General features: G+C 49.5%; 101 protein-coding genes and 3 pseudogenes (1 of these 104 running past the window's edge). 49 read left to right on the top strand and 55 right to left on the bottom strand.

Annotated features, from left to right (window positions below):
- The 3 genes from virB11 to BM331_RS01965 all read left to right on the top strand — a co-directional run.
- Positions 1-233, top strand: partial view of a P-type DNA transfer ATPase VirB11 gene (gene virB11 / locus BM331_RS01975; protein ID WP_074926560.1) — the end only. It extends 886 nt beyond the left edge of the window; only the last 233 of its 1,119 coding nucleotides appear in the window; the start codon falls outside the window, past its left edge; it ends in the stop codon at positions 231-233.
- Positions 226-2,220 (top strand): type IV secretory system conjugative DNA transfer family protein, encoded by a 1,995-nt coding sequence (locus BM331_RS01970; protein WP_074926557.1) that lies wholly within the window; start codon positions 226-228, stop codon positions 2,218-2,220. The genes virB11 and BM331_RS01970 overlap by 8 nt, the downstream gene beginning before the upstream one ends.
- A 74-nt stretch (positions 2,221-2,294) precedes the next feature.
- Entirely contained in the window at positions 2,295-2,846 is a 552-nt protein-coding gene (locus BM331_RS01965) for a KfrB domain-containing protein (RefSeq protein WP_074926554.1), read from the top strand.
- 50 nt (positions 2,847-2,896) lie between these two features.
- Here the strand turns inward: BM331_RS01965 and BM331_RS11770 are convergent, their stop codons facing one another.
- From BM331_RS11770 to BM331_RS01930, 7 genes are all read right to left on the bottom strand, one after another.
- Positions 2,897-3,073: a hypothetical protein gene (locus BM331_RS11770; protein WP_177217812.1), complete on the bottom strand. Its 177-nt coding sequence runs from the start codon at positions 3,071-3,073 to the stop codon at positions 2,897-2,899.
- Positions 3,074-3,367: 294 nt separating this feature from the next.
- Complete coding sequence (locus tag BM331_RS01960) at positions 3,368-3,673, bottom strand: hypothetical protein (protein ID WP_074926552.1); 306 nt, start codon at positions 3,671-3,673, stop codon at positions 3,368-3,370.
- A 212-nt stretch (positions 3,674-3,885) separates the two neighbouring features.
- A complete protein-coding gene (locus tag BM331_RS01955) occupies positions 3,886-5,244 on the bottom strand; it encodes a replication protein (protein WP_074926549.1) in 1,359 nt (452 codons plus the stop codon).
- A gap of 193 nt (positions 5,245-5,437) precedes the next feature.
- Entirely contained in the window at positions 5,438-5,755 is a 318-nt protein-coding gene (gene parC / locus BM331_RS01950; RefSeq protein ID WP_074926546.1) for a ParC family partition-associated protein, read from the bottom strand.
- 260 nt (positions 5,756-6,015) lie between these two features.
- Complete coding sequence (locus BM331_RS01945; RefSeq protein ID WP_074926543.1) at positions 6,016-6,330, bottom strand: HigA family addiction module antitoxin; 315 nt, start codon at positions 6,328-6,330, stop codon at positions 6,016-6,018.
- Positions 6,331-6,340: 10 nt separating this feature from the next.
- Complete coding sequence (locus BM331_RS01940) at positions 6,341-6,625, bottom strand: type II toxin-antitoxin system RelE/ParE family toxin (RefSeq protein ID WP_074926540.1); 285 nt, start codon at positions 6,623-6,625, stop codon at positions 6,341-6,343.
- 572 nt (positions 6,626-7,197) lie between these two features.
- Entirely contained in the window at positions 7,198-8,073 is an 876-nt protein-coding gene (locus BM331_RS01930; RefSeq protein WP_074926536.1) for a LysR family transcriptional regulator, read from the bottom strand.
- A 386-nt stretch (positions 8,074-8,459) separates the two neighbouring features.
- On the opposite strand from BM331_RS01930, the gene BM331_RS01925 reads away from it, so the two are divergent.
- Positions 8,460-8,693 carry a hypothetical protein gene (locus BM331_RS01925; RefSeq protein ID WP_041353494.1) on the top strand — a complete coding sequence of 78 codons (234 nt, stop codon included), beginning with the start codon at positions 8,460-8,462 and terminating at the stop codon, positions 8,691-8,693.
- A gap of 1,162 nt (positions 8,694-9,855) precedes the next feature.
- Here BM331_RS01925 and BM331_RS01920 read toward each other — a convergent pair.
- Entirely contained in the window at positions 9,856-10,824 is a 969-nt protein-coding gene (locus BM331_RS01920; protein WP_074926533.1) for an IS481 family transposase, read from the bottom strand.
- Between the two features lie 57 nt (positions 10,825-10,881).
- Positions 10,882-11,643 carry a hypothetical protein gene (locus BM331_RS01915; RefSeq protein WP_074926531.1) on the bottom strand — a complete coding sequence of 254 codons (762 nt, stop codon included), beginning with the start codon at positions 11,641-11,643 and terminating at the stop codon, positions 10,882-10,884.
- Between the two features lie 79 nt (positions 11,644-11,722).
- On the opposite strand from BM331_RS01915, the gene BM331_RS01910 reads away from it, so the two are divergent.
- Together BM331_RS01910 and BM331_RS01905 are read left to right on the top strand one after the other, a co-directional pair.
- A complete protein-coding gene (locus BM331_RS01910; protein WP_011630643.1) occupies positions 11,723-11,950 on the top strand; it encodes an AbrB/MazE/SpoVT family DNA-binding domain-containing protein in 228 nt (75 codons plus the stop codon).
- Complete coding sequence (locus tag BM331_RS01905) at positions 11,947-12,336, top strand: type II toxin-antitoxin system death-on-curing family toxin (protein ID WP_074926528.1); 390 nt, start codon at positions 11,947-11,949, stop codon at positions 12,334-12,336. Before BM331_RS01910 ends, BM331_RS01905 begins: the two co-directional genes overlap by 4 nt.
- A 29-nt stretch (positions 12,337-12,365) precedes the next feature.
- Here BM331_RS01905 and BM331_RS01900 read toward each other — a convergent pair whose 3' ends face one another.
- On the bottom strand, positions 12,366-13,691 hold the full coding sequence (locus BM331_RS01900) for a DUF559 domain-containing protein (protein WP_218154528.1): 1,326 nt from the start codon (positions 13,689-13,691) through the stop codon (positions 12,366-12,368).
- Between the two features lie 236 nt (positions 13,692-13,927).
- Entirely contained in the window at positions 13,928-14,560 is a 633-nt protein-coding gene (locus BM331_RS01895; RefSeq protein ID WP_074926524.1) for an SOS response-associated peptidase, read from the bottom strand.
- 68 nt (positions 14,561-14,628) lie between these two features.
- On the opposite strand from BM331_RS01895, the gene BM331_RS01890 reads away from it, so the two are divergent.
- Positions 14,629-15,060 carry a LexA family protein gene (locus BM331_RS01890; RefSeq protein ID WP_256214771.1) on the top strand — a complete coding sequence of 144 codons (432 nt, stop codon included), beginning with the start codon at positions 14,629-14,631 and terminating at the stop codon, positions 15,058-15,060.
- A gap of 6 nt (positions 15,061-15,066) precedes the next feature.
- Positions 15,067-16,371, top strand: coding sequence for a Y-family DNA polymerase (locus BM331_RS01885; protein WP_256214770.1), 1,305 nt, complete (start codon positions 15,067-15,069; stop codon positions 16,369-16,371).
- 187 nt (positions 16,372-16,558) lie between these two features.
- Here the strand turns inward: BM331_RS01885 and BM331_RS11375 are convergent, their stop codons facing one another.
- Positions 16,559-16,888, bottom strand: a complete 330-nt coding sequence (locus tag BM331_RS11375) for an endonuclease (RefSeq protein WP_256214789.1) — start codon at positions 16,886-16,888, stop codon at positions 16,559-16,561.
- 394 nt (positions 16,889-17,282) lie between these two features.
- On the opposite strand from BM331_RS11375, the gene BM331_RS01875 reads away from it, so the two are divergent.
- The 7 genes from BM331_RS01875 (at position 17,283) to BM331_RS01845 (ending at position 24,643) form a co-directional block, all read left to right on the top strand.
- Positions 17,283-17,840 (top strand): NADPH-dependent FMN reductase, encoded by a 558-nt coding sequence (locus BM331_RS01875; protein ID WP_074926515.1) that lies wholly within the window; start codon positions 17,283-17,285, stop codon positions 17,838-17,840.
- 161 nt (positions 17,841-18,001) lie between these two features.
- On the top strand, positions 18,002-18,820 hold the full coding sequence (locus BM331_RS01870) for a DODA-type extradiol aromatic ring-opening family dioxygenase (RefSeq protein ID WP_074926513.1): 819 nt from the start codon (positions 18,002-18,004) through the stop codon (positions 18,818-18,820).
- 99 nt (positions 18,821-18,919) lie between these two features.
- Positions 18,920-19,246 (top strand): c-type cytochrome, encoded by a 327-nt coding sequence (locus BM331_RS01865; protein ID WP_074926510.1) that lies wholly within the window; start codon positions 18,920-18,922, stop codon positions 19,244-19,246.
- Between the two features lie 15 nt (positions 19,247-19,261).
- Positions 19,262-20,203 carry a twin-arginine translocation signal domain-containing protein gene (locus BM331_RS01860; protein WP_074926508.1) on the top strand — a complete coding sequence of 314 codons (942 nt, stop codon included), beginning with the start codon at positions 19,262-19,264 and terminating at the stop codon, positions 20,201-20,203.
- 12 nt (positions 20,204-20,215) lie between these two features.
- A complete protein-coding gene (locus BM331_RS01855; protein ID WP_074926505.1) occupies positions 20,216-21,760 on the top strand; it encodes an FAD-binding oxidoreductase in 1,545 nt (514 codons plus the stop codon).
- A 47-nt stretch (positions 21,761-21,807) separates the two neighbouring features.
- Positions 21,808-22,923, top strand: coding sequence for an NAD(P)-dependent alcohol dehydrogenase (locus BM331_RS01850; RefSeq protein ID WP_074926502.1), 1,116 nt, complete (start codon positions 21,808-21,810; stop codon positions 22,921-22,923).
- Between the two features lie 241 nt (positions 22,924-23,164).
- Positions 23,165-24,643 (top strand): aldehyde dehydrogenase family protein, encoded by a 1,479-nt coding sequence (locus BM331_RS01845; RefSeq protein ID WP_074926499.1) that lies wholly within the window; start codon positions 23,165-23,167, stop codon positions 24,641-24,643.
- A gap of 162 nt (positions 24,644-24,805) precedes the next feature.
- On the opposite strand, the gene BM331_RS01840 is transcribed toward BM331_RS01845, so the two are convergent.
- Both BM331_RS01840 and BM331_RS12320 read right to left on the bottom strand, forming a co-directional pair.
- Positions 24,806-25,477: a hypothetical protein gene (locus BM331_RS01840; protein ID WP_074926496.1), complete on the bottom strand. Its 672-nt coding sequence runs from the start codon at positions 25,475-25,477 to the stop codon at positions 24,806-24,808.
- Between the two features lie 117 nt (positions 25,478-25,594).
- On the bottom strand, positions 25,595-25,801 hold the full coding sequence (locus tag BM331_RS12320) for a hypothetical protein (protein ID WP_143100912.1): 207 nt from the start codon (positions 25,799-25,801) through the stop codon (positions 25,595-25,597).
- A 372-nt stretch (positions 25,802-26,173) separates the two neighbouring features.
- Between BM331_RS12320 and BM331_RS01830 the strand changes: the two genes are divergently transcribed.
- Together BM331_RS01830 and BM331_RS01825 are read left to right on the top strand one after the other, a co-directional pair.
- Positions 26,174-26,431 (top strand): AbrB/MazE/SpoVT family DNA-binding domain-containing protein, encoded by a 258-nt coding sequence (locus BM331_RS01830; protein ID WP_074926489.1) that lies wholly within the window; start codon positions 26,174-26,176, stop codon positions 26,429-26,431.
- The gene (locus BM331_RS01825) at positions 26,431-26,763 is read left to right on the top strand and encodes a type II toxin-antitoxin system PemK/MazF family toxin (RefSeq protein WP_074926486.1); all 333 of its coding nucleotides are present in this window, start codon (positions 26,431-26,433) and stop codon (positions 26,761-26,763) included. The genes BM331_RS01830 and BM331_RS01825 overlap by 1 nt, the downstream gene beginning before the upstream one ends.
- Before the next feature lie 21 nt (positions 26,764-26,784).
- Here BM331_RS01825 and BM331_RS01820 read toward each other — a convergent pair whose 3' ends face one another.
- The 3 genes and pseudogenes from BM331_RS01820 to BM331_RS11370 form a co-directional block, all read right to left on the bottom strand.
- Positions 26,785-27,345, bottom strand: a complete 561-nt coding sequence (locus BM331_RS01820; RefSeq protein WP_074926483.1) for a recombinase family protein — start codon at positions 27,343-27,345, stop codon at positions 26,785-26,787.
- Positions 27,346-27,698: 353 nt separating this feature from the next.
- Positions 27,699-28,106: an MAPEG family protein gene (locus BM331_RS01815; RefSeq protein ID WP_074926480.1), complete on the bottom strand. Its 408-nt coding sequence runs from the start codon at positions 28,104-28,106 to the stop codon at positions 27,699-27,701.
- Positions 28,107-28,172: 66 nt separating this feature from the next.
- A pseudogene (locus tag BM331_RS11370) lies at positions 28,173-28,978 on the bottom strand (IS5 family transposase).
- Positions 28,979-29,458: 480 nt separating this feature from the next.
- Between BM331_RS11370 and BM331_RS01800 the strand changes: the two are divergent.
- Positions 29,459-30,631, top strand: coding sequence for a type III PLP-dependent enzyme (locus BM331_RS01800; RefSeq protein ID WP_074926474.1), 1,173 nt, complete (start codon positions 29,459-29,461; stop codon positions 30,629-30,631).
- Positions 30,632-30,849: 218 nt separating this feature from the next.
- On the opposite strand, the gene fghA is transcribed toward BM331_RS01800, so the two are convergent.
- Positions 30,850-31,719: an S-formylglutathione hydrolase gene (gene fghA, locus BM331_RS01795; RefSeq protein WP_074926472.1), complete on the bottom strand. Its 870-nt coding sequence runs from the start codon at positions 31,717-31,719 to the stop codon at positions 30,850-30,852.
- Positions 31,720-31,732: 13 nt separating this feature from the next.
- Positions 31,733-32,839, bottom strand: coding sequence for an S-(hydroxymethyl)glutathione dehydrogenase/class III alcohol dehydrogenase (locus tag BM331_RS01790; RefSeq protein ID WP_074926469.1), 1,107 nt, complete (start codon positions 32,837-32,839; stop codon positions 31,733-31,735).
- Positions 32,840-33,032: 193 nt separating this feature from the next.
- Between BM331_RS01790 and ftsH the strand changes: the two genes are divergently transcribed.
- Positions 33,033-34,886 carry an ATP-dependent zinc metalloprotease FtsH gene (gene ftsH / locus BM331_RS01785; RefSeq protein ID WP_074926466.1) on the top strand — a complete coding sequence of 618 codons (1,854 nt, stop codon included), beginning with the start codon at positions 33,033-33,035 and terminating at the stop codon, positions 34,884-34,886.
- Here the strand turns inward: ftsH and BM331_RS01780 are convergent.
- Complete coding sequence (locus BM331_RS01780) at positions 34,875-35,393, bottom strand: DUF3293 domain-containing protein (protein WP_256214769.1); 519 nt, start codon at positions 35,391-35,393, stop codon at positions 34,875-34,877. The two genes, ftsH and BM331_RS01780, sit on opposite strands and share 12 nt — an antisense overlap.
- Positions 35,394-35,406: 13 nt before the next feature.
- Here BM331_RS01780 and BM331_RS01775 point away from each other — a divergent pair, with 13 nt between their 5' ends.
- Positions 35,407-36,126 (top strand): c-type cytochrome, encoded by a 720-nt coding sequence (locus BM331_RS01775; protein ID WP_074926463.1) that lies wholly within the window; start codon positions 35,407-35,409, stop codon positions 36,124-36,126.
- Complete coding sequence (locus tag BM331_RS01770; RefSeq protein WP_074926460.1) at positions 36,123-37,400, top strand: cytochrome c; 1,278 nt, start codon at positions 36,123-36,125, stop codon at positions 37,398-37,400. Before BM331_RS01775 ends, BM331_RS01770 begins: the two co-directional genes overlap by 4 nt.
- Before the next feature lie 88 nt (positions 37,401-37,488).
- Here the strand turns inward: BM331_RS01770 and BM331_RS01765 are convergent, their stop codons facing one another.
- Positions 37,489-38,598 (bottom strand): TolB-like translocation protein, encoded by a 1,110-nt coding sequence (locus tag BM331_RS01765; protein ID WP_074926457.1) that lies wholly within the window; start codon positions 38,596-38,598, stop codon positions 37,489-37,491.
- Between the two features lie 175 nt (positions 38,599-38,773).
- Between BM331_RS01765 and BM331_RS01760 the strand changes: the two genes are divergently transcribed.
- Together BM331_RS01760 and BM331_RS01755 are read left to right on the top strand one after the other, a co-directional pair.
- Entirely contained in the window at positions 38,774-42,172 is a 3,399-nt protein-coding gene (locus tag BM331_RS01760; protein WP_083414647.1) for a M20/M25/M40 family metallo-hydrolase, read from the top strand.
- 25 nt (positions 42,173-42,197) lie between these two features.
- On the top strand, positions 42,198-42,632 hold the full coding sequence (locus BM331_RS01755) for a glycine zipper family protein (RefSeq protein WP_074926455.1): 435 nt from the start codon (positions 42,198-42,200) through the stop codon (positions 42,630-42,632).
- 205 nt (positions 42,633-42,837) lie between these two features.
- Here BM331_RS01755 and BM331_RS01750 read toward each other — a convergent pair whose 3' ends face one another.
- The 3 genes and pseudogenes from BM331_RS01750 to BM331_RS12340 all read right to left on the bottom strand — a co-directional run bounded on the left by BM331_RS01750 (position 42,838) and on the right by BM331_RS12340 (position 45,369).
- Positions 42,838-44,454, bottom strand: coding sequence for a dihydroxyacetone kinase subunit DhaK (locus BM331_RS01750; RefSeq protein ID WP_074926454.1), 1,617 nt, complete (start codon positions 44,452-44,454; stop codon positions 42,838-42,840).
- Between the two features lie 90 nt (positions 44,455-44,544).
- Positions 44,545-44,666, bottom strand: a pseudogene (locus BM331_RS12100) (IS5/IS1182 family transposase); the annotation flags it as partial.
- A 565-nt stretch (positions 44,667-45,231) separates the two neighbouring features.
- A complete protein-coding gene (locus BM331_RS12340) occupies positions 45,232-45,369 on the bottom strand; it encodes a VOC family protein (protein WP_371265325.1) in 138 nt (45 codons plus the stop codon).
- 190 nt (positions 45,370-45,559) lie between these two features.
- On the opposite strand from BM331_RS12340, the gene BM331_RS11540 reads away from it, so the two are divergent.
- Complete coding sequence (locus BM331_RS11540; RefSeq protein WP_143100911.1) at positions 45,560-45,766, top strand: hypothetical protein; 207 nt, start codon at positions 45,560-45,562, stop codon at positions 45,764-45,766.
- Between the two features lie 296 nt (positions 45,767-46,062).
- On the opposite strand, the gene BM331_RS01730 is transcribed toward BM331_RS11540, so the two are convergent.
- The 7 genes from BM331_RS01730 to BM331_RS01700 all read right to left on the bottom strand — a co-directional run bounded on the left by BM331_RS01730 (position 46,063) and on the right by BM331_RS01700 (position 49,898).
- On the bottom strand, positions 46,063-46,650 hold the full coding sequence (locus tag BM331_RS01730; protein ID WP_074926448.1) for a HepT-like ribonuclease domain-containing protein: 588 nt from the start codon (positions 46,648-46,650) through the stop codon (positions 46,063-46,065).
- 79 nt (positions 46,651-46,729) lie between these two features.
- Complete coding sequence (locus tag BM331_RS01725) at positions 46,730-47,134, bottom strand: hypothetical protein (RefSeq protein ID WP_143100910.1); 405 nt, start codon at positions 47,132-47,134, stop codon at positions 46,730-46,732.
- On the bottom strand, positions 47,131-47,805 hold the full coding sequence (locus tag BM331_RS01720) for a hypothetical protein (protein WP_074926441.1): 675 nt from the start codon (positions 47,803-47,805) through the stop codon (positions 47,131-47,133). Before BM331_RS01720 ends, BM331_RS01725 begins: the two co-directional genes overlap by 4 nt.
- Positions 47,806-47,921: 116 nt before the next feature.
- On the bottom strand, positions 47,922-48,365 hold the full coding sequence (locus tag BM331_RS01715; protein ID WP_143100909.1) for a hypothetical protein: 444 nt from the start codon (positions 48,363-48,365) through the stop codon (positions 47,922-47,924).
- Between the two features lie 67 nt (positions 48,366-48,432).
- Positions 48,433-48,879, bottom strand: coding sequence for a hypothetical protein (locus BM331_RS01710; protein ID WP_074926437.1), 447 nt, complete (start codon positions 48,877-48,879; stop codon positions 48,433-48,435).
- A gap of 47 nt (positions 48,880-48,926) precedes the next feature.
- The gene (locus BM331_RS01705; protein WP_074926433.1) at positions 48,927-49,199 is read right to left on the bottom strand and encodes a hypothetical protein; all 273 of its coding nucleotides are present in this window, start codon (positions 49,197-49,199) and stop codon (positions 48,927-48,929) included.
- 75 nt (positions 49,200-49,274) lie between these two features.
- Positions 49,275-49,898: a GFA family protein gene (locus BM331_RS01700; RefSeq protein WP_256214768.1), complete on the bottom strand. Its 624-nt coding sequence runs from the start codon at positions 49,896-49,898 to the stop codon at positions 49,275-49,277.
- 113 nt (positions 49,899-50,011) lie between these two features.
- Here BM331_RS01700 and BM331_RS01695 point away from each other — a divergent pair, with 113 nt between their 5' ends.
- The gene (locus tag BM331_RS01695) at positions 50,012-51,001 is read left to right on the top strand and encodes an integron integrase (protein WP_074926427.1); all 990 of its coding nucleotides are present in this window, start codon (positions 50,012-50,014) and stop codon (positions 50,999-51,001) included.
- Positions 51,002-51,136: 135 nt separating this feature from the next.
- Here BM331_RS01695 and BM331_RS01690 read toward each other — a convergent pair whose 3' ends face one another.
- Positions 51,137-51,685 (bottom strand): DUF924 family protein, encoded by a 549-nt coding sequence (locus tag BM331_RS01690; RefSeq protein WP_074926425.1) that lies wholly within the window; start codon positions 51,683-51,685, stop codon positions 51,137-51,139.
- Between the two features lie 297 nt (positions 51,686-51,982).
- On the opposite strand from BM331_RS01690, the gene BM331_RS01685 reads away from it, so the two are divergent.
- From BM331_RS01685 to BM331_RS01665, 5 genes are all read left to right on the top strand, one after another.
- Entirely contained in the window at positions 51,983-52,342 is a 360-nt protein-coding gene (locus tag BM331_RS01685) for a hypothetical protein (protein ID WP_074926421.1), read from the top strand.
- Positions 52,343-52,426: 84 nt separating this feature from the next.
- Positions 52,427-52,717: a PepSY domain-containing protein gene (locus BM331_RS01680; RefSeq protein ID WP_074926418.1), complete on the top strand. Its 291-nt coding sequence runs from the start codon at positions 52,427-52,429 to the stop codon at positions 52,715-52,717.
- A 68-nt stretch (positions 52,718-52,785) separates the two neighbouring features.
- Positions 52,786-53,472: a response regulator transcription factor gene (locus BM331_RS01675; protein ID WP_074926415.1), complete on the top strand. Its 687-nt coding sequence runs from the start codon at positions 52,786-52,788 to the stop codon at positions 53,470-53,472.
- The gene (locus BM331_RS01670; RefSeq protein ID WP_256214767.1) at positions 53,472-54,806 is read left to right on the top strand and encodes an ATP-binding protein; all 1,335 of its coding nucleotides are present in this window, start codon (positions 53,472-53,474) and stop codon (positions 54,804-54,806) included. Before BM331_RS01675 ends, BM331_RS01670 begins: the two co-directional genes overlap by 1 nt.
- A gap of 282 nt (positions 54,807-55,088) precedes the next feature.
- A complete protein-coding gene (locus tag BM331_RS01665) occupies positions 55,089-56,393 on the top strand; it encodes a M18 family aminopeptidase (RefSeq protein WP_074926409.1) in 1,305 nt (434 codons plus the stop codon).
- A gap of 18 nt (positions 56,394-56,411) precedes the next feature.
- Here BM331_RS01665 and recD read toward each other — a convergent pair whose 3' ends face one another.
- From recD to BM331_RS11965, 7 genes and pseudogenes are all read right to left on the bottom strand, one after another.
- Positions 56,412-58,451, bottom strand: a complete 2,040-nt coding sequence (gene recD / locus BM331_RS01660) for an exodeoxyribonuclease V subunit alpha (RefSeq protein WP_074926407.1) — start codon at positions 58,449-58,451, stop codon at positions 56,412-56,414.
- Positions 58,439-62,131 carry an exodeoxyribonuclease V subunit beta gene (gene recB, locus BM331_RS01655; RefSeq protein ID WP_074926405.1) on the bottom strand — a complete coding sequence of 1,231 codons (3,693 nt, stop codon included), beginning with the start codon at positions 62,129-62,131 and terminating at the stop codon, positions 58,439-58,441. The genes recD and recB overlap by 13 nt, the downstream gene beginning before the upstream one ends.
- 22 nt (positions 62,132-62,153) lie before the next feature.
- Positions 62,154-65,723: an exodeoxyribonuclease V subunit gamma gene (recC, locus tag BM331_RS01650; protein WP_083414646.1), complete on the bottom strand. Its 3,570-nt coding sequence runs from the start codon at positions 65,721-65,723 to the stop codon at positions 62,154-62,156.
- Positions 65,724-65,894: 171 nt separating this feature from the next.
- Positions 65,895-67,973 (bottom strand): exonuclease/endonuclease/phosphatase family protein, encoded by a 2,079-nt coding sequence (locus BM331_RS01645; RefSeq protein WP_256214766.1) that lies wholly within the window; start codon positions 67,971-67,973, stop codon positions 65,895-65,897.
- A 24-nt stretch (positions 67,974-67,997) separates the two neighbouring features.
- Positions 67,998-68,324, bottom strand: a pseudogene (locus BM331_RS12335) (DUF262 domain-containing protein); the annotation flags it as partial.
- Between the two features lie 149 nt (positions 68,325-68,473).
- Positions 68,474-70,036: an AAA family ATPase gene (locus BM331_RS01640; RefSeq protein WP_218154526.1), complete on the bottom strand. Its 1,563-nt coding sequence runs from the start codon at positions 70,034-70,036 to the stop codon at positions 68,474-68,476.
- A 56-nt stretch (positions 70,037-70,092) separates the two neighbouring features.
- The gene (locus BM331_RS11965) at positions 70,093-70,239 is read right to left on the bottom strand and encodes a hypothetical protein (RefSeq protein ID WP_218154525.1); all 147 of its coding nucleotides are present in this window, start codon (positions 70,237-70,239) and stop codon (positions 70,093-70,095) included.
- 298 nt (positions 70,240-70,537) lie between these two features.
- Between BM331_RS11965 and BM331_RS01635 the strand changes: the two genes are divergently transcribed.
- Entirely contained in the window at positions 70,538-71,062 is a 525-nt protein-coding gene (locus BM331_RS01635) for a cytochrome P460 family protein (protein WP_074926798.1), read from the top strand.
- Positions 71,063-71,070: 8 nt separating this feature from the next.
- Here BM331_RS01635 and BM331_RS01630 read toward each other — a convergent pair whose 3' ends face one another.
- From BM331_RS01630 to BM331_RS01610, 5 genes are read right to left on the bottom strand one after another with little or no spacing between them, the layout of a single operon-like run.
- Positions 71,071-72,270 carry an ABC transporter permease gene (locus BM331_RS01630; RefSeq protein ID WP_074926399.1) on the bottom strand — a complete coding sequence of 400 codons (1,200 nt, stop codon included), beginning with the start codon at positions 72,268-72,270 and terminating at the stop codon, positions 71,071-71,073.
- 5 nt (positions 72,271-72,275) lie between these two features.
- A complete protein-coding gene (locus BM331_RS01625; RefSeq protein WP_074926396.1) occupies positions 72,276-73,478 on the bottom strand; it encodes an ABC transporter permease in 1,203 nt (400 codons plus the stop codon).
- The gene (locus BM331_RS01620) at positions 73,475-74,146 is read right to left on the bottom strand and encodes an ABC transporter ATP-binding protein (protein ID WP_074926394.1); all 672 of its coding nucleotides are present in this window, start codon (positions 74,144-74,146) and stop codon (positions 73,475-73,477) included. Before BM331_RS01620 ends, BM331_RS01625 begins: the two co-directional genes overlap by 4 nt.
- Positions 74,143-75,297, bottom strand: coding sequence for an efflux RND transporter periplasmic adaptor subunit (locus BM331_RS01615; protein ID WP_074926392.1), 1,155 nt, complete (start codon positions 75,295-75,297; stop codon positions 74,143-74,145). The genes BM331_RS01620 and BM331_RS01615 overlap by 4 nt, the downstream gene beginning before the upstream one ends.
- Positions 75,298-75,309: 12 nt before the next feature.
- Positions 75,310-75,888, bottom strand: a complete 579-nt coding sequence (locus BM331_RS01610; RefSeq protein WP_083414644.1) for a DUF2062 domain-containing protein — start codon at positions 75,886-75,888, stop codon at positions 75,310-75,312.
- Between the two features lie 147 nt (positions 75,889-76,035).
- Here BM331_RS01610 and BM331_RS01605 point away from each other — a divergent pair, with 147 nt between their 5' ends.
- The 10 genes from BM331_RS01605 to BM331_RS01560 all read left to right on the top strand — a co-directional run bounded on the left by BM331_RS01605 (position 76,036) and on the right by BM331_RS01560 (position 92,082).
- The gene (locus tag BM331_RS01605) at positions 76,036-77,691 is read left to right on the top strand and encodes a MutS-related protein (RefSeq protein ID WP_074926390.1); all 1,656 of its coding nucleotides are present in this window, start codon (positions 76,036-76,038) and stop codon (positions 77,689-77,691) included.
- A 137-nt stretch (positions 77,692-77,828) separates the two neighbouring features.
- The gene (locus BM331_RS01600; RefSeq protein ID WP_074926387.1) at positions 77,829-78,938 is read left to right on the top strand and encodes a 3-deoxy-7-phosphoheptulonate synthase; all 1,110 of its coding nucleotides are present in this window, start codon (positions 77,829-77,831) and stop codon (positions 78,936-78,938) included.
- A gap of 31 nt (positions 78,939-78,969) precedes the next feature.
- Positions 78,970-79,449 carry a hotdog fold thioesterase gene (locus tag BM331_RS01595; protein WP_074926384.1) on the top strand — a complete coding sequence of 160 codons (480 nt, stop codon included), beginning with the start codon at positions 78,970-78,972 and terminating at the stop codon, positions 79,447-79,449.
- A gap of 6 nt (positions 79,450-79,455) precedes the next feature.
- Positions 79,456-83,217, top strand: a complete 3,762-nt coding sequence (gene hrpA / locus BM331_RS01590; protein WP_074926382.1) for an ATP-dependent RNA helicase HrpA — start codon at positions 79,456-79,458, stop codon at positions 83,215-83,217.
- A 307-nt stretch (positions 83,218-83,524) separates the two neighbouring features.
- Positions 83,525-86,503, top strand: a complete 2,979-nt coding sequence (locus tag BM331_RS01585; protein WP_074926380.1) for a type I restriction endonuclease subunit R — start codon at positions 83,525-83,527, stop codon at positions 86,501-86,503.
- A 32-nt stretch (positions 86,504-86,535) separates the two neighbouring features.
- Positions 86,536-87,141 carry a protein adenylyltransferase Fic gene (gene fic, locus BM331_RS01580; protein WP_074926378.1) on the top strand — a complete coding sequence of 202 codons (606 nt, stop codon included), beginning with the start codon at positions 86,536-86,538 and terminating at the stop codon, positions 87,139-87,141.
- A 1-nt stretch (position 87,142) separates the two neighbouring features.
- Complete coding sequence (locus tag BM331_RS11960; RefSeq protein WP_074926376.1) at positions 87,143-88,342, top strand: restriction endonuclease subunit S; 1,200 nt, start codon at positions 87,143-87,145, stop codon at positions 88,340-88,342.
- On the top strand, positions 88,339-89,355 hold the full coding sequence (locus tag BM331_RS01570) for a virulence RhuM family protein (RefSeq protein ID WP_074926374.1): 1,017 nt from the start codon (positions 88,339-88,341) through the stop codon (positions 89,353-89,355). Before BM331_RS11960 ends, BM331_RS01570 begins: the two co-directional genes overlap by 4 nt.
- Positions 89,342-90,478: an AAA family ATPase gene (locus BM331_RS01565; protein ID WP_074926372.1), complete on the top strand. Its 1,137-nt coding sequence runs from the start codon at positions 89,342-89,344 to the stop codon at positions 90,476-90,478. The genes BM331_RS01570 and BM331_RS01565 overlap by 14 nt, the downstream gene beginning before the upstream one ends.
- Positions 90,475-92,082 carry a type I restriction-modification system subunit M gene (locus tag BM331_RS01560; protein WP_074926370.1) on the top strand — a complete coding sequence of 536 codons (1,608 nt, stop codon included), beginning with the start codon at positions 90,475-90,477 and terminating at the stop codon, positions 92,080-92,082. The genes BM331_RS01565 and BM331_RS01560 overlap by 4 nt, the downstream gene beginning before the upstream one ends.
- A gap of 47 nt (positions 92,083-92,129) precedes the next feature.
- On the opposite strand, the gene BM331_RS01555 is transcribed toward BM331_RS01560, so the two are convergent.
- From BM331_RS01555 to BM331_RS01520, 8 genes are all read right to left on the bottom strand, one after another.
- Positions 92,130-92,438 carry a (2Fe-2S) ferredoxin domain-containing protein gene (locus tag BM331_RS01555; protein ID WP_074926368.1) on the bottom strand — a complete coding sequence of 103 codons (309 nt, stop codon included), beginning with the start codon at positions 92,436-92,438 and terminating at the stop codon, positions 92,130-92,132.
- A gap of 4 nt (positions 92,439-92,442) precedes the next feature.
- Entirely contained in the window at positions 92,443-93,552 is a 1,110-nt protein-coding gene (locus BM331_RS01550) for an ABC transporter substrate-binding protein (protein WP_074926366.1), read from the bottom strand.
- Positions 93,549-94,334, bottom strand: a complete 786-nt coding sequence (locus tag BM331_RS01545; protein WP_074926364.1) for an ABC transporter permease — start codon at positions 94,332-94,334, stop codon at positions 93,549-93,551. Before BM331_RS01545 ends, BM331_RS01550 begins: the two co-directional genes overlap by 4 nt.
- A 19-nt stretch (positions 94,335-94,353) precedes the next feature.
- Positions 94,354-95,256: an ABC transporter permease gene (locus tag BM331_RS01540; RefSeq protein ID WP_074926361.1), complete on the bottom strand. Its 903-nt coding sequence runs from the start codon at positions 95,254-95,256 to the stop codon at positions 94,354-94,356.
- The gene (locus BM331_RS01535) at positions 95,253-96,344 is read right to left on the bottom strand and encodes an ABC transporter ATP-binding protein (RefSeq protein WP_074926358.1); all 1,092 of its coding nucleotides are present in this window, start codon (positions 96,342-96,344) and stop codon (positions 95,253-95,255) included. The genes BM331_RS01540 and BM331_RS01535 overlap by 4 nt, the downstream gene beginning before the upstream one ends.
- Positions 96,345-96,506: 162 nt before the next feature.
- Entirely contained in the window at positions 96,507-98,021 is a 1,515-nt protein-coding gene (gene ubiB / locus BM331_RS01530) for a ubiquinone biosynthesis regulatory protein kinase UbiB (protein WP_074926355.1), read from the bottom strand.
- Positions 98,022-98,111: 90 nt separating this feature from the next.
- A complete protein-coding gene (locus BM331_RS01525) occupies positions 98,112-98,744 on the bottom strand; it encodes a ubiquinone biosynthesis accessory factor UbiJ (protein ID WP_074926352.1) in 633 nt (210 codons plus the stop codon).
- Between the two features lie 88 nt (positions 98,745-98,832).
- The gene (locus tag BM331_RS01520) at positions 98,833-99,264 is read right to left on the bottom strand and encodes a hypothetical protein (protein WP_074926349.1); all 432 of its coding nucleotides are present in this window, start codon (positions 99,262-99,264) and stop codon (positions 98,833-98,835) included.
- A gap of 201 nt (positions 99,265-99,465) precedes the next feature.
- Here BM331_RS01520 and cheA point away from each other — a divergent pair, with 201 nt between their 5' ends.
- The 7 genes from cheA to BM331_RS01480 all read left to right on the top strand — a co-directional run bounded on the left by cheA (position 99,466) and on the right by BM331_RS01480 (position 110,030).
- The gene (gene cheA, locus BM331_RS01515) at positions 99,466-101,592 is read left to right on the top strand and encodes a chemotaxis protein CheA (protein WP_074926346.1); all 2,127 of its coding nucleotides are present in this window, start codon (positions 99,466-99,468) and stop codon (positions 101,590-101,592) included.
- 72 nt (positions 101,593-101,664) lie between these two features.
- Complete coding sequence (locus BM331_RS01510) at positions 101,665-102,186, top strand: chemotaxis protein CheW (protein WP_074926343.1); 522 nt, start codon at positions 101,665-101,667, stop codon at positions 102,184-102,186.
- 86 nt (positions 102,187-102,272) lie between these two features.
- Positions 102,273-104,528 (top strand): methyl-accepting chemotaxis protein, encoded by a 2,256-nt coding sequence (locus tag BM331_RS01505; RefSeq protein WP_074926340.1) that lies wholly within the window; start codon positions 102,273-102,275, stop codon positions 104,526-104,528.
- Positions 104,529-104,743: 215 nt separating this feature from the next.
- Positions 104,744-107,089 carry a methyl-accepting chemotaxis protein gene (locus BM331_RS01500; protein ID WP_074926338.1) on the top strand — a complete coding sequence of 782 codons (2,346 nt, stop codon included), beginning with the start codon at positions 104,744-104,746 and terminating at the stop codon, positions 107,087-107,089.
- Positions 107,090-107,408: 319 nt separating this feature from the next.
- Positions 107,409-108,284 (top strand): CheR family methyltransferase, encoded by an 876-nt coding sequence (locus BM331_RS01490; protein ID WP_074926332.1) that lies wholly within the window; start codon positions 107,409-107,411, stop codon positions 108,282-108,284.
- A 78-nt stretch (positions 108,285-108,362) separates the two neighbouring features.
- Positions 108,363-108,947 carry a chemoreceptor glutamine deamidase CheD gene (gene cheD / locus BM331_RS01485; protein WP_074926329.1) on the top strand — a complete coding sequence of 195 codons (585 nt, stop codon included), beginning with the start codon at positions 108,363-108,365 and terminating at the stop codon, positions 108,945-108,947.
- Between the two features lie 15 nt (positions 108,948-108,962).
- Positions 108,963-110,030, top strand: coding sequence for a protein-glutamate methylesterase/protein-glutamine glutaminase (locus BM331_RS01480; protein WP_074926326.1), 1,068 nt, complete (start codon positions 108,963-108,965; stop codon positions 110,028-110,030).
- A 198-nt stretch (positions 110,031-110,228) separates the two neighbouring features.
- Here BM331_RS01480 and BM331_RS01475 read toward each other — a convergent pair whose 3' ends face one another.
- The 3 genes from BM331_RS01475 to argH form a co-directional block, all read right to left on the bottom strand.
- Complete coding sequence (locus BM331_RS01475; protein WP_074926323.1) at positions 110,229-111,770, bottom strand: dynamin family protein; 1,542 nt, start codon at positions 111,768-111,770, stop codon at positions 110,229-110,231.
- A 144-nt stretch (positions 111,771-111,914) separates the two neighbouring features.
- A complete protein-coding gene (locus BM331_RS01470; RefSeq protein WP_074926321.1) occupies positions 111,915-112,820 on the bottom strand; it encodes a fructosamine kinase family protein in 906 nt (301 codons plus the stop codon).
- Between the two features lie 18 nt (positions 112,821-112,838).
- Positions 112,839-114,224, bottom strand: a complete 1,386-nt coding sequence (argH, locus tag BM331_RS01465; RefSeq protein WP_074926318.1) for an argininosuccinate lyase — start codon at positions 114,222-114,224, stop codon at positions 112,839-112,841.
- Positions 114,225-114,424: 200 nt separating this feature from the next.
- Between argH and BM331_RS01455 the strand changes: the two genes are divergently transcribed.
- A complete protein-coding gene (locus BM331_RS01455; RefSeq protein ID WP_074926313.1) occupies positions 114,425-115,087 on the top strand; it encodes a hypothetical protein in 663 nt (220 codons plus the stop codon).
- Positions 115,088-115,343 lie beyond the last annotated feature (256 nt).

Genomic DNA, 115,343 nt, shown 5'->3' with positions numbered 1-115,343 from the left:
GCTGTCACGGCGAAAATCCCGCGATGGCTTACGAGCAGATGATGATGATGGTGAAATCCGATCCTGTGGGCGCTGGGCTAGATTACAACGTCATCAAGCGCCTGATTCATTTAACGGTCGATATTGTGGTGCAAATCGAAGTTGACAGGCACACAGGCCAGCGACGTGTTGTAGAAATCGACTATAACCCGCAGCGTAAATATGCCATTGCCCAGGGGAAAGATCATGCCTAAAACTTCCGTATTTGCAGATATGACCCCAAAAAAATGGGTCGGTGTGGTGATTGGCCTGCTGTCGCTCGGTGGGCTGGTTTATTGCGCGTTTTTGGTATCTGGAATGGTGCTCTATGCCTCTTTCCATGAAAATCCTTTGAAGGCCAATATTTACACGATTTTCGATGCCACTGCGTCTATCGAAACGCACCGTCAAAAGGTCAAGGTAATCGGTAGTTATTTCGTGGGTTTTTTCCTGTGTCTTGCCATTCCGTTTGGCATGGTAATGGCCTATCGTCGGCGCGATATGGACGTGTACGGCAAGGGCCGTTTTGCCAATCGGAAAGATATTGATAATGAGGGGCTGTTTGCCGATAAGGGCATTTTACTAGGCCGCTTTGCGCAAGATTTGATGCACCTGCCTGGTTACGAGTTCGCGCTGCTTGCCGCGCCGACTCGCACGGGTAAAGGCGTGGGCTTTGTCATCCCTAATCTGTTGACCTTCCGGGAATCCGCAGTTGTGCTGGATATTAAGGAGGAAAACTACAATCTCACGTCCGCTTTCAGACGCAAGCACCTGGGCAACGAGATTTTCTATTGGAGCCCGTTTTCAGAAACTACGCACCGATGGAATCCACTGTCGTATGTCTCTGAAAACCCGCTTTTCCGGGTCAATGATCTGCGGGCCTTGGCCGTGATCATTTTCAGGACGACAGAACGCGGCGATCCCTTCTGGTCGGACAGTGCGCGAAACCTCTTTGTAGGGCTGGCCCTGTTGGTACTGGAAACGCCGCGTCTACCGCACACGATGGGGGAAATTTTACGCCAGGCGTCCGGCAAGGGTAAGGATACGGCCCTGTACTTGCGCGAAGTTATCACGGCCAGGCAGCGCACGGCACAGCCGCTGTCTCGTGAGTGCCAGGACTCCATCAATCGGTTTTTGAACGGGTCGGATGACACGCTGAAAAACATCCTGTCTACGTTCACGTCAGCCCTGGGAATTTTCAGTAGCCCGGTGACGGATAAAGCAACCAGCGCTGATGATTTTGACTTGCGCAATGTGCGCAAGCGCAAGATGACGATCTACGTTCATATCCCTGCCGGGGAGGTGACACAAGCACAATTCATCGTCAATCTGTTTTTCTCACAACTGATAAACGAGAATGTGAAGGAATTGCCAGAACATAACCCGGCACTGAAATACCAGTGCTTGCTTATGCTGGACGAATTGACCGCAGCCGGGAAGATTGAAATTCTGGCTAAGGGCGTGGGCTTCATGGCGGGCTATAACATGCGCCTGGCCCTGGTCATACAGAGCAATTCCCAGCTCGAATCGACCTATGGCAAGGAAGATGCCCACTCGATCATGGATAGCATGGGCGTGAAGATTTTCTATACGCCGTCGCAGGTCAAGGAAGCTGAGGAATACTCAAAGATGATCGGCAACATTACGGCGGTGGCACAGTCTACCCAGCACGCAAACGTAGGCGCTTTGAACCCGGGCCGCTACAGCAAGACGGAAACCGATACGCTGGTGTCTCGGGCTTTGATGCTGCCGCAGGAACTGCTACAGCTTGACAAAGAAAAGGAACTTGTCCACCGCGCCGGTATCCCGATCATCATGGGCACGAAGATTCGATACTACAAAGACGACTATTTCATGCGCCGGTTTACAGCGGTGCCCATGCACAAGGTTGCTATCGGTGATGAAGTCCGCACCGTACCGGTGCCGGTGCCGGTGCCTGGTAAGAATTGGCGGCTTTATAACGGCCAGGTGCAACGCAGTGACTATTACCTTGATGACCGCTTTTCCGATCTGGAAAGCCCGGAATCCATTAGCGTGTCAATGCTTGTTGACGTGGTGAACATGGTTGAAGAGAACCCAAACCCCGAAGATGCCGCGCTACAAGCTGCCGCCTGTGAAGATTTGGCTCTTGCCAAGGTAAACGAATTTGCCGCGCTGTTTGACAGCCTCGGCACCACTGATATGGACGTGCGGGGCCGATAGGTCCAGCACCCCATACCGCCGTCCTGGCGGCGTTCCTGCCCGCGTTAAGGGTGTTTATTAAAAAGGTGATACCTATGGAAAAAGAAGCACAAGCCACAATCAAATATATCGGGGAACGGTTACCCAAGCCTGATTGGGAAACCGCCCGCGATCTTGTCAGCAGTGCTGATCGTAAAGGCTTTGTCTACCTGGCAAAGCCTAACGCGCAATACGCCGGAAAAGTTTTAATGATGAGCGACACCCACCTGGTTCAGCAAGTCGGTAAAAATTCCGCCGTGGCGCATGATCTGTCAATACTCGAAAATGGCCCGGAACTTGAGCGTCAGTTCGACAATGGTGAAATCAAGGCCGGACGAACCAATATTAAGGTTGAATATGGTCAGGATAGGGGCAAGGCTGACATTGTGACGTATAACCAGCAGCGAGCTGAAACCGTGCAGACACAAGCAGAAAAATGGGCTGAACAGAACATTACCAATTCAAGAAGTCGTGAGACTTTTTTAAAACACGTTCGTACCTTTGCGCAAGATATGGCCAAAGGTCAAGAGCCTGCAAAGACTCTGCCAGACAAGGCCAAAGTCCCCGAGAAAACGCAAGCGCCACAACAGCAACAGCGCGCCCGCTAACGTCTATAGGGAATAGACCATGGCCAACTTTCATGGCCACGGTAAAAACCCTAATTCAATACAGGACGGTAGTTTCCGCCCTGTTTAAAGACAGATATTATCTGACTCGACGCCAATACCGCATTTGCTGTCAGATCGGTAAATGTTCCATCCCCATAACTGAAAATACGTGAACGAATTACACGATTACGTACCACTTCCCCTTGTGTCATCCTAGTGATTCCCATATTTAATTCTCATATTCTTTTTACTATTTTAGGGTATCCGGATACCCTAAATAAAAATGGTTACTTTGAAATAAAACTGGCAATTTTATTCCGTATGCTTTGTGAGATTACGAAAGTATGAAGCCTATTATCCCGTTCTATAATTACTAACTTTATCGCCACCAAACTGCATTTGATCTATTTGCGCAGCAGAGCCAAGATTGGCGCGGGCAAGTTCAGGCCGTTACAACCGGCTTAACTAACGTACTTTAAATTCCGTTTTCTGAAACAACCCCTAAAATGAAGTTACCAACTTTATTCTTTTATACAGTGCTTCACGGCTGTGACAAAATCCAACCGCAACAGATACATCGCTAAATCAATTGCACCGCCGCCACCTTTATCTGTTCTGGTGTCGTACCATCTTGCGCCGGTGGCCAACAATTCAACAACACTACCGCCCAGAGTCACATTAAGCCGGATAGTGGTTTTATCTTTCACCGGCACAAAATCAGAGTCACGCTTCCAATACAATCCCAAGACATCAAGTGCGACTACCACCGGCATTAATCTCAGTTGCTCCAACAGTTCAGGAGAGAATGATTTTCTTGATCTACTCATACGGATACCTTTTAGGCTTCACCATTAGTAATACGCAGGGACTTTGAACACCTGATTTTTCTCCGTGCCCTCGGCACTGCGCGGGGCATGGATAACTTGCAAGCAAGTTACCCACCCCCCTTGCGGCTACTCGCATTAGATTTAATGCAGAGCTACTCAAAGACACGGCCTTTGGCGAAGGCTTCGCCATTAGTAATACGGACATACTTGTCTCACACCTCTCCAGTCGCCTGTTGGCCCTGTAATACGGACGCACTTGTCTCATGTCCTGGTGCTTCTGGCTTGCCTGCTCGATACCAGGTTGCCCGGCTCATTCTCAGAGCTTCCCAGGGCTTCTTTCGGCTCAATGACTGGCCTTCATAGATTTCCCTATCCACTACCCCAGCTGCTCGCCTGCTGGCCTCCTTGCGCCCTCTATCCCGCTCCTTTGCCATGTCCCGGCTGATAACGGTGCGTAGCTGAGCCTGTTCGACGTCTGTAATATGGAAAAGGTTGATTAGCGTGTCGTTCCTGGGCGTGTACAGCGGGGCGTACTCATGACCGCCAAAGCTGATTTTTTCGCCCGCTTCGTAGGCTTTGGCCTTGGAATACAACGTCATCAACTCTTTACTGTTTTCTTGCCAGTTCGGGTCAAGCTCTTTAGCCAGGGCTTTTGCTTCGTAGTACATCAGCCGGCTGTTAGTCGCGCCGGATAGCAGCAAAAAATTCAAGCGCCAAAATAGGTGCTGCATACGCTCACCTTCCTGGATACCTCCGCGTAGCTCGGCCAACGTGCGCAAATCCTCAAGCCGGTGCCAGGCTAGTTGCCGTCCACTGAATCCGCGTAAGTTATCTGTCTTGTCGCCTGGCAGCAGCTTGAGCTGTCGCCGAATGGCACGTTCCTTCCGCTCTTGACGTTGCTGTTCCATCGTCCAGCGAGCTACCGGCAATAGTATTTCAGCTAGGTACTCAAAGTTATAACGCACTGGATAGCTGTTCGGCTCGTTTTCAACGTGGACAACCCGGCAGATTTCCCCGCTTTTCTCGTTAACAGTCTGTACAACACGCAGCACGCGACTAGCATCTTTCGCCTGGCGATCGGCTCCAAGGTGGGCCAATCGGTCGATAAGGTAACGCTGGCAAGCGTTCCACCTGGGCAATGCCTGACGCGGCAATGTCCTGTCTAAAAGCCATTTGGCTTGTATGCCACGGCCTGAGAAAACCAATATTGAGGGAGGGGGAATGCCTTCTTGGGCGCAGTGGTACAGTACGGACTCTACTAACTGCTCCGGCGTGCGGCCAGAGGCCCACGGCTCGCGGTAGGTGTCCAGGTCGGCAAAAAGCAGGCCCACGCGGGCAAGGTTAACCACACGTCGGTTTGGCCGGATAAACTCGGCTTGCGTCATCCAGGTGTCACGGTTCTTGTCGATTAAACCCAACACCGTGGGCATATCAATCAGTCGGTGGGATGATTGGCGTTTGTCGCCCTTGGCGTTAACCAGGATAGAAAAAAAACCTGCCTGTTCAGGGTCATGATACGCCCTGGCTTCTTCTTCCCGATCGAATAGGGAAAGTTGTTGATCTGCTGCCATGTAGCTCCTTCCGCCATGCGCAAAAACGCAATGGACTTGCCAAAGAAGGAACAAGGCCGTAGAATAGTATTAGCTAATTACGTCGTTGATTCTGTCGATTCTACGGCGGTCACACTTAAATTGTTTGACGACAATTCAAGTATGTGTTCCTGCATTTTGCAAAGCCTCCGCGCCAACGGGGGCTTTTGCTTTTCTAAATGTCTCCACTGGTGCCATCCGGTAAAGACTCCCTTTTTTGGTTCTTGGTGAGTGTGCGCGGCAGCCAGCCTATTGTGTCCACATAGAAGCCAGTGATACCGTGCTGAATCAGCACTGATGCCGCACCATCAACCGAATAAAAGTAGCGCGGGCCACCGCGCCGCCGCCCTAAAACAAAATCCTTTCCGCCCACTTTCAGGGCAATAATCAAGCCTTTGTCACCTGCCTGAATAACCGTATCTTGAACGCTGTTGGCCGCTAATAATTCTTTGAAACCCGTAGGGCCAACAATACTCATTGAATCTATGCTCATAATCATGCCTTACCTGCGCCTACAAAACAAGCCATAATTAAATTTAGGACACCCGAGTGTAATAATGGGATATTATTACAATACCTCTTTAATTGTTTTGATCTCAATAGTCGAGCTAGTGAGTGCGCGAATGTGCCATAATATTCAATCATGCTTAGATTCTCTTAGAGTTGATGGCATGATTGTCACGTGATTTTTCGTGTTTTCCTTCACAAGTCCGCGACAAGGGCCTGAATATCGCAAGTATTCAGGCCCATCTTCTATCCCTGCGTTAGTTCGTGCTTAGGAACCAGTGGCACTATTTTTAATAGTTCTGCGCCTTGAGCTGCCTTCCGTGCCTTTTCAAGGTCGTACTCGCACTGTAATGCCGTCCAGAAGCGGGCCGTACTGACACCCGCCGCTTCCAGCCTTATAGCAAGGTCGTAACTGATACCGCCGCGCCCGTTGACCACGCGGGAAATCGACTCACGCGACATGCCTAAGCGTTTAGCTGCTTCGCCCACGGTCATGTCCAGCGCCTTTAACACGTCCTCGCGCAAGATCATGCCAGGGTGGGGATGGTTCATCATGTCCATAGCTTCGCTCCTATTTGTCGTGGTAATCCAGATAACCAACCAGATCGGTATCGACGCCCACGAAAACAAAAATAACCCGCCAATTTTTGTTAACGGTAATTGACCAGTACCCGGCTAAATCGCCCTTGAGCGGGTGTAGTCGAAAGCCAGGAAAATCCAGTTCAGCCGGTGCCTGTGCCACGTCCAGCGCCCGCAGGATGCGGCCCAGCTTCGCTGCGTGTTCGGCCTGTATGCCTCGGGTCGAGCCGGTCTTAAAAAAAATCTCTAGTCCCTTGTGCTTAAAATTCCTGATCAAGCCGGTATCCTTTGCTTTCGGTATAGTCTATAGTGTGACATACATCATCTCATAACACAAAAAATTTTTTACTGATAGGCTGTCATTTTCAGAAGACGATTGCACCAGTTGATTGGGCGTAACGGCTGTTGTGCAGACGACTCTTGATAGCCCGATATCAGAAGCCAGCTGCACCAATCTTGACTATGCTTGATACTCGTGTGCACCAAGGTGAGAGTATGGACATGGCAGTATTAGGCGTGATGGGCTGCATAGCGGTATTTATTTGTAACAACCTGCATTTATAAATGATCCGGCCTGCATTCAGCGCGATTTTGAGCCATAAATAACTGCGACTGACAGAACATCCATGTTAGATTGTTAATCTCGAGTGGATTTTAGAAGATCCGTCTCGCAACGATACCCTTACCCTTTTCACAAACAGAACACTTCTTGTATCCGGGGGTCGTGCTGATAAGGGCCACGAATGGATTGAAAAGCACCACGCAATGGAATGCGAGCACAGTCATTTTGAAACGCGAGCTGCTACAGTTAGGTGGTGGCTAAATGCGGCATAAATTTTATGCATTCTGCTAAACCTTGCCCAGATGCTCCTTTAAGAACTTAATGAAGTGCTGTGTTTTTGCAGGCAGTAATCGGGTTGCCGTAATAGCACAGGCAGATACCGGAGCCCCGCGCCATTGAGGTAGTACGCGACGCAATCGCCCACTGGCAATATCATCAGCAACAATTTTCTCCATCATCATGATTATGCCCATATCAAGTGTTGCTAAGCGACAAATCATTCCGACACTGTTAAGCGTAAATCTGCTGCCAATAGAGATTTTGGTAGTGTTTATCCCATCGTGCAGTGTCCATGTGTCAGCCTTCATGATGCCCAGACATTCATGGTTTGCCAGATCAGCGGGTTCGGCAGGCTCTCCCGAGCGATCAAGATAACGAGGTGAAGCATAAAGGTATGTAGGGAGCACGGCCAATGGACGTGCGATCAATTGGGAATTTTCTGGTTTTCCTATACGGATTGCCACATCGAAAGGTTCATTCACCAGATCGACCCACCGTGACGTGAGATCGAAATCAAAGACGATGCCCGGATAAAGTTTTGCAAATTCGGCGATCAAGGGTGCCATGTAGGTCACGGTAAAATCCACGGGCAGTGAAGCACGTAGCACGCCACTGGGCTGTGTGAGCATTTCGCTGAGTTGCTCTTGTGCGAGTTTGGCTTCATCGACGATACGCTTACAACGCTCGTAATAAATCTGACCAGCCTCGGTTAACGTTATCTTACGCGTTGTGCGATGTAAAAGGCGCAATCCAAGCGTCTTTTCCAGCGCACTAATCCGTCGCGATAGCGTTGAGTTTGGCATTCCGATAGCATCGGCAGCACCGCGAAAGCTCTTGGCCTTGACAACCTCTACGAACAGAGCCATGTCATTCAAAAATTTCATATCTAATGCTCCATTAATGAAGCAATGTTATCCAAAAAATAGTCTTTGTTCTATATAAGAAGCAATGGACAATCCCACTCTCTTGTGGAAATCATCATGAAGAAAACAAGGGGGGTATTAAAAAGGAAGCGCGAAGTCACGCTGTTGAGATCTTCGATCTGGTATTTACCTTGCTTGCACCAGCAAACCTGCATCAGATTAGACAGGTGTTGACCATCACATGAGCGCACAAGATATCACTAGAAAATCTGATAATTGGTAAGGAAAAGACTGCTGATTCAGGGTGGATTTTCTAAAATTATGAAGATCCAAATGATTACTTATCAAGACTTCCTTCATTACCACGCCATTTATGATGGGTATTTTATTATATGTAGGAGATAAATATGATTGGGGCTATTCTGAAATTTAAAGGAAGTTTGATCAAGCGTATTATTTATGTAGTTACTATTACTCTATCAGTTATGTTGATAGCTGCGTGTAATCGTCCTGGGGTACAGGTTACAGAAAGAGAAAAGGAAAATTATGAAAAAATTGTTGCTGGTGAAATAATAGAGTGTCCATACGGGCTAGATGCTAATGGATCATGCCTTGATGAAGGTGATGACGGTATCTGGTAATTATGGCGGTTACTTTTTTGTAACAAAAAACCAGAGTAAGTTTTTTATCTGATTACACTCTTCCAAGATTCTTGGAATGTACTACTAAAGTAACCTTCTATAAGATCGATTCCATCTCATTACAATATAGGAGACAGGAATCGATCAAAAGTCCTGTTATTTATTCATACTGTAATGACCCAGTAATTTCCTGCTCAGATATTATTCTCCAATATATATGATCAAGTAGCCCAAGGGAATCTCACCTTCAGGCTCTCCCGCAACGGTACGTGAATCTCTCGATTCATACCGCTCCTATCGTTCAATCATTCCGGCCTAGGTGATATGCCAATGGGCAAAGCAGTCTGGCTGTCATTTATACAAATAGCTGCAACAGTATAGAAATAATTTCACTAACTTAATGATTTGTACAATACTCTGAAATTCTTAGCTGTAATAACCTGCATTTATAACTGGATCAACCTGCATTCAATGCGATTTTGAGCCAGTAATAACTGCATCTATCCACCCCCGCAAACCAGAGATAACTGCAAATGAACCTGCATTCAATCTAGCTGACCTGCATTTATCGGTGCAAACCAGGAATAAATGCGACGGACAAAAGATCGTCAATCCTGATGGTGTTTTCAAAAAATGATTTTTTGCACTTGATTACAAGCAGATATTCACGATCCATCTCCTTTGTCATTTTCAGAAGACGACTGCACCAATCAATGAGGCATAAAGCCTGTTGTGCATACGGCGTCGTAAATTCCCTAATTTATGCGACAATCAGCGCAAGCAAAATGGATATACCCGCGTGTATCCATATCCTCGAACTCAGAATTCTCTCGAATCAGACATCCTGCGGGTTGCCCATTTGACGATCAAAAGATTGGCGAATCATGCCCATGACGTAGGTGTAGCGGCTCGCGTTTCAAAATGATTGTGTTCGCTTCGATACCGTTTTTGGCTCACAGTAATTGCAAATGACGGGGCACTCATATGCTCACATTATCTGCAAATGAGCTTGCATTCAATAAGCAATTCAGCCAGGAAAGATCGTCGAATTCTTACTTTGATTGCCTTCCTTTCTGCGGTCGCTCTGCTCCCAGCGCGCCATGTGGGCAACGTACAGCGTTGACACACAAGGCTCTTGCGTGCTACTCAATATATAAATTGCTTAGATGTTTAGTCCCACGGTGTGCTGGAATGGGTCAAAGATAAAACGATCTGGCTCATTTTTCCAGATTTTGCAGATGTATTCATAGGGTGTTAGGCCTTTGAGAGCTTTTAGTCTTTTGGCGAAGTTATAAGCCATCACAAAGCGATGGAGATGGGCCTTCAACTGATCGTGTGAGTCGTAATAATACCGTTTTACAGTCGCATCCTTGATGGTTCGATTCATGCGTTCAACCTGACCATTGGTCCAGGGATGGTTGGGTTTGGTGAGACGGTGCTCGATGCCGTTGATCTGACAACACCTATCGAACATATGCGTTACATACTGAGCCGTTGGCCCATTCCGATAACGCGCCGGGAACGTAAACTGGATACCGTTATCAGTCAGGATTGTATGGATCTTGTAGGGAACAGTCTCGATCACGGCCTTCAAGAAGGCGGTTGCCGTGTTGCGGTTGGCTTTGTTCTGGAGTTGAACAAAAACGAACTTTGATGTCCGGTCAATGGCTACAAAAAGATAGAGTTTACCTTCCTTCGTACGAACTTCGGCAATATCAATATGGAAGTAGCCAATTGGATAGGCATTAAACTTTTTCTTTGGCTTGTCACCATCAACCTCCGGCAACCGACTGATGCCATGCCGTTGAAAGCAGCGATGCAGGCTTGAGCGGGTTAAATGCGGAATGCTTGGTTGCAAGGCATATAGACAATCATCCAGCGGTAGAAGCGTATGTTTGCGAAACGCCACAACAGAGGCTTCTTCTTCCAGACTTAAAACAGTCGAGTGCGACTCTTTGGGGCCCATCGGTGCATCGTGGGTGAATTCCCGCTTCCGCCACTTCGCTACCGTTTTTGGATTAATCCCATGCCGCTTGGCCAGAACATTCAGACTCTCTTGACTATTTTGTATCGCTCGACGCACCGCCGCTGTCGTGTGGGCGCTTCCGTGTATATCTGTCCCATAAGTCATCCCTCCGTAGCTGGTTATATGTTACACCAGCACACCGTGGGACTAAACATCTTAACCTCACTTACATTCCCACAAAATTACACCATCAACTACGTCCTTCACAGTCTCATAATCATAGGCATTTAGCAGTGAGATTAAACTGTCATTGATCAGTTTTGCTGCTTCCTCTGTATCAGAAGATATTAGGCGTTTGTCGGCATGACAGTTTTTATTTTTCCAGACCTGCGGATAGGTTTTGACTTTATGTTTTCGTTCTACAAGAATTTCAGCAACAAAAGGAGACGGATCTTCACGACTCCAGTCAACACGTTTCAAAGCATGGAGACCACCCAACAGCGCCAATATAGGCGTCCTCCCTGTCTGGTTTTCAAGAACCATTGCCATCCACTCATCACGTGGACTGCTTGTTTTTAAATCAGCATCTATAGCAAGCAGCTTCAGGCATTTACCACCTCTTTTCATTTCGGCCAGATCATGAATCATTATCCGATAGGCTGGATGATCTATCATCGGTGGAATAGTAATGTTGGATATATCTGCTTTTCCCTCTGATACCTGGTCCAGAATCATTTGCTGGCTGCTGGCTATTTCCAGAGCAACAACCAGACATTTTCTCTGTTGTAGATATTCATCTATCACGGTTTTGAAAAACTGGATAGATTCTGGCCGTTTGTGATCTTCACCAATGATCGTTATGGTGCCCTGCTCTATTTCACTCGTAATCAGACTTTGTACCTCGCTTGGTACTGCTATCTGAGGTAGAAGCACCAAAGATAACAACCACCAATAGAAAATTTTTTTGAGGCTTGTAAAGTTCATCAAGATTCCTGAATTTTTCAAACTGAAATTAATTTTTGTTATTATATGTTATTACATCAGTTATAACTTTAGGGGTGATATGATTGAATTGAAAGTCAGAAAATTTGGTAATTCTCTTGGTGTTGTTTTGCCAAAAGAAGTGGTTAATCATTTACGTACCGGGGATGGGCAGCGATTATTCTTAACCGAGGCATCTGATGGAAGGTACCTTATTACGCCATACGATCCTTCATTTGGTGAAAAAATGGCAAAGGTAGAAGATATATGTAACCGATACCGTAATACACTCCGTGCATTGGCGAAGTGACAGCACCTGTCTGGATAACTGAGCAGGATGCACTTGCCATCCATGAGCGCTTAATTTCTCTGCATGGTGGTGCATCGGGCATTCGCGATAGGAATCTTCTGAAATCAGCACTTGCAAGACCACTCAATTTTTTTGCCTACGATCAGCAACCTGATATTTTCCTCTTGGCCGCTACTTACACAGGTGGGATTCTGCAAAATCATCCTTTTGTGGATGGGAACAAACGGACAGGATTTGTAATTGGTGTGCTATTCCTCGAACTCAATGGCTACAGGTTTACCGCCAGTGAGGAAGATTCAACACAGGCTGTATTGTCCCTTGCTGAAGGCTCTCTTGATGAGCTTGGGTTCAGGTTGTTCATTGAAGATAATTCGATTGCACCGTAACTGACGTCGAGAAATATTTATTCAGATGACTATTCAGACTGATGTTTCTCCCAGTGATAGTCCAGCTCATTATCATAAATATACAATTGATCCAGTGATGATAATTTAATCTGAGGTTTCCCTTTGTAATCATTAACTAATCCTTCTGCACACACCACATCGTATTTTTCTAACTCTGCAAGTGTCGATTCAAATGTTAGTCGGTTATTACCCCATATAATCAGTGTTATCGATTTTTCTTTGGATCGACTGCCTCCAACCTCAATCCAAGTCGGTTTGCCCCGGACATCATTTCGGTAAGTAATGTTAATAATATTACCTTTGATAGCAGCATTTTTGCCGATCTTACTTGCTGCTTGTTCCCATGAAAGCGGGTTTTGACAGCTTGAGCCTGGCCGTTTCTCGGGGAGACGGTGTTGGATATTACCAACAAGAACCAGTCCTCCCTGATCAAAAGTATCTTTTTTCCACGAACTTTCTATTTTTGGCTCGGACTGTTGGACGTTGCCAGCAGAAGTCATCTCAGTGCTCGCGGGTGTTAACACTGGTTGTGCGATGTATTCGGTTAATTGCTTTTCAGGTTGGGCAGGTCGATCAGAGACACTGGCAACGGTTTTTATTGTTTCGTTGGTATTTGGCTTGAATACGAGAGCCAATATGGTGACTGCAACTAACGTAGTTAATGCCCATATCGTAGTCTTCATAATGTTATTTTCCCTGCTGATCTCTTGTAATTGCTTTTGCGATTCATTGAGTCGTTGCAAAAGTGTTTCTTCATCTTCTGTTAACGGTTTTTCTTGCTGTGCAAGTTGCAGTTGATGTTGCAAGGTATCGATCTGCTTTATCAAACGTTGGTGATCTTCTTCGCTTGCTTTGCTGCGTTGAGCCTGCGCTTGCGTCTGTGATAGTTGGTTCTTTAAATCACGGATAGAATTTTCTATATGTGTCTGGTAATTACTTTTCTGGCGTTCACTTCTAAGAAGAAGATCGATATGCTGCTTACAACGCTCAGGAGCATCCCTTACATCTGTATTGGCAAAGCGCAATACAAACCATCCTTGTGAAGTCAGAGCAGCCTGACGTCGTTGCCAATCAACGAAATCGGATTTACTCATGCCGGTTCCGGTGCCACGTTTGTCATACCCGTCTACTTCGATGGCAATTCTGATCGCACTACCTTCCTGGTAAACAAAATCGCAATAGCGCGTTTTGCCATCAGAATCCTTAAACTTGAATTGGGCTATCAGAGAACCAAAATCGAATGTAATCCGTGACAAGACGTTACGGAAAAACATCTCTTCAAAGGAGCTGCCAAGTTTATCCAGGTTATTCTTTAACCAATCCTGTGGACTCAAGTGAACCTCAACTGTATCTATTGCCGATCATCCAAAAACAGATATGGACTGCCATCACCCAACATAGGCAGTGTTTTTACATTCTTTAAAGTTATTTGAACGGCAAATAACCACGCAGATTTAGATTTAAAACTTGAGTTTTACTGCTTCAAAGGCAAAGGCAAAGGAAATTGAAATTTTTTTATGAGGATAGATCTGACGTTGGTACTAAATTAATAAAGAAAGACACCAGAAAGTTATGGGAGGGTGATTAACCTGTCGGCTGGATATTGACGTAAATACGTCATGGCATCATGGTTTAATGACGTCAACCAGTCTTTATAGGATGCTCTTGGTAGAATCACCACCATTCTTTTTTCAGCACCGGGTTTGTGAAACCGATGCATGACTGAATGATCATCCGCGTTGATGGTTAGCATGGTAAAGGAATACAGTCTCTCTTTTCCCCAGGTAGACCATAGCCCTGCTATCCCCATTGGTTCTCCATCTTTTCTGGTGATACGAGTGGTAATGGATTTGCCGCTACGCCAATCCGGTTCATAAATTGCTTCAGCAGGAATAATGCAACGCTGTTTGTTGCGCCACGCATCTCTAAAGCTAGGTTTCTCGGCAACGGTCTCTGACCGGGCGTTAAATGTTCTGCGACCGAATTCTGTATCTTTAGCCCAGTGTGGAATTAATCCAAATTGGCCAGTTAATGCCTGAAAATCAGGAACAGCTTCGTCTCCTGATTCGGATTCACCCGGATGGATGATGAAGGTACTGGTGTACGTCGGCCAGACATCAAAGCGAATATCCAGGGGAAGTTGCGTACCAAAATAGCGCAACAGGCGTTCAGGTTCTCGTACAGATTCGTAGTGACTGCACATGGTCGTACCTTTCAATAAAAAGAATTAGAATAAAGAACGGTTTAACTCACCAGAAAATGAACTTGCCTATGTTGGTACTGAAATATAGCCAACCTGTTCCTGTACAGGTCGGTGAGCCTGTTTATATTCCGCTTTATTCTGGAGTACGTGCTGGCTTCCCAAGCCCGGCAGATGATTTTTTGCTCAAACGCATCGATCTGTCTGATGAGCTGATCAAGCATCCGGAAGCAACGTTTTTGATGCGAATAAAAGGCCACTCCATGACAATGGCTGGAATTGATGATGGTGACATTGTGGTGGTAGATAAAGCTGTGAAACCAGAGCATGGCAAGATTGTGATTGCCTGTGTGGATGGGGAATTTGTCTGCAAACGCCTGTATCTCCTGGATGGAGAAACCAGGTTGCAACCAGCCAATCCGGACTATAAAGATATTGTTTTCAAGGACGGGCAAATACTGGAAGTCTGGGGAGTGGTCACTTCCTGCATTAAACAATTCTGAAACATCATGTACATCATGTTTGCGCTGATCGACGGCAATAACTTTTACTGCTCGTGTGAACGAATTTTTCAGCCTCGTCTGCAAAAAGTACCCCTGGTTGTACTGTCTAATAACGATGGATGTGCTATTGCCCGCAGTGAAGAAGCCAAGGCGCTGGGTATCAAAATGGGGCAACCGTGGTTTCAGATCAAGCATCTGGAGCAATCAGCAGGGCTGGTTTCTCTTTCACCCAATTTTCCACTCTACGGAGACATGAGCCTGCGCATGATGCGTCTGGCTTCCGAGCTGGGCGACAAGCAGGAAATTTACTCAATTGACGAGTGTTTTATCGGGTTACAGGGGATCTCCAATGTGACACACAGGGCAAGTGAGATTCGCGCCAGAATTTTGCAGTGGACTGGAATACCGACCTGTATCGGTATCGGCCACACCAAAACATTAGCTAAACTTGCGAATCACATTGCCAAGGATGCAGACAGAAAGCCAGGCAGCTACCCTAGCCGGCTGGCACAAGTTTGCAATCTGGCTGAATTAAACGAACGTCAACGCCAGTTCCTTTTCGAGACGACAGATGTGGGGGAAGTATGGGGAATCGGCGGGCAAATCAGCCAACAACTCAAACAAGCCAGAATCAATACCGTAAAAGATTTCATGCAATGCAATCCGGCAACGATCAGAAAGCGGTTCAGCGTTACGCTGGAGCGCACCTGGCGTGAACTGCATGGCCAAAGCTGTATTGCTCTGGAAGAAATACCATCCCCAAGAAAAGAAATTGCCCATACCCGCACATTTGGCCAGCCAGTGCGCAATCTTGCTCCCTTGATAGAAGCCGTTACGGAGTTCACTTCACGGGCAGCCGAGAAGCTGCGCAAGCAACAAAGCAAGGCTTCATCCATTCTGGTATTTATTCATACCAGCAAACATCGCTCAGGGCCTCAATACGCCCGCTCAATAACGATACCAGTAGTGCGCCCGGCATCAGATACCAAAAGTTTGCTAAATGCTGCTTTACGTGGCCTCAAGAAGATCTATAAACCAGGATTCGATCTCACCAAAGCGGGCATTGTTTTAATGGATCTGACCAACGCTCAAACCAGACAGGCAGAGCTGGATTTTGGAGAGACAGAATCTGATAGTAATGAGCGGTTAATGCACGCTATTGATGAGATCAATGACCGCTTCGGCAGAGGAACAATCATGTATGGCAGTGCTGGAGTGGGCAGCGAAAAAAAGGTATGGACGATGAACCAGCAGCGACGTACCCCTTCTTATACAACGACTCTTGGAGAAATTCCAACTGCCTTAACCTGAACAATATTTATGAAGCAATTGTTTGTATCACAGGTGTGTTGATACTGTGACGCCATAATTCCATGCAACCATGTGGTTTATTTTTTCTATCCTTAAGGTTGTTAGTAACAATGTGGCTTCTTGCGATGTTTAATTAGTTACCTTATTTTCACCAGATACTTGGCTTAACGATATAAATGTAGATTTCTCAATTTGTTTTCGGTTGTAAGGTATTCGATAAGCCTTCCCTTGAAGGTTTCTGATCCAGTTTCCAGGTTTTTTCTCCAGTAACGTAGCGGTTATGGTGCCCCATCAGTTTGGCAATACGGTTATCCAGTTCTCTTTCCCACGCGGTCACTGGAAATTGATGATCCCACGCCATGAGAATGCGTTGCTGGGCTTTTGACATGGATAATCCATAGCGGTCATACATATAGAAGGTTACCCGTGCGATAAAACCTTTTACTTTGTCCCTGGGTTCTGTCGTTCGCTTTTTGAAATCTGTGCGGGTTGTACACTGACCATACTGGTTGGGTATTGTCCGGGCAACTATGCTCTTCGATCACCGTTAACCTCTCCTATTGCAGGAGCCAGGCCTCTTTGCCTATTGGCATATCACCTATGCCGGAATGATTGAACGATAGGAGCAGTATGACTCGAGAGATTACGTACCGTTGCGGAAGAGCATGAGGGTAAGATTCCCTTGGGGTTAACTCGACCAACTAAACACTCAATCAGATCGGCGCTGATAAGCTATGTTGTTTCTTTGGTGTCAGAAAACTTACTTGAACAAAACAAAGGTTGTCCTGGTACAAGCTTGTAGTTTTTTTGTCTTGTATTTCTGATACGATTGTTCAGAGTGAACAGGAATATATTATTCTAGATAATAGAACAGGCATATCGAAATTCTTTATATAGAAGAAGGAGATAAAATGAATCATTATCAGGTTGGTGTCGTGATCGGAAGCCTTCGCAAAGAATCATTCAACCGTAAACTGGCGGATGCCCTGATAAAAATGGGTCCACCGGAATTTACATTCAAGCATCTCAATATTAGTGATTTGCCACTTTACAACCAGGATGATGATGACCATCCGGCCGAGTCGGTCAAACGGCTGAAACACGAAATCTCAGAAGTGCAAGGATTGATGTTCGTAACTCCGGAATACAACCGCTCTATGCCTGGTGTACTCAAAAATGCGCTGGATCATGCCTCTCGACCCTACGGGCAGAACGCATGGGCTGGTAAACCCGCTGGAGTCATAGGGGCCTCCATTGGCCCAATCGCGACAGCCATTGCTCAGCAGCATTTACGGACCTCTCTTGCCTACTTGGACGTGCCAACACTTTGTCAGCCGGAAGCATTTATTCACGTAAGTGAAAATCTGTTTGATGAAGCAGGAAACATTGGAAATGAGCGCAGCAGTAAGTTTTTGCAAAGCTGGATGGATCGCTATGTTGTTTGGGTAAAAAAACACGTAATCCCTTAAATAAAACCTGCCCATCTGCGAGATATTGGCGGTTGACTGTTCCATATATGTTCCCACTTTGATCCGTAGATTGTTGTAATCTGTTTTTTACTTTTCCTATTCAAAGGAAATACTGGATCAACTATGTTTCTATAACTTCTGCCAAGGGATGGGTACTAGTAATGAGCGAATTACCACAAGTATTTGCACCTGTTCTTTTCTTGCCACATGGAGGTGGACCATTACCTGTTCTGGGTGACAAAGGACATGAAACGATGGTTTTCTTTCTGCGAGAGATTGTAACCAAGCTGGAAGAGCCCGCAGCAATTCTAATTATTAGTGCCCACTGGGAAGAGGAGCAGGCAACGATAATAAGCAGCAATCAACCTAAAATAATCTATGATTATTATGGATTTCCAGCTGCAGCCTACGAGATTCAATACGAAGCACCCGGTCATCCTGAACTAGCAAATGAAGTGTACACACTGTTAGCAGCCAGTGGTATTTCAGCAAAGCTGGATGAACAACGTGGTTTTGATCACGGGATGTTTATACCGCTCAAGCTAATGTTTCCAGAAGCACGTATCCCCTGTATCCAGTTATCGCTATTAAAGAACTTGGATCCTCAAATGCATATTGCACTTGGTAGGGCTCTTACGTCTTTACGAAATCGGAATATTCTGATTATCGGTTCAGGCATGTCATTTCATAATTTGAAGACATTTTTCTCCAATACGATTGGTAGTAACCACGAGGATGAAGTATTCGATCGCTGGCTGGTAGAAACATGTACCGATTGGTCAATTTCTCCTAAAGAGCGTGAACAACGACTGATCGAATGGGAAAAAGCTCCTTTTGCCCGGTTCTGCCATCCAAGAGAAGAACATTTGTTACCTTTGCATGTTTGTTATGGTATGGCTGATACTGCCACTCCAGTAGCACAGACAGTATTTAACGAGAAAGTGATGGGAAAGAAAGTAAGTGCTTTTCTCTGGCAGTAATGCTGCTGAAATTAATTGACTCGTTGAAGTGAATAACTGAAACATATGAATTCAGTATCTTAAAATCGAAACTGTAATGAAATTGAGTGGAGGATTTATATGAAGAAGTCGGGACAAGTAGCCTCAGTATTTTTCTTCATTCTTACAACTATGCTAATGAGTAACGCATGGTCGGCACAAGAAGGCACGCTTAGCACGGGTCAGGTATGGAAAGATGGCGCAGAGATTTATACTAAAGTCTGTGCTTATTGTCATGAAACTAACGTTGGGCCGCAAATTCTTAATCGTCAACTTCCTGCAGTATATGTTCGTGCAATTGTTCGTAACGGAAACCGGGCGATGCCTCCATTCCGTGCTTCCGAAATTGATGATGAATCACTGGAAAAGCTGACAAATTTCATTTCACACAAGACATCTCAGCATTGAGGGAGGCTCTGTTTTATGAATGAGACTCGACGTAACTTCATTAAAGGAGTGCTTGCTGGCGGAACTTCTCTGGCCCTCGGCATTCCCGGGATTGCCCAGACAGCGTTAGCTAAATCATCTTTTGACAGCGCGCGAAACTGTCGATTATTGTTGGGTAACGTTTCTGTAGCCAAATTGTTTGCTAAAGGTGCGCAATCGGCTTGCTCTGTTCATAGCAATCACCATCATGACGCGATTCCGATATTAAAGCTTGAAAGCGGATTATCAGCTGGCTCTCTACCTTGGATTGACTCGCTGATGCAATCGCAAAACACACGCTGGATTGCTGTTATGGATCAAGCTGACGCAGCAATATTCACAGAGCTAGTGCGAAACTCTACAGCTCGCTTATTGACAACAGGCACGCATACTTCAGCATCTGCTGGCCATGCGGCTTTACCATTACGCCATGCGTGGATCACAGCGTCATCCTCATATAGTGCGGGAGGATTATTGACGCAGATACTAGCTCAGAGTGGATATGATTTTTCGATTGCTGAGGATTTTCTTACCCATGCAAAGGAAAGGGACATGAATAACATCTCCTTTCCGGAGTTCCTGCCTTATTACCTGACAGACCAACCGACATCCCACTTATATCGTGCTGGCGTATCACTTCCAGAAGCTGGCCGATTGATCGGCTGGGAGACATCAAAAACCGGGAAACCTTTATTTTTTCAACCTGCCAACATTGCTGTCAGTCAACATGAAACAAGAAATAGCAAGGAAGTTGAGTATCCTCAATTTAGTAACTGGGTTGAAGCTACCGGTTATGCAATTACTGCTGCCGCGCTCGGGGTAAGAATAAACCTGGAGTCGTGTGCCAAGCGTGTATTTGTACATCGATCGGATCAACACTATCCGGATCGTAAAAAATTATCAGGAATCAGCCTCGTTTCGTATGTAATCGACGTGTAGGGAGAAGACCGTATGGCCAGTAAATATGTGGCATTGCCAAAGGGTGTATCAGAGAAAGATTTCGATGGAGCTATCAGTAAATACCGTGAAATATTAGGTGATAGTTCGGTACTTATCAGTGCGGAGCAACTGGCATCCTATACTAAAACGATGATGCCAGTCTCTGATACTGAGCATGCGCCTTCTGCTGCGCTGCTAGCTACGACAGTTGAGCAGATCCAGAAAATTGTTGCGGTTTGTAATCAATACAAGATACCGATTTGGACAATTTCTACCGGAAAAAACTTGGGCTATGGTTCGGCAGCTCCGGGAGAACGTGGCCAGGTAGTGCTCGATCTTAAACGCATGAATCGTATTCTTGAAGTAGATAAGGATCTGGCTTTTGCTCTGGTTGAGCCTGGAGTGACTTATCAGCAGCTCTACGATTACATAAAAGAACATAAATTGGGTCTGTGGCTATCCATGCCAGCACCTTCGGCCATTGCTGGGCCAACGGGCAACACATTGGATCGCGGTGTTGGATATACCCCTTACGGGGAACATTTCTTGTTTGCCTGTGGCATGGAAGTAGTACTTGCGAATGGTGAGGTTTTGCGAACAGGCATGGGATCCATGCCTAATTCCAATACCTGGCAGGTATTCAAATGGGGATATGGTCCTTATTTAGATGGCATTTTCACGCAATCTAACTATGGCATTGTTACCAAATTTGGATTTTGGTTGATGCCTGAGCCGCCAGCATTCAAGCCGTTTGTGATTCAGTATGAGCATGAGGAAGATATTGTGGAAATCGTGGAAACGATTCGTCCGCTACGTATCAACGGAGTCATTCCAAATGCTGTCGTCATTGCACATGCGCTATATGAGGCACCTGTAAAAGCTAAGCGCAGTGATTATGTGAGTGGGCCAGGCTCAATTCCGGATGAAGCGGTTTATCGGATCATGAAAGACCACAAACTTGGTATCTGGAATGTGTATGCGGCGCTCTATGGTACGCAAGAGCAGATTGACGTGAACTGGAAGATTGTGACACAAGCATTTAGCCAATCGGGTAAAGCCAAAATCTTGACAGAAAAAGAAGCGGCAGATGACCCTGCATTCGCTTATCGCGCTAAACTGATGTGTGGCGAAATGACACTTACAGAATTTTCGTTATACAACTGGCGTGGGGGCGGTGGATCAATGTGGTTTGCGCCTGTTTCCCAGGCACGAGGAAGTGAAACACTCAAGCAAATGGCGCTGACCAAGCAGATTCTCACTAAATATGGATTGGATTATTCTGGTGAATTTATCGTTGGAATGCGTGATATGCATCATATTGTTGATGTGTTGTACGACAAAACTGACCCAGAGCAGGTAAAAGCAGCTTACCAATGCTTTGATGAGTTGTTGACTGAGTTTTCTGCACGAGGATATGGAACTTATCGCGTTAACACGGCTTTTATGGATAAGGTTGCTGAAACCTATGGGCCGGTACAGAGAAGTGTTCATAAAACACTTAAAAAAGCACTGGATCCTAACGGAATCCTTGCACCGGGAAAGTCGGGTATTCGTTAACTTTATTTTACTTTATACAGAAATAACTCATTTCCAGTGAGGAACAGATGAAACAAATTAAGGCTGCAGTAATTCGTCAGAAAGGTGGGCCTTTCCAGCTTGAAGATCTGATGCTGGAAGAACCTCGTAGTGATGAAGTACTGGTACGTATTGTAGCAACCGGGATGTGTCACACCGATATGGTGGCCCGCGATCAGCTCTATGATGTGCCACTACCAGTCGTTCTTGGGCATGAAGGTTCAGGTATTGTTGAACAGATTGGCAAAAACGTAAAAAAAGTAGCGACAGGTGATCATGTTGTGCTTACTTTTATGTGGTGTGGCCATTGCAAACCCTGTCTACAAGGCGACCTAACTTACTGTGAACATTTTTATGCATTGAATTTCGGTGGTGCGCGTGAAGATGGTAGTACCTCGACCTATCTGGCAAATGACACACGAGAATCGGTTCATGATCATTTTTTTGGACAGTCGTCATTTGGTACCTACGCACTGGTACATGAACGCAATGTAATCAAAGTACCTAAAACAGCACCACTGGAGTTGCTCGGGCCACTGGGTTGCGGTATCCAAACTGGTGCCGGAGCCGTCCTAAACACACTTAAGGTCACACCGGGCAGCAGCTTTGTGGCGTTTGGTGGAGGAGCGGTTGGGCTGAGTGCGGTAATGGCAGCACGTGCTGCTGGTGCAACGACTATCATCTCTGTTGACGTGGTTCCTTCACGTTTGTCGCTGGCAATAGAACTAGGTGCAACGCATACTGTTAATAGCCGAGAAACTGATCCTGTTGAAGCAGTTCACAAAATTACCGAAGGAGGGGCTGATTTCACTTTGGAATCAAGTGGGCGTCCAGAGGTATTGCGTCAGGCAATTGATGCCCTGGTAATCCGGGGAACATGCGGTATTGTCGGTGCCCCTGCATTAGGTACTGAAGCAAGCTTTGACGTCAATGGTGTGATGACCACAGGAAAGCGTATTATCGGGATCATCGAGGGAGACAGTAAACCGGATCTTTTTATTCCAACACTGATTGAACTTTACCAGCAGGGTAAGTTTCCTTTTGACAGATTGGTGAAATTCTATTCTCTGGATCAGATCAATCAGGCTACTGAGGATAGTGAAAAAGGCATTACGATTAAGCCAATCATTCGGTTTGCTTCTTAATTATCGGTTGCATGAGATTACTTTATGTACTTTCTTTGTGAGGTAAAAAAGTACATGTTAATTAATCAACCAGCTTACTGATTCTCTGACTTCTGAAGATCGAGGTATTTCTAGGCAAACTGATTGCTTCCCGGTGAGAGCAGATTGAAATATGAATTTAACAGAAACGTCCCTCCCAGATTGCCCCTCAGCCTAGTTATTTACCAGAACATCATTCCATCAAAATGATAAGTAACCGCACATGAATAGTGAAAAAACACGTTTGAGCTATACTGGTTTTGATCAATTGCCTATCAATGGAATATGGCGACATGGGAAAGGCTCAAAGGTTTTGCATGATCTGAATCCTTATAATAATGACATTCTTGTAGAGATTCCACATGTAAATCAAGAGGATGTAGATGAGGCATATCGGGGAGCGGCCAGAGTACAACCAACTTGGGCTGCGCTGCTTCCAGGAGAACGTGCAGCGGTAATGCGTCATGCTGCACAGGTAATGGAGGCACGCCAGGAAGAGGTTGTTCAATGGTTGATTCAGGAGACGGGCAGTACTCGTATCAAGGCTACTATGGAATGGGGCACAGTACGTGCAGTGTTACTGGAAGGTGCCACTCTGCCTTATTTGGTGGAAGGCCGTATTCTGCCTGCTGATATTCTAGGGAAGGAAAGCCGAATGTATCGCAAGCCAGTAGGGGTAGTAGGTATCATTAGTCCATGGAACTGGCCCATGCAATTATCAGCTCGGTCGGCTATACCTGCACTGGCGGTTGGTAACGCGATTGTTGTCAAACCCGCAAGTGATACTCCTGTTACGGGTGGTCTGCTGTTGGCTAAGATTTTGGAAGAAGCAGGATTACCAGCAGGTGTTTTTAGCGTAGTTGTTGGTGCGGGCAGTGAGATTGGTGACGCATTTGTCACGCATTCGATACCACGTGTGATTTCATTTACAGGATCAACTTCTGTTGGGCGCAATATTGCCAGATTGGCCGCGGAAGGGCCGATGTTGAAACGGCTTGAGTTGGAGCTAGGAGGTAACGGGCCTTTTGTGGTGCTAAATGATGCTGACCTTGATGCTGCAGTAGACGCGGCAGTGTTTGGTAAGTTCTTACATCAAGGGCAGACTTGCATGAGCGTCAATCGCTTTATCGTTGATGATGGTGTGCATGATGCTTTTCTGGATCGTTTCGTGGAGCGAGTACGCAAATTGAAATTTGGAAATCCGGATGAGCCGGATACCATGGTCGGTCCGATCATCAATGAATCTCAATTCAAGGGGTTATGTAGTCGTATCAAGGAAGCTGTCTCGGCCGGGGCGCGTAAGGTGGTCGGCGAGGAAGCACAGGGGTTGGTACTACCACCACATGTTTTTGCAGATGTGACTAACGAGATGCATGTGGCACAGACAGAATCTTTTGGCCCGATCGCACCGTTTATCCGAGTGCGTGGTGAGGAAGAAGCACTCAAGATTGCTAACGATACTGATCTTGGCCTTGCTGCTGCTATTTTTACTCGTGATGTCGAGCGAGGCTTACGTTTCGCACAGCGTTTGGAATCAGGCATGGCACATGTTAACGATCAGCCAGTGAATGATTTACCTTTTAACCCGTTCGGTGGTGAGAAAAATTCAGGGGTAGGGCGCTTCAATGGTGTTTGGGCTATCGCTGCATTTACTACTGATCAATGGATCAGTATTCAGCATGAGCCTCGCCATTATCTGTAATAACCTTATTCAATACTATTTTGTGCCTTTTACCGCCTTTTTTATGCAAGCATACTCATGATAAATTATGCAATAAAGAAAGGCCGGATTTACCGGCCTTTTCTAATATGTTGATCTATCTGTGATTTAAAGAAATAGATGCGACACAGTTATTCCGTGTCCTCACAAATTATGGCTGTGGTTGCGTTCTTTTGCTTCTTCTACGCTAGATTCTTTCCATACTTGAATATCTCCATCCGCTGCTGTCTTGAAATACTGCCGTAGCATTTTGTTGACCGCTTTTCGATAGCAATTCTTAAATCCAAAACGAGACCCGAGTGCAGCAACAGTAACAACCAAGATTAGGATCAAAGTTAGTATCGCTTGCCCGTTTGCAGTGATGAAGGTTGGGTCAGCTTTCTGGAACTCATGCACCATATCCGAGTACAACTCTGGAGAGAAGATCGCTGCCGTGACAACGAGCCAAAAGACTGAAAATGGAACAACAAAAATCAACATTCTCACCACTGCTGTGATGACATTACCCACATTCATAACCTGTGCGAGAGCGGTATGTTTGCTGTGGAACACTTCGTGTTGCATAGTCGCAAGCAAAGAGTCCGGCACTTCACCAATCTCGACACCATTAACGATAACTGTAACTTGTTGATCAGATCCCATGCCCATGCGAGCAATTAAGCTCTTATTGTACCTATCGGCCAGATAACTGAAAATTACTGTCATTACCACCACTCCGAGCAGTAGGCTTGGCCAGCCGTTGTAGGTACTAAAAAGAAGCATGACTGTTACTATTCCCAAGATGATAAAAGTCGGTAGATTAATTCTGTTGCTCATACCTTTCCTTAATTATGTAATTGCTCGTAAATTGTCCAGTGGCGTATTTCTTATTAGTTTTATGCACTTGTAATGATAGCTGATATTAAAATTATCTGATCTTTTAATAAAGACAGGTTAATACCACTCAAATACCTGTTTTTGTCGCGAGTTAAACCACTGTTGCCGACGACCGGGTACGCCACAACCATGCAGGTAATCACAGAGATTAGTCTTAGCTTTCTTTAGAAAAATAGGATCATAGAAAACTTCCTTGAGCTTTCTATCCTTGATGTATAGGATGACATCAATCGTCTTGTAAAGATCTGATTTAATGTCTTTCATGTCAAGCTGCATACCTACGTGTAATAACCTGCATTTATAACTGGATCAACCTGCATTCAATGCGATTTTGAGCCAGCAATAACTGCATCTATCCACCCCCGCAAACCAGAGATAACTGCAAATGAACCTGCAATTATTCCTATCGACCTGCATTTGATGTTTGTGAACTGACAATAACTGCAACTGAAATAACCAATGGGCTCACATTATCTGCAAATGAGCTTGCATTCATTCACGCTGGCTCGCATTCCATTGCGGGGTGCTTACATTAATTGCAAATGACGGCATTCCTATTGGCAGTCCAGGTCGCTGAGTATTGAAGAAAGACAGCAAGTGATGTTATACTCAAATATAACTTATGGGAGTTGCCATATGCACACCACTAATCTTCGCAAGGTCGGCGGCTCGATCATGCTGGCCGTTCCGCCTGCACTACTTGATGTTCTACACCTGTCAGTCGGGTCTACAGTCGAGATTGCTGTTGATAACGGCCGACTTGTGGTAGAGCCAAGGATACGGCCGCATTACACGCTCGATGAGCTGCTAGCACAGTGCGATCCCTCGATCGAGTTGACTGCCGAAGATCGGGAATGGCTGGATACTCCCGCCGTGGGTCATGAGCTGCTTTAATGGAGCGAGGGGATATTTATCTTGTTTCGCTTGATCCTGCTTCTGGCCATGAGCAACAGGGAGTGCGTCCGGTGCTGGTTATCTCTCCTGGCGTGTTCAACCGGCTGACAAAAACACCCATAGTACTGCCGATAACAACCGATGGCAGCTTTGCCAGAACGGCTGGATTCACCGTGTCACTCATGGGTACTGGTACCAAAACAACGGGGGTGGTTCGCTGCGATCAGCCGCGTGCTCTGGACATTGGATCACGCAATGGTCGCAAGATTGAACACTTGCCAACAACAATTGTCGATGAGGTACTGGCGAAACTCGCAACTCTTCTGGATTGAAGAAGAATGGTTGTGGCTTTTTCAATCTACTATTTTCAGATACTGGTATAGCGTCTCGCGGCTGATCCCAAAGTTGCGGGCGATCAGTGCTTTTTGTTCCCCTGCCATGACTCTTCGCTTTAATTCTGCTACCTGCTCACTATTGAGCGCTTTCTTGCGTCCCCGGTAGGCTCCACGTTGTTTGGCAAGTGTAATGCCTTCTCGCTGCCGCTCGCGGATCAGGGCACGTTCAAACTCCGCAAAAGACCCCATCACCGACAACATCAGGTTGGCCATCGGTGAATCCTCACCAGTAAAGATCAATCGTTCTTTGACAAACTCAACCTGGATACCTCGCCCGGTAAGATCTTGTACCAGCTTGCGCAAATTATCGAGGTTGCGTGCCAGACGATCCATGCTATGGACGACGACTGTATCGTCTTCACGTACAAAATCTAGCAACATATCAAGTTGTGGTCGCTGGGTATCTTTACCCGATGCCTTATCAGTAAATACACGATCTACCTGAATACCTTCCAGTTGTCGTTCCGGATTTTGGTCAAAGCTGCTGACTCGAACGTAACCAATGCGCTTACCTGACAAGTTAACTCCAAAAGTAATATATGTCAGAGTGAAATCTATTACCTTTGATTAGAAATGTCAATTAATTGTTATTTATACTCTATTCTGACGTTTGTGCGTAATGTAACCTGACATCAGGTTAGGGTATAGCTCAAAATGACATTCTGTTAATTATATGGGTTTGTAATGAATGTTTGTCAGTCGCAGTTAATTCTGGTTTGCACCGATCAAATGCAGGTTGATGGTGATAAATGCAGGTTCATTTGTAGTTATCTCTGGTTTGCGGGAGTGGATAGTTGCAGTTATTGCTGGCTCAAAATCGCGTTGAATGCTGGTTGACCTAGTTTTAAATACAGGTCGTTATACTTCTTCGATTAGGCCGTAGCTGCCTCACCCGACGCCGAGATCATAAAGTACCACAGGCCAATCACTGCTAAAAAATTGATAGTGAACACTAAACCTCTGAGCCGGACATTGCTAGTGAAAATCTGTACGGCGCTATGCAGAATGCGGCTACCAACGAATATCCAAGCAAGAGCGACAACTGTCTGGGTAGCCTGGAACTGCAAGAAGAGACAGGCGACGTAGAAGAAAAGTGGCCACTCAAACTGATTGGACAGGTTGGCGCTGATTCTTGGCTCAATGGCTGATAACGGGTTGCTCTCGTCTGATCGGCGTCCCAAACCCCATACAGCCGGAGCCCGCGCGATGGTAAGCAGGACATACAAGAACGCGGTGAGCATTACATGCGCTGCCATTGGCAGAATCAGAGCTTGCGGCATGAATCAGTACCCCTGAACTGACGCGACAGGTGACCTAACACAATAATATAATATATAAGAGCCTGTTTACGATCTTCTGAGTATCAGTGCCATGAAGGCCAGATGAATGAACTGCAAGCTGGTGTTAAGTTTGCGCTCGCAGTTTTTCCACAGCCGTCGGTTCTTCTCCAGCCAGGCAAAGTTGCGTTCCACCACCCAACGCTTGGGGATAACGGCGAAGGTATGCAACTTACTACGCTTGGCAATCTGCACTGTCACGTGCTCGCCCAGGATGTCCTTGACGCCCTGGGCAAAAGGCTGACCGACGTAGCCGCTATCACACAGCAAACTTTGGATTTGCTTCAAGTTCGGTTTGCAGCGCTTGAGAGCCTGTAACGCTCCTTTACGATCAGTCACTTCTGCCGTGGTTACCGCAATCGCATGCGGCAAACCCTAGGTATCTACCGCGATATGACGCTTGATGCCTGATACCTTCTTGCCTGCGTCATAGCCCTTCTGGCCCGCCGTGTCCGTGTTCTTCACGCTCTGCGCTCTGCGCATCCACGATCAGGAACGTGCTGCAAGCGTTGCGCCCCAATTTCTCTCGGGCCGCGCCAACCTGATTTTTTTAACGCCCGCTCCAACAGGCTGACGCCATCCTGGTCGGGCTCGCTCCATTTACGCCAATAGGCATATACGCTCTGCCACCTGGGAAACTTGTCGGGCAGGTATCTCCATTGACAGCCAGTGCGTAGCAGATACAACACCGCACAAAAGACCTCGTACAGATCCACTGTCGCAGGCTTGGTGCGGCGGCGTACACTGCGCAGTAATGGCTCTATCTCAGCAGACTTCTCTCGGCTGATGTCGCTGGCGTATTTTGGTCTCTTCATCCATCTATTATCAGGGGTGAGAAACAGATTGTAAACAGGTTTTAAGAAGTGTCCTGAAAGAATATTGCCCGTATTTTCTTGTCCAACTTGATTAGATCGGTAGAAAAACCCAATAAAAACCTGTTTAATATCTCACTGAAGAGTGCATTACGGCGTTGGGATCGAACTCAAAATGCTCAAGTTGGCTCTTTTTTCTGATGAAGATTGCTGCTTATAAAGCTGCTGCGCTTTGTAAACAGCCATCAAAAATAATGAAGATAATTTTTGTCATATAACATGATGATTATTAATCGTTTATTTTGATAAAAATAATGCAAAAAAATACTTGATTCTGAAAAAATCAAGCCTATAATGCGTGCCTTTAGAAATTCCAGCAGCCCATAAGGAGGTCATCATGAGAAGCAAGATAAACCTGTTTGTTCCAACTGATTGGGTTCAAATTCATATTCCCGAAACGTAGCGATTCCAGGAGAAATTCTCATGAAAAAACTATCCGCAGCCGTACAGCAGCAAACAGAAAATGTCATTTTTGATACTCACCCTGAAGTCAGTATCGATCTCTCCCTGGTGGAAACCAGATTAAAACAAGGTTATCTAAAGCCTTTTCTGATGGTGGATACCGCCATCATTCGCAATAAAGCCCGACGATTCAAGGCAGCCATGCCGTGCGTACATCCACATTATGCAGCCAAAGCCAATCCTGATCCACGTGTACTGAAAACGCTGATCGAAGAAGGTGTGGGGTTTGAAATCGCATCGATCGCGGAGCTTGATCTCCTGATGAATCTTGGCGTACCTGCTGCTGAAATCTTTTACAGCAACCCGATGAAATCGCGCGCTTACCTCCAGTATGCTGCTGCAAAAGGCGTGGAATGGTACGTGCTGGATAGCGTTGAGGAGCTGCGCAAGATCGTCAGTGTCAAGCCTGATGCCAAGTTGTATTTGCGAATTGACACTCCCAATATCGGCAGTGACTGGCCGTTGGCAGGAAAATTTGGAACACATCTGGTAGACGTGCGCGAAATTATTGATGAAGCTGTGAGGCTAAATGCGGATCTGGCAGGTGTTACTTTTCATGTGGGTTCTCAATGCCGCAATCCACAGAACTGGCGGGTTGGAATCGAGCGCGCCAAAACCGTGTTTGCCAGCATGCGCGAGGCCGGTCTCAATCCCCGGTTGTTGAATCTGGGTGGCGGCTACCCGGTGCGTTACGTCAAACCGATTCCATCCATTGAAATCATTGCTGAGGTTATTAACGAGGCCATTGCAGATTTGCCGGAAAATATTCGCATCATGGCAGAACCAGGGCGTTATCTGGTATCCGATTCAGCGTGTTTTGTGTGCCGTGTGGTCGGTACCGCGACCCGTAACGGCAAGCGCTGGATGTACTGGGATGCAGGGATCTTCGGCGGCATCATTGAGGTAAGCGAAGGGTTGCGTTACGAAATCCTGACTCAACGCAATGGTTCTCTGGTTCCTTGGGCGGTTGCTGGTCCGACCTGTGATTCCGTGGATGTATTGATGCACGACGAGATGTTGCCTGAAGATGTGCAGGAAGATGATTTCATCTTTATCCCTAACGCAGGCGCTTACACAACGTCGTACGCAAGCAATTTCAACGGCTTCCCGTTGCCGGATGTCATTGTGATTTGATGGTGCTAAGAACTGTCATGACAGTAGAGGATAAGGCGGCATTTTTATCAAATTTGCCGCTTATCCGTATTAAATCTCCGGTAAAACTGCATTAGCAGACTATCCTCATCCCGGGTATAACCACTCTGGATTGCTTCACAGGAACACGCTCGCAAAGGCGGAAGGTTGTCGCTGTCGTGTAATGACGATACAGATGTGTCAAGAAAATTCAGACTGAATTACCCTGCTGAATCAATCTGATCCAGCGTCAGCAGGGTGTGGTGATGCCGCAGGTGATCTTCAATGAAGGTGCTTATAAAGAAATAACTGTGATCATATCCGGCATGACGACGCAAGATAACAGGCTGCCCAGCTTGCTGGCAGGCAGCTTCAAAATAGCTGGGATGTAATTGTTCGGCAAGAAAAGGATCATCCAGTCCTTGATCAATTAATGGAGTTGGCAACCGGTGGCCAGATTCAATCAAGGCGGTCGCATCGTGTTTACGCCAGCTTTCTGGTGATTCTCCCAGATAGCGGCTGAATGCTTTTTGTCCCCAGAGACAATGGATGGGTGCCGCGATTGGTGCAAAAGCGGAAACTGATCGATACAGTTTAGGGTGACGCAGTGCCAGAGTCAGCGCACCATGCCCTCCCATAGAATGCCCCGAAATTCCCACACGTTTTGGATCAACCGGAAATTGACTCAGTATGATGTTGTGCAACTCCTGTGTTATATAGCTTTCCATATGAAAGTATTTAGACCAAGGAGATTCTGTAGCATCAAGGTAGAACCCGGCACCTGATCCAAATTCCCAATCATCCGCTTCCCCAGAAATACCGGTATTGCGCGGGCTGGTATCCATACTGACTAGCACCAGACCGAGCTCGGCAGCATAACGTTGTGCCCCAGCCTTGATCATGAAGGTTTCTTCCGTACAGGTTAGCCCAGCTAGAAAAAATAGTACGGGTAAACGCTGCTCACTGGCTTCAGGCGGCACATACACCGAGAAGCGCATTGGTAAGCCGATAATTTCCGAATGATGCTGATAGTAACTTTGAAGACCGCCAAAACAGCGGTGCTGGCTGCGAATTTCCAGTTTGATTGTCATATATTCCAGGAGATCAGTAAACCACGACCGAACGGATTGATTGGCCGGCTTCCATCAATTTGAAGCCTTCGTTAATGTCTTCCAGTTTCAGTGTGTGTGTGATGAGTGGATCAATGCTGATTTTGCCGTCCATGTACCAGTCAACGATACGTGGCACATCCGAGCGACCACGTGCGCCACCAAAGGCGGAGCCTTCCCATTTTCTGCCGGTAACCAGCTGAAACGGACGGGTACTGATTTCAGCGCCGGCCTCTGCCACACCAATAATGATGCTGCGCCCCCAGCCTTTGTGTGTACACTCCAGCGCCTGACGCATGACTGAAGTATTGCCGGTACATTCAAAACTATAGTCTGCACCGCCATCAGTCAGCTGTATGACCGCATCCACCACGTTTTCAACCTCATTCGGGTTGATGAAATGTGTCATGCCGAATTGTCGGCCTAATACTTCCCGCTCCGGATTGATGTCAACGCCGATAATCTTGTCTGCACCGACCATGCGTGTACCCTGAATAACATTTAGACCAATGCCACCCAGCCCGAATACAGCGACATTTGTACCGGTTTCCACTTTGGCGGTAAACAGTACCGCACCAATACCGGTGGTCACCCCACAACCAATGTAACAGGCTTTGTCAAAAGGGGCATCTTCACGAATCTTTGCCAGAGCAATTTCAGGGACAACGATGTAATTGGAAAAAGTCGAGGTCCCCATATAGTGCATAATGGATTTGCCGTTGAGTGAGAAGCGCGAAGTGCCATCCGGCATCAGGCCTCGCCCTTGTGTTGCACGGATCGCCTGACATAAATTGGTTTTACGCGAGAGACAAAACTTGCATTCCCGGCATTCTGGTGTGTACAAGGGAATAACATGATCGCCCGGACGCAATGATTTGACATCTGCACCCGTTTCAACCACAACCCCGGCGCCTTCGTGGCCAAGAATTGCAGGGAAGAGGCCTTCCGGATCAGCGCCGGAAAGTGTGTAGTAATCAGTATGGCAGATACCTGTGGCCTTGACTTCAACCAGCACCTCGCCCGCGCGCGGAGCGGCAAGATCGACCTCTTCAATGGTAAGGGGCTGGCCAGCCTGCCAAGCGACTGCTGCACGTGTTTTCATGACGAGTTATCCTTGTGAGAAGTTTGATGAAAGTAGTCATTGTATCTGACTGACACGGCCATGCAACCCGGTTCTTTTGCGAAAGGCCGGATAAAGGATGAGGTTGTACCATTTCCCGGTTTTAGATCGACTAAATTGGGTATGATTTACCGATATTCTGAAAAAATAAAATCAGACAGACAAAGGAGGATTCATGAATAGCCAGTCACCAGTGGACAAGAAAACACAGATCAACTTCTGGTATGTGTTAATTGCGGTACTCAGCATTCTCTTCATCCAGAATCTTTACACGCAATATACAAAAATCGAGCCGATTCCCTACAGCCGTTTTCAGACATTGCTGGAACAGGACAAAGTAGCGGAAGTAGCCATTACCGATCAGCAGATTTTTGGCAAGCTCAAGGATACGAGCGGTGAAAAGTTTACTGAATTCGTCACCACTCGGGTCGAATCGGATCTGGCAGGAATGCTGGATAAGCACAGTGTCACCTATACCGGCGTGGTGCAAAGCACCTGGTTGCGCGATATTCTTTCCTGGATAGTACCGATGGCAATTTTTATCGGTATCTGGCTGTTTATCATCAGGAAGATGAATAAGGGAATAATGGGAAGTGGGTTGATGTCAATTGGCAAAAGCCGTGCCAAGGTTTATGTAGAAAAGGAAACCAAAGTCACTTTTGCCAATGTTGCCGGTGTAGACGAGGCCAAAGAAGAGTTAATCGAGATCGTTAATTTCCTTAAAAATCCTTCTGAATACAGTCGGCTAGGTGGCAGGGCGCCCAAAGGTATTTTGCTGGTTGGCCCACCCGGCACTGGTAAAACCCTGCTGGCGCGTGCGGTGGCAGGGGAGGCAGGCGTACCGTTTTTTTCAATTTCCGGTTCGGAATTTGTCGAAATGTTTGTGGGCGTAGGTGCTGCCAGAGTGCGCGATCTGTTTGAACAGGCACGCCAGATGGCGCCTGCCATTATTTTTATTGATGAGCTGGATGCGTTGGGACGTGCGCGCGGTGCAGGTGGATTTGGCGGTCATGATGAAAAAGAACAGACACTGAATCAGTTGCTGGCCGAGCTGGATGGATTCGACTCTTCCAGCGGTATTGTATTGCTGGCAGCCACCAATCGTCCTGAAATTCTGGATGCCGCCTTACTGCGTGCCGGACGTTTTGATCGCCAGGTACTGGTCGATCGACCGGATAAAAAAGGTCGCCAACAAATCCTGGGCGTTCATATCGGCAAAATTACACTGGCCTCCGATGTAGATACCGAACAGATCGCTGCCCTGACACCTGGATTTACCGGCGCAGATCTGGCCAACCTGATTAATGAAGCCGCATTACTAGCGACTCGGCGTGGTGCAGCAGCCGTGGCCATGGATGATTTTAACAACGCAATCGAGCGGATTGTAGCTGGCCTGGAGAAACGTAATCGCCTGCTTAATCCCGTTGAAAGACGTACTGTTGCTTATCATGAACTGGGGCATACCATGGTGGCGCTGGCGCTACCAGGATTAGATGAAGTTCATAAGGTATCAATTATTCCACGTGGCATTGGCGCATTGGGATACACCATTCAGCGTCCCACCGAAGATCGTTTCCTCATGACACGTAAGGAGCTGGAAAATAAAATGGCAGTGCTACTGGGGGGGCGTGCAGCAGAACAGCTAGTATTCAGTGAAATTTCAACTGGCGCTTCGGATGATCTGGCACGCGCCACCGATATTGCTCGTGCAATGGTATTGCGCTATGGCATGAGCGAGGCAATCGGTAATGTGGTGTATGACCGGGAGCAAATGACTTATTTGCAACCCAATTTCCCAATGCCACAAAGTCGGGATTACAGTGAGGAAACCGCCAACAAGATTGATCTGACGGTACGTACACTGCTTGATCAGGCACTTGAGCGCGCGATTAAAATTCTGGATATGAACCGGGCACTGCTTGACCAAACTGCGCAGCAATTGCTGGAAACTGAAACATTGAATCAACCGGAAATACTGGAGCTAAAACGCAATATTCTTGCTGAGGAAACTGCCTCTTTAACGCAGTAAAACTAATCGGGGGATTGTGTCAGTATTCATCCAGACGATTGCATTCTGTCCAAACACATGCCCGATGGTTACTATCGTAGCGAGGTCGATCCCCAGCGCGAGAAAACTGGCCTCGGCCGGCCATTTCCCGGACGGGTCGATGCTCTCTCCCGGATAGATATAGTTTGAATAGCGGGCAAGTTGCTCGTGCAACCGGATCGTGGCAGACTGATTTTCTTCAGGCATTGCCATTTGGCTGGTGGGGTTACAGGCGGTGATATACGCTGCATTCTGGCTCCTGGTTGCCTGCAGTAGCGTTGCAACAGACTTGGATTGGCTGCCAATACGCAGCATGATCAGGCTGGTTGTGTCAATCCGTACCTGATACCAGGCAGCAAGGTAATTATTGATCAGCTCTTTTGAAAGGGTGGTTGGCCTTGTATTTCCATCCTGCAAAATAGCCTGACTCCAATCCAGGTTTTCAGGCAGAAGTACGGGAGCATTTTGGTTATTTTGATAATTTTTCACTGGTTGAGTGTAAATGAAATTTATTATTTTTATCTTGTTATGGACGATCTCCAATCTGGCTAATGCGCTGGAGCCGATGCCACCCAAAATTTCCGATACGCTGGAGCAGCGTGTCAAGCCTTGTATTATTTGTCATGGTGATGAAGACAGAGCGGGGCGGGATGCTTATTACCCGCGCATTGCAGGCAAGCCTGCCGGTTATCTGTTTAATCAGTTGCGCAATTTTCGCGATGGGCAACGTTATTACCAGGCCATGGCGATCCTGCTGGAAAATATGTCTGATGATTATCTGCTTGAAATTGCCCATTATTTCTCTTTCCTGAAATATCCCTATCCGCAACCGACAGCAAACACACTTTCACCCGGTGAAACACAGGCAGTAGAAACGCTGATTCATTCGGGCGACCCTGACCGGGATATTCCTGCCTGTAGTGCCTGTCACGGTAAGGCCTTAACAGGGACGAAACCCTTTATTCCCAGTTTACTGGGTTTGCCACATGCCTATTTGGCTGCCCAATTTGGCGGCTGGCGCAACGGCGGAATCATGCGTGGACAAACACCAGATTGTATGTCTGAGATAGCCAATAAAATGACACAGGAGGAGGTGAATGCGCTGGCCATGTGGCTGCCCACCCAGCCGGTAACGGGTGAATCCGCAGAGGCGGAAGAATTGCCCCCGGAACTTGTTCAGCGTTGTCAGACCATTTTATCCGGAGAGGGCTTTATCCAATGAAATTGTCAAATGAATTTAAATTTGCCGGGAAACGGCAAATGATTGTTTTTGCAGCGAGCCTGTTGTTACCGTTGTCAGTTATTGCAGCAAGCCAGTCTCCAACTCCAGATGCTGAGCAAGTCAAGCGTGGTGAATATCTATCGCGGGCTGCAAATTGTATGGGTTGCCACACGACCCGAGGTGGAGAGCCTTATGCTGGCGGACGTACGCTGAAAACGCCGTTTGGCGAATTTGTAACACCAAACATTACACCAGATGATGAAACAGGCCTCGGCCGCTGGAACAATGAGGATTTCTGGCAAGCACTTCATTCCGGGAAAGCGCGCGATGGCAGCTATCTGTACCCCGTCTTTCCTTATACCGAATATACAAAGATCACGCGCGAGGATGCGGATGCCATGTTCGCCTATCTGCGTTCATTGAAGCCGGTTGCGCAGACCAATCCGCCACACAAGATCAACTCGCCCTACGATAACCAGTTTCTGCTGTTCCTGTGGCGGACGTGGTATTTCAAGGAGGGAGTGTATGAGCCGGATAATTCCAAAAGCGAAGAATGGAACCGTGGTAACTATCTGGTACAAGGGCTTGGGCACTGTAATGCCTGCCATACCCCGCGCAATGTATGGGGTGCCACTCAGGATAGCAAGCTGGCAGGAGGTGAAATTATGGGAACCTACTGGTATGCCCCTTCGCTGATTTCCCCATTGGAGGCGGGGGTAGGAGAATGGTCAACAGGTGAAATCGTCAAACTGTTGTCTACTGGCATAAACGAGCATGCGGTAACTTCCGGCCCCATGGCCACTATTGTCCGGCAAAGTCTGCAATATCTGTCTCCTGAAGATATGCGTGCCATGGCGGTTTACCTGCAATCTATTGGTGAGAAACGCAACGGGAATGAGGCACCGAAAAAAATCCCACCTATGCCGGAGCGAGTCAGCAAATATCTGGCACTGGGGAAACCGGTATATGAAAAACATTGCCAGGGTTGTCACGGCGAATCAGGAGAGGGCGTGCCGGGCATTTACCCACCGCTGGCGGGTAATCGTAATGTCACTATGACCTCACCGCACAACACCATTCGTAGTGTGCTATATGGTGGGTTCCCTCCCGTCACAGCGGGTAATCCGCGTCCTTATGGCATGCCACCTTTCCAGCACATCATTCGCGATAATGAAATTGCCTGGGTGGTTTCCTATATCAGAAATACCTGGGGAAATCTTGGCAGTCTGGTGAGTCCGGAAGAGGTTGATAACAGCCGGGGAAATGAGTTCTGAAGCTGGGCTGAGTTGATGCTGGCTGACAGTTTTATTTTTTACAACTGTCAGCCAGACTAAACAACCACTGACTTTAACCAGTGGTTATTTATTTCAACCCCAGACTTCCCAGTGCTTTTTCATGGTTCCATTTGCCGTGAAAAAGACGGCCTTTTTTATCAGGTGTGCGGTCGCTGGTCCAGGTGATGTACTGGCCATCCGGTGTAAATACCGGCAGGCCATCGAATCCTTCTTCCTCCGTTACCCGTATGGGTTCTTTCTTGCCATCAACATCAACGATGTAAAGCTCGAAATTCCGATGCCCCTCAACGTTGGTTGCGAAAATAATGTACTGATTGGATGGGTGATAAAAAGGTGCCCAAGACATCTTGTTGAGCCGGGTAAGCTGCTTTTGATCCGATCCATCAATATTCATGGTGAATATTTCTGCTTCCTGCCCATTCTCGGAGAAACGACGCCAAACGATCCTTTTTCCATCCGGACTGAAGAACGGGCCACCGTCATAGCTATTGGTATGCGTCAGTCTTTTTACGTTGGAGCCATCTGCATCCATGATGTAAATATCGATCAGGGAAGAAGGGTTATTGTTGAACAGTGCAGTTTCTTCTTCGGTAAGCGGCTCGCTGTAAGCCCGGCGGTTGGAGGCAAATGCAATCAGCTTACCATCTGGCGACCAGGAAGCCTCCGCATCGTATCCTTTAATATTGGTAAGGTTTTTGATGTTTTTGCCTTCGAAATCAGCTTCATAGATATCGTAGAATTCGTCATAATCCCAGGCATACGCCCTGCGCTGGCCAGATTTTCTTTGCTCAATCTCAGCAACCATCTTGGCTTTGGCTTCGGGATCGTCATGGGTTGAAGAAAACAACACCTTCTCCTGGGAAGGATGTACCCACGAACAAGTGGTTTTGCCAATGCCAGGTGAAATCTGCTGCACATTCTCACTGGCAAGATTTTTCAGATAAATCTGGTAAAAAGGATTCTCACCAGCAACTTCTGCCTGATAAACCAGCCAGTTACCATCAGCACGGTAATACCCTTCACCGGACCTGACTTCCTGCCCTGAAATCTGTTTGGCATCGGTAATAAAACCGGCTGCTCCTGCCTGAGCCATAACAAGAAAACAGGCGGTTGCCAGTAAATTACGAACAAATGGCAGGCCACCGGAAAGGCTGATCGGCTGTGTAAAATTTTTCATTTGGTTCATAATCCTCATCAGTAAATAAAAATCATTTAAGCATAGTTTCCGTAAAAAGATAAGCAAAGGTAAGCGAACCCACCCGTTACAAGGGCATCCTAATAAAGGATCATCAAACCGGCCCGAACGATCTAGTTCGCTATTCAATTCAGTTTTCAATAATTTTTAATCAGTTATGATACTTTCAATCCGTTTTTTTATCCTGTGCTGCTTTATCTTTATCAACCTGCTTTGTAGTGTGCTTGTGCTGGCTAATGACCAAACATTTCACCACCGGATGGAAATCATACTCTCGCCGGATACCTCGGAAATTCAGGTCAAGGATCAGATTCATGTCCCCAAGCATATGCTCAATCCAACAACAGTGACTCGTCTGGAATTCAGCTTGCATGCGGGTTTATCGGTTACAGCAGATAAAGGAGTAGATATTGCCGCCCGAACAGCTGATGTGGCTGCGGACTATGCCGGCCCGGTGCCGCTGAAGCGTTACACCATAACGTTATCAGCAGGGCAGGAGTCTTTTTCACTGATTTTCAACGGACAGATTCACCATGCAGTGCGTGATCCCAGTCTGGAATACGCGCGCAGCTTTAGCTATTCACCCGGATTGATTTCGGAAGAAGGCGTGTTTCTGGCCAGCTCGACTGCCTGGTATCCCCGGTTTGATGACGATATGGTGTCATTTCATCTGGATATTCAGCTGCCAGCCGGTTGGGATGTGGTCAGCCAGGGAAAACTGTTGCAGGAGCAGACCACAGCAACCACCCGGCATGTTATCTGGGAAGAAAACCATCCGCAGGATGATATTTATCTGGTTGCCGGGCGCTATCAGCGTTACCAGCAAACAGCCGGGCCGGTCGAGGCCTATGTTTATCTGCGCAGCGCGGATGAGGCATTAGCACAAAAATATCTAGATGCCACCGGACAATACATTGCCATGTACAGCAAGCTGATCGGGCCCTACCCCTATGCAAAGTTTGCACTGGTCGAAAACTTCTGGGAAACCGGTTATGGTATGCCTTCGTTTACCTTGCTGGGGCCGCGGGTTGTACGCTTTCCTTTCATTCTGCATACCTCCTATCCACATGAAATTTTGCACAACTACTGGGGTAACGGCGTATTTGTTGATTACCGCAAAGGTAACTGGTCAGAAGGATTGACTGCTTATCTGGCAGATCATCTCGTTAGTGAACAGAGTGGCAAAGGAGAAGAATACCGCCGCGATGTGCTGCAAAAATATGCTGATTTTGTGAATAAGGAAAAGGATTTTCCGATTGCCCGGTTTACTTCGCGCCACAGTCCCAGCACAGAGGCCATCGGTTATGGCAAAGCCATGATGCTGTTTCACATGCTGCGGCAGGAACTGGGGGATCAAGACTTTACCCAGGTGCTGCGTGCTTTCTACCAGCAATACCAGTTCAAACAAGCTTCATTTGAAGATCTGTTGACAACTTTTAATGCCCAAACCGGCAGGGATTTTTCTTCGTTCTTTCAGCAATGGGTGTATCAGAGTGGTGCGCCTGATCTGTTGCTGGAAAGCGCCCAGGCTGAACCTGTAGGCAATGGGTTCAGGCTTAAAGCCGTTGTTAAGCAAACCCAATCGGGTGCTCCCTATCAACTAAGCATACCGGTGGCGATTCATCTGGAAGGGGAAACAGCCGCCCGGCAAATACAGATCGAAATTAACCAATCGGTCAACCGTATTGCAATGGATTTCCCGGCACGTCCGGTACGCATTGATATCGATCCCCAGTTTGATGTATTCCGGCGTTTGGATAGTCGTGAAATTCCTTCTGCCTTGTCGCAAGGTTTTGGAGCAGAAAACCCCTTGCTGATATTGCCTGCCAACGTTAGTGAAGAACTGATGCAGGCTTATCAATCACTGGCTGACAATTGGCAAAGAACACAAGTCGGTTCGCTGGAAATAGTCCGGGATGATCAACTGCAAGCATTGCCTGCTGATCGCACAATCTGGATTTTGGGTTGGCAAAATAAATTCAGCAATCAATTAATTGATTCCCTGGCGGAACAAGGTGTGGCCAGAAAAGAAGGCACGCTACAGCTAAGCGATAAAACTTGGCAACAGAGCAAACATGCTGTGGTGCTGACAGCGCGTCAGCCGACTAATCCGGATTTAACCCTGCTGTGGGTAGCAGCTGATCAACCTGCAGCGATCGCCGAATTAGCCAGAAAACTGCCACATTACCGCAAATACAGCTATCTGGTATTTGAAGGAGATGAGCTGAATAATATTAATAAAGGGCAATGGCCAATTACCCGCTCGCCACTGACGCAACTAATCACTCAAAAAGATAACGCTACATTTACCTCGAATCACGTCAGCACATTGGCGCCGCGTCGGGCACTGGCGGAGCTGCCGCCCTTGTTTTCAGAAAATCGCATGCTGGAGGATATTACCTATTTGGCCAGCGAAGCGTTCAAGGGGCGTGAGCTGGGTAGCCCGGAACTGGACAAGGCTGCGGAATACATCGCGCAACAATTCCAGCAGGCAGGGTTGCAACCCGGAGGAGAAGGTAAAAGCTATTTTCAGATATGGCAGCAGGATGTGGGCGAGCCCAAAGGAAAAATCACACTACGTAACGTTATCGGCATCCTGCCGGGCGCGAATCCTGAGTTAGCCGGGCAAAGCCTGGTGATTGGCGCGCATTATGATCACCTTGGTATGGGCTGGCCAGATGTACGCGCCGCCAATCATGGCAAGATTCATTATGGTGCGGATGATAATGCCAGCGGTATCGCTGTTATGCTCGAACTGGCACGGCAGGTTGCAACCAAATGGCAACCACAGCGCTCCATCATTTTTATTGCATTTACCGGTGAAGAAGCTGGTTTGTTAGGCTCTACCCATTATCTTGGCGATCCATTATCCGGTTATCCATCAGAAAGAATCATGGCAATGCTCAATCTGGATACCGTTGGCCGATTGGGAAATAACCCGGTTACATTGTTTGGCACGGGTACGGCACGTGAGTTGGTGCATGTTTTCCGGGGTGCTGGTTTTGTTACCAGTATTCCCGTCAACCTCGTGGCAAACGATTTTGGCTCCAGCGATCAGGCTGCTTTCATCAAGGAGGGAATACCATCAGTCCAGTTCTTTGGTAGCGCGCACGAGGATTACCACGCGCCGGGCGATACTGTCGATAAAATCGATACCGCCGGATTGATCAAAGTGGCAGCCATTCTCAAGGAAGGTGCTGAGTATCTGGCCAATCGTATTGAGCCGTTGACTATCATGCTCGATGCACAGCCATCTCGTTTAACACAGGCTCCTGCGCAGACAAATGCCAAACGTAAAATCAGCCTCGGCACCGTGCCGGATTTTTCCTGGCAAGGAGAAGGTGTGCGGGTGGAGGATGTCGTTGCCAATTCTCCGGCACAGCAGGCGCAGCTACAGCCGGGTGATATTTTGATTAAGCTGGCAGGACAACCCATCACCAACCTGAAGTCGTATGCAGCTATTCTCACAACCATGAAAGCAGGAGAAAAAGTAGTGCTGCAATTTCAGCGGGGAAAAGAGCTTAAGACAATCAAAATCACACCAGTTGAACGCTAATATCAGAAATCAGGAGTGGAATACTATGATCAGTACATTGGGAAAAATAGTGGGAATCGGGATAGTACTATCAGGACTGTCTGCCTGTGCGAGCTATCAGCCTGTGCTGTATCCCAATGCGTACTATCAATCTGTTGGAAAAATGGTTGCAGACCAGGATATCAGGGGGTGCAGACAACTGGCTGAATCAGCCGGAGCAAGGGAAGGAAGCGGAAATGCCGGCAATACAGCCAGAAGAACAGCCGTTGGTGCAGGCGCTGGCGCGGCCAGCGGTGCCGTTGGCGGAGCCATTGCTGGTGCAGCTGGACGTGGCGCTATGGTTGGTGCTGCCAGTGGCGCTACCTGGGGATTATTGTCAGGCATGTTTGGTTCTGGTACGTCGCAGCCAGCTTCAGCCTATATGAATTTTGTAAACCGCTGTTTACGTGAAAAAGGTTACGAAGTGACTGGCTGGCAATAAGCTGATGTCGCTTCGTGGCGCGGTTTAATTCAGGCATTAGGTTTCATGAGAAAGCAGTACCACCTTCGAAATAGCAGGCAAGGGTTTTGGCCTGGGACGTTAACAATCTCATTCGTCTGACAGCGGATCTGATGGTGGCGTGGTTTAATGAAACCGGACTGTCTGGTTTCATTACATGTTTTAAATAGATGCTGACTATCTAAAATTAGGCCAAGTGTTCAAATAGTCGCGCGACCGCCTCAGCACCTGGATCAGCGTGACCGACCCAATGCTTGGCATTGACATAGGAAGCGCGACCAGCATTCGCCTTACTCATGTGAGCAGTGCGATCGGCACCCGCACGCGCGGCTTTCGCCGCTGCGGATAGGCCTTCTTCCAGGACATCAAGAGCCGGCGCAAGGGCATCGACCATGGTGCGGTCACCCGGACGTGCCCCGCCGATCTCCCGCATTCTCCGCAGTCCGGCCTGCAACGCTTCGCACATTGGCAAGCCGCTTGACGCGGCTTCGCCCGTTGCGGCGAAGAAGATCGCGAGGAGCACACCGAACGAGCCTCCCATGGTTTTGGAAAGCTCCAGGCCAATGGCGCGATAGAGTTGGGTATGGTCGGCAAGCGGCAATCGGTCCATGGCGCTGATCAGGGCGCGTGCCGCGCCGGCTAGCGTGCTTCCGGTGTCGCCATCGCCTGACTTCGCATCGAGCGCGTTGAGGTCATTCTCAGCGGCGATCAGAACCTCGCAGCATCTGGTCAGGAACTCCCTGGTCGGCTTGTGAATAGAGGGCATCGGAACGACAGGCGTCAGGCCGTCCGGAAGCGCCTGAATCGCGACCTGGCCCAGCCGGGAGATCCGCGGCCATGCTGCCAGCGGCGTGTGCTGCTTGAGCAGGGCGATCTCGGCATCGTCGGCAGGATAGACCGAAATCGAAAAGCCGTGCATGTCAAGCGATGTCATCATGGCCGCCGGCCCGATGACGTGGGTTATCCGCTCGCCAATCTCTGATCGCCGGATTTCGTTGAGGACGATCAACATCTCGATGATCGATGTGCCGCCGAGATTGTTGACCATAGCGACATGCGGCTTTTCTTCCATTGTAACTGACAGGTGCTCGACCATGGCAGAGACAGCTTCGCTCGCATCCTTGAACTCGACCTGCTCAACCCCGGCTTCACCGTGAATGCCAAGCCCAAGCTCGGCCATGCCGGGCGGGATGCGATCCTCCTTTGGCGAACCTGGGATGGTGCAGGTGCTGAGCGACATGCCAATGCTTTTTGTCTTTGACACGACCTTGCGTGCGGCTGCGGCGACGTGCGCCAAGTTGGCACCATTCTCGGCCAACGCACCGGCTATCTTGTGGATGAAAAGCGTGCCAGCGACGCCGCGGGCTTGGGGCAAGTCTGGCAACGCCACATCATCGTCGACGATGACTATCTCGACAATCAAGCCAAACTGGCGAGCGCGCTCAGCCGCCAGCCCGAAATTCAATCGGTCACCGGTATAATTCTTGACGATGAGCAGGCAGCCGGACGATCCCGTCACGGCAAGGATGCCTGCCAGTACCGCATCGACTGTTGGCGAGGCGAAGATGTCGCCGCACACCGCAGCCGTCAGCATCCCTTCCCCGACGAAACCCGCATGTGCCGGTTCGTGGCCCGATCCGCCTCCCGAAATCAACGCGACCTTGGACTTGTCCCAGTCATTGCGTACAACCACCCGTATATGCGGATAGCCGTCGAGCCGCGCCAGCTTACCGCCAGACGCCGCGACCAGACCATCGACGGCTTCGGTGACGATGCTTTCTCTGCTGTTGATGAACTGGGCCATGTTTTCAGATCTGTTGCAAAAAATAATTTATGAGAAAAAATGAATTTAAAAGTTATTAAAAAATATTTAGTTAAGGGTCTTAGAGCCTGTTCAAAGTCTTTTGAGTAGAACGGCCAGGAAGGCCAGGTGGATAAACTGCAAGCTGGTGTTGATCATTCGTTCACAGTTTTCTTCCACAGTCTTTTATTCTTTTCCAGCCAGGCGAAACCTCGCCAACCTGATTTTTTTAATGCCCGCTCCAGCAGGCTCACTCCAGATCGTAAAGTATGCATGCACCACTTCGGAAAACCGTCCGGCAACAGGTGCACCTGCTCAAACTGCTCGCGACTAATGTTGCTGGGATAGTGTTTTCTCATCCAGGGAGTATCTACCAAGAAAAAGATTTTGAACAGGCGGCAATTGAAATATGGGACGATTCCTCACAAAGTAAAAACCTTGAGTGTATCTAGGGTGTAACAACATGCATCTCAAACTGATGTGGTTTAATGAAACCGGATAATCCAGTTTTACTAAACCACGTCAGTTTGGCGAAAACTCTGTAGTGAGGCCTAACGCCTGAATTTAGCCGAGCCGCGAAGCGGTATCGGCTTGAATGAATTGTTAGGCCGCGGGCTTCTAGTCACGAACCGCTGCTGCTTCAATTGCAGCGATGTCAATTTTCTTTTGCTTCATCACGGCTGCCATCGCTTTGGCAGAAACATTCTTGTCTGCATTCATCGTCAATTCCGTCAGTCTTCTCGGGAAAATCCGCCACGAGACCCCGTAGCGATCTTTCAGCTAGCCGCAGGCGCTTTCCTCGCCACCATCTGCGGTCAGCGCGGTCCACAGTCGATCAGTCTCGGCCGTTTCGACCGAAATCGATATTGCCTCAGTTGAGGTGAAATGTGGCCCAGTGTCGAGAATCTGGTAAGGCACCCCGCTGAGCGAGAAATCAATTACCGAGAAAGGGCCGTTTCCCGCATCGCCAGAAAAGATCCTCTCGACTCGGCTTCCCGGCCTCACCCGTCTCGGAACCAGAGACAAGTGCGGATAGAGCTGGACATAGTGTTACTCTTGGTGTGAGTAGGTCAATTACTGCGGCATAACGCTTGAGTTGAGCGGCGGCGTGGCCGTCCGCCTCGAACGATTTGTTAGACCTGTAGTCGATGGTGAACTGATCTCCATCAAAGAACGTAAGTTGCCCAATGACATCTGGCTTTATATGGAAGGTCTTGGTGATCTTGCTGGCGTCCCAACCCTGATTTATCGCCAGAGTGTTCTGTGCAGTAGTTACGACGAGGCGGATAGGAAGCGAATCGGCTTGAGCGAATAATAGGTGCTTCCGGAGAAGGTTGTTGCCGGCAGAATTATCCTCCCAGCGCGACAGGGTATCCGTGTAACGGAGCGTCTCTTTGTCGAAGTGGCTAAAATAATTGCTCCAGCAGCTAATCACGATTGCACCGTCAGCTGCTTGTGCGGAAGCGGCCGACATAGGATTGACCAGCTTCGCGCCGTATTTGGTGAAACATTCGGAGAACGATAGTTTTGCCGTACAGACCTAACGTTTGACATGGGAGACGTCCACAAGCAGGCGAAGCCTGATTGTGGACGTCCCCCTTGATGGAAGGGTTAGGAGGCTGGCCGCGAACTTGGCAGCATTTCGCAAAAGAGCCAAGCGTCATACACAGTGATCTTCTCCTTGAGTTTGTCGGTCGCTCCGCCGCAATCGTCGTTAGCAGAAGCAGTGCTCAATTTGCTCCACACATAAGTCGCGTCAACGGCAATGACACGCGGTTGGGCCGCAGGCAAAGCTGAGGCAATTTCGTACAACCCAAAGCCAATGACGGCAAGCTCCAACAACTTCGGGAACAGTTCAAGCTCATCATTGACGACCTTATTTTCGTGTGTTGAACGGTTTCTCAATACAGCTAGATTAACCAGTCTCTCAGCAACGACGGTTGGAAACACGCCTAATGCAGCCGCCTGCTGAAACCGCAATCGGTATGTCTTCTCGGGCCTATGGCCACGAGCAGTGAGTTCATTTGAAGCAAGCTTGAACGCACCTTCAACAAGTTCATTGAGATAGCTGTACGAAGCCCGACGCGCCAAGCTATTGGTTCGATACTCTTCTTCGTTCAGCGGAGCTATCTCACGAAGCACAGTCGTTGCGAAGTGGTAGAACTCGGTCGGCGCAACAAGAAGCGGCAGCAGCGACACTTGGCCTCCTAACGCCTAGGTTCCAGCCGACGTGACCGCCTTCGGCGGTCACGTCGGCTGGAACCTATTGTTATACGAATCACTTCGCTTTTTGGCGCAGTTCTTCGATCGCCTTGGCATTCGCCTCAATCTTTACTTGAATAACTGCTATATCGCGCTCGATCGAGGGCACGGACGCTGACGATGACTTAGCTTCTGAGACGCGATCAGACAAATTGTTTACGCGCTCGGCGAGCACAGACACGTTCGATGAAAGCCTTGAAACAGACTCTTTCACAGTCCATGAAGAACTGAAGTACCCGATTACGCCGGTTAGCGCCATGCCCATCATAGCAATCAACGCCTCCGGCTTTTTCCACCAACTATCTTCCGAATTTCCCTGAGTACCAACCAATGGCGTTGGAGGAACAGCTCCAATTGGTCCCGGTGAAGATGATGATGCGGGAGGAGCCGACACAACAGACGATGATGTAGACACTGTCATGAGATGAGTGCCTCGATCATTTCCTCCGAGATGCGGCCAGACAACTCAGTCGATAGCTTCTCAAGCTCTTGAAGTGACAACAGTTCATTCACCACAGGGGCGTTGTTGATGTCGCGCTGTACAAGCACTCCGTCTATAGTCTGTCCATTGAAGATCAGCTGATTCGCCCCAATTTCCACAACATCGTTGATGACTTTTTTCTGGACTGAAGATTGCGCGTTGTACCTGAGACTGAGTTCGGCAACCGACTCAACAGCGTTGCTGAAGTACTTCTTCCTTATGGTTGAAACGGCATCGTTGTCCTGCTTGAAGTAGCGAGCTATCAAGCCAAAGCGAATGACATCCTGCTTTTCAAAGACATACTTTGAGAAAGCGGCAACCTTAATGTTGAAGTCTTTAAAAATGTCCTTGTTCTGCTTTTTGTCATCGGAACGCGAGAACAGAAGGTCAATGCGAGATCTCGATATATTACAGCTGTAGCCGTCCTTCTCTGATCTAAGGGTAACAATAGGAATTTCCGGCGGGAGTTCCCTTGGCACCGGAAGCATGGACGGCATTCCGTCGAATAGATTAATCATGCGCTCATTCAGCCCAGAGAATGCCGTGTCTGGACGTTCAATAATGTCGCGGAAGAAGAGTGCAAACTGAATTGTCAGTAACCGCGTTTTCATATCCCTATCAATCCCTTTTTCGTATAACGTGGAGCTAACCTGCTCCGGAGCGCGCAGCCGTTGGGCGTCAGGTTGAGCGCAGAGTTAGGCGTCATTGACGTTTGTTGCTAGAGGTTTCATATATATTTCTGCTGAATTTTCTCGGTCCATCTCTGAAACAGTGGCTCAGAGCCATTCATAGTCTGCACGCACGGTTCAAGGTATCTACTTAATAGCAGGGACATGTTGCTGTAGTTGTATTCAATAGTCTTTTGCATATCTTTTATGCTTACTTCGATGCGCGCTAGCGTAACTTTCGTTGCTATTTCTTGCGAGCGACTCTGCTTAGCCACCACGAGAGAAAATTGTGCGGCATAATTCGAAGCGTCTTTGAACTTCGCTGCCTCAGGCCTTTTTCCTGAGCTCAGAAAAGCTCCCTGAGCAATGGCGAAAAGGGCCGAGCATTCGGCATGCTCAGTTGCAACGTTGTCAGTGACCTCTGCCGTCATTGCTTCAACTGATGGCTGCGCAGCTGAACCAGCGCTGACCAACGCAAGGATCGCTGTAATGAGTGCGCGCATACGTTTCCCCATGACGCTTAACGTTTCAGTTCACTGGCGCGCTTGCGCGTCAGAGTGCAACGACGTGTTATGCATAAATCTTGATCGCAAATGTGCTAGCGATCACAAACAAAATGCCAAGGCAACATAAAGCGACCATGATACCTACAATCTTGCCGCGGCGAAAATACTGTGGCATGGCTATCGCCTCAAATTCATTTGAGTTGTATTTCGCAAGTGTGCGCTCCATTTGACCAATTCCTTTTAGCACCCCATAGCCGACCACGATCATGATAAAAGCAAACAATGTAGACACGATAAGGCTCACGATAACAAGTAGTCTCTGTTCGACGAGAGGTAGTTTGGCAGTATAGAGATAACCGCCAATAGCAGCTAAGATGGTGAAGTAGTACGCTACTCCTTTTGTAAGAAGCTCCCCTGTTTGAACAAGCGAGCGAAATTGGAATTCGTAATAGATTTCCAGCGACTTTCTCGTGTGGGCTTTCGCTGCCTTTTGCTTATCTGACTGATGCATAACGCTGGAGTTAAGCGGCGGCGAAGCCGTCCGCCTTGAACGAAATGTTAGACATGCCCACCCAAGTTGAGGACACAAGGCACAACTGGCTGACCTGCCGCGTGGCAACTCACGCCGGCCGACCAAAGCGGTTGCGCGAAACTGCCGAACACAAACCCAAGCACAAGCGCCATGATGAGAAAGAACCCGATGCGATCGCCCGGACGTGCCTCACGCTTTGACCATGCACCAAGCCGCCTCACTTGATAGCCGATGAAGTAGATGACCGGCAGGGTGATTGCGAAGACAAACGAAAGGACGCCTATTTCAAAGTGCTGCATACACTGCTTCCTTGTGTGGCTAACGTTTGAGTTGAGGGGCGCGAAGCCGGCTTACCGTCCCTCTCGAACGAAAGGTTAGGCATCGGTTACCTGTAGAAGCGAGATGAGCTCCAAGAGGTTTGGCAACTCGTCATAGCAAGCTCCCTGAAGGAGGGCGGAGTTCCATGCGGCTTTGGAAGCCACGCATAGATGGGCAACGATTTCCAAACCGCCGTTGCCGCCAAGCAGCCCAGCAGGAACCCAAAAGTAAGGCAGGTTCCTAAGCGGATTCGGAACGGGAGAGCCGCAGATGGCACAAAAATCAGAGCGGAACCCGGATTCTTTCTTCCACGACGAGATGAGCCCTGCACCGCCAAGCCACCGAAATTTTTCGCTCGGAACAATTGTGGCGGCATTAGATAGCGAACCGCCTTGCCTTCTGCAAAGGGAGCAATGGCATTGGTAGAGCTTGAAACGCTCGCCAACAATTTCAAACTCGACTTGTCCGCAGAGGCAATGACCGTGCATAGGATTCCTGATGCCTAACACCTGAATTAAGCCGCAGTCTTTGCAACAGACTGTGGTGAACTTGGCTGCAGATAGCTTTGACCCAAGACCAGGCAAGATAGAGAGTCCTTCCTCATTGCCGCCGTAAGTGCTTGTTGGGACGCTACGGAACAGTTGTGTGCTATTGCATTCTGGGCATTTTGCTTCTTGCATCGATGTCTCCAACACACCTAACGTTAAGTATACACCGCAAGCGGTGTATACTTATTTGCAAGAAGGTGTATAACAAATTTATTATTTGGTAACATGATGAATTTAAAAGAAGTATGAATAAAATGCCACCATCTCCTGCGCCGACTTCACCCAAGTTACTTGATCAGCTTCGTGATAAATTGCGCTTAAAGCATTACAGCATAAGGACTGAGGTGCAATATGTCCAGTGGGTACGGCGCTTCATTTTATTTCATGATAAACGGCATCCACAGGAGATGGGGGGCGGGGAGGTTGAGGCTTTTCTGACACATCTTGCTGTATCGGGCAGGGTGGCGGCATCAACACAGAATCAGGCACTTTCAGCTTTGCTGTTTTTATATCGGGAAGTGCTGGAAATCGATTTGCCCTGGTTTGACAACGTGGTGCGAGCAAAGCGGCCGGCACGTTTGCCAGTGGTGCTGACGCATAATGAGGTACAGGCGGTATTGGGTCGGATGGAAGGAGCACATGGTTTAATGGCACGCTTGCTGTATGGCACCGGTATGCGGTTAATGGAATGTGTACGTTTGCGGGTTAAAGATGTGGATTTTGAGCGAGCTGAAATACTGGTGCGCGATGGCAAAGGGGCGAAAGATCGGGTAACAATGTTGCCGCAAAGTTTGATCCCGATTTTGAATGAGCATATACGACACCGGCGATTGCTCTACGAGGATGATCTGGCTAAAGATATGGCCGCAGTGTATTTACCAGATGCACTGGAGCGAAAATATCCCAAGGCGGCGACTGACTGGATTTGGCAGTATATTTTTGTTGCCAAGAGCTATTCAGTTGATCCGCGCAGCGGGGTAGAGCGACGTCATCATATGGATGAAAAATTGCTGCAGCGTGCGATGAAGAAGGCAGTGCTGGCAGCGGGAGTGACCAAGCCGGCCACACCACATACCCTGCGCCATTCCTTTGCCACGCATCTTTTACAAGCTGGCTACGATATTTGTACAGTGCAAGAGCTATTGGGGCATAGTGATGTTACCACCACAATGATTTATACCCATGTACTGAACAAAGGTGGTAAAGGCGTGGTCAGCCCGCTGGATCATCTGTAAAACTGATTATTCAGAATGTTTCCAACTGCTTAACGCTTATAGGCAGTTCAAGGACAAAGTTAGCAAAAAAATGGAAGTTTTTGAGCAAACTTTAAACGCAGAAATGGCAACACAGGTAGTTTTTTACAGGCCCCATTAGAAATGTGAGAGTGGTTGCTTCAGAAACGCTACTTCTTCTGGTGTGGAAATTCGTCCCAGAATTTTATTTCTGTGCGGGTAGCGGCCAAAATGGTCGATGATGGCTTTGTGTCGCTGCTCGTAGTAGTAGCTTCTTGCCGAGGCGAAATCCTTATGGAGTGCTTCTGCCACGACATGTATCTGCCGCGATTCACTGTGCATGTAAGGAAGTAGCAGGAAACCACATTGCTTCTGATTCAATGACTTTAGTGCGCCGGATACGACAGCTTCCTGGGCAAGCGCCAATGCCATGGGGTCTTGGGGAAATGCTTGTGGGGTATCGCGATAAGCATTACGCGAAAATTGATCCAGCACGATGATTTCAGCAAGGCGGCCTGCTGCAGTCGTTCGCCATGAAAACAGCTCGGCAGCAGCGGCTTGCTGGATCAAACTGGAGAAACGCTGGCGGATCAGTTCATCAAAGTTTGCATCAGCGGAAAACCAGAGCTTTTCCTCGATTTCATGGAACCAGAATGACAGAACCTCTGTGTATATTTTTATTTCCATGTTGTCGAATTTCGAAAAGTTAACGTGCAAATCTGATATCCGGAATCATTAAATAACTATACCCGGTTTCAACGCTGCCTGAATGTGTGTGATCCGGTTCACGGTTCCCCCAGGTCATCTCAAAAAATGGGAAAAATCGGACTGTGATTCCAGCGAGATGTGGTGCTTAAAACGATAGAGATTATTGATGATCGAGTAGTGGGCAAGTTTTCCTATTCAGCTTGGGTTCAGGCAAAGTGACGTAAATTGACATCATCAGGAATTGGCCTGAAAAGAACAATACCAAGGAGAAATACCATGAACGTCAAAACTAAAAAGCTGATCGGCCTGGCGTTAACTACATTGCTGACTGTCAGTCTGGCAGTTCCCTCTTTGGTGCACGCCGATAGAGGGCATCGTGGCCACCATCACCATGACCACCATGACCACCATGATCGCCATCGACACCATCACCATAATCATCATGACCATCATCGTCACTCTGGTGGACAGGTGCACATCTACAGCCAGCCACCTGTCTATTATCAACAGTACTATCCGCAGCCGCAGTACAACTATAACAACAATTATTATCCACCTGCTCCAGTGTATGTTGTTCCGCCCCGAGTGAATATGGGGATCAATACCGGAAATGTGGATTTTATGTTACGTTTCTGATGTGAAAAGCGGTGCCGGGTATCCATTAAAAACTTATCCTGCTCCCGCTTGATTTTAATTATCGGCAAGCAAGGATAAGGGGTTATGAAAGGATGGCAGCAAGCGTTACTGGTTATGTTAATCATGATTGCTGCGCTGTCCGAAGCCGCTGCTGGCCGCCATAATTCAGCCGGTGAGCACAACAAGGCAGGTAATTCAGCAAGCGGCATTTCAGAACAGCGAGCGATCGCAATTGCACAACAGCATTTTAGGGGACGTGTGCTGGCAATCAACCGAACTGATAACCTCTACCGCATCAAAATACTTAGCGACCAGGGCATGGTGCACACCGTTCTGATCAATGCACAGAATGGCGCGGTTGTATCCACGCATTAATCTTCAAAATGAATTTCATGATTCAATCCGGCGCATTTTGTTGTCATCGTATGCGACAGGGGGTTTGAATGCGCATTCTGGTTGTCGAAGATGAACTCCTTTTGCAAAACCAGATTCGTCAGCAGCTGGAAGCGGCAGGCTACATGGTTGATACTTGCAATAATGGCGAAGAAGGGGGGTTTCTCGCGACAGAATACCGTTTTGATGCTGCCATTATTGATATTGGCCTGCCTGGTAAATCCGGCCTGGATGTGATCAAGGCGCTGCGACAACGGGGCAGTCTGCTGCCGATTTTGATCCTGACTGCGCGCAGCAGTTGGCAAGACAAGGTACAGGGCCTGGAAACGGGTGCGGATGACTACCTGACCAAGCCGTTTCAAATGGAAGAACTGCAAGCCCGGGTTAAAGCATTGTTGCGCCGCGCCAACGGTATCCCGCAAACCCTGCTGGAATGCGGCCCGATCGTGGTGGATGTCACAGCACAACAGGTTTCCGTCAATGGTGTGAGTATTGAATTAACCTCATTTGAATACCGCCTGCTGGAAGAGCTGGTACGCCATCGTGATGAAGTACTTTCCAAATATACGCTCGCTGATGCTCTCTATCCACATGACGAAGATCGAGACAGTAATGTGCTTGAAGTCATGATTGGCCGATTGCGGCGCAAACTCGATCCTGATGGCACATTAAAGCCGATTGAAACCCTGCGCGGGCGTGGCTACCGCTTCGTACTGGATTGTAATAAATCGGCATGATGTCACTTAACCAGCGTGTTCTGCTCAGTGCCACGCTGGTATTACTGGTTTTTATTGGCGGCATTACATTCACACTGGATCGTGCTTTCTACGACAGTGCACGTATAGGGGTGAAGGATCGCCTGTTTGCAAAACTGTTAATGTTGATGGGTGATGCCGAAGTGGAGGACGGTGAGCTGGACGTGCCGGTTAATCAGCTGGATGTGGAATTTGAACACGTCAACTCGCACACTTATGCCTTCATCATCGGCCCTGCCAACACTGTTATTTGGCGTTCCATCTCGTCATTGAATAAACTTGTTCCGACTATTGCCCCTCTGGGACAGGGAGAAAAAATATTTGAACAAATCCTGCTTAATGACGAACCACATTTTATTTACCGTTACGGCATTGCCTGGGAAACCCCCTCCGGTGATTATCCGCTGACTTTCAACGTTATTACTGATACCACGCTGCTTGATGCTCAGATAGAGCGTTATCGTGAAGATCTATGGGGCTGGCTGGGTGTCATGGCGATTGTTCTGCTTGCTGCACAGATGCTGGTATTGCGCTGGGGGCTGCTGCCCTTACGCAAAGTTTCCGTGGAGCTTGCCGCAATTGAATCCGGTCGGCAGGAAAATCTCAAGGGTATCTACCCCAGAGAGCTTAGATTGCTGACCGACAGTATCAATTCCTTGATCACCCACGAACACAAGCAGCAAAAGCGTTACCGTAACGGCCTGGCTGATCTGGCACACAGCCTGAAAACACCACTTGCCATCTTGCAGGGTGCGATTCATGGTGAGGATGAGGAGGTAATCCGGCATAAAACGATTCAAGAACAAATCGATCGCATGGATAACACAATCCAGTATCAATTACGCCGTGCTGCCACTGCCGGCAGTTCACCCGGTATGGGGTTACTCTTGCTGCGCCCGATGATCGACAGGATCGTCAACACGGTGACCAAAGCCTATCGCCACAAGCATCCGGAGATTACAGTGGACATTGATAGCAGCATCCGTCTGCGCATTGATGAAGGTGATTTGATGGAGCTGTTCGGAAACCTGATCGACAATGCATTCAAGTGGTGCCGTCACAGCATTCATTTATCTGCCGGTTATCAGGGAGATCAAGTAGAGATTCACATCAGGGATGATGGTTCAGGCATTCCGTTGCACGAAATTACCCGTATTCTGGAACGTGGCGCCCGCGCTGATCAGTCCACTTCCGGCCACGGCATCGGCCTGGCCATTGTGCGGGACATCATGCAGGTATATGGGGGTGACCTGTTAATTGAAAACCATCCTGCTGGGGGGCTCAGCGTCATACTGCGCTTCAGAAGAAGTAAATAACAGTTAGCAAAGTCATATCGCGTCTTGTGTGCCAGGCTCTGTCTGGCCATGTTGTCAAAGTATCTGCTCCTGACGACATACCTTCTGTAACCGATTTACGGCCATTTCCATCACACAGTGTATTAGCACAGGTTGTAAGTACATCCAGCCCATGCATTTATAGCAGATGATTACAGTAAACTGGCTACAATTGCTTACTCATCGGAAATTACCAACAGTTACTTACTGAGACTAGCTGTACGCCATCTATTATTTTATAACTTCCCTTTAAAAACAGAGATCATGACAGCTCAAACGTATGTGCAGAATCTGCTGGATTTTATCGACAACAGTCCAAGTCCATGGCATGCCGTTGCTTCAATCGAAGCAGAAATAGAAAAATTTCAATTTATCCGGCTTGATGAAACAGCCAAATGGCAGTTGCAGCCGGGCAGGCGCTACTATGTGGTGCGAGATGATTCCTCAATTATATTATTCGTCCCAGGACAGAAACCACCGGCAGAATCCGGATTCAGAATTATCGGCGCGCATACCGATTCTCCCGGATTGCGGATCAGGCCGAATGCCGCAACTGCCAGTGATGGTATTGTCCGCTTGGGGGTTGAAGTTTATGGCGGTCCCATTCTCGCTACTTTTGCTGATCGCGATCTAAGCTTAGCCGGGCGCGTCAGTTATACCTACGGGCATGGACATCTTGCACATAAATTGGTGCGTATTGATCATCCCTTGCTGCGTATACCAAACTTGGCAATTCACATGAATCGAGGTGTCAATGAAGAAGGGTTGAAGCTGCACAAGCAGAATGAATTGTTGCCATTCCTCGCGCAATTGACCAACGACCAGCTGCCGCAATCTTGTTTTCTGGCACTGCTGGAACAGATGACAGGGATTGGTGCTTCACAAATCCTGTCCTGGGATCTGGCCGTTCACGATACACAGAAAGGGGCATTCTGGGGGACAAGCCAGGAGTTTTATACCAATAGCCAGATTGATAATCTGGCCTCCTGTCATGCCGGATTACAGGCAGTACTGGATGATACTGCACTCAACCATGCTGCCAGTACGCTTGTTTGCGCATTTTTTGATCATGAAGAAATTGGCAGTGAAAGTCATATTGGCGCGGGTGGCAGTTTCTTGACAGATATATTACAGCGGATCAGTCTGGCCACCTCTCCGGATCACGAAGATGCTGCGCGCGCACTGGCGCAGAGTTTTTTCATCAGTGCAGATATGGCACATGCCTATCACCCCAATTTTCCCTCAGCCTATGATGCAGATCACAAAGTATTTGTGAACCAGGGGCCGGTAATCAAATTTAATGCCAATCACCGCTATAGCTCGGAAAGCATTTCTGCCGCCCATTTTATTCACTGGTGTGAGGCAGCAGAGGTACCTTATCAGCGCTATTCGCACCGCTCGGATTTACCCTGTGGCAGCACAATCGGGCCAATGACTTCGGCCAAGCTGGGTATACGCAGTATTGATATCGGCTGTCCAATGTGGGCCATGCACAGCATTCGGGAAAGCGCTGGCGTGCAGGATCACGAATATATGATCAAAGTGCTGAAACAGTTTTTATTGAGTTAGCGTACCAACCGCTCCTGATCAGGATGATCCGGCAAATAATCCGCCGGAGCGCTGCAATGTGCGGGAGACAGCTTGATCAATAATGTTGTTGTCAGTGCAAATGATGGATAACCAGCGTTTTCCCCGGGTGATGCCGGTATAGATTAACTCTCGTGTCAGAACAGGATTTAGCTCGGGGGGTAACAGCAAGGCACAATGCTCAAATTCCGAGCCTTGTGATTTGTGAACAGTCAGCGCAAAAACAGTTTCAATAGACAAGAGACGGCTGGGCAGCACCCAGTGAATACCACCGCTGCCATTTCCTCTGGTAAAGGCAACCCGTGTACTCCATTCCAGTTTTCCGGTTGTCCTGTTATGCATAGGATAGCTGAGCGCTATCCCGATATCCCCGTTCATCAAACCAAGCGCATAGTCATTGCAGGTAACCAGTACCGGGCGGCCTTCGTACCAGATATTGCCAGGTTGAATTAGTTGGTGCTTGGCTAGCAGGGTTTCAATATGCTGATTCATACCGCTGACCCCAAATGGACCATTTCTGAGTGCGCATAGCAACTGGAAACGGCCGTGCGATTGCAACACCTGATGTGCCCAGGCATCAAATGCAGCTTGTTCTGCATCCAGTGGTGGCCGCTCTGTTTTGATGGTGCCCAGATAACCCGCAACCCCTTGCGGCGCATCTTTTTCTCCGGATTGGCCAAGCAGAATGGCTGTCAGGCGTTTGTCTTCGAGATCAGGTAAGTCATGACGGCACAAGTCACCATAGCCCTGCGTCCAGATTGTGCGAATAGTTTCCGGATCGCCAGTATTGACTGCACGGGCCAGTTGCCCGATGCCACTGGCAGCATCAAAGCGCCAGCTTGCCCGCAACATCACAATATGCTGGTCGAGTAGCAGACCATCAGCATCCAGCAGAACAGGATCGATCTTTTCTCCGACTATCGCTTCAATCCATGCGGCTGTTTCAGGCTGGAAATGCCCTTGCTGAGCCCGGTGGCACAAGGCACCCAGTACAGAACCCGCTTCAACAGAAGCCAGTTGATCCTTGTCTCCCAGGATAATCAGGCGAGCGTGAGAGGGTAGGGCCAGGAGCACAGCCGCCATCATTTCCAGATCAATCATGGAGCCTTCATCAATCACCAAAACGTCAAGTGGCAACGGGTGGCGTGCATCATGCCGGAACAGCCGGGAATCCGGACGCGCACCCAGCAGGCGGTGCAGAGTTGTTACGTCGCTCGGGATGCTCGTTTTCAGCGCGGTATCGTTCTGCACAAAAGCAGGCAGCTTGTCGATGGCGCCAGCAATGGATTCCTTGAGGCGTGCTGCTGCCTTGCCAGTAGGGGCGGCCAGGCAAATTTTAAGGGGGCGTTCCGGATTCTGGATAAGTGCAATCGATTGCAGTAGTGCCAGCAGACGAACCACGGTAGTTGTTTTTCCGGTTCCTGGCCCGCCGGTGATGATACTGAATGCACTGCGGGCAGCGAGCGCGCAAGCGATTTTTTGCCAGTCCGTTTGTGCATACACAGTACCGGTTGATGGAAAAAGTGCATGCAGTTTGTCTTTGAACTCAATGTCAGGCAGTTGGCTGATAATCTGCTGGCTACTGATCAACCGCTGGTAGATGGCGGTTTCTACCTGACGCTCATAACGCCAGTAGCGGCGCAGATACAGGCGAGTCCCAGTCAGCACCAGTGGTGTATTTTTCTCATCCTTGCTGATCAGTTCCGTTTGTTGCGTAAGCCAGCCGGATGCTTTCCAGTCCGCCAGAAGAACGCTGATATGCTGAATTTCTTTTCTGGCAGAGGGTTCATTCTGATCAGAGGGCAACGACAATACCGTACAAGGATCACTTAAGAGATTGTCCAGATCCAGGCAAACATGGCCTCGCCCCAGCTGATGACTGACCAGAGCGGTTACCAGCATTAATACCGGGTCCATAGCGGGAACTTCAGTTTTGAAAAAACGCACCAGGGCAAGATCCAGCTCGCGCAGCCAGCCACGGATAACCCAGCTTTCCAGCAGAGCCAGCATTTCCTGCGGGTTTGTTGTCAGAGTGCGCATGCGCTACCTGCTGTTTTCCCGGCAAACAGCTCATCCAACGTGTCCATTAATGCTCCCGGGGGACGTTCAAAATGGACACCGGCTGTGGGTGCGTCAATGCCACGTACGAAGAGGCAAGCAGCACCGCCCACATGTTGTTCGTAATCGTAATCGGGCAGGCGGGATTTGAGGAGCCGATGCAAGGCAAACAGATAAATGACGTACTGCAGATCGTAACGGTTGGCACGAATCACCTCGTCCATGGCAGCTGCGGTGTAATCCTGATCTGTAGCACCGAGCCAGTTTGACTTGTAATCCGCAACATAATAGCGCCCATCGTATTGAAAAACCAGATCCATGAAACCCTTGAGCATGCCGTTTAACTCACTCTGTGTCAGATGCGGGCGTGGGCGATTTGCCAGTGTCTGTTTGATCACGGCGGCATCCAGCAGAGTCAGATCGACATTGCTGGCTTCCACCCAGAATTCCATTTCGGCTTTCACCACAGTCAGCGAATTGAGGTGAATTTTGGTTGGGCCGAACGGCAGGGGCGTGGTCAGCATGCGCTTGGTCCAGTCAACAAGTGGTGCCACCCAGGTTTCCCAGTGACGCATCTTGCAACGACGCTCGATGGTGGCACGTAAATTAGTTTCATCACTTGATACGCTAGTGAAACCGGTGTTGGCGACCCATTCCATCAGTTCATGCAGAAAAATACCTGCTTCAGCTCCTTTGAAAAAACGATGAATGGTCACGCCTGCCAGTTGTTCTGAAACAGGTTGTAGTGAGAGGGATGAGCGTTCAAGTTGTTCTTCCTCCAGGAGATTCTCTGCCTGTGGCGTGTCTTCCTGAGCCATTCGCGTGGATGGGACACTGCCATCAACCCGAAGCGCTGAATAGCTGCTGATACGCCAGTTTTCTCTCACTGCCCGCAGCGGGCGGCAAGCCTCACCTGGCGGGGCTGATCGGGTTTCCGCAACGTATTGCTCAAGGTTGCTGTCCGGTTTGTCCGCCACGCAGAAATCAGGGTGTTCCTGTATAAAAGACTGGAGAGCATCAAGATATTGTTCAGCCGGGATAGTTTTCAATCCGAATAAATGGCCAATCGCGCTTGATTCGTTCTTGATGGGTGCCAAACCCAGCCAGGTCAGATAACAGGCGCGCGTTAATGCCACATAGAGCTTGCGCACGTCTTCACGGAGACGTTCCAGATCGGCACGCACTATGATTTCAGGGTTAGCAGAAAGGGAAATTTTTAACGTCCCCTGATCGTCGTGCCATTTGAGCGGTATATCGCTATTTTTGATGGGCCGGGTTGCGCAGATGAAAGGTAAAAAAACCAGTGGATATTCAAGTCCCTTCGATTTGTGGATGGTGACAACCTTCACCAGATCGCTATCGCTTTCCAGGCGCAGTTTCTTACTATCCGTTTCTCCCTCGGGTACAGCAATTTGCTCGGCCAGAAAACGGATCAACGCATGTTCACCTTCCAGCGCAAAGCTCGCCTGCTGCAAGATTTCTGCCAGATGAAGCAAGTCAGTCAGGATGCGTTCTCCGCTCTGGCCATTGAGATTCATCTTGAGTGCAAGCAAGCGATCGCCACATTTAAAATCAATCAGAATACGGCGCAACATTGGGAGCACTCCCTGCTTTTGCCATAACTCGCGATAGCCCTTGAATTGAATCACTCGGGCTTCCCACGCCGCTTCATCCGTATTGAGGGAATCAAGTTCTGCCAGCGTGAAGCCCAGCGATGTTGTGGACAGTGCGGCGCGCAGCAGGCGATCATTGTCGGGCTCGGCACAGGCGGCCAGCCAGCGCTGGGTTTCGGCTGCCTGAGGAGTGGCATAAACCGTGTCCTTGTCGGATAAATATACTGAACGGACACCCCGTTGCAGCAAAGCCTGGCGGATGCTGGCGGCTTCATTTCCGTTATTGACCAGAATGGCCATATCCCCCGGCCTGATTGCCCGGAAAGGTATGTCCTGGCCGATAAATCCGATTTTTTCAGATTCTCCGCCGTTCAGCCAGTCAACGATCCGGGTAGCACAGAGGGCAGACATCTGCTCAATGTAATCGGTTTTTGAGAGCTCTGTATGTTGGGCTGAAACAGCCAGCAGCATGGCAGGTAATATCTTGCCAGTAATCTGGAATGTATCCTTGCGGCCATTGGCTTTAACTTCCAGGAAAGGCACGGGGTTATCGTCCCCGGTTTTGAACAGGAATGCGCCGCGAGAATCTACCTGGTTTTCGACATATGCAAAGCAATGATTGACAGCATTGACCATCGCTTGAGTTGAGCGGAAATTTGTATCCAGCGTGTAGCGTCGTCCCGCAACCGCTCTCCGGGCCTTGAGATAGGTATGAATATCCGCCCCCCGGAAAGCATAGATTGCTTGCTTGGGATCACCGATCAGGATGAGCGCACAATCGTTCCGATTACCGGAAATTTCATAAATACGTTCAAAAATACGGTATTGAACGGGATCGGTATCCTGAAATTCATCAATGAGCGCAACCGGAAATTGCTGGCGGATGACTTGAGCGAGTTGTTCACCGTAAGGGCCGGTGAGGGCAGCTTCAAGGCCGGTCAGCAGATCATTGAAACCGATCTGGGCGCGGTGTTTCCGAATGGTGTCAAATTTTTCGTTAATCCAGCGGGCGGCATGGCTTAGCAGTTCAATGCCGGGATCGGGCAGGTTATCAAGAGTCTCCTTCAGCACAAGAATTGCATTGAAAGCGGGATGATGGGAGGGGGTACCTTTTTTCCATGCCTCCGCGATCCCTTCCGACGTCAAACGCTCCCAACCCTTACCAATGTCTACGCTATCTATAGCGGGATCGCTGGCCCAATCTCTTAGCTTGTTCAACCAGCTGGTGTACCAGTCAGCACGCAGTTTGCGTCCATCAATCTGGCCAGCTGCCCCGGCAGTATCGAGCAGCACCTGCAATTCGTCCGCCCAGGTACTCCAGGGTTGTTTGAGCCTGGTCAGCAGATCATGTTTGTTTTTCTGGCTGGTGCTGATAATGGTCGATGGATCCGTGGCGGATAAATCCGGCAGTTGATCCACATAATCGAGTAGGGGGTTGACAGCTTTTTCCAGTGCAACAGGGCTTTTCCAATAGCCATTAATCTGGGCAATCTCTTCCAGGGCGAGCGAGTAAAAGAAAATTCGCCAATAGTCTCGCACCACTTCTGCTCGCAATTCTGTTTGATCGGTTTCCAGCTCCTGGGTAAAGAGGCTCTGGCTATCAAAGGCATGTTCCCGCAGCATCCGGTTGCACCAGCCATGAATAGTCGAGATGGCTGCTTCGTCCATCCATTCGGCTGCCAGTTCCAGTTTGCGCGCACAGACAGGCCACTCGGCAGGTAGATATTCGGTGAGTAGCTGCTGCAGCGGATCAGCATCGTTCAGTGGTTGCGCAGTTGTCGGGTCAGCTCGAAAGATGCGAGCAGCTTCTGTCAGACGTGTACGAATCCGATCACGTAATTCCTTGGTGGCTGCTTCCGTAAAAGTTACCACCAGAATATCTGGGGGTGTCAATGCGCCACCGGAAAAGGCAAATTCCCCCTGATGCCCCAGAATCAGGCGGACATAGAGCATGGTGATGGTAAAAGTTTTACCGGTACCAGCACTTGCTTCGATCAGGTGGCTCCCGGTCAAAGGGAAGGTTAGGGGATCAAGCGGCGTAATGTTCATGACTGGTGATGTGTGTTGACCCTTATTCCGGATTCCAGGTATTTACCTTGGGTTTGCCAACGTGTTGCATCAACGGAGCGTACAAATCGTCACAAAGTTGCGTAAAGCGGCCGTTTGACCACAGTTGTGCAAAGGCTGGATAAAACCGCTGCAGATAAGCGTTTTGACTGGCTTCACCAGTATGTTGGTGGCCATCTTCATATTGGCTACGGGCGGTGCCAACAGCTTTTTGCTTACATGCTGTCAGAGGGCCGTTAAAAGGTATTCCTTCTTTTTCCAGCCAGGCAAAACCGGTTTTAGGTGCCAGTGGCAGTGGTGTACACAAGCCGTTAACGTAAGCTTCAATAATTGTATTGAAGTATTTCCTGGCAAGATCTGGCGCCAGTGGATTGATTTGTACAGGATCATTCTTGCCAATGATTATGGTCGTGATCGGCTGACTATCAAGATGCGCAGCCAAGTGGAATATCCAGGCAGCAAGCAGTTTCTCGTGGCGGCATTTATTGTTTTTCAGTAAATTGCTGGAACTCAGTTCGATCCGGCAGTATTTATCACCATTGTTTGTATTGCTCGTGTTGCTTGCATCATGCATACAGTAGCGCTGTGTGATACGCCCCTGCACAGTGATTGCCACACCATTAGTGGTGACGTATGGATACTCAAATGTCTGGTCTTCCAGTGGAAATGGCCAGCTGGTAATCGCCTCGCGATAACACGTAAACATTTTGTCTAAGGGATCGGCCAGGGTTGCTTTTAGCAAATCTGCCATTCCGCCCAGCGGCAGCTCACCGCGTCGCCAGGTTCGATCCAGTTGTTGTTCAACAGCGGCTATTTCGTCATTTTCGTGGTTGACAGCATCCAGCCGAGCCTGAATCAATTGATCCTGGAGTGACCACTGTTCCAATCCATCCAGAATGAAAGGTTCGTGGTCTTCGCTGGTTAGATCATCCATCTCGTAATAAATACCCAGCCGTTCACGGCAGAAGGTTTTGACGGGATCTTTCAGAAAGGCGATCAACTGCCCGAGCGAGACGGGGTTATTGAAAACGGGCAATGACAAAGGAGGTTCCGTAGAAGCTGGAGCCGGTGGACTGGTGAGTTTGCGCTCCCATTCGCGTGCATAGGTGAACAACGCTGAAGTGGCCGGATCCTTACCAAAATAATCCTGGCTGAAAGCTTGCAACTTGTGTTCAACCGTCAGGGCAGCCAGCAGATCGTTATCCGGGGAATCCGCCAGTTGCCAGCAGGCTGCGATGTGGTCACGCAACTGGCTGACCAGTACGGATGGCGGCAAATCGGAATTATCCAGCATACTTTTGCCCACCCAGCTGATATGCAGTTTTTCCCGGGCGGAGAGCAGAGCTTCCAGAAATAGATAACGATCATCTTCCCGGCGGGAACGATCACCCGGGCGAATGTCCTGCGCCATCAGATCAAAATCAACGGGTGGGCGGGTACGGGGAAATTCGCCATCATTCATGCCCAGCAGGCAGATCATCCGGAACGGAATGGCACGCATTGGCATCAAGGTTGCAAAAGTCAGCGCGCCGGCCATAAAGCGTTGCGCCAGGTTGGGCTGATCAATTTGGGCCAGCCAGTATTCACGGATAACAGCCAGTGGGATCATTTCGGTAAAACCGGCGGCTGTACAAGCCTCAAGCCAGGCATGCAAGCTGGCTTGCAACTGCAAAAGCAGGGCCGTATCTTCTGCTGTTTCGCTTTTGAAAAAATCCTGAAGCAGGAATTGCAACCGCTGGCCCCAAACGGCAGGGGCGGCAGGCTCCGCAAAGGTTTCGGCAAGTGTTTCAAGTTGGATCAGCAATCGGGCTAGCGGGCCAACCAGCGCGGCTTCCAGCCCTGAAATCTCACCATAAGGTTCAATGTCACGCCAACTGTAATCTGCGCGCCCGGTGGGATCACAACCGACGGCATAGCCCAGTAACATACGCTTGAGTCCCTGCGACCATGTGTTTTGCTCGTGACTTTCCTGGATAAATTTTGCGCGATGGCGAGCACTCAACCCCCAGCGGATGTTGGTTTGTCTGATCCACTGATGCAGGCGTGGCAAATCGTCACCAGCAATCCCAAAATATTGTCTGACAGCCGGAACGTTAAGCAGATCGAGCAGATCACTGACAGTCAGGCGTGATTCTGGGACATCCAGCAAAAATTCCAGGGCAAATACCAGTGGCGCTTGCTGGCGTTGCGTGAGATCAGCCATTGAAAATGGAATATAACGCGCATCAGAATGTTCAACTTGTCCGAAAACCGCTTCAATATGGGGGGCATAGGCGTTTATATCAGGCACCATCACGATGACATCACGCGGCCGCAATGTTGCATCCGCATTGAATGCTGCCAACAGTTGATCGTGCAGAATTTCAACCTCACGTTGAATGCTGTGCGCGCGATGAAAGCGGATTGAACGATCGCTGGCAGGATCGACTGCCGGCCATGTATCGCGTGATTCATCCACCGTGCGCAGCAGGCGGATGTCGTCTTGCAACTGGTTTAGCAGCGTTGATTCTCCATGACTCTGAAACAGATCAATCCGCTCGCCGACCTGTTCAAACCGGGCGCGGTAGGCATCAGGTTCATCCAGCTCATCCAGCAGGGCAATGTAATCACGGCCTTGCTTTCCCCACGCAGCCAGCAATGGATGGGCATACAGGTGTAAAGCATCTTCCGTGATATTTGCAGGCGTATTACTTTTACGGGCATGCCGGTTTGAGGTCCGTCGAGCATGGTCTTTTTCAGAGAAAAGATTAGCCCAATAGTGCTCGCAGGGATTGTGGACACACAAAAGAACCTGCGTGACAGGTGAGATGGCCAACAATACTTCCAGTGACTGACGCGGCAATGAAGACAGGCCAAATACAGAAATACGGTGCGGTAATCCGTCAGGCCGTTTTTTTAATTGCTTGGCAGCATCCAGAAAACGTTGATGCACAACTGCCCGGCTACTCTGGCCGGCTGCTGCTCCCACATCTTCAAGCAAAGCGCGCCACAGCATAGCTTGCCAGCAGTGAGTCGCATCGAGTGGGCGGGCAATATGGTGAGTGTTGTACAGTACATGCTCCCCTCTGCCCCAGGCAGCGAGCCAATCCGCACGGTATACCTGATATTGATCGAAAAGATCCGCAATCTTTTCAGCTAACTGGTAGCGTTTGCGAAGATCGTTATCCTGTTCTAGAAAACGTGCCAAGGGTTCATAACCCGGCAGGGGAACAACATCTGGCAGGAGACGCATCAGGCGCCAAATGAGCAGCGGCTTATCAAATGGGGAAGTGTCTGGTACAGCATTAGGCCCCAGTACCGCTCGATAAACCCGCCAGATAAAGCGGGCGGGCAGCAGCATATCGAGTGCTGCCGCAATACCACAACCACTGTCAGGAGCATCTGTCGCATTCGCTGCCAGCGCGAGCTTGAGCCATTGAGCAATCCCGTTGCTCTGTACGAGAATGGTCTCATCTTCCAGCGGATCAAGAGGATGCGCTTTGAACCAGTGCACCAGCAACTGCCGCAACAGCTCGGGCTGATTGCCATGGATAACCATGAAACCGCTTGTAAACTGACCCTGACCTTCAGGCAAGACAAAACTCCTTTTTTATTGTGCTGAAAGTATTGAGTGTATCCATTCAGGCTGAACTACAGGTAACTTCTGTCCGGGCTTCGGGAACATCACAGCTCTGGCATATTTGGCCTTTTTGTCAACACGATCAGAAACAGCCAGACTTCCAGCTCATACGTCGTAACCTTTACGCTAATCATTGGCAGCAATATTTGTTTGTGAAATAGTTGATTGATTATCAGACTGCAATAAATGACCGATCAAAAGATTGTCATACCATTCCCCATAGATGCGAAGTAGTCTGGTTCGTGCTGCAAGTACAAATTCATATACTTTACGAGGGGCTTCACTATTCTGGGGTTTATCCTTGTTAAATCGAATATCCTTTGTTTCCAATGAAAATGTATCCAGTTCAAATGGGTTCAACAGCATACGTGTGCTCTCATCTCGTGGCAGGCTTTTGTTGGCTTTTTCATCCTGCCTGCTGCGGTTCTTTTCGAATGGATAAATGTGCAGGTTGGCAATCGTATTGCCCCACTGTTTACAAACTTCCATCAGGTCATTTTCGGTTCTCATGTCAGCAAATGCACTTTGCGGCAGGATATGGTCAAAGTCCCATGGCACGTTATGAGCATCCCAATATCCGATATGAGATGAATCGTAATTAGGAAAGCAGGATGCCATCTGTTCACGTTGAGCGTACATCAGTAATAAACCATTGTTATTTCTATAGTTATAGTCTTTCAGTATCTTTATCAGGCCGCCATACTTTGCCTGGCGTTCATCAGCTGTCTTGCCTTCTTTTTTTGCCTGATCTGTAACCAACGTATCCCACCATCGCCATTTACCAATGCTGTCTTCGTTAAAAGTATCGATGGAAATGTAATCGCTTAATTGCTCTGGTGTCAGTATGTTGGCCATGGTTTTATGTCGCTGATCATCAGAAAGTTCGTGTAATTGTGTGAGCAAAGGTTTTTGATTTTTGAAAAATGCTGATCCATCGCACCATTCGGCAGGTGAAGTTTCCCAAAGCCACCTGACAGCCCGTTGTCGATCTTGGCTAAACCAATGTAAGGCTGTTGACAATCCGAGCAGTTTCCGCCGTACATCTGGTTCAGGTTCTTGTGTTGTATGATGGGTAAGTCGAAGTAAGAACAGAAAAACTTCAGGTGCTTGTTCCGCCATGCGGGAACGTAATACCGGTGGTAACCCCCATCTCTGATCTCGATTGACATCATCATACAAAAACCACTTATCCAGGCGTTGCAAAGCAAGCTTTATGGGGGCTTCTGAAGATACTTGTCCCTTCAGAGCAAACATAGTTTTAATACGATCGAGTTCCCCCTGACGCATCTTTTTGCTGTCATCACTTGGTTGTTGTCCGTCATCAATTCGTGCCAGAGTGCGCAGCGTCGTAACATTCAGAGGAGGGGGGAGTTTGTCGTCATCAGTAGCTAATGCCAACTGAGCACCAAGTAGGGCCACTTGAGTTTCCGGTGGGCGTGTTTCGATATTCTGGATAGTTTTTTCAATTCCGGGCCAGTAGGCTTTGATCATGGAGTATGCCAGATCATTACCGCGGAGTTCGGTACCACCAGCATTCAGGCGCTGAAACAAATGTTCGACGTTTGCAATTCGATCAGTAGTAGCGGGTTTATTATTTCCACTACTTTGTCCCTCTTCGTTACGGCTGGGTTGAGTGAGCGCCTCGACAGGTACCAGTAGAGCCATTAGTTGAGTGGAAACAGCCCTGGCTAGTGCTTCTGCTAAAGCCAAAAGCTGAGGTGCTTGAGGTTGCTCCAGCCATGTTTCTAGTATTTCTTGTACGCGATAGGCCCAATGAACCAATAATGGGCGATTCCTGGGGTCAAGTTGCTCAGAAGGTAATGGGTTGCGCCCCTCGATGAATTTTCGGCAACGCTCCTTTACCTTTCGCCACAGCTCCACACTTTTTTCCGGAGTTATCAGGGTGCCGCTTTCTTCTAATATGGATTGTGCCTCAATCAGAAGCCAGGCCAAGGGCACTGGAGCGTTTGCTACATACGGCCAGCCTTGAATAGGGTGAGGGCGTTCACCATTTTTAACAGATTTGTTGCAGTTAAATGCTTCCAGCGATTGTTTCGCTTGTTCAGCAGATAAACGCTTTGTTTCACGTAATTCATCTACGTTAAAACCCCATGGGTGAGCCTTGGTGGTTACACGTAGTAAATAATTCCGTGTCGAATTGCGTGGGAACAGCCCTGAATCTGGAGCGATATCCAGCCACAGCAAAGTATCTACCTCCACATCCTTGTCGGAGTTTCCCGGATCGGGATAGGGATCAAGAAATCCAAGACCAATGGCACTTGCCCGCTGCTGACCATCAAGAAGGTGGTGCGTGGGTGTAAATTCATCACTATCCTGATTTACTCCAATACCGCGTGAAGCCTGATTCGTTAGCTTCTCGCAAACGACCAGAGATCCTATCGGGAAACCACGCAAAATTGAATCCCATAGCAACTCGATCTGATTTGGTTTCCATACAGCACCCCGTTGCAAAGAAGGTAAAGCAGCCAGAATTTTGGGTTGTTGTTTAAGGGATAATTTTCGCACTGCCGACAGCTGCCAGTAAGCTATGTCCATTAGACTCAGCGGGACAGGCTCATTAATAGCCCGATGTATCCTTGAGTCAGGAAATCGTCCGTGGATAATTGATCTGAGTTCAGTGGTGGTGTGCATGTTATTTCCCTTATTTGTTTATTTGTAGAAGATTATCCAATGCGAGTTGGTGTTCAGGTAAATCCAGCAGATGTGCTTTTCCCTTCCTTGACAGCACATTCTGCTTCAAGGGCAGATATCAGTGCTGCGGGGGATTCAATTGGGCGAAAGCGATGCTGGCGTATTACAGCGGCAAAATCTCCGGGTGTCAGGTGGTGTAAGCGTTTGATCTGAGACCGAAGATCCGGCTGTGGCACGGATAAATCTAATTGCTTGCAGTGGCGGCACAGCAGTTCCCATGCTTGTTCCGAGCGTAGAAAATCAAATTTCACCTTGAGATCAAAACGACGCAGTGTTGATTGATCTAAATTTCCCATCAGGTTGGTTGAAGCGATAAAGACCCCGGAGAATGATTCCATTTGCGTCAGCATTTCATTGACGAGGCTGATTTCCCATCCTTGATGTGCGTTCTGACGATCCTGCAAAAAACTATCTATTTCGTCGATCAGCAGGAGTGCACCTTCTTGCTCTGCCTGCTGAAATGCTTGGGCGATATTTTTCTCGCTTTCACCCACCCACATTGACATTAAATCAGATGCACGTTTTACCAGTAGCGGGATGGCGAGCTGTTCTGCTAGCCATCGTCCGTAGGCAGTCTTACCGGTACCGGGTGGTCCGTATAGACAGAGGCGACCAGTGCGCACTCTGATAAGTCCAGCGGAAATATAAATCAGATCAGCATCAGCGTGGATGAAGGCTGGATCAATTCCATGAACGGAATTAGACAACCATAAGGTGGGTACCGGCTTGCCTTCCAGTACCCGATTGATCCATGCTTTGCGTAACTGGGCAGTGCTTTTATGGCCAAAATAACTTTTACCATCATCAAAGACATCCTCAGCTTCATCAAAAGCAATCAGTACTTGACGATGTGCAAAAAAACTTTGAGTAGCGCGGAAAACACGTAAGCGCTGCTCACCATCTATTGGATCGCCTCCATCATCTTCACTTGCCACCTCGAACAGTTCGTAGCCTAATTCATCGGCGAGCACACAAGTTAGTTGGCTTTTGCCGGTTCCGGGTGCTCCATATAACAGAATGTTGGCCCCGTGCTGCTGGGTGGCTGTGACATGGCGTAAATAGGGAAGCAGGATTTCCAGGGAAGAATTGATATGGTTGTAGTCAGACAGATCAAGCTGTCTGGGGGCAGCAGTAACTACGGTGCCACGCAGCAGATTGATTGGATCGGTTTCTGCGGAGGTAATCTGATCAGCAAAGCCGTAAGAAAGCAATCCCAGTTTATTACGCAGACAATGAGAATTGTTACGATCAATTGATAACAGCCCGGAGCGTGCGAGGGTATTCTGACTGCTTAAGGATTTCCAGATTTCCTGTTCGGGTAAATTCAGAATGACTGATAATGCGTGGAACATCCTGGTTGATGAGAGCGAACCAAGAAAATTGCCAACGTTCTCCAGTAGAGATTCGTTGTGAAGCAGTATAGAAAATTCTAGAATTCTACAGTCAACCGTACTGAGATCAACCAGATCAGACAATTGCTTGATGTTGTTACTCAGGGGGGCAGATACAGATGCATTGGCCCATTGTTCTTCCGCTTTCTGGTGTATTAATTTCAATTCTGAAAGAACAGTTTTAGAATCGAAGTTATCAATCCATTGTTCCAGACCGAATATTATTGCCAGCGTATCGTGGCTGAAACCGTGAGAGCGTAGAAATTCGCGTATCCATTAAGTGGTATCAGAATACGCAGCAACCAGAGCTGGATAATCAGATCGAGATCACTTGTAGTCTTTGTAGTATATCCTCCCGGTTTTATCATGATGGATTCATCCTTTTCTTGATGAGAGCTATCATCCTTTCTCCCATGACGACAATAAACATATCCCTTCCTGAAGCAAGCAATCAGGCTATACCTGATTTTATCGACGTATGGGAGAAAATCTGTAGTCATCCCGCAGTATTACTATTCAGATGACGGGTTTCATGATTTGTGTGGGGTATGTCTATAATGTCAGTGGAATTTGCGTGTTTTGCACGCATGTTTCGTTTTCTGCTCAAAAGCAAATCATGTTTGCTGGTGATTTGTCTGCAGGATGATTTTTAAAAGGAGAGAAAAAATGAAATCAAGTTTAGGTTTATCTGCACTGGTCGGTTTAACGTTGTCATTCCCTGCCTTTGGGGGAGGGAACCCGGAGTTTGTTAAATTCCCGGAGAATTATGCGCAAACGTTTACTCTATATGCCACGGCTAATCGCGCTAACCAAACACAGTTAGCCAAGCTTTATGCCAATCAGGTTGCTGTGGATAGTTATAAGAATGGTGAAGAGGCTGCTTCCGGCGCGGTTGTGGTTATGGAAATCTATGCCCCTAAGAAAGATGCCGAGGGCAAAATCCAATCGGGTGAGGATGGCTTGTTTGTCATCGACAAACTGGCTGCTGTAGGCGTTATGGAAAAAAGAAGCGACTGGGATGGTACTTTTAAAGCTGAAGATCGCTCAGGCGGTTGGGGATTTGCCTTGTATGAACCAGATGGCAAAGTGAAGGACAACGATTTGAATTGTGCGCAGTGTCATACTCCACTCCAAAAACAGGACAACCTGTTTTCCTTCCAGAAGTTAGTTGATTACGTAAAAAATCACTAAAGCCAGGCTCACTCGGCACGCAGGGCATCCACTGGATTAAGACGGGCTGCGCGTATGGCGGGAACAACGCCCGCTGCCAGCCCGATTATCCCTGACAGAAGCAATGCTGCGATGACATAGCGCCACGGGATGCTGATGGGCAAATCGCTGACCAGTATTCCCAGTAATCCGGCAATCCCTGATCCTGTGAGTAATCCGACAACACCCCCCAGCGTCGAAAGTGCGGTTGATTCCAGCAGAAACAGGATACGGATACGCATGGGAGTCGCACCCAATGCATTCAGCAAGCCGATCTCGGCCATCCGTTCTGTCACAGTGATGTGCATCAGTGTGATCATTCCCACTGCTCCGACCAGTAATGAAATTCCTCCCAGTACCGCGACGGCAAAAGTGAGTACATTCAGTACGGTAGATAGTGTACTGAGCATCTGCTGTTGTGGTGTTATCGTAAAATCTTCGCGCCCGTGCCGTTTAATCATGATGCGCTTGATATCTTGCATGACCTCATCCAGTGGTGTAGCTGGTGGATAGACTACCTGAACTTCCATCACGCCTTCTCGGTTGAAAATTTCCAGTGCCCGTGCAGTGGGAATGTACACCGTATCATCCAGATCGAAGCCCAATACCTGGCCCTTGGCGGCCATAACACCAATGATACGAAAACGTGAGCCACCGACTTGCAGCACCGAGCCAAGCGGATTAGTGCTGCCGTACAATTCCTTGTGCACTTTTGCACCAAGCACGGCAAAGGCGCGTGGATTACGTGGATCATCCGCTGGCAGGAATTGTCCGATTACTGTGTGCATATTAAATGCCCGGTCAAAATCTGGCCCCTGGCCATACACAGTGACGCGCCGACTGCGGCCGTTACCACGTACTTCCGCATTCCCAGTGACGGTTGCATTGGTGTAGACCGCATGGCGAGAGGATTTTAACGCGAGCGAATCCTCAATTGTCAGCAGACGCACGCTGCTAATCGATCCGGTCGAAGCACCGCGCGTACGAGTCTTGCCGGGGGTGATATTCACAATGTTGGTTCCAAACTGGGTGAATTCGGATAACACAAAACGCTGAATACCTGCGCCGATTGATGTCAACAGGATCACGGCGGCAATGCCGATGGCAATACCGGATGCAGACAGAAATGTGCGCGTTCGGTGAGCAGTCAACGCGCGGAGTGCAAATTTCAGGGATTCAACCAGATTCATCGATTTTATCGCTTGCCAAGTGCATCGACTGGATCCAGTTTTGCCGCACGGATTGCCGGTAATAATCCCGCCAGAACGCCGGCCAGTACTGCGACTGCTACCCCGGCAAAATTGGCCCAAAGAGGTGACCAGGCAGGCAACTGCGGATACGCCAGACGTAAGGCCCAACTGCCTGCCTGCCCCAGTATGAGTCCGGCCAGGGCTCCTGCCAGAGATAGCCAGATGGCTTCAGCCAGAAAAATATAACGAATGACAGCAGCCGGAGTGCCGATTGCCTTGAGCAGCCCAATTTCTGCCGTGCGCTGACTGACCGATACCAGCATGACATTCATCACCAGAATACCGGCAACCGCAAGGCTGATGACGGCGATGCCGGCAACCCCCAGTGTCAATGCACGCAGGATACGTTCAAATGTGGCCAGTACAGCATCGTGGGCAATTACGGTGACATCATCTTCGCCATCATGGCGTCGAATGAGCGTTTGACGAATTGCTTCCCTGGCATTGTCGATTTCGCCATGATGGCGGACTTCAATCAGTAACCGGAACAGTGAAGTAGTGTTGAGTAATGTCTGAGCGTGCTGGATAGGGATAATGACCAGTTCGTCTGAGTTGTATCCCATGGATTCGCCTTGTACCGCCATTACACCGGTCACTATGAAGCGCCGATCACTCAGGCGAACGCGCTGCCCCAGTACATTCCCATCCGGGAAAAACTCCTGTGCAATCTTGGCACCCAATACAATTTGGGCACTATTTTCATCAGCGCTTGAAAGAAATTTTCCCTGTGAAAGTTTCATGTGACGGATTGGGAAAATATCGGCCGTGGTGCCCATCAACGTGACTTCCCGCAGCTTGCCCACGGCAGAAAGTTCAGCCACACCGACATTCAGTGGAGCGTAACGGCTGACCTGTGGCAACCTTCCTACCCAGTGAGCATCATCCAGCGTCAGATCTCTTGACGTCTGACCCATGACTGCGCCAGGAAAACTTCCTGCTGTTTCAGCTCGGCCAGGCAAAACAATAATCAGGTTGGTGCCGATCGAGGAAAATTCATTGACGACATACTGGCGCGCGCCATCGCCCAGCGCAGTCAGAATGATGACGGCAGCCACGCCCAATGCCATAGCCAGCACAATTAAGAGCGAACGGGTAGGGTAGCTGGTAATGGTTTTAAGGGAAAAATGCAGGAGATCCTGTGGTCTCATCGCTCGTCGGTTTCGATCCGGCCATCACGCATCGCAACGCGGCGTCGGGCGCGCAATGCCAGTTCGCGATCATGCGTCACGACGATAAGCGTGGTACCCGTTTGATTCAATGCTTCCAGCAACGCTGCTACTTCTGAGCCGATACGATGATCGAGATTGCCAGTCGGTTCATCTGCCAGCAATGCTGTAGGACGCAAGATTGTTGCGCGGGCAATGGCCACCCGCTGGCGCTGTCCACCAGACAGCTCCGCCGGCCGGTGGTGTGCACGATCACTCAGATTGAATGCCTGTAAGGTTGCTGCGATGCGCTCCTTGCGTTCTGTTGAGGGCATACCAGTCAGTATCAGAGGGATTTCAATGTTTTCTGCAGCCGTCAAACGCGGGATCAGATGGAAAGACTGGAAAACAAAACCAATTTTTTCCCGGCGAACCTGTGCTTGCTCAGTTTCTGACAGTACGGTGACGTCCCTACCATCCAGCAGATAATGCCCGCTGTCCGGCCGATCGAGTAAACCGATAACATTCAGCAGGGTTGATTTTCCCGATCCGGAAGGCCCCATAATGGAAACATATTCACCAGAGTCGATTGTCAGATCAACATGGTCGAGTGCATGGATAGCCTGATCCCCCATGTGAAAAATCCGAGTGATACCCGAGAGCTGTATCATGGCTGAGGAGATTTGGGGGTCACTTGTGTGCCCGTTTTGATTTCTCCATTATCGCCGGACAGCAGTACCTGATCCCCTTCAGACAACCTTTCAAGCACTTCGGTATAGGCCCAGTTTGCCAATCCCGTTTTCAGTATTTGCTCCTTAAGCCTACTGTCCTGATCCAGTACCCAAACCTTGTTGTCCTGACGGATAACCTGAGTGGGAACGCGCAGTACATTTTTACGGTGATCAATAATTGTTTCGATATCCGCGCTGTAACCTACCAGCAGAACAGCCTGATCAGGATTGGTAAATTCGGCTTCCACATCCACCGTGCGTGCCTGTTTCTCGACTTCAGTCACATAAGGGGCGATACGACGTACTTTTCCCACAAAAATCTGGCCAGGGAGGGCGTCCAGCGTGATGCGTGCAACTTGTCCTACCCGGATTTTGGGTGCATCAACCTCATCCATCGGTGCACTGACATACAAGCAGGAATCATCAATCAGATCAACTGCTGGCGGGGTGGGAATTCCCGGCGGGGAAGGGGTGACATATTCGCCCAGTTCCCCTGTGATTTGAGCAATGACCCCAGCAAAGGGCGCAATCAGCTGCGTTCGATCCAGGTTGGCCTGACTGACTGCAATCTGTGCACGCGCTCGCCTGACTTCTGCACTCGTGGCGGCGCAGGCTGCCCGGTTGGCTTTGGCAGTCGCACTTGCATCATCGGCGCGTTGTACGCTGACAAATCCTTTTCCAACCAGTTGTTGGGTGCGGATATATTCACGCTGCGCATTGTCGGCCAGGATGCAGGATTCCTGTCGTCGGCTTTCTGCGGTAGCCAATTGCTGTTTTGCCAGATCATGTTGTGCTTGCAGATCAGTATTCCATAATTCAAGCAGCACCTGACCTTCCTTGACCCGATCTCCTTCTCTGATTTCCATGCGGATAACCTGACCACCTGCTTGTGGAGATAATTTGGCCCGTCGGCACGCCTTGATCGTGCCAGCGCGCGTATTGACCACAGTAGCTTCAACAGCGCCGCGACTAACGGTCGCCAGTTCCACTTCCAGAGGCTGGCTTCTGGTTAAATGCCAAGTGATGTACCCTGCTGCGGTAATCAGCAGTGCAATACCTGCTATGCGAAGCAGTAAACGTGTTCCAGGCATGAAGATGAAAGGTTAGGGGTTATTATTGGAATTATGGTTGCGCTTGGCTCGTTTATGCCATGCATGGATAACGTAGTAACGCCAGAACATGCGTACCGCAAAATAGCCAGTGACAGATAACAGGGAGGCCAGTAAAAACAGCCCGGTAATCAGTGGTTTCCCGAAGGTTGCCAGATAGTCCGTCAGCACGGGAGCCCACTCAGAAAGATGTTTGTCCAGCAAATGCAATTCCAGCGGAGGCAGCTCATCCATGTTACTTACCTTGCTGCCGATCACCCAGCTGCCCAGGAAATACGCTGCCACATAAAGCGGTACGATAGTAAAAGGATTGGAGTACAGCGTCGCAAATACAGCGATGGGCAGATTGACCTTGAAAATCACGGAAAACAGGGTGGCAAAAAAGAACTGCACCGGATTGCTGCCCGGAATTAGACCGGCGAACAGACCAGCAGCCACTCCTCCGGCAACCGAACGGCGATGCAAATGCCAAAGGTTGTGATGATACAGCAGCGTGCCAAAAAATCGTACAAAGCGGCTTTGCTGGATACTTTCGTGGGAAGGCAGATATTTTTTAAAAATTTTACGCAGCATAGTTCTTGCCCGCGAAAATCAACTACTTAGTAATTAATAATAAGGCTGGGAGAGGGGTTTTGTCACCATTAATCCCTGCATGAGGTAGCAAAATCGTCTAAAGTTGCGCGAACCGAGTTCAATTGCAACCCATCAATATATAAAAATATGAATGATACATCACAAGCTGATACCACTTCTGTCTGGCGTGGAAGTTTTATTTTGTCATCCGGCAAACATCAGGCACAGATACGGGATACCAGACCCACTGCAGATAATTATGGGACGCTGGATGCCAAGACTTTTGTTGCGGTGGAAGCTGACGCCCTGTTTGACGAAATTAACCATGCACAAACCCGAGTAGGGCAATCTGTACTGTACCGCTCAATTGCGCGCCCGGTGACTGATGCTGCATTATTACAAAGCAAGCAGGAGGCATTGCGTGAACTTGAATCCAACCCCGAGCTGCTGGATGCCCTGGAGAAGTACATCAAACGAATGGCATTTGATGAAACCTCACTATACCATCTGCTTTACGGCGAGTTTGCAGGTGGACTGACAACCGATGATCCCAAAGATAAGACCGGTAAGGAAAGACTGGAATTTGGTGGATACGGCTATCGTCAGTTTATTGATGGCACTAGCTTTATCGTGGATATGGTGGATCAGGCAGAAGCACTTCCTATTCCCAATAGTGATTACCTGTGCACACTGGTGCAAGCGTTGCGTGATTTTGCCCGAACACGTACTTATTCCCTGATGCACGGACCCATCTATGTCTCGGAAGGAAAATTTCTGACGAGGGAGGAAAAACCCCGCTTACCTACTCCACGTTTTCGCCCCTCCGTGTTCAAGTGGCCGTTCATCAGTTTTTTTCTGGTTTTTATGGCTGGTCTGCTTTTTTTCTTTCAGAGTACGCTGAACGAACTGGGTGCCAGCTATATTGGCTACGGCGTTTTGATCCTGCTTGTGCCGATCATTCCGATCATTTTGCAGGCAGTTAGCGCATCCGATCGGGATTCGGTGATCTACCCGTTGCGAAAACTGTTCCGGAATAGTGAAGATCTGGCCAAGGCAATTGAGGCATTGGGGATGCTGGATGAATTGCTGGCATTATGCCGCCATGCGCGTTCCATACCAGGAGATTCTGTTCTGCCGGAAATCTATAGGAATGAACGTCACACGCTGATTGCTTCTGCCGCCAGAAACCCATTGCTGGTACGGACTCGTCCTGATTATGTTCCTAACGATATTGCATTGGATAACAATAAACGCCTGCTGATCGTGACGGGGCCAAACAGTGGCGGAAAAACAGCCTACTGCAAAACGGTTGTTCAGATTCAGCTACTGGCACAAGCCGGAGCGTATGTGCCGGCGGTACAAGCACGCATAGTACCCGCAGAGCATATTTTTTATCAGGTGCCTGATCCCGGCCAGCTGGAGGAGGGAATGGGGCGTTTTGCGCATGAACTGAAACAAACCCGCGAAATCTTCTTCAATTCGACACCACGTTCTCTGGTGATACTGGATGAACTGGCGGAGGGTACTACCTTTGAAGAAAAAATGACGCTCTCGGAGTATGTGCTGAAAGGATTTCACCAGCTGGGTGCCACTACGCTACTGGTGACCCATAATCACGAATTGTGCGAACGTTTACAACAAGAAGAAATCGGAGACTATCTGCAAGTTGAATTTGCTTTGGAAAAACCGACACACCGGCTGGTTCCGGGTGTCTCGCGCATCAGCCATGCAGATCGTATTGCCAGTGCAATCGGTTTTAGTAAGGAAGATGTAGCCAGTCATCTGGCTTCGTTACAGGAATGATGGAGATTAGCGAGGCATCGCAGTAAAATACACCTACTTGATAAAACAAAGCCGAACTACATACTGTAACAGTGGGTAGTACGCTTTTGTGGAATAACGAGGACAAATGGAGAGAAACAATCATCGAGGAATTATCAGTGGAACATAAAACTGACGATCGACGCATTATCAGGGGAGACGAGCTGATCACACCGGTAAAACTGCTCCAGGAATACCCTCTGACTGAGCAGGCAACGGAAACTGTGGTCACTGCCAGGCAGGAGTGCCATGACATATTGAGGGGAGAGGATGACCGGTTGCTTGTTATTTGCGGCCCGTGCTCCATTCACGATGTAGATGCAGCCGTAGAATATGCTTCCCGGCTGAGCTACCTGCGTCAGGAACTGAAAGGTCAGTTACATATCATCATGCGGGTTTATTTTGAGAAACCCCGCACAACCGTTGGCTGGAAAGGCCTGATCAATGATCCGGATCTAGATAACAGTTTCAATATCGACAAAGGGTTGCGACTGGCTCGCGATTTATTGCTGAAACTGGGTAACACAGATATGCCGGCTGCTACTGAATTTCTTGATCTGATCAGCCCGCAGTATGTGGCCGACCTGATCAGCTGGGCAGCTATTGGTGCCCGGACAACAGAAAGCCAGGGGCATCGCGAACTGGCTTCCGGTGTTTCGTGTCCGGTAGGGTTCAAGAATGGAACCTACGGTAATCTGAATATTGCAATTGATGCAATTGGTGCCGCCTCTCATCCGCACAACTTCCTGTCAGTCACCAAAGAAGGGCGGGTGGCCACTTTCACAACCAGGGGAAATGAGGATTGTCATATCATCCTGCGCGGTGGAAGATCACCAAATTATGATGTAGGGAATGTTGCTTCTGCGGTTGAGGCGTTAACAAAAGCCAAGCTGCCTCCTTATCTGATGATCGACTGCAGTCATGCCAATAGCCACAAGGATTACCGACGTCAGCCGGAAGTGGCTGCCGATGTTGCGCGACAAATTACAGCAGGCAATCGCTCAATCAGTGGCGTCATGCTTGAAAGTCACCTGGTGGCAGGCCGGCAGAATGTGGAAGGCAAGCAATTGAAAGAGCTGGTTTACGGGCAGAGTATTACAGACGGCTGTATTGATTTCGAGACGACACAACAGGTACTCTCCGATCTGGCCGAAGCAGTGGAAAAACGCAGAGGTAAACATGGCACCGAACCGGTGTTGATTCCAGCCCATTCTGCTGCAATTTCCTGAGTACCCGACCTGTCAAGTATGCGGAGACAATATGAGTTCTGATCAAGCGATCTGGTTTAAAAACTACACCATTGACTATCTGGAAGGGTTGCGCAATGCCAATATGGGTGTGCATATTGGCATACGCTTTCTGGAAGTTGGCCCGAATTTCCTTCAGGCCAGCATGCCAGTAGATCATCGCACCACCCAGCCTTTTGGCATTTTGCACGGCGGTGCCAGCTGCGTGCTGTCTGAAACCTTGGGCAGCGTATCCGCGTGGATGACGATCAACCCTGAAATTTACCGGGCTGTTGGTATCGAAATAAATGCCAACCATATCCGGGCGGTGGCTGAAGGCAATGTCATTGGCGTATGTACGCCGTTGCATGTCGGCAAACGCATCCAGGTCTGGCAAACGGACATTACCGAGGAAGCCACCGGCAAGCGTGTTGCTGTTTCCAGGCTGACTGTTGCCATTATTGAACAGGGCACACTCAGCAACCAGAAAGAAACCGTCATTGTCGGCAAGTAACATTTATTGGTACCTCCCTCCGAATCAATTGCCCGCATCACCTATCCGGAAGAACTGCCGGTCGTCGCGCGACGTGAAGAAATCGCGTACGCGATCGCGCAGCATCAAGCCGTTATTATCTGTGGTGAAACCGGTTCCGGCAAAACTACGCAGTTACCAAAAATCTGCCTGGAACTGGAACATAGTATTGGAAAACAGCAGCGCGCCAAAAAACTGATTGGTCACACCCAGCCCCGGCGTATTGCTGCCAGAACCGTTGCTGCACGCATTGCCACGGAACTGAACAGCCCACTTGGGCAACTGGTCGGCTATAAAGTCCGCTTTTCTGATCAGACGCATCCTGATACACGCATCAAGTTGATGACCGATGGCATCCTGCTGGCTGAAACGCAGCAAGATCCCTTGCTGCGTGCCTATCAAACCATCATTATCGATGAAGCGCATGAGCGCAGCCTGAATATTGATTTCCTGCTCGGCTATCTTAAGCAATTGCTGCCGCGCCGTCCGGATCTGAAGCTGATTATCACGTCTGCCACCATTGATGCCCAGCGCTTTGCTTCCCATTTCAATAATGCACCTGTCATCGAGGTATCTGGCAGATTATTCCCGGTAGAGATTCATTACCGGTCGTTCAACGATCAGGCAGATGGCGAGGATCATGATCTACCCCGAGCCATTCTGCATGCGGTTGATGAAGCTATGTACATGGGAGAGGGAGATATGCTGGTATTTCTGCCCGGAGAACGGGAAATACGGGAAACTGCAGAAACCTTGCGCAAACACGCCTTTTCCGGCTCCGGCGGTAGGGCTGGTGCAGAGATCTTGCCCCTGTTCGCCCGGTTGTCCCATACAGAACAGACGCGTATTTTTATGCCCGGCCAACAGCGACGCATTGTGCTGGCCACCAATGTTGCTGAAACTTCACTCACGGTTCCCGGTATTCGCTATGTGATTGATACCGGGTTGGCACGCATTAATCGTTACAGCTATCGCAACAAGGTGGAACAGTTGCTGGTCGAGAAAATTTCCCAGGCTTCAGCTAATCAACGTGCTGGACGATGCGGCAGGGTGATGAACGGCATATGTTTCCGCCTATATTCAGAGGAAGATTTTGCTGCCCGCCCGCAGTATACCGATCCGGAGATCCTGCGTTCCTCGCTGGCGGCAGTTATTTTGCGCATGAAGTCGCTGAAAATCGGAGATGTGGAGCAATTTCCGTTTATTCAGCCGCCTGCTGCGCGCATGATTGCCGATGGCTACCAGCTTTTGTCGGAACTTGGTGCGCTGAATGAGCAAAAAGGGTTGACACAAACCGGGTATCAACTGGCAAGGTTTCCCATTGACCCTAAAATTGCCCGCATGATTATTGCTGCCCGGCAAGAAAACTGCCTGACCGAAGTGCTGATTATCGCTTCTGCTCTCAGTATGCAAGATCCGCGTGATCGACCGTTTGAACATCAACAGGCGGCTGATCAAGCACACCAGCTATTCCGCGACGATCGTTCCGATTTCATCAGCTATCTTAAATTATGGGATTTCTATAATGATCTGGTCAAACACAAGAAATCCAATAGAAAGCTGATTGAACAATGCCAAAAAAGTTTTATTTCCCATCGCAGAATGCGGGAATGGCGCGAGATTCACGGCCAGTTACATACGCTGATTCAGGAAATGGGGTTACGTCCCAATCAGGTTCCTGCCAGTTACGATGAAATTCACCGGGCACTGCTGTCTGGTCTGTTGGGTAATATCGGCTTCAAATCGGATGAGAAGGGAATATACGAAGGGGCGCGTGCAATCAAGTTTTCAATCTTCCCCGGCTCATCCCTGAGAAAAAAGCAGCCGAAATGGGTCGTGGCAGCCGAGCTGGCAGAAACCACCAAACTTTATGCACGTTGTGTAGCAGCCATTGACCCGATCTGGCTGGAAAGAATCGCTGGCAAACTGTGTAAAAAACACTACTTTGATCCGCACTGGGAAAAACAGCGCGCACAAGCTGTCGTGTTTGAACGTGTCACCCTGTATGGCCTGACCATCGTACCCAAACGATGCGTGGCTTATGGCCCGATCGACCCGGCCCATGCACGCGAAATTTTTATCCGTGAAGCATTGGTCGCAGGAGCATACAAAAGCAATGCACCTTTCCTGCAGCACAATCAGCAGTTAATTGATGAAATCTGCGAACTGGAAAGCAAGGTGCGCAGGCAGGATATTCTGGTGGATGATCAGCAGATATTCGAGTTTTATGCTGCACGCATTCCTGCAGATATTAGTAGTGGCAATACCTTTGAAAAATGGCGCAAGCAGGCGGAACAGATTGACCCCAGGCTGTTGTACCTGACGCGGGAAATGCTGATGCGGCAAGCTGCAGATGTGATGACTATTGAGCAGTTTCCTGAAACGTTGACGGCAGCCGGCCATGACCTGCCCTTGAGCTACCGCTTTGATCCCGGTCATCCTCTGGATGGGGTAACAGTTACCATCCCGCTGCCGTTACTCAATCAATTCATGTCGTTTCATTTCGACCGGCTGGTACCGGGGTTAATCCGGGAAAAGGTGACCTGGTATGTGAAGATGTTACCCAAGCCGATCCGCCGCCACGCCATTCCGGTGCCGCAATTCGTTACCCGCTTTCTGGAATGGCTGGACACCTGCCCGGATCAGGCCGTGCTGCTTGCTGAATCCCTGTCCACATTCATCCGCAACGAAACCGGAATCAAGGTGCCGCTGGATAGCTGGGATGACAAATCGTTACCCGTACATTTGCAAATGAATATCAAAGTAATTGACGATACCGGCACCACGCTGGGCATGGGGCATGATCTGGCTGAATTAAAAGCACAATTTGGCCAGACAGCACAGCAATTATTTACGCATGGCGCGGGGGAAGAGCCCAATTCGATCGAGCGTGACGGCATCACCCAATGGGACTTTGGAGAATTACCACCGGAAACCCGTTTTAACCGGGGCAATCAGCAACTGACCGGCTATCCGGCACTGGTTGATCAGGAGCAAAGTGTTGCCATTCGTATATTTGATACGCAGGAAGGCGCGCAACACAGTATGCGGGGAGGGGTGCGGCGGTTGTTATGTCTTGCGCTTAAGGACAGAATCAGGCAACTGGAAAAAAGTTTACCCGTTGATCAGAAAGCAATCCTGCTCATGAGCAATTTAATCGAGATTGGCAGGCTCAGGGAAGATATCCGTTCGGCCATCATTGATCTGGCTCTGATCGGCGATGATCCGCTACCGCGTAATGAACATGAATTTACTACACAATCCACACGGGCACGCACACGGCTGGGAGCTGTTTCGCAGGAGATGGCCGAGCTGATCCAGACGATTGCCCAACCTTGTCAGGAACTGAAAAAGCGGCTGGCCACTCTGGACAAATCAGCGCCAGCCTTGAAAAAAGATCTGGAAACACAGCTGCACCACCTGATTTATCCGGGATTTCTGAGCACAACCTGCTGGCAGTACCTGCAACACCTCCCGCGTTATCTCAAAGGCATGATGCTGCGCCTCGACAAATACAACAAAAATCCGGAACGTGACCAGGAACAAACAGGAATCATCACCGCACTGTGGAAACAGTACGAACAGCGCCTGCATAAACACCGCCAGGCCAGCGTAACCGACCCGAATCTGGGAATATTCCGCTGGCAAATTGAAGAACTACGTATTTCCCTGTTCAGCCAGGAACTGAAAACTCCCATGCCTGTATCAGTCAAACGCCTGCAAAAACTGTGGGAAAGCGTGCATGAGTAACTGTGGTTTTGCTGCTGAATCCCGTTGGCCTTGAAGAAAAATTAGTTGAACCAGCAGTCACGTCAAGAATACCTGTTTGAGGATTTGTCAGTTAAAAAGAGGGACATTGATTAACCTTATCTTTTAACCGGATAATTGCGATACGCTATGCCGGCAATTCAAAAAATTGGCTTTTCAGGTGAACCGCAGCGTTGAGTGGTACTCACTACCGCGTTTATCTATTTGGTATATCTTGTTGTTATACTCCATGCACCCTACATCCCGTATAACCGGTATTTTTAGAAATACCTATAAAAAACTATAATCAATGGCAACAACAGAAAACCAGATCGAGCGTGATCTGATCTTGAAGCTGGAGGATCTCAAGTACATCTATCGCCCGGATATCCGCGACCGCGCCGCGCTGGAACAGAACTTTCGCCAGCACTTCGAGGCGCTCAACCGCGTTCAACTCACTGATAGCGAATTCGCCCGCCTGCTTGATTCCATCGTCACCCCCGATGTATTCGCCGCCGCCAAGCACCTGCGCGAACGCAACAGCTTTGAGCGCGACGACGGCACGCCGCTCTATTACACGCTGGTCAACATCAAGGACTGGTGCAAGAACAACTTCGAAGTGGTCAACCAACTGCGCATCAACACCGACTACAGCCATCACCGCTTTGATGTGATTCTGCTGATCAACGGTGTGCCGGTAGTGCAGATCGAACTGAAAACGCTGGCTATCAGCCCGCGCCGGGCGATGCAGCAGATCGTCGATTACAAGAACGATCCCGGCAACGGTTATACCAAAACCCTGCTGTGCTTTTTGCAGCTATTCATTGTCACCAACCGAAACACTACCGGGTACTTCGCCAACAACAACAGCCGCCACTTCAGCTTTAACGCTGACGAGCGTTTTTTGCCGTTCTACCAGTACGCGGATGTGGACAACAACCCCATCACCCATCTGGACGGCTTTGCTGATGCCTTCCTCGCCAAATGCACGCTGGGCCAGATGATCAGCCGCTACATGGTGCTGGTGGCCAGCGAGCAAAAGCTGCTGATGATGCGCCCGTATCAGATCTATGCGGTCAAGGCGATTGTCGAATGCATCCACCAGCGCTGCGGCAATGGCTACATCTGGCACACCACCGGCAGCGGCAAAACACTCACGTCGTTCAAAGCCTCCACCCTGCTGAAAGACAACCCCGACATCGATAAATGTCTGTTCGTGGTGGATCGCAAAGACCTCGACCGGCAAACCCGCGAGGAATTCAACAAGTTTCAGGAAGGCTGCGTTGAGGAAAACACCAACACCGAAACGCTGGTGCGCCGCTTGCTTTCCGATGACTACGCCGACAAGGTGATCGTCACCACCATCCAGAAACTGGGTCTGGCGCTAGACGGCAGCAACAAGCGCAACTACAAGGAGCGCCTGGAGCCATTGCGCAACCAGCGCATGGTGTTCATCTTCGACGAATGCCACCGCTCGCAATTTGGCGAGAACCACAAGGCCATCAAGGAGTTCTTCCCCAACGCCCAGTTGTTCGGCTTCACTGGCACGCCCATCTTCGATCAAAACGCCAGCTATCAACAGATTGAAGGCCAGCAAGCCAGCTACAAGACCACGGCAGACATTTTTCAGCAGCAACTGCACGCCTACACCATCACCCACGCCATCGAAGACCGCAACGTGCTGCGCTTCCATGTCGATTACTACAAGCCGGATGGCAAGGCAAAGCCCAAGCCGGGCGAAGCGCTGGCGAAAAAGGCCATCGTCGAAGCCATCCTGGCCAAGCACGACGCCGCCACCGCCGGGCGCAAGTTCAACGCCGTGCTGGCCACGGCCAGCATCAACGACGCCATCGAGTACCACGCGCTATTCAAAACCTTGCAGGTGGAAAAGCAGGCAGAAACCGCGGACTTCCTGCCCTTGAACATTGCCTGCGTGTTTTCCCCGCCCGCCGAGGGCAACAAAGACGTGCAGCAGATTCAGGAAGATCTGCCGCAGGAAAAGGCCGACAACGAAGAAGCGCCCGACGAAAAGAAGGACGCGCTGAAGGCCATCATCGCGGACTACAACGCCCAGTACGGCAGCAACTTTCAGCTTGGCGAGTTCGATCTCTACTATCAGGACGTGCAAAAGCGCATCAAGGATCAGCAATACCCCAATGCCGATCTGCCACACGCACAGAAAATTGACATCACCATCGTGGTGGACATGCTGCTCACTGGCTTCGATTCCAAGTTCCTGAACACGCTTTACGTGGACAAGAACCTCAAGTATCACGGCCTGATTCAGGCGTTTTCACGCACCAACCGCGTACTCAACGACACCAAGCCCTACGGTAATATCCTCGACTTTCGCCAGCAGCAAGACGCGGTGGATACCGCCATCGGCCTGTTCTCCGGCGAAGCCAGCAAACCCGCCAAAGAAATCTGGCTAGTGGACAAGGCCCCGGTGGTCATCGAAAAGCTGCAAACGGCCGTGCAAACCCTGGATACGTTCATGCAATCGCAAGGGCTGGAAAACAAACCCGAAGTTGTGCCCAACCTCAAGGGTGATGCCGCCCGCGCCCAGTTCATCAACCTGTTCAAAGAAGTACAGCGCCTCAACACCCAGCTCGATCAGTACACTGATCTGACGCCTGAGAACAAGGTCAGCATCGAGCAGGTACTGCCCAGGGAGCAATTACAAGGTTTCAGGGGTGTGTACCTCGACATCGCTCAGCGCCTGAAAGCACAGCAGGACAAAGACGGTAAAAATGACGAAGGGATCGACCCAGCCGTGCAGCAGCTTGATTTCGAGTTTGTGTTGTTTGCCAGCGCGATGATTGATTACGACTACATCATGGCGCTGATTACTCGCTATACCAGCCAAACACCAGGCAAGCAGAAGATGAGCCGTGAACAACTCATCGGCTTAATCCAATCCGATGCTAAATTCATCGACGAGCGTAACGACATTGCCGAATACATCAACACCCTGGAAACGGGCAGAGCGCTAGATGAGCAAGCCATCCGCGCCGGGTTTGAGCGCTTTAAGGCCGACAAACACGCTCAACTGCTGGCCGACATCGCTGTCAAACACACACTTGATATCGCCGCTCTCCAAAACTTTGTAGACATCACCTTGCGCCGTATGGTGTTCGATGGCGACCAATTGAGTGAGTTGTTCACCCCACTGGAGCTGGGCTGGAAGGCGCGCACCAAGGCAGAGCTGACATTGATGGAAGAGCTGATTCCGCTGCTCAAAAAACTTGCTCAGGGGCGGGATATTTCAGGGTTGCGCGCGTATGAATAGTTGGTTGCACACACAGATCAGGGGTACATAACATGGTGTTGCCAAACAAATTAAACATCACCCACCAAATTGAGCTGAATAAAGCCGAAGAAAAAATTAGCAAACAAAAAGCCAGGCAGCTATTTGAAAGTGGTGACATGGATCGCATGGAAATTGGCACTTTCACAGGGCTTACACAGATTCATGCCTACTTGTTTGATGATATTTATGAATTTGCGGGGAAGCTCCGTGATGTCAATATCGCCAAAGGCAGCTTTCGTTTTGTGCCACTCATGTACTTGTCGCAATCCCTGGAGCACATCAGTGCCATGCCGCAACAAACTTTTGAGCAAATTATTGAAAAATATGTAGAAATGAATGTTGCTCACCCCTTTCGTGAAGGGAATGGCCGCGCGACGCGCATCTGGCTGGATTTGATACTCAAAAATGAAATCCATCATGTGATTGACTGGAATGCCGTGGACAAGGCCGAGTATCTTTCGGCTATGGAGCGCAGTGTGGTGAAAGATGTGGAAATTAAACACCTGCTAAAAGCCGCTCTGACTGAAAAAATCAACGACCGTGCATTGTTCATGAAGGGCATCGACATCAGCTATTACTACGAAGGCTATAGCGAATTCAGGGTTGAGGATTTATAGCGTGCCGTCATCAGCTAAAAAACGCGCCTTATTGCCCAAACTGCGCTTCCCCGAATTTCGGGATGCGGGGGAGTGGGAAGTTAAGCCTTTCGATGAACTGTTTGTTATTGGGAATGGCAAAGACTATAAGCATTTGTCCAGTGGAGATGTCCCTGTCTATGGTTCAGGTGGTTACATGCTTTCGGTCGATGGTTATTTATATGATGGCGAAAGCGTTTGCATTGGAAGAAAGGGAACCATTGATAAACCGATATTTCTCTCAGGAAAGTTTTGGACGGTGGACACCCTTTTCTACATGCACTCTTTTAGAAGCTGTTTGCCAAAATTTATCTATGCAATATTTCAGAATATCAACTGGCTTGATCATAACGAGGCGGGCGGCGTCCCGAGTCTTTCTAAAGCCAATATTGCAAAGATTGAAGTTGCAGTGCCCGAAGTAATTGAGCAACAGAAAATCGCTGATTGCCTCGGCTCCCTCGATGGACTGATTGCGCTGGAAACAAAAAAGCTCGCCGTACTCAAGACTCACAAAAAAGGGCTGATGCAGCAGCTTTTCCCCACCGAAGGCAAAACCCTGCCCAAGCTGCGTTTTCCTGAGTTTCGGAATACGGGGGAGTGGCAAAAACGAAAGATATCCAACCTGCTTGTCAGGTCGGCAACCCCGTTAAACGTTGAGGTCAAAGAAGTATATCGAGAGATTGGTATACGCTCACACGGCAAAGGAATATTTCACAAAGAACCCGTGCTGGGAAAGGCGCTTGGCGGCAAGCGTGTTTTTAAAGTCGAAGAAAACGCCTTTGTGCTGAATATCGTGTTCGCTTGGGAGCAAGCTGTTGCAGTAACTTCGCCGGCAGAAAGAGGAATGATCGCCTCTCATCGGTTCCCCATGTATAAGCCTGTCGAACGCAAGTCTGATGTTGATTTCATCAAATATTTTTTCTTGACCAATAAGGGCAAGGAACTTCTTGGAATAGCGTCTCCTGGCGGAGCTGGCAGGAACAAGACACTGGGCCAGAAGGAATTCGATAACTTGGAATTTCATTCGCCAATAAATGTTGAAGAACAAGCAGCGATTGCACGCTGCCTGCTCTCTATTGACGATCTCATCAATAACCAATCGGAAAGGCTTTCCGCGCTCAAAACCCACAAAAAAGGCCTGATGCAGCAGCTTTTCCCCACACAGGGTGAGGTTGCGGCATGAGCGGCCTCATCCTCTACACCAGCGAAGACGGGCAAAGCCATATTCAACTGCGCGCCGATGGCCAGACGGTATGGCTCAGCCAGCTGGAAATGGCCGAGCTGTTTCAAACCAGCAAGCAGAATATCGCTAAACACCTCAAGGCGATTTTTCTCGATGGCGAGCTGCCATCAGAGGCAGTTGTCAACCAATGGTTGACAACTGCCTCTGATGGCAAGAACTACCAAGTGGCGCATTACAATCTCGACGCCATTTTGGCCGTGGGCTACCGCGTACGATCAAAGCGCGGCGTGCAGTTCCGTCGCTGGGCATCTACCGTGCTTGCGGAGTACCTGCTCAAGGGCTTCGCCATGGACGACGAACGCCTGAAGAACCCCGATGGTCGCCCGGACTATTTCGATGAGATGCTGGCGCGTATTCGCGATATACGCGCCTCAGAAAAACGCTTCTACCAAAAAGTGCGTGATCTGTTTGCCCTGGCCGCCGATTACGATAAAACCGATCAAGCCACCCAGCAATTTTTTGCCACGGTGCAAAACCTGTTGCTGTATGCGGTGACTGGGCACACCGCTGCTGAAATTGTCCTCGCCCGCGCCAACCCTGCCGATGTCCATTTTGGTTTGCTCACCTGGAAAGGCGGCCAAGTACGCAAGCAAGACATCGTGGTGGCCAAGAATTACCTGCTTGAGGACGAAATCGACACCCTCAATCGTCTGGTGGTGATCTTTCTGGAAACCGCCGAGCTGCGCGCCAAGAGGCAAACCATCACCAGCATGAGTTTCTGGCGCGATAACATCGGGCAAATCATCAGCGCCAATGGGTTCCCTTTGCTGGCAGGGGCGGGCTCCGTCAGTCACGCCCGCATGGAACAGCAAGTCAGCCACTGGTATCAGGATTACGACCAGCAACGCAAAACCCGCGAAGCCGCCGCCGCCGACGCGCAAGACGAGTCCGAGCTGAAAGCACTGGAGCACAAAATCAAACGCCGCAAAGGGGTTCGTCATGGCGGCGACTAACACCTTTGCAGATTTGTCAGCCCTCGCGCAGCACTTGCGCACCGAGCTGGAAGAAAAGAAGTTCGTCCTGCTGTACGCCTACAACGGCACCGGCAAGACGCGGCTGTCGATGGCGTTCAAGGATGTCGGCAAGCATGGCGAAGGCGAGGACGCCACACGCGACACGCTGTATTTCAACGCCTTTACCGAAGACCTGTTCACTTGGGACAACGATCTGGAAGGTGACAGCGCGCGGGTGCTGAAAATGAATGCCACGTCCCGTTTTTTTGTAGGGCTGGAAACGATGGAGATGGAAAATCGTATCCGTCCCTTCTTGCACCGTTATGCCGATTTTGATTTCAGCATCGACTACAACGATTGGACGATACACTTCTCGCGCGATGCGCAGGTGGGGGAGTTAATACAGGCCGTGGATGACATCAAAGTCTCACGCGGCGAAGAGAATCTGTTCATCTGGTGCTTCTTTCTGGCCATCGTCCAGCTCGCGATGGACGGCGCGGAAGCTTATCAGTGGGTGAAGTACATCTACATCGACGACCCCATAACCTCGCTGGACGAGCACAACGCTATCGCGGTGGGCAGCCATTTGGCGCAATTCTTGCGGCGAAAAGATCACGCGATCAAAACCATCATTTCATCGCACCACACGCTGTTCTTTAACGTGCTGTGGAATGAGCTGCGGGAGATTGCCCACAAGAAGTTCGCGCCGCATTTCCTGTCTCATACCCGCAAGACGGGCGAGTATCACCTCTCTTATACTGGGGACACGCCGTTCTTCCACCACTTGACGCTGCTACAGGAGATTTGGCGGGCCAAGGAAGCGGGTGAGATTTACACACACCACTTCAATGCCTTGCGCAGTCTGCTGGAGAAATCATCCATTTTTCACGGCCACAAGAAGTTCACCGTATGCATCAAGCAGCAGGATGACGACCAGGACGACACCCTCTACGGGCGGCTCGTCAACATTCTGAGCCACGGCAATTATTCGTTCTATGACCCGGTGGAGATGCTGCCTGAGAACAAGGCGCACTTCGAAAAGATACTGGCGGATTTTCTGGAGTTCTATCCCTTTAACCCAGAGCTGATGCCCGCAACGCAAGAACAGGAAACGACACCATGACCGAACAAGATCAAAAACAACTGGGCACCACCCTCTGGGGCATTGCTGACACCTTGCGCGGGGCGATGAACGCGGACGACTTCCGTGATTACATGCTCTCCTTCCTGTTCCTGCGCTATCTGTCTGACAACTACGAGGCGGCTGCGCAAAAGGAGCTGGGCTCGGACTACCCCAAGCTGGACGCAGGCGAGCGCCGCGCGCCGCTGGCAGTGTGGTACACACAAAACACTGATGACACCGCAGAGTTTGAAAAACAGATGCGCCGCAAAACGCACTATGTAATCCAGCCCGTCTACTTGTGGAGCAGTATTGCCGAGATGGCGCGCACGCAAAACGGAGAGTTGCTCCACACCCTGCAAAGAGGTTTTGATTACATCGAGAACGAATCTTTTGCCAGCACCTTTGGCGGCTTGTTCTCCGAGATCAACCTGAATTCGGAAAAGCTGGGTAAGGGCTACGCGGCGCAAAACGCCACGCTTTGCACCGTCATCAAGGCGATTGCCGATGGTCTGGAAAAATTCTCTACCGACAAAGATACGCTGGGTGATGCCTATGAATACCTGATCGGTCAGTTTGCAGCGGGTAGTGGCAAGAAGGCGGGCGAGTTTTACACCCCGCAGCAGATTTCCAGCATCCTCTCGGGTATCGTCACGCTGGACAGTCAGGAGCCTAAAACCGGGCCAAGAAAGCATTTGGACAGTGTGTTCGACTTTGCCTGCGGTTCCGGCTCCTTGCTGCTCAATGTGCGTCACCGCATGGGGTCACACGGCATCGGCAGAATCGTGGGGCAGGAGAAAAACATCACCACCTACAACCTGGCGCGCATGAATATGCTGCTGCACGGAGTGAAAGATTCCGAGTTCGAGATCTACCACGGCGACACGCTGACCAACGAATGGGACAGCCTGCGCGAAATGAACCCGGCCAAGATGCCGAAGTTCGACGCGGTAGTGGCTAATCCGCCGTTCAGCTATCGCTGGGAGCCGACCGAGGCGCTGGGCGAGGATATGCGCTTCAAGAATTATGGTCTGGCACCCAAGTCTGCTGCTGATTTCGCCTTTCTGCTGCACGGCTTTCACTACCTGAAGCAAGACGGTGTGATGGCCATCATCCTGCCTCACGGCGTGCTGTTCCGTGGTGGTGCGGAAGAGCGTATCCGTACCAAATTGCTGAAAGATGGCTATATCGACACAGTGATCGGCCTGCCTGCCAACCTGTTTTTCTCCACTGGCATTCCAGTGTGTATTCTGGTGCTGAAGAAGTGCAAGAAGCCGGATGATGTACTGTTTATCAACGCAGCCGAGTACTTTGAGAAAGGCAAGCGGCAAAACCGGCTGCTGCCCGAGCATATCGACAAGATTATCAACACGTATCAGTTCCGCAAGGAAGAAGAACGTTATTCTCGTCGGGTGGGCATGGAAGAAATCGAGAAGAACGATTTCAACCTCAACATCTCGCGGTACGTGAGCACGGCGGAGGCTGAGAAGGAAGAGGATCTGGCAGCCACTCACGAGCAATTGATGGACATTGAGCAGGAGATTGCGCAGGCAAAAAACAAGCACAATACCTTTCTGAAAGAACTGGGTTTGCCGTTATTACCGTGATAGCGGAGTGATTTTTGCAGGGTTTGTTATTTCTGGATAAGAGGTGATCAGATTTTCAGGCGTTCGACGATTTGTCCATTTTTCAAATGGGATTCGATGATTTCGTCAATATCTTCCTGATCGACGTAGGTATACCAGATCTCTTCCGGGTAGACGACCATAACCGGGCCTTCGCTGCAACGATCGAGACAGCCCGCGTTGTTGATGCGTACTTTCCCTTTGCCGCTTAATTTGAGTTCCTTGATGCGCGCCTTGGCGTAATCGCGCATTGCCTGAGCGTGGTGATCATTACAGCAGCGTTCACCGTTGTCACGTTGGTTAACGCAAAAGAAAACGTGGTGTTGATAATAGCTCATGTTTTCACCTCAATTTGATTTCTGTCCAGATCCGGCTGAGCAGCCGGCGTTGTGTGTGGTTGATATCATGCAACATTTCCAGCCGGGCCAGTTGTGCTGTATCCGGGAAAATAGCAGGGTTGGCGATGATTTCAGGGTGGATGTAGGGTCGAGCAGCCAGATTGGGGTTGCCGGAACCAGTCAGGTTGGTCAGCTCGGCGGAGTTTTCACCTTCCAGCATGAAATTGATGAAGCGGTGGGCCAGATCCGGACGATGGCCACTGTGATGGAGCACCATGCTGTCGAGTGACAGTACTGCACCTTCACGGGGAATGATGAAATCCACGGTAAAGTGGCGGCCGGTTTTTTTTGCATCCAGTGCGGCCTGATACATATCATTTGAATATCCGTGAGCCACCCACAGGTTACCAATCGCCAGTTCGCGGATATAGCTGGTGTTGCTGAAAGCAGCCCAGTAAGGTTTTGCCCGGATAATCAGCGCCTTTGCCTGTTGCCAGTGATTTTCATCAGTATCGCTGGCGGAATAGCCCAGATATTTGAGTGCGGCCGCCATCAGTTCGCGCTGGCTGTCGAGTACGGTGATACGCCCCTTGATTTTTTCCAGATACTCAGGCTCGAAGATGATCGCCCAGCTATTGGCAGGCAGATTTAGCTCGGCCAGTTTCTCACGGTTAAATCCTATTAATGTCGTGGTGTAGGCATAGGGGACGGAGTAACGATTATCCGGATCAAATACAGTACCCAGATAGCCTGGGTCAATATTTTTCAGGTTAGGAATTTGCGATTTGTCCAGCGCGCTTAGTGCCCTTTGGTGAATCAGGGTATCCATGGCATCGCCGGTTGGAACGAGCAGGTCATAGCCGGTTGCACCAGCGGCCAGCTTGGCGAGCAGTTCCTCGTTATCTGAGTAATAGTCCTGTGTTACCCGGCATTGGCAGGTCTGCTCAAAGCGCTCGATTGTTTGCTGGCTGATGTAGTTATTCCAGTTGAACAGCCGCAGAATATTGCTATTTTTGCCGGATGAATCACCCGCAACCTGATCTCCGGAAGTGCAGCCGGTCAGCGTGATGCACAGCAGGCAAAAGAGAGCAATCAGGTTGCGGCTGAGTTTCACGATTTCTTTTCCCCCTGCAAGATGCCGGAATCCAGACGATTAGCGATGATGATCAGCACCAGTGTCAATAGCATGAATAATGTGGAAATAGCGTTAACCTCGGGCGTAACGGAGATTTTGATCATGGTGTAGATCTGGATCGGCAGAATCGGTTCGCCAATGCCTTTGGTAAAGAAAGTGATGACAAAATCATCAATGGACAGCGTAAACGACATGAGCGCCCCGGCGACAACTGCGGGCATGATCAGCGGCAGAGTAATTAGCCTGAAGGTTTGCCAGGGCGTTGCGCCCAGATCGCGAGCTGCTTCAAAAATGCTGTCATCCATGCCTTGCAACCGTGCACGCACAATAATGGCGACGAAACCGACACAGAATGTTGTGTGAGCGATGATGATCGAAACTAGCCCTAACGTCAGATTCAGAATCTGCAGAAAGAACAGCAGCAGCGAAACGCCCAGCAGGATTTCCGGCATGGCAATCGGTGCAAATGCAAGAAACGGCAAAACCCTGATCCGGTAACGATGAATGGCTAATCCCGCCATGGTTCCCAGTATGGTTGCCAGCAGGCTGGCGCTGACAGCGATAATCAATGAATTACGCGCGGCCAGCAGCATTTCCTGGTTATGAAACAACTTATAGTACCAGTCCAGTGTAAAGCCTACCCATTCCGCATTTAGTCGGGAATCATTGAATGAGTAGACGACGACAATGACCAGTGGAATATAAAGAAAAATATAAACTAGACTGGCAGTAAGCCATAGGGTGAGATTGGTGCGTTTCATATCAGAACAGGAGATTTATTTACCTGGGTACGCGCGGGCGAGCCAGCAGAGTGAATAATCCGGTAACACACAGAACGGCCAGCATGAGCATGATGGACAATGTGGAGCCGAACGGCCAGTCGCGTGTCCCCAGGAACTGATCCTTGATCAGGTTGCCGATCAGAATGTCACCGGTGCCACCCAGAATATCCGGTATGGCGAACATGCCCAGCACCGGGATGAATACCAGTGCAGAGCCGGAGAATACACCCGGCAGCGACTGTGGCCAGGTGACCAGCCAGAAGCGCTGCCAGCGGTTTGCGCCAAGATCCTGTGCAGCATCGAGCAGCACCGGATCATGTTTTTCCAGATTGGTGTAAAGCGGCAAGATCATGAAGGGCAGGTGCACGTAAACGGTTCCGACCAGTACTGCGAACGGGGAAAACAACATCATGACCGGTTCAAAGCCAAAGGCCTGGAGCGTACTATTGATGAAATGGCTGAATGCTGATTCCGGGCCGAGAATAATCATCCAGGCATAGATGCGGATCAAAAAATTGCTGGCAAATGGCAGGACGACCAGCAATATCATCAGGTTGCGGTATTTTTTGGCGCTTTGGGCAATCAGCATGGCAACCGGATAGGCCATGATCAGACAGATCAAGGTGGAAGCTGTCGCAACCACAAAGGATTTCAGGAAAATTTCTGCGTACAGGATATCGCTGAAAAAGAACTGGTAGGCTTCGAGCGTCATACCATACAAACCGGAATCCCCTTCTGCAACGGTTGTCTCCGGCGCAGTCAGCGGTGCCAACCCGCCATATTCTCCAGGGAAACGGAACGAAGTCACGATCATGATCAGGCTGGGCACTGCAAAGAATATCAGCAGAAACAGTGTCGGTGGCAGGCTGATCAGCCAGCGTGTCAGGTGGAATTTGTTCATGGCCGATCCACCAGAAATTGGGCGGCTTCCTGTGGCCAGCTGACGATAACCGGATCATCCACCTCGAAGAAGCGCGCACGCCCGGGGGAGGAATTTGCCAGCAGCGCTTCGATCTGGATGCCGCTATCCAGCTCGATGACATAGGTGGTGACGTCGCCCACATAGAGAAAGTCGAGCACTTTGCCAGTATGGGCATGGGGTATTTCTGCCTGCTTCGCCAGTGCGTGCACCGCTACCTGTTCCGGGCGAATAGCGATTACGCCCTGATCTCCTGCCTGTATCTCTTTTTTTGGCGGGAGGACGGTTGTTCCCAATCCATTGATTTCCAGCGTCATGGCCGTGTTGGAAATTTGTGTTACCTGGGCTTCCATCAGATTGATCTTGCCGATGAAGTCGGCAATGAAGCGGTTTGCCGGAGTTCCATAGATAACTGAAGGTGTACCAATCTGTTCAACTTTTCCCAGATTCATCACTGCAATCCGTTGTGACAGCGCCAGCGCCTCATCCTGAGAATGGGTAACAAAAATGAAGGTGATGCCAACTTCTTTTTGCAAACTGATCAGCTCCCGCTGCATGTCTTCCCGCAGCTTTGCATCCAGCGCACCAAGCGGTTCATCCATCAGCAGCAGACGCGGCCGGTTAATCAAGCCGCGCGCAAAGGCCACGCGCTGTTTTTGTCCACCGGAGAGTTCATGTGGAAAGCGGTGTGCGAACTTGGGGAGTTGTACTTCTTCCAGTGCCTTTTCTACTCTTTTTTTGATTTCTGCTGGTGCCACCTTAGACATTTTTAGCGGGAATGCCACATTATCCGTCACTGTCATGTGTGGAAACAGGGCATAGCTCTGAAAGACGGTATGAACGGGGCGCTTTTCGGGCAATGTATTGGCAATATCCTGGCCATCAAGAAAAATTTGTCCGGAATCGGGTACATCGAATCCGGCAATCATGCGCAGCAGTGTTGTTTTGCCACAACCGGAAGGGCCCAGTAATGTGAAGAATTCACCTGCTTCAATCGACAGGCTAACGTTATCCACTGCTGTGAAATCGCCAAAGCGCCGGATAACGTTGCGCAATTCAAGTAACGCCATGACTTTATTCCAAAAAGGCGGATTTTAACAAATTTGGTTCTACCGGGCTAAAAGAACACCGAGAAGTAACAGGAACATATCTGCGCACGTGCTCCCTCTTCTGCTGTTAGCATACAATGTAGTAATCTGGGTTGCTTCAGCCAGTTTTAATACCAGGCTTTATTAAAGATATATCCGTGCCAGTAATAATCCAGCCAGCAGCACAGCGACCAGTGTCAATATCCGGCTTTGACGTTTTTGCTGTGCGACCAGTTCGGTCAGCCTGTCTTCCAGATTTCGAGCACGTTGCTGATCAAGGTTGTAGTGCATCAGGCGGGGGAACTGCGGCAGCATCACTGCCCAGTTGGTTGCTTCCTTTTGCAGGTGGGTAATGAGTCCGCGCAGTCCGATTTGCTCGGTCATCCAGTTTTCCAGGAATGGTTTGGCGGTTTTCCAGAGATCAAGATCCGGATCCAGATCACGTCCCAGCCCTTCAATATTAAGCAGTGTTTTCTGAAGCAGAACCAGTTGTGGCTGAATTTCCACGTTGAACTGACGAGAAGCCTGAAACAAGCGCAACAGGACACGTCCAAAGTAGATTTCCTTCAGCGGCCGATCAAAAATCGGTTCACACACGGCCCGGATAGCGGCTTCAAAATCATCCACGCGTGTATTTCTCGGTGCCCAGCCGGCCTCGATGTGTGTCTCCGCCACGCGGCGATAGTCCCGGCGAAAGAAAGCCAGGAAGTTTTGCGCCAGATAATTTTTATCCTGTTCACTCAGTGTACCCATAATGCCAAAATCCACGGCGATATAGCGACCATCGCTCCCGACAAAGATATTGCCAGGGTGCATATCAGCATGGAAATAACCATCCCTGAACACCTGGGTAAAAAAGATCTCCACGCCCATGCGGGCAAGTTGCGGAACATCGATTCCCTGAGCGCGTAATGTCTCTACGCGGCTGATGGGTGTACCAACCATTCGCTCCATCACCATGACTTCCGGATGACAGTAATCCCAGTATACTTCCGGCACTTGCAGCAAGGGGGAGTTGAGAAAATTACGCCGTAACTGGCTGCAGTTGGCGGCCTCCCGGATAAGATCAAGTTCGTCGTCCAGATGTCTGGCAAACTCCGCCACCACTTCGCGCAGTTTTAACCGCTTGCCGTCCGGCCAGATGGATTCAAGCAGCCATGCACCAGTTTCCATTAACGCCACATCATGTGCAATGACGGGGGCGATGGTTGGTCGCAAGATCTTGACAGCAGCCTGTGTGCCATCCTGCAGCACGGCAAAGTGCACCTGGGCAACTGATGCACTGGCGACCGGCTTGATATCAAATTCGAGAAAGACCTCATGTACCGGCTTTCCATAGACGGTTTCCAGTATTTTGACTGCCTGTTCCGAAGGGAAGGGGGGTACCCGATCCTGTAGAAAAGCCAGTTCATCGGCAAAATCCTGGGCGAGCAGATCCCGGCGGGTGGATAACATCTGCCCGAACTTGATGAAAATGGGCCCCAGTGCTTCCAGTGCCAGGCGCAATCTGACCGCGCGTGGCTGTTTGAGTTGAGAGCGGAACGGCAGCAGCAGTGAAAATACCTTGAGTGTGCGCAGGCGAATCTGCTCGAGCAGGATTTCATCCAGCCCGAAGCGATAAGCAATCAGCATGATTCTAAGTAGACGGAAAAAGCGCATGAAGTGATTGGTGATTCAATAAAGTTACCGGCAGGCGGGGCCGGGTATTATCTGCGCAGTATGCAGAGGCGAGTGGTGCGCGGCTTACGGTCATTGGCCGGTCCGAGAGGAGTTTTCTACAGCCTGTGAGAGCGGTGAAATCAGCGTATCAATTCGTTCTTCAAGTTGTGAAACCTGTTGTTGCAGTAATGCAACCTCGGAGCTGATCTGGCAAAATCGTGTGTGGCTTACCGTTATCAGCCGTTCCTCAGTAATAAATTCTCCCAGTGCTCGCGATAGATTACGAATGCTTCCCAGCTGCCAGCGCACCAGCTCCTGTCCTGTCAAAGTCACGCGGCGGGCGAATACATCCCCAAGGGCCGAGCTCAGATTCTCCTCGATTTCAGCCTGAAAAATCTTGCCCATGTACAGCAGGATGTCTGCCAGCACCGGGTCGCCACAGACAGTAATCTCACGGAATGCATCTCTATCACCGGAAGCAAGGCGGGGTGCGAGTTCGACTGGTATGTTGAGGATCACTTCGGCGTGCTCATCTTCGGTTGCCATCCTGAAATGACCATCCTGTGTAATCGTGACATGCAGACGGATCAGAGATCCGATACGGAAACATACAGTTTCGTTTACATGAGATTGTAAGCGCTGCTGTACCTGGTTCGATTTATCAGCCAGGTGATTCAGGCAGGTAATCAGGGGGGCGGTCAGTATCGAAGATTGTGTGATCATTACCGGGAACAGGTTGTCAACATGCTTGCCGCCCGCGCAGGGTGGGCTCGCATGTCACCGCATGCTCAGGAACGCATCCGGTGATTCGTCAATTACCCAGATTATAGCGTGATTCGACAGGTAAGCAGACGGTTGCATGATTATTACCTAACCGGTTGACGATGACCTCGGACAGGGAGAGCTGATCTTGCAGGGCCAGTTCGGAAAGAATCTCCCATGCGCGATGCGTCACACTGATTGTTTTGTGTGGCTCTGTATATTTCCGTCTTTCTTCTTTGTGATCTTTGTTCATGCTGATCACTTTCCTGATTTCCATCCACTGAGTTTCATTCAGCCATTTTTGGCACCAGGTGTTGAAATTGATTGAATCAGCCCTGGCTGCAAGATATTCCTGTTTTGCTGCGCTGTATTCAGATTCTGTTGTGCTGAACCACTTTGGGTCTTTACTTAACTGATCGTCAATAAAAGTAGTGGCTGCTGTTCTATCTTGTTGTCGGATTATGTAGGAGTGTTCTGCCATTTTTATTCTTGAATATAAGTAACGCTTTATAGATGAGGATATTACAAGGGAATAAAGCCGGATTCAATGCTGTTGTTGTATGCAATTGCTGCTATATCAATCTGCAGAACGGGTGGAAATGAAGGTGGTTTATGCGTTTGTTCGAAACTACCGGCTTGTTTTGCTGCAGTAAGCTGTTGCAAATTTCAGACAGGAGTCCTCATGAGTACTGATCTCGAACAGTTTTACCAGATATTTTTTGAAGAAGCGGGTGAGTTGCTGGCAGAGATGGAAACACGTCTGCTCAAACTGGATATTCTGTCACCCGATCCGGAAGATTTGAACGCGATATTTCGTGTAGCACATTCCATCAAGGGCGGAGCGGGAACCTTCGGGTTTACCGATATGACAGGACTTACGCATGTGCTTGAATCACTACTCGACAAGTTGCGCAAGGATGAACTCAAGTTACGCGCTGAAATGGTGGATACCTTTCTGCGTGCCGGAGATGTATTAAAAAATCAACTGGATGGGCACCGGGGCACTGGTTCTGCCGATCCGGCAGAAGTGGATGCCGTCAACCGCAAACTGAAAGAACTGGTGGCAAATACGATGGGCGATCACGCAACGTCCGTATCCACATCCGAATCGGTAGAGGAATCGACCCATGCTGTAAATACTGCTGAACGGGTTCCAGCGTCTGCTGAATCGGCATCCGTTGCAGAAAACGTTACCACTTACCGGATTGAATTTGATTGTGCTGATCTCGGCAAGTCAGTGATGGAGAAACTGTTAATTGATCTGGCGCGGCAAGGGCAACTGAAAAACCTGAGCGATCCGGATAACGAAACAATATGCATATTGAAGCTTGCCACGACTGACAGTGAGGAAGATGTCTGGGAGGCGCTGGCGTTTCTGGTTGATCCCACCAATTTATCCATCAAAATAGATGAAGGTGTGCCATCTGCTGCAGCTGTTTCCGGATCAATACTGGAATGCCAACAGGAGCAGCAACAGACGGTTGAAGCTGTATCAGAACAACAAGATACGCAGCCTGGTGCAGCCGTTGCCGATTCAGCCAGTCAAAAAACTCAACTGCCGGCCAAAAAAGCGGTCGCCCCACCGCAACATAAGTCATCCGCTGATCACGCCGGATCAGCCAGCGGTGAATCCTCTTCCATTCGCGTCGGTGTCGAAAAAGTGGATCAAATGATCAATCTGGTGGGGGAGCTGGTCATCACCCAGGCCATGTTGGCGCAAACTGCAAGCCAGATCGATCCGGTTATTTTTGAAAAACTGCTCAATGGCCTGAATCAGCTCGAACGCAATACCCGTGATCTGCAGGAAGCCGTCATGTCGATTCGCATGATGCCGATCAGTTTTGTATTTAGCCGCTTTCCCCGGGTAGTAAGAGATGTAGCCTCCAAGCTCGGCAAGCAGGTCAATCTCAAAACTCTGGGGGAAGGCACCGAGCTGGATAAGGGATTGATTGAAAAAATCACTGATCCGCTGACCCATCTGATCCGCAACAGCCTGGATCACGGCATCGAAACACCGGAAAAAAGAAAGGCACTGGGCAAACCTGCTCACGGCACGATCACCCTGCGGGCATCGCACCAGGGTGGCAGTGTCGTGATAGAGGTGATGGATGATGGCGCAGGGCTTAACCGGGAAAAAATTCTGGATAAGGCTCGCAGCCGGGGGCTGGCAATCAGCGAGAACATGACTGATCAGGATGTCTGGATGCTGATTTTTGAAGCCGGTTTTTCCACGGCGGAAGTCGTGACGGATGTTTCCGGCCGTGGTGTGGGCATGGATGTCGTCAAACGCAATATCGAGGGACTTGGTGGCCGGGTGGAAATCAATTCAGTGACCGGACAGGGAACGAAGATCTCAATTCGTTTGCCGCTGACGCTCGCCATCCTGGATGGATTGTCGGTATCGGTGGGAGATCAGCTATTTATTATCCCGCTGACCTATATCACTGAATCACTCAAACCGGCTGCAGAAGATATCCGCACCATACGAGGCCAGGGCCGGGTGGTGGAAGTGCGTGGCGAATACCTGCCAGTGATTGCTCTGCATGAAATTTTCAGCCTGGAACCGGAAGTGCATGAGATCCATGAAGGCATTCTGGTCATCCTCGATGCTGAGGGAAACAAGGCCGCCATGTTTGTCGATACGCTGGTCGGGCAGCATCAGGTGGTGATCAAAAGTCTGGAAAGTAATTATCGCCGTGTACAGGGCGTTTCAGGTGCAACCATCATGGGGGATGGCAGTGTCGCTCTGATACTGGATGCCGTGGGGCTGGTCAATGTCATGAAGCAGAAAATGATCCATGCAGCGTAATAAATTGATCAAACCTCTGTGGGAGAAGCCGTTAGAGCCGATACCTATGTGCACATTACTGAGGAGCAAACCATGTTGTTGACACAAGCTACGGCTACCACCACTGCTGCAGGTGAATCACCCGATTCAATCCAGGATCTTTCGTGCAGTGAATTTCTGATATTTCGGCTGGGAAAAGAGGAATACGGTATCGAGATTCTGAAAGTCCAGGAAATTCGCGGGTATGACGCCATTACCCGTATCGCCAACGCACCCGAATTTATCAAGGGCGTTATCAATCTGCGCGGCGTGATCGTACCGATCGTTGACATGCGCATCAAATTCAATCTGGGCGCAGCCCATTATGACCAGTTCACCGTGGTGATTATCCTGAATCTGTCCGGGCGAATTATCGGCATCGTGGTGGATGGCGTATCCGACGTGATCAACCTGGATACAGAGAATTTGCGCCCCACCCCGGAATTCGGCGGAGTGATTGATACCGAATACATCATCGGACTTGGCACCATAGAAGAACGCATGTTGATTCTGGTGGATATCGAGAAATTAATGAGCAGTTCAGAAATGGGTTTGCTTGAGCCGGCAGGCAAATAGCTTTGTGAATAGTCGCATGTATCAGTGGTTATGGCGGTGAGCACAGTATTTTAAAAGTTAAGTTACTTTATTTATCGGGAGCAAAAATGTTGCAGAACATGACGATTAAATCACGGCTGATTTTTGTTATTGGCCTGTTGTCTCTGTTACTGATCAGCGTGGGGGCAGTGGGGCTGTATGGCTTAAATCAATCCAAAGCGCAGCTGGAAACGATTTATCAGGATCGGGTGGTGGTGCTTGGTCATTTTTCAGAAATCCTGGACAAACTGCAGCAAGTACGCATGCATGCGTTATTGGCTGGCAATTCGCGTGATACTGCTGCTGCCAGGCAGCGGGCAGGGCAGGTGATTGAAGAAGATGCCGGCATCAGTGATCTCTGGCAAAAATTCAGCCAAACCTATCTGATTCCAGAAGAGCAATCGCTGGCCAATCGCTTTACTGAGCAATGGAGGGCTTATCAGGCTGCGCGTAATCAGACGCTCAATCATGCTGTTAATGGCAATTTTGATGCGGCAATGGAGAATACGCTTCAGGATGCCGGCCCCAAATATGAATCGGTACACGACACGCTGATGCAGCTGATCGAGTTACAAGAAAGTGTCACCGCACAGGAGTATGAACAACTGCAGGCAAATTCTTCCAAAATGATTATGGCCATGTTCCTGCTGGCGGCACTGGGAATCCTGTTAGCTGGCGTAATCGGTTCTGTACTGATTCGTGCTATCAGCCGCTCGATCAATCAGGCGGTGCAAGTAGCAGATGGTATTGCCAACGGTCATCTGGATCAGCGTATCGAAGTGACCGGCCATGATGAAATTTCCGTATTGATGAAATCGATGCGCAAGATGGTGGAAGTGCTGAATGGCTTTGTAGCTGCTCAGCAAAAAATGCAACAACAGCATGAAGCCGGTGCGATCAGCTACCGGATCCCTGCCGAAAAATTTCCGGGTAGCTACGGTGAAATCGCCAGTGCAGTCAATGATCTGGCAGCAGCACATATTGCCGTCAAAATGCGCGTGGTAGAGGTGGTTTCCCGTTACGCACAAGGGGATCTGTCGATGGATATGGATCGCCTTCCTGGTGAAAAGGCAAAAGTGACTGAAGCGGTAGACAAGGTCAAAAACAGCCTGCAGTCGGTCAATACCGAAATCAGGAATCTGGTGGAAGGTGCGGTGGCAGGTGATTTTTCCCGCCGTGGCAATGCAGATAAGTATCAATATGAGTTCCAGAGCATGGTGAACAATCTGAACCGGTTGATGCAGACTTGTGAAACCAGCCTGGAGGACGTTATTCGCATTATGGATGCCTTGGCAGATGGCGATCTGACTCAGAAAATTACCCGTGAATACCAGGGTATGTTCGCTCGTATGAAGGATGATTCGAATGTCACCGTGGGACAGTTGGCAAGCATCGTCAGGCAGATCAAGGAAGCCGCTGGGCTGATCACCACCGCCTCGAAAGAGATTGCCGACGGCAATACGGATCTTTCGCAGCGTACTGAAGAGCAGGCCGCCAATCTGGAAGAAACTGCCGCCAGCATGGAAGAGTTGACCTCAACCGTGAAGCAGAATGCGGACAATGCTCGCCAGGCAAATCAGCTCGCCGCTTCCGCGTCCGATGTGGCAATGAAGGGGGGCAAAGTTGTCGGTGAAGTGGTGCAGACCATGAGTGCGATTAATGATAGTTCCAAGAAGATTGTAGACATTATCAGTGTGATCGACGGCATCGCCTTCCAGACCAATATTTTGGCGCTCAATGCCGCAGTGGAGGCTGCTCGCGCGGGTGAACAGGGGCGCGGATTCGCGGTAGTCGCGACCGAAGTGCGCACATTGGCACAACGCTCGGCAGCGGCTGCCAGGGAAATCAAGGATCTGATCAGCAATTCGGTACACAAGGTTGAGGATGGTACCCAACTGGTGGATCAGGCTGGCAAGACAATGGAAGAAGTGGTGCTGTCAGTCAAGCGCGTGACCGACATCATGGGCGAAATCTCGGCCGCTTCCCAGGAACAGAGCCAGGGGATCGAACAGGTCAATCAGGCGATTACACAGATGGATGAAATTACGCAACAGAACGCGGCACTGGTAGAACAGGCAGCCGCCGCTTCCGAATCCATGCGTGAGCAGGCGGAACAATTATCACGCGCTGTGGCGGTATTCAAGCTGGAACAGGGATTTTCATCCAGTCATGCGGGTAATGCCCCATTTACTGAGCGACGCAGCCCGAACCGGGCAACTAACGTTGAGCGGTTACCACAAGCCAAAAATTCGCGAAAAACGACTGCTACAAGTTCTGCTGCCCCAGCTCCCACTGGCACGGATGGTGATTGGGAAGAGTTTTGAAATGGAGAACAAAACACCTGTCTTTGCGAATGTCCCTGCCTCGTCATTGTGACTGCAAGCGCAGTGAAGCAGGAAGCAATTTAGAAGCAAGGTGTTAAGGGTAACTGGGTTGCCACGGCCCAGAGGGCCTCGCAATGACGATCCTCCATGCAATGACAGGGGTGATGGATCTGTAATGCCGCATGGATAAAACAAACTTTTAAGGAAGCATGATCATGAGAGTCAATCTGCCGGTTACCAACGTGGAACATGAAATGCGGGATGGTGAATTCCTTGTTTCCAGGACTACACCCAAAGGGGTGATTACCTATATCAATGAATCCTTTGTCAGGATGAGCGGCTTTACTGAGCAGGAGCTGATTGGGCAGGCGCACAATATTATTCGCCATCCTGATATGCCACCGGAGGCCTTTGCCGATTTCTGGGACATGCTTAAGCAGGGCAGGCCATGGAGTGGCATGGTCAAAAACCGGAGCCAGGATGGCAGCAGTTACTGGGTGTATGCCAACGCAACACCGGTCAAGGAACATGGCAAAGTAACCGGCCATATGTCGGTACGCAGCAAGCCATCGCGCGAACAGATCCAGGCGACTGAGATACTGTATCGTCAGATGCGCGAAGGAACAACAAAAGTACGAATTGTTGCCGGGAACGTGATTGCAGATAACTGGCTGGGAGCATTGCACGAAAAATTCCACCATCTCAGCCTGAAAACCCGGATTATCGGGGTCTGTACCGTGCCATTACTGGTGATGGCGGGATCGGCCTGGCTGATGATGCAGGATCAATTCAGCCTGGCCTTTGCCGGAATGGGGGTGAGTGCCTGCCTGGCGGGTGGAATGGGTGTGTTGTTGTATCGCTGTATTCGCCAGCCGTTGGATACCATGATTCATCACCTGGACAAGATGGCGCAGGGGGATTACACCACCCAGATCACGATTGAGCGTGATGATGAAATCGGGAAGTTGACCGAAGCGCTTAAATCCATGCAGATTCGTGCGGGAATCGACTTTACCGAAACCAAACGGATGAATATTGAGAATCTGCGGGTACGCAATGCGCTGGATATTGCCACTTCCGCAGTCATGATTGCCAATAACAGTGGGATGATCATTTTCATGAACCGGATGGTGCGGGAAATCCTTGCCAAAGAGGAGGATGAAGCGGAAGTGCGCAAATCCCTGCAAAGCCGATTGAAAGCTCTGGCCAGTCAGCATCAGATTGATAACGTCAGGATCGGAGAGCGGACGTATTCACTGGTATTGATGCCGGTTACCAATGAATCCGGAGAACGAGTGGGGTCAGTAGTTGAATGGCGGGATCGCACCCAGGAGCTGACGATTGAAAGAGAGATCATGGATATCGTTCAGGCAGGTGTGGCAGGGGATTTCAGCAAACGTCTGACCTTGACCGGCAAGGGGGGATTCTTCAGGCAACTGGCCGAAGGTATCAACCGGCTGATGGAAAGCACATCTCAAGGATTGGATGAATTGGCCTCTATATTGGAAGCCATGGCGGAAGGCGATTTGACCCAGAAAATTACCCGTGATTATCAGGGAATGCTGGGCAGATTGAAGGATGATTCGAATTCAACCGTCACTCAACTGACCGGCATTGTCGCTCAGATCAAGGAGGCGGTCGGCCTGATTGGTACCGCTTCGAAAGAGATTGCCGACGGCAACACGGATCTTTCGCAACGAACCGAACAGCAAGCCGCCAATCTGGAGAAAACAGCAGCCAGTATGGAGGAGTTGACCTCAACCGTGAAGCAGAATGCGAGTAATGCACATCAGGCTAATCAGCTCGCTGCTTCCGCTTCCAGTGTGGCGGTGAAGGGAGGACAGGTTGTCAGTGAAGTGGTGCAGACCATGAGCGAGATCAACGATAGTTCGAAGAAGATTGTTGACATTATCAGCGTGATCGACGGTATCGCTTTCCAGACCAATATCCTGGCGCTGAATGCGGCAGTGGAGGCCGCCCGTGCTGGCGAGCAGGGACGCGGGTTTGCGGTAGTGGCGACTGAAGTGCGCACATTGGCACAACGTTCAGCGGCAGCAGCCAAGGAAATCAAGGAGTTGATCAATAACTCAGTGCTTAAGGTGGAAGATGGTACGCAACTGGTGGATCAGGCTGGCAAGACGATGGAAGAAATTGTGCAATCGGTCAAACACGTGACTGACATCATGGGCGAGATCTCAGCTGCTTCCCAGGAGCAGAGTCAGGGGATCGAGCAAGTTAACCAGGCGATTTCACAGATGGATGAAATCACGCAACAGAATGCGGCGCTGGTCGAACAGGCAGCGGCAGCTTCCGAATCTATGCGTGAGCAGGCGGAACAATTATCACGTGCTGTGGCTGTATTCAGACTGGAGCAGAACGCTTTATCCAGCCGAACAACTAATCAGCCATTCGTTGAACGGCGCGGCCCTGACCGTGCAACCAACGTTGAGCGGCTGACTCGATCCAAAAAGCCTCAGGCCGAAAACCAGAAGAAAATGGCTGCCAAGGGCTATGTTGCATCGATACCCACCGGCACGGATGGGGAATGGGAGGAGTTCTGAAATAGAACACAACGCACGTCTTTGCGAATATGACGGTGAGGAAGCAATCTCCCTCCTGCTGTCTTTGCGACTGCGAGCGTAGTGAAGCAGGAAGCAATCCAGAAGCAAGATGATAAGGGCACTGGATCACCATGCCACTGCGTGGCTCGTGAAGATGGCAGCAGAAATGGAACAAAGCAGCATATCCTTGCCCCGTCATTGCGAGCGCGGAAGTGCGAAGCAATCCAGTAGTAATGGTAACGAAGGCACCAGGTTGCCGTTCAAGTACTGGGTTGTCACGACCCAGAGAGCCTCGCAATGACAAGAAGGGAAGAAAGAAATGATGCATGAACACAAAGCACCGTCTTTGCGAGCGCCGCAGCCCAGTGAACACAATTCACGCGAATATGCATTCTCTGTGCGCGATTTCGAATGTATCAAGAAAATGATTTATGCGCGTGCTGGCATTGCGCTGGCCGAGAATCGTCAGGAAATGGTCTATACCCGTTTGTCACGACGTTTGCGTGCGACTGGCCTGAAAAGTTTCAGTGATTATCTGGAACAACTGGAAAGAGATAGCGAAGATGCAGAATGGGAATCCTTCGTTAATGCGCTGACAACCAATCTAACTGCTTTTTTTCGGGAAACCCATCATTTTCCAATATTGGCTGAGCATGTCAAAACGCGGCAACCCGGGCAGATCGTAAAGCTCTGGTGCAGTGCAGCTTCCACTGGGGAGGAGGCTTATTCGATGGCCATGACGATGGTGGAAACCTTTGATTCCCTGAAGCCCCCTGTGCGTATCCTCGCCACCGATATTGATACCGAGGTGCTGGCTGCCGCACGCGAAGGAGTTTATTCGCTGGATAGACTGGAATCCATGTCACCTGAAAGAATCAGGCGCTTCTTTCTCAAGGGAAAGAACCAAACTGCTGGATATGCCCGGGTCAGGCAGGAGTTGCGCGACATGATCATTTTCAGACAGCTCAATCTGCTGGAGGCCAGGTGGCCCATGCGCGGGCCGTTCAATGCGATTTTCTGTCGCAATGTCATGATTTATTTCGACAAGCCGACGCAATACCAGATTTTGCAGAAATTTGTGCCTTTACTGAATCACGATGGATTGCTGTTCATGGGCCATTCGGAGGTATTTCAACACGCTTCTGATCTGATCAAACTCATTGATAGAACTGTCTACAAGCCAGTTATCAAATAACAACAGACGGAGCTAAGGGTATGCATGTTTTTGCAGTAAAAACAGATCCGACAAATTACCACGCAACCCTATCCTGCCATGATTGATCCTCAATTTGCTTCGAGTTTTTATTTTGATCAACGTTTAAGTATTGATGCGGTCAAGCTGTTACCCGGAGAATATTTTGTAACCACTCGGGAGATGGTGCTGAGTACAGTATTGGGTTCCTGTGTTTCTGCCTGTATCTATGACCAGCAGAGCAGGGTAGGTGGTATGAATCATTTTATGCTGCCAAGTGGTGAAAATAGCAGTGGACTTCCGACTGAATGTGCACGTTTTGGCGGTTATGCGATGGGTATCCTGATTCGGGAGTTACTCAAAAACGGTGCGCGCAAACAAAATATGATCGCTAAGGTATTTGGTGGTGGCAACGTACAACCGGCCATGGTTACTTCAGCGATTGGCTCGCAAAATGCCAGGTTTGTAAAAGAATACCTGGCAGCGTGCGGGATTCCTATTCTGGCGGGGGATCTGGAAGGGTTTTATCCACGCAAGCTGCATTTTTTTCCAAAAAGCGGCCGGGTATTACTGAAGAAACTGTATGTATCGCGTAACGATACCATTGCTGAGCGTGAACAAAATTACAGCCGGTTACTGCTATCCACAGCGCAACCGGGAATATAGACTGAGGGGTAATCCATGAAAAAAATCAGTGTGCTTGTCATCGATGATTCTGCCTTGATTCGTAAATTGCTGGCTGAGATCATCAATAGCCAGCCGGATATGGAGGTAATCGGGGCAGCACCGGATCCATTGGTGGCGCGTGAAATGATCCGGACATTGAATCCGGATGTGCTGACGCTGGATGTGGAAATGCCCAAAATGGACGGGCTGGAATTTCTGGAGAAACTGATGCGGTTGCGGCCCATGCCGGTAGTGATGGTTTCCACGCTGACCGAATGTGGCTCGGAAACGACTTTCCGCGCACTTGAGCTGGGCGCAATCGATTTTGTCGCCAAACCCAGAATGGATATTCGCCATGGTCTTGAAGCTTATGGTAACGAGATTGCCGGCAAAATTCGTGCTGCCAGCACAGCACGTATCCGTCGCCTGGAGCCTGGCGGTGCTGCGAGCGGCAGAGTTTTGCAGATTCCGCGCCATCATGGGATCTCAACCGAAAAGCTGATTATTATCGGTGCATCTACGGGTGGCACCGAAGCCATCAAGGATGTGCTGATTCATTTACCACCGGATTGCCCGGGCATTTTGATTGCCCAGCACATGCCAGAAGGATTTACTCGTTCTTTCGCTGAACGACTGGATCGGCTCTGCAAAATCCGAGTGACGGAATCCGAAGGAGGGGAGCGTGTTTTACCTGGCCATGCCTATATTGCGCCGGGCCATTCTCATCTTCTGCTGAAAAAGAGTGGCGCCAATTATGTGACCGAACTGAGTCAGGCGGATCCGGTCAACCGCCATCGTCCATCCGTGGATGTGCTGTTCCAGTCCGCTGCACAGTGCGCCGGGAAGAATGCGGTTGGTGTGATTCTGACAGGCATGGGCAAGGATGGCGCAGCAGGAATGCTGGCAATGCATCATGCAGGTGCCTATAACCTGGCACAGGATGAAGCCAGTTGCGTGGTGTTCGGTATGCCCCGTGAAGCGATTACTGTTGGTGCGACTGATGAAGTGGTGCCCTTGCAGGATATGGCCTCACACATCCTGGCAAGACTGACTGGTACCGTCAGGCAGGCTGTTCGTATCTGATTATGTGTCCTGATATTCGTCAATAATTCGCTAATATCACCCGGTCAGGTACCGGCAACGAAGCAGGAAAGCTTGTCTTCTTGGGTGTCGCACCCTCTCCCAGAAAGGGCGGAGAGAGGTGCGTTATTTCCCCCTGAAGACTGACGTTACTGTCAAACCAGTTTATCCGCTCGTGCCGGTGTACAAATTACTGTCAAGTTATTTCTCCATCAATCTGCTTACTATTGAGTCTTTCTGGTTTTCAACATTTTCAGCTTGCTGTTTTTGCGGAAGATTCGCCTGCTGTTCTTGTTGTTCTGATTCTTGATGACCAGAAGGATCAGTGAACTGATCATTCAGCATCTGGATGTAATCATTAGCATCTTCCTTGACTTCAGCCAGGATACGCTGGTTTGTTGTATTCCAGCCAGCCGGACTTTTCAGGAACATGGGGCGGTAACCGGCAGTACTTTTACTGAAAGCGCGAGTGATTTGCTTGGAGGCAGTGTGGTCGTGGCTGTATTCAGTCGCAAGCTGTTTCAGAATACTGCGAGAGACACTTTTGCGAACAGTAAGATGGATGTAGCCAAGTACGCCCACTAAAAAAGCACCGGAGAGAATCGGCAGTATGCCTCCGGCAGAAATGCCGGCCATACAACGCTCAACCAGGTGCCAGCTTTCGGTAACGGTCAGTGCTGCCCCCGTCAATACCACCAGCAAACCGAGCAAGATGCTATCCAGCGTAAATACCTGGCCTCTCCATTGATCAAGTGCGGCTTCAAGCTTACTGACAACCTGCGTTTCAATGATGTTGGCCGTTTGTTCGAGCATGGCGGCAATCCGGTAGGAGCGTTCGATTTCGATCTGCTGCATGCGTGCACTGATGTCTGCCAGATCTTCCTCACACTTTTGTTCAAAACGTTCGCGCACTTGTGGATCGTCGATGGGGACAGCGGCATCCTTGTCATAAATCCGGTAGAAACGCCCGGCCAGCAATCCGGCCTGTGCCAGCGAACGCTGCCAGGCGGAAATGACTTCCTCGGGATTATCCTCCTTCGCTGTCACATCGATCTGGTTGAGGATGTACAGAAACTTGTTGGCATCCGGGCGATTGATGGTGGCGGCAACCAGATATTCAAGGGTGTCTTTCATGGCGCCGGGTTCCGGGTGGCGCGCATCGAAAAAGACCAGCACCAGATCAGACAGATCAATAATGTGTTGAGTAAGGCGCAGGGTGGAAGTGCGTTGGCTGTCTGCATCAAATCCGGGAGAGTCAATCAGAATTTTGCCACGGATTTTTTCTGACGGACAAGTTTTAAGCTGAACATAGGCATCGATGCGTTGCGGTCCGGTTTCTGCAATTTCCTCAATGTTATGACTGATCTGGTAGAACGGGAAACGTGGATCTGCATCAAGCGCCACGCCTGGTAGCGTCTTGACTTCATCGTGACGGCTGTAACAGATCACGGTGAATTTGTCATCGACTGCCTGATTACCGGTGCGCTGCAGGGACAGATTCAGGTAGGAATTAATGAAAGTTGACTTGCCTGATGAGAAAGTGCCCAGCACCGCGATCATTGGCCACCAGGTGACATAGGTGGCATATGACTCGTTCCGCTCCAGCAACCCGAGTGCCTGGGCGACGCTGTCCAGTTTTCTGAAGCTGTGTACAGCCTTGGTCAGAACCGGGTTATCCGGATGTTCTTCCGCGAGATGTTTTTCCAGATTGGCGAGATGTTTGAGGATATTGGTCGTACTCATATTTTATGATCCTTGTTTGATTGGTGAATGTTGGCGTTGAAAAGTATGGGTTTGTGGAGCGCTTTGTTTGTTATCCGGGTTAATTTTATTGCGACAGCAATCGCTTGACAAATGAATACATTAGTACGGCTATGCCTATCCACCTTAACCAAGTTCGGACAGTAATTTTTTCATAATTGTTTCCGCCTGACTCCGGTATTGTGATCCGAACAGGTTGAGATGGTTAAGGATGTGGTAAAGATTATAGAGCTGCTTGCGAGTGGAGTATCCGGCATCCACTGGCCAGGTATCGCGGTAGGCAGCATAAAAGTCTGGCGAAAATCTGCCAAACAGTTCTGTCATGGCCAGATCAGCTTCCCTGTCGCCGTAATAGACAGCCGGATCGAAGATGACCGGTTGTTCATCCGGATCGAAAGCGTAGTTTCCTCCCCACAGATCACCATGCAACAGCGATGGCTGCGGTGTGTAGCCCATAAAAAAATACTGAAATCCGGATAGCAGGCGTTCACCGAGCGATTGCAGCGAACCGGTGTAACCGTTTTTCCGGGCGAGATTCAGCTGATAGCCCAATCGCTGCTGACGCCAGAATGTCGTCCAGTCACTATCGGCTGTATTGCTTTGTGGCGTTGAGCCAATCGTGTTGTCACGTATCCACCCAAATTTTTCGGTAGTATGCCGATGCATATTAGCCAGCCCGATACCCAGTGTGGCTGTGTTACCCTGATTCTGCAAGTCAATGTATTCCAGCACCAGCCAGGCATAGCCATGCCCGCTGCCACTGCACAACGGTTGGGGAGTGCGTAGGTTGGCGGAATGAAGAATTTCTTTCAGCCCGGTTGTTTCAGCTTCAAACATGGTCAAATACTCGGCCTTGTTCAGCTTGATAAAGAACTGCTGATCCCGATTGCGAAGGCAGAAGGTCTGGTTGATACAACCTCCTCCAATCGAAGTGAGGTTCTCCGGGGTGAACGTCTGCCGGGTAAGTTGTGAAATTTGTGCGGCAATGGTTGCCCATGGAGGAGAGGCGGCTGGCTGCATATTCCGTTTCATTGCTGCTTCATTTCTGCTTCAGTCCGGCAACTGAGAACGTGCCCGGCAGATAGCCGCGCGCACCTGCTCTGGTGCGGTGCCGCCGGGATGATTGCGACTTTGCAGCGAACCTTCCAGTGTCAGCACCTCAAATACATCCTGTTCGATAATTGCGGAGAATTGCTGCAGATCCGCAAGCGAGAGCTCACCCAGGTCACATCCCTTGTTTTCAGCGAAACGGACTGCCTGGGCGACTGTTTCGTGCGCATCCCGAAAAGGAGTTCCTTTTTTGACCAGATAATCAGCCAGATCAGTTGCTGTGGCGTAACCACGCAATGCCGCCTGACGCATAGCTTCCGGATTGACTTGCAGCCCGGCCAGCATGTCGGCGTAGATCGTCAGCGTATCTTTCAAAGTGTCCACAGTATCAAACAGGGGTTCCTTGTCTTCCTGATTATCCTTGTTATAGGCCAGTGGCTGAGATTTCATCAGTGTCAGCAGCGCAACCAGATGGCCATTGATGCGGCCGGTTTTTCCACGTACCAGCTCAGGTACATCAGGATTTTTCTTTTGCGGCATGATGGATGAACCGGTGCAAAACCGGTCCGCAATGCGGATGAAGCCGAACGCCGGACTCATCCACAGAATCAGCTCTTCCGACAGGCGCGAGAGGTGCGTCATGATAAGCGCAGCGCTGGCACAGAATTCAATCGCAAAATCACGATCAGATACAGCGTCCAGCGAGTTATGGCAGATATCGTCAAACCCCAGTTCGCGTGCCACCTGTTCGCGATCAATCGGATAACTGGTGCCGGCCAGCGCTGCGGCTCCCAGCGGCAACTGATTGACACGTTTTCTGCAATCCTGCAGACGCTGGCCGTCGCGCAGCAGCATTTCATAGTAGGCGAGCAGATGATGTCCGAATGAAACCGGTTGCGCTACCTGCAAATGGGTAAAGCCGGGCATGATGGTGGCAGTGTGCTGTTCTGCCAGATCCAGCAATACATATTGAAGGGCATAGATGAGGTGGATGATCTCATCAATGGCAGCGCGCAGGTAGAGCCGAATGTCGGTGGCCACCTGGTCATTACGTGAGCGGGCAGTATGCAGTCTTTTTCCGGCATCCCCCGTCAGCGCCGTCAAGCGGCGTTCAATATTCAGATGTACATCTTCCTGCTCAAGCTGCCACTCAAACTGGCCATTTTTGATTTCCTCGCGAATCTGCGCTAATCCCTTTTCAATAGCTTCCAGATCGGTTTGCGGGATGATGTTTGTGGCTGCCAGCATACGTGCATGCGCAAGCGATCCCTGAATATCGTACTCGGCCAGTCGATAGTCGAATCCGATTGATGCGGTGTAGCGTTGTACCAGTAGCGCAACCGGTTCACTGAAACGACCTGACCAGATGTTTTTATCTTTTTCCACGGGAATATCTACTTACTGTTTGTTAGTTGAAAGCCTGCATTTTACCCGTAACCTGGAAAGAATCTGTACAAGACTGGCAGATTTCGCAACACATATGCATAATATGCGCAAGTTATTGGCAGCGCTGCTTTCCCTGAGAAAGGGAATGGTGGATAATTAGCGCCTTTCACTCGAGTCACTTATTAACGAAGGAGCAATTCATGTCGGATCAAAACACGCAGAACGGGGGCGATCAGTCCAAAGATAAGGTCGAATGGACCAAACCCGCTTCATTATTCAATATTCTGTGCAAAAAATGTGCGCCAATTTCCGATCTCCAGCATAAACAGCTGCCTTCGTGGTCAATACTGGTTTTTCTGGGTGTACTGCTATTGGTATTCGTCTGGAAGCAGATTGCTGTCAACCAGGCGGAATCACGGCTGGAGAAAGGCCAGGCTGAATTGGCCCTGAAGCTCGAACAGGAAAGCACGGCACTGGTTAAAAAGGCACGCGAATATGCAGACAGCCAGTATAACAAGGAAGAAGAACGCTTCGGCCAGGTACTGGCATGGGCAGTGCGTGGCGAACTTATCCGTAAGAACCTTGACCAGATTGACCAGTATCTCTCTGAACTCGTCAGAACAAAAGATACCGAGCGTGTCGTGCTGGTTAGTGACGAAGGAAAACTGCTGGTATCCACCGATAAAAGGCTGATCACTGAAGATGCATCGAATCTTTATCCGAAAGAAGTTCTCGATCTGCAAACCATTACCGTCAAATCAGACGTGGCTGGTAAAAAACTACTGGTTGTGCCCGTTATGGGGTTGAACAAACGTATGGCTACTATCATCATCAGCTACAACCCGCCCTCCCTGTCGAACTGATCATACACAGATTGCTGCCTGCAAACCCCCGTATAACGGGGGTTTTTTTATGCAAGATCACTCTGGCTGGCCGCAAGGTGTTCTTGGAACTGTCCGCCATCCGTGCGGGAGTTCGATGCTGTTGACATCAAGTGTCTACGTGAAACCCTGAAGAATGGCTGATGATTGATACCAGTTATTGTAAAGTTCATCCATATGCCAGCGGAGCCAGAGATAGTAATCAGGATATGATTCCAATTACAGATAGAAACAGAAG

This window comes from Nitrosomonas eutropha (genome assembly GCF_900116685.1).
GTDB lineage: Bacteria > Pseudomonadota > Gammaproteobacteria > Burkholderiales > Nitrosomonadaceae > Nitrosomonas > Nitrosomonas eutropha_A.
The sequence above is the reverse complement of the archived record's forward strand: the minus strand, read 5'-3'. Positions and strand labels throughout refer to the sequence as shown.

What these genes read in the sequence shown, in the direction of transcription:
- BM331_RS01970 (WP_074926557.1), top strand. Translation starts at nt 226, where the DNA reads ATGCCTAAAACTTCCGTATTTGCAGATATGACCCCAAAAAAATGGGTC.
- BM331_RS01965 (WP_074926554.1), top strand. Translation starts at nt 2,295, where the DNA reads ATGGAAAAAGAAGCACAAGCCACAATCAAATATATCGGGGAACGGTTA.
- BM331_RS11770 (WP_177217812.1), bottom strand. Translation starts at nt 3,073, where the DNA reads ATGGGAATCACTAGGATGACACAAGGGGAAGTGGTACGTAATCGTGTA.
- BM331_RS01960 (WP_074926552.1), bottom strand. Translation starts at nt 3,673, where the DNA reads ATGAGTAGATCAAGAAAATCATTCTCTCCTGAACTGTTGGAGCAACTG.
- BM331_RS01955 (WP_074926549.1), bottom strand. Translation starts at nt 5,244, where the DNA reads ATGGCAGCAGATCAACAACTTTCCCTATTCGATCGGGAAGAAGAAGCC.
- parC (WP_074926546.1), bottom strand. Translation starts at nt 5,755, where the DNA reads ATGAGCATAGATTCAATGAGTATTGTTGGCCCTACGGGTTTCAAAGAA.
- BM331_RS01945 (WP_074926543.1), bottom strand. Translation starts at nt 6,330, where the DNA reads ATGGACATGATGAACCATCCCCACCCTGGCATGATCTTGCGCGAGGAC.
- BM331_RS01930 (WP_074926536.1), bottom strand. Translation starts at nt 8,073, where the DNA reads ATGAAATTTTTGAATGACATGGCTCTGTTCGTAGAGGTTGTCAAGGCC.
- BM331_RS01925 (WP_041353494.1), top strand. Translation starts at nt 8,460, where the DNA reads ATGATTGGGGCTATTCTGAAATTTAAAGGAAGTTTGATCAAGCGTATT.
- BM331_RS01920 (WP_074926533.1), bottom strand. Translation starts at nt 10,824, where the DNA reads ATGACTTATGGGACAGATATACACGGAAGCGCCCACACGACAGCGGCG.
- BM331_RS01915 (WP_074926531.1), bottom strand. Translation starts at nt 11,643, where the DNA reads ATGAACTTTACAAGCCTCAAAAAAATTTTCTATTGGTGGTTGTTATCT.
- BM331_RS01910 (WP_011630643.1), top strand. Translation starts at nt 11,723, where the DNA reads ATGATTGAATTGAAAGTCAGAAAATTTGGTAATTCTCTTGGTGTTGTT.
- BM331_RS01895 (WP_074926524.1), bottom strand. Translation starts at nt 14,560, where the DNA reads ATGTGCAGTCACTACGAATCTGTACGAGAACCTGAACGCCTGTTGCGC.
- BM331_RS01890 (WP_256214771.1), top strand. Translation starts at nt 14,629, where the DNA reads ATGTTGGTACTGAAATATAGCCAACCTGTTCCTGTACAGGTCGGTGAG.
- BM331_RS01885 (WP_256214770.1), top strand. Translation starts at nt 15,067, where the DNA reads ATGTACATCATGTTTGCGCTGATCGACGGCAATAACTTTTACTGCTCG.
- BM331_RS01875 (WP_074926515.1), top strand. Translation starts at nt 17,283, where the DNA reads ATGAATCATTATCAGGTTGGTGTCGTGATCGGAAGCCTTCGCAAAGAA.
- BM331_RS01870 (WP_074926513.1), top strand. Translation starts at nt 18,002, where the DNA reads ATGAGCGAATTACCACAAGTATTTGCACCTGTTCTTTTCTTGCCACAT.
- BM331_RS01865 (WP_074926510.1), top strand. Translation starts at nt 18,920, where the DNA reads ATGAAGAAGTCGGGACAAGTAGCCTCAGTATTTTTCTTCATTCTTACA.
- BM331_RS01860 (WP_074926508.1), top strand. Translation starts at nt 19,262, where the DNA reads ATGAATGAGACTCGACGTAACTTCATTAAAGGAGTGCTTGCTGGCGGA.
- BM331_RS01855 (WP_074926505.1), top strand. Translation starts at nt 20,216, where the DNA reads ATGGCCAGTAAATATGTGGCATTGCCAAAGGGTGTATCAGAGAAAGAT.
- BM331_RS01850 (WP_074926502.1), top strand. Translation starts at nt 21,808, where the DNA reads ATGAAACAAATTAAGGCTGCAGTAATTCGTCAGAAAGGTGGGCCTTTC.
- BM331_RS01845 (WP_074926499.1), top strand. Translation starts at nt 23,165, where the DNA reads ATGAATAGTGAAAAAACACGTTTGAGCTATACTGGTTTTGATCAATTG.
- BM331_RS01840 (WP_074926496.1), bottom strand. Translation starts at nt 25,477, where the DNA reads ATGAGCAACAGAATTAATCTACCGACTTTTATCATCTTGGGAATAGTA.
- BM331_RS12320 (WP_143100912.1), bottom strand. Translation starts at nt 25,801, where the DNA reads ATGAAAGACATTAAATCAGATCTTTACAAGACGATTGATGTCATCCTA.
- BM331_RS01830 (WP_074926489.1), top strand. Translation starts at nt 26,174, where the DNA reads ATGCACACCACTAATCTTCGCAAGGTCGGCGGCTCGATCATGCTGGCC.
- BM331_RS01825 (WP_074926486.1), top strand. Translation starts at nt 26,431, where the DNA reads ATGGAGCGAGGGGATATTTATCTTGTTTCGCTTGATCCTGCTTCTGGC.
- BM331_RS01815 (WP_074926480.1), bottom strand. Translation starts at nt 28,106, where the DNA reads ATGCCGCAAGCTCTGATTCTGCCAATGGCAGCGCATGTAATGCTCACC.
- BM331_RS01800 (WP_074926474.1), top strand. Translation starts at nt 29,459, where the DNA reads ATGAAAAAACTATCCGCAGCCGTACAGCAGCAAACAGAAAATGTCATT.
- fghA (WP_074926472.1), bottom strand. Translation starts at nt 31,719, where the DNA reads ATGACAATCAAACTGGAAATTCGCAGCCAGCACCGCTGTTTTGGCGGT.
- BM331_RS01790 (WP_074926469.1), bottom strand. Translation starts at nt 32,839, where the DNA reads ATGAAAACACGTGCAGCAGTCGCTTGGCAGGCTGGCCAGCCCCTTACC.
- ftsH (WP_074926466.1), top strand. Translation starts at nt 33,033, where the DNA reads ATGAATAGCCAGTCACCAGTGGACAAGAAAACACAGATCAACTTCTGG.
- BM331_RS01775 (WP_074926463.1), top strand. Translation starts at nt 35,407, where the DNA reads ATGAAATTTATTATTTTTATCTTGTTATGGACGATCTCCAATCTGGCT.
- BM331_RS01770 (WP_074926460.1), top strand. Translation starts at nt 36,123, where the DNA reads ATGAAATTGTCAAATGAATTTAAATTTGCCGGGAAACGGCAAATGATT.
- BM331_RS01765 (WP_074926457.1), bottom strand. Translation starts at nt 38,598, where the DNA reads ATGAAAAATTTTACACAGCCGATCAGCCTTTCCGGTGGCCTGCCATTT.
- BM331_RS01760 (WP_083414647.1), top strand. Translation starts at nt 38,774, where the DNA reads ATGATACTTTCAATCCGTTTTTTTATCCTGTGCTGCTTTATCTTTATC.
- BM331_RS01755 (WP_074926455.1), top strand. Translation starts at nt 42,198, where the DNA reads ATGATCAGTACATTGGGAAAAATAGTGGGAATCGGGATAGTACTATCA.
- BM331_RS01750 (WP_074926454.1), bottom strand. Translation starts at nt 44,454, where the DNA reads ATGGCCCAGTTCATCAACAGCAGAGAAAGCATCGTCACCGAAGCCGTC.
- BM331_RS01725 (WP_143100910.1), bottom strand. Translation starts at nt 47,134, where the DNA reads ATGACAGTGTCTACATCATCGTCTGTTGTGTCGGCTCCTCCCGCATCA.
- BM331_RS01720 (WP_074926441.1), bottom strand. Translation starts at nt 47,805, where the DNA reads ATGAAAACGCGGTTACTGACAATTCAGTTTGCACTCTTCTTCCGCGAC.
- BM331_RS01715 (WP_143100909.1), bottom strand. Translation starts at nt 48,365, where the DNA reads ATGCGCGCACTCATTACAGCGATCCTTGCGTTGGTCAGCGCTGGTTCA.
- BM331_RS01710 (WP_074926437.1), bottom strand. Translation starts at nt 48,879, where the DNA reads ATGCATCAGTCAGATAAGCAAAAGGCAGCGAAAGCCCACACGAGAAAG.
- BM331_RS01705 (WP_074926433.1), bottom strand. Translation starts at nt 49,199, where the DNA reads ATGCAGCACTTTGAAATAGGCGTCCTTTCGTTTGTCTTCGCAATCACC.
- BM331_RS01700 (WP_256214768.1), bottom strand. Translation starts at nt 49,898, where the DNA reads ATGCAAGAAGCAAAATGCCCAGAATGCAATAGCACACAACTGTTCCGT.
- BM331_RS01695 (WP_074926427.1), top strand. Translation starts at nt 50,012, where the DNA reads ATGAATAAAATGCCACCATCTCCTGCGCCGACTTCACCCAAGTTACTT.
- BM331_RS01690 (WP_074926425.1), bottom strand. Translation starts at nt 51,685, where the DNA reads ATGGAAATAAAAATATACACAGAGGTTCTGTCATTCTGGTTCCATGAA.
- BM331_RS01685 (WP_074926421.1), top strand. Translation starts at nt 51,983, where the DNA reads ATGAACGTCAAAACTAAAAAGCTGATCGGCCTGGCGTTAACTACATTG.
- BM331_RS01680 (WP_074926418.1), top strand. Translation starts at nt 52,427, where the DNA reads ATGAAAGGATGGCAGCAAGCGTTACTGGTTATGTTAATCATGATTGCT.
- BM331_RS01675 (WP_074926415.1), top strand. Translation starts at nt 52,786, where the DNA reads ATGCGCATTCTGGTTGTCGAAGATGAACTCCTTTTGCAAAACCAGATT.
- BM331_RS01670 (WP_256214767.1), top strand. Translation starts at nt 53,472, where the DNA reads ATGTCACTTAACCAGCGTGTTCTGCTCAGTGCCACGCTGGTATTACTG.
- BM331_RS01665 (WP_074926409.1), top strand. Translation starts at nt 55,089, where the DNA reads ATGACAGCTCAAACGTATGTGCAGAATCTGCTGGATTTTATCGACAAC.
- recD (WP_074926407.1), bottom strand. Translation starts at nt 58,451, where the DNA reads ATGCGCACTCTGACAACAAACCCGCAGGAAATGCTGGCTCTGCTGGAA.
- recB (WP_074926405.1), bottom strand. Translation starts at nt 62,131, where the DNA reads ATGAACATTACGCCGCTTGATCCCCTAACCTTCCCTTTGACCGGGAGC.
- BM331_RS11965 (WP_218154525.1), bottom strand. Translation starts at nt 70,239, where the DNA reads ATGATAAAACCGGGAGGATATACTACAAAGACTACAAGTGATCTCGAT.
- BM331_RS01635 (WP_074926798.1), top strand. Translation starts at nt 70,538, where the DNA reads ATGAAATCAAGTTTAGGTTTATCTGCACTGGTCGGTTTAACGTTGTCA.
- BM331_RS01630 (WP_074926399.1), bottom strand. Translation starts at nt 72,270, where the DNA reads ATGAATCTGGTTGAATCCCTGAAATTTGCACTCCGCGCGTTGACTGCT.
- BM331_RS01625 (WP_074926396.1), bottom strand. Translation starts at nt 73,478, where the DNA reads ATGAGACCACAGGATCTCCTGCATTTTTCCCTTAAAACCATTACCAGC.
- BM331_RS01620 (WP_074926394.1), bottom strand. Translation starts at nt 74,146, where the DNA reads ATGATACAGCTCTCGGGTATCACTCGGATTTTTCACATGGGGGATCAG.
- BM331_RS01615 (WP_074926392.1), bottom strand. Translation starts at nt 75,297, where the DNA reads ATGCCTGGAACACGTTTACTGCTTCGCATAGCAGGTATTGCACTGCTG.
- BM331_RS01610 (WP_083414644.1), bottom strand. Translation starts at nt 75,888, where the DNA reads ATGCTGCGTAAAATTTTTAAAAAATATCTGCCTTCCCACGAAAGTATC.
- BM331_RS01605 (WP_074926390.1), top strand. Translation starts at nt 76,036, where the DNA reads ATGAATGATACATCACAAGCTGATACCACTTCTGTCTGGCGTGGAAGT.
- BM331_RS01595 (WP_074926384.1), top strand. Translation starts at nt 78,970, where the DNA reads ATGAGTTCTGATCAAGCGATCTGGTTTAAAAACTACACCATTGACTAT.
- BM331_RS01585 (WP_074926380.1), top strand. Translation starts at nt 83,525, where the DNA reads ATGGCAACAACAGAAAACCAGATCGAGCGTGATCTGATCTTGAAGCTG.
- fic (WP_074926378.1), top strand. Translation starts at nt 86,536, where the DNA reads ATGGTGTTGCCAAACAAATTAAACATCACCCACCAAATTGAGCTGAAT.
- BM331_RS01570 (WP_074926374.1), top strand. Translation starts at nt 88,339, where the DNA reads ATGAGCGGCCTCATCCTCTACACCAGCGAAGACGGGCAAAGCCATATT.
- BM331_RS01565 (WP_074926372.1), top strand. Translation starts at nt 89,342, where the DNA reads ATGGCGGCGACTAACACCTTTGCAGATTTGTCAGCCCTCGCGCAGCAC.
- BM331_RS01560 (WP_074926370.1), top strand. Translation starts at nt 90,475, where the DNA reads ATGACCGAACAAGATCAAAAACAACTGGGCACCACCCTCTGGGGCATT.
- BM331_RS01555 (WP_074926368.1), bottom strand. Translation starts at nt 92,438, where the DNA reads ATGAGCTATTATCAACACCACGTTTTCTTTTGCGTTAACCAACGTGAC.
- BM331_RS01545 (WP_074926364.1), bottom strand. Translation starts at nt 94,334, where the DNA reads ATGAAACGCACCAATCTCACCCTATGGCTTACTGCCAGTCTAGTTTAT.
- BM331_RS01540 (WP_074926361.1), bottom strand. Translation starts at nt 95,256, where the DNA reads ATGAACAAATTCCACCTGACACGCTGGCTGATCAGCCTGCCACCGACA.
- BM331_RS01535 (WP_074926358.1), bottom strand. Translation starts at nt 96,344, where the DNA reads ATGGCGTTACTTGAATTGCGCAACGTTATCCGGCGCTTTGGCGATTTC.
- ubiB (WP_074926355.1), bottom strand. Translation starts at nt 98,021, where the DNA reads ATGCGCTTTTTCCGTCTACTTAGAATCATGCTGATTGCTTATCGCTTC.
- BM331_RS01525 (WP_074926352.1), bottom strand. Translation starts at nt 98,744, where the DNA reads ATGATCACACAATCTTCGATACTGACCGCCCCCCTGATTACCTGCCTG.
- BM331_RS01520 (WP_074926349.1), bottom strand. Translation starts at nt 99,264, where the DNA reads ATGGCAGAACACTCCTACATAATCCGACAACAAGATAGAACAGCAGCC.
- cheA (WP_074926346.1), top strand. Translation starts at nt 99,466, where the DNA reads ATGAGTACTGATCTCGAACAGTTTTACCAGATATTTTTTGAAGAAGCG.
- BM331_RS01510 (WP_074926343.1), top strand. Translation starts at nt 101,665, where the DNA reads ATGTTGTTGACACAAGCTACGGCTACCACCACTGCTGCAGGTGAATCA.
- BM331_RS01505 (WP_074926340.1), top strand. Translation starts at nt 102,273, where the DNA reads ATGTTGCAGAACATGACGATTAAATCACGGCTGATTTTTGTTATTGGC.
- BM331_RS01500 (WP_074926338.1), top strand. Translation starts at nt 104,744, where the DNA reads ATGAGAGTCAATCTGCCGGTTACCAACGTGGAACATGAAATGCGGGAT.
- BM331_RS01490 (WP_074926332.1), top strand. Translation starts at nt 107,409, where the DNA reads ATGATGCATGAACACAAAGCACCGTCTTTGCGAGCGCCGCAGCCCAGT.
- cheD (WP_074926329.1), top strand. Translation starts at nt 108,363, where the DNA reads ATGATTGATCCTCAATTTGCTTCGAGTTTTTATTTTGATCAACGTTTA.
- BM331_RS01480 (WP_074926326.1), top strand. Translation starts at nt 108,963, where the DNA reads ATGAAAAAAATCAGTGTGCTTGTCATCGATGATTCTGCCTTGATTCGT.
- BM331_RS01475 (WP_074926323.1), bottom strand. Translation starts at nt 111,770, where the DNA reads ATGAGTACGACCAATATCCTCAAACATCTCGCCAATCTGGAAAAACAT.
- BM331_RS01470 (WP_074926321.1), bottom strand. Translation starts at nt 112,820, where the DNA reads ATGAAACGGAATATGCAGCCAGCCGCCTCTCCTCCATGGGCAACCATT.
- BM331_RS01455 (WP_074926313.1), top strand. Translation starts at nt 114,425, where the DNA reads ATGTCGGATCAAAACACGCAGAACGGGGGCGATCAGTCCAAAGATAAG.